The following is an 82,547-nucleotide window of genomic DNA, read 5'->3' as shown; positions in this document are numbered from 1 at the left end:
CCCTGGGCCTCGGCCATGGCGGCTTCGGCCTGGGCCACGGCGCCGTCGGCCTGCGCCTGGTCCGCGCGCGACAGGTCGCCCGCACGCACGCGGCGCGCCACGTCGGCGGCCAGGCGCTGCGCGTTCAGCAGCCGGTCTTGCGCCAGTGCCTGATCGGCCTGCGCACGCTGCGCGGCCCACCACGCTTCGCGCACGGTGGCGGCCAGTTGCAGCTGCGCGGCGCGCTGACGGCTGTTAAGCGCCTGCGCTTCCGCATCGGCCAGCGCGGCCTTGCGGGCGCGCTCGCCGGGCAGCCACAGCGGCAGGGCCAGGCCCACTTCGGCTTCGCGGCTGCCCTGGTTGCTGCCGGGGCGGTCGGTTTTGGTGGACAGCTCCAGCGCTGCGGGCTCGGCCGTCCAGGCTGCCGCCGCGCTGCGTGTGGCCTGCGCGGCCTCGCGCCGCAAAGCTGCAGACTGCGCTTCGGGCTGGCGTTGCCAGGCCTGCTCGAACAGGGCCTGGAGCGTGAGCGGCGCTGTGCCGGGGTGTGCGGTCTGGGCCTGTGCGGCACTGCCCAGCAGTGCCCAGCCCAGTGCCATCACCGCCAGCGCGGCAATGGACGTGTGTTGTCGTTGTTTCGTTGGTTGCATCCGATTCCTCTGCAGTGGCCGGGGCCACAGGTTGAAATCGGCGAGGCGCGATGGATGAAGGGGACGGTCAGCAGTGCACGCACGCCAACAGCAAGACGCGCACCGCTACTGCCAGGGAAGGCAGGTCTCCAACAGCATCAGGAAAAGAAACGGAGCCACCCAAGCCCCCGCCTCGCCGCTCAGGCGAGAGCAGGCCAGTTGGGGCGTTCGGGGCGCGTAAGGGGGGCAAGTGGCCAGGCGGGTGCGGCCAAGCCCGGCGGGTGCACCACGGCCACCACGATGGCCTGGGCGCTGGCACTGTGCGCCAGGCCGCCGCCTGTGCCGTGGCAGGCATGGCAGTCCATGTCTGCCAGGGTGCTGGGGCTGGCGCCCGGGGCCGAATGATCGGCCCCTTCGTCGCCATGGTGCTCGTGCACATGGTGGCCAAAGTGCGAAGCCTGCGGTGCTGACTCGTGCCCGCAATAGGGCGAGGCCGCCGCCCAGATGGACTGGAGCGGCATGAACACCAACAAAAAGAGGAGCAACAGGCGGCGCATGGGTTGCGGCATTCTATGCAAGCCGTGCCAACCGCCCCGGGCCATAGCCTGACGCGCTGAGGGGCCTCCTCGTGCCGGGTCCGGGGCCGGGTGCCAAGAGCCTGCGCGGTAGCGGGAATAGGAATATCGGCTGCGAGACGCGATCCAACGGTCTCGCGCGGCACAGCCACCTCGACCCGCGGGCCCGGGTGGCCTATATTGGCGCTGGCGCGACTCCGGCAAGGCTTATGGCGCCAGCGGCCTTTATCATCTCGGCGCCATGCCGCCGCCCGCCCAGCCTCTGCCCTCTACCACCTTTGCCACCACGCAGTCGTCCGGCGAGGACCGCTTTGAAGCCTGGCGCAGCGGTATCTCCGTACTGTTTGACGTGGCCCCGCTGGTGCACAGCGGCCCGCCGAAAGGATTTCACGCACAGGTTGATGCCGTTCACCTGGGCCAGTTGCTGCTGGGCGACCTGCGCTTTGGCGCCCAGCGCTTTGCACGCAGCCAGGCGCGTGCCGCGCAGGATGGCCTGGACCACTATCTGGTGCAGTGGTACCGCGAGGGCGGCTTCATCGGCCAGCACAGCGACAGCGACGACCTGCAGGTGCGCGCGGGGGATGTGGTGGTGTTTGACATGGCCCGCACGCAGCACACAGCCGCCCAGGACTCGCGCGTGCTGTCGCTGATCGTGCCGCGTGCGCTGGGCGACGAGGCTTTTGGGGGTGGGGCCAACCCCCACGGCACGGTCCTGCGCTCAGACAACGTGCTGGGCGGCCTGCTGGCAGACCACCTGGGCGCCCTGCACCGGCGGCTGCCTTCCATCGGCATGGACCAAGCCGATGACGTGGTGCGCGCCACCACGCAGATGCTTGCCGCGTGCCTGCGCCCCAGCCAGCGCACCCTGGCCGAGGCCCGTGCGCAGGTGGAGGCTGTCACGCTGGAACGCATCCAGCGCCACATCGGCCACCACCTGGGCGCCCCCATCACGCCCGAGGCGCTGTGCCGCACCTTCGGCATCTCGCGCCACCGGCTGTACCAGCTTTTTGAGCCGCTGGGCGGCGTGGCGCGCTACGTGCAGCAGCGCCGCCTGCAGCGCGCATTCCAGACCCTGTCGAACGCGGCCTACCGGCACCTGCGGGTGGCAGACGTGGCCACCCGCCTGGGCTTTGCCAGCGAAGCCCACTTCAGCCGCGCCTTCCGCGCCACCTTCGGCCACACGCCCCGGGATGTGCGCGCTGCCGCCGAATCGGCCCGCAGCAACGGCCAAGCGCCAGCCCTCTCCAACGCCCTATCGGTCGAGTACGCAGACTGGCTGCTCGGGCTCTGAGCAGACGCGCAGTCAAGCGGCGCACAAACGCGCGGTCAAGTTGCGGGGGCACCGTCCCTGCAAGATCGATCACAGCGTGCTCCATCTGCGCCGTTTGCGCCATCTGCGCCGCTTGCTCCTATAGAGATAGCTGCTTCCGCTTGCCACACAAGCGCTAGCGGCATTTTTTATGCGAAATGCAGGCAGGGGGGGCCGCACTACCTACCACCTGATCCCTTCGCCATGAAAATCATTGCCCTTCAGCTCGCCGCCCTGCTCTCGGCGGCACTGTCGGTGGCGCCTGCGACCGCCGATGTTCTTTTCGACAACGTCAACGCCACATCAGGAAGCGTGTCTTGGAGTGAGTCATACCTCCCTTACTACTCTGACCGCCGCAACGCCAACCGCATCCCGGTAGGCACCACGCCCATGCGCATCGAGACAGTGGCGATGTACATAGAGAGGTTCGACGGCTTTGAAGTGCAGGTGTGCGAAACGACTGCCGACAGCACAACCCCCTACTCCGGCGAGTGCAGCGACTTCACGCCCGACGCGACCGGCTATGGTCTGCGCACGTTCACAGGCGTGCGCACCGTCGGCTGGGGCAATGCCGCTTGGGTGGTGATGAGAAGCCGGGGCACGACATTCAGCTCCGTTCGCACGCAAAGCATTAGCGACTTCTCCGGGCTGGGTCAAACCACCACCGATGGCACCAACTGGTACGCCTCGAAAAGCACTACGTTCGGCATGCGCGTAGAAGGCACCTCACTGCCAGTGACGGGCAGCTGCGGCAGCGCCGATGGCACCACAGCTTTCCAGTTCGCCCCCACCGGGACCGCCGCCTGCAACCCAGGCTCGCTGAGCGGCATGAACACCCAGGTGGACCGCTTCACCTGGCAATGCCTGGGCCGGGCCGGTGGCACCGATTCGCCGCAATGCAGCGCACCGCGCGGGTACAACGCCTACACCCAAGCCAGCGGCGGCGGCAGCATCGAGCCGGGCTATCTGGTCACTGCAGGCCAGACGGCCACCTTCAGGCTCACCATCCCAACGGGGTACTCCGCCTCGGCCAGCGGCTGCGGCGGCTCGCTGGCGGGCGACACCTACACCACGGGTGCCATCTACAACACCTGCCTGGTCAGCGCCAGCTTTGCGCCCATCACCTACCCCATCTCCACGCCCCCCACCCTGGGCGGCAGCGTGGGCTGCACACCCAACCCCGTCAACCACGGGCAGGACGCCGTTTGCACGGCGACGCCCGACACGGGCTACCAGCTCACCGCCTGGACGGGCGATTGCACCGGCAACGGCGCATGCCATTTGACCAACGTGACCGGCACGCGCAGCGTTTCGGCCATCTTCACGCCCCTCTCCTACGCAATATCCACACCCGCCACCACAGGGGGCAGCGTGGCGTGCACGCCCAACCCCGTTGCCCACGGCCAGGCTGCCAGCTGCACCGCCACGCCCGCCACGGGTTACCAGTTTGTCGGGTGGACAGGGGACTGCACCGGCAGCGGCGCCTGCGTTCTGCCCAGCGCCAGCGGCCCACAAAGTGTGTCGGCCACGTTTGCGGCTATTACCTACGCCATCGCCACCCCTGCCGCCACAGGGGGCAGCGTGGCCTGCACGCCCAACCCCGTGCCCCACGGCCAGACCGCCACCTGTACCGCCACACCCGCCGCGGGCTACCAGTTCACCGCCTGGAGCGGCGACTGCACCGGCAACGGGGCCTGCCAGATGGCCAACGTGACCAGCGCACGCAGCGTATCGGCCACGTTTGCCCTCAAGACCTATGCCATCACCGTGCAACCCGCCACCGGGGGCAGCGTGACCTGCACGCCCAACCCCGTGACCCATGGCCAGGACGCCAGCTGCACCGCCACACCCGCCACGGGCTACCAGTTCACGGCCTGGACGGGCGACTGCAGCGGCAACGGGGCATGCCAGTGGGCCCAAGTGTCCGCAGCGCGCAGTGTGGGCGCCCAGTTCACCCTGTCCCCCATCAATGGCAACTGCGGCACCGCAGCGCTGCAGCCACGGGCCACCGTGCCTACCACCCACCTGTGCACCGCCGGCACAGCCAGTGCGGTGCAATCTGCCAACGGCCAGTACACCTGGGAGTGCGCGGGCGAACATAGCGGTGCGGCGCAGCAGTGCAGCGCGCCATGGGCGAACGCAGGCCAGGGCACGGGCGCTGTGCAGGCCGACAACACCGGCGGCTGGCAAATCACCAGCGCCAACTTCTCCACCCTGCCCGCCCCGCTGCCGGTCGGCGCGCAGACCGCGCACGTGCCGCTGGCGCTGGTGCTGGACGGCGGTGCGCCGGGTGCCAGCGCCCAGGTCACCGTCAACTTCACCACGCCCGTGCCCGCAGGCGCCGTGTACCTCAAATACGGCCCCAGCCCCGAAGGGCTGGGCTGCACGGGCGCGGCCGCCTGCGCCCGGCCGCACTGGTATGTGCTGCCAGGTGCCCAGTTCTCAGCCGATGGCCTGAGCGTGACCTTGACACTGACCGATGGTGGCGTGGGCGACAGCGACACCATGCCCGGCCGCATCACCGACCCCGGCCTGCCCGTGCTGCTGGCAGTGCCGCCTGGCGGCGCACAAGCCATTCCGACGCTCGGCCCCTGGGCCTTGGCCCTGCTTGCGCTGCTGGCTGCCGCTGTGGCAGGCCGCAGGTTGACACCGTGGCAATAGTGCAGCGCCCGGTGCGACGGTGCAACGGTCAACCCGAATACCGGCGGGTTCAGGGTGCACCGGTGTGGCCCGGTCTGCTCCGGTGCCGTTGGAACAAAGGAAGGCGCGCTTTGCCTTTGTTTCGCATCTGTTTTGCGTCAGCTGCGCGTATGTTTTGTTTTGGCGTTTTTCATTTATTTTCTGACAGGGACCATTCCAATGACCAACACCCCCTTGCTTCGTTTTCGCCCATGGGCCAGCCTGCTGGCCACTACCGCCCTGGCGGCGTCCGGCTCGGTCTGGGCACAGGCACAGCCCCCGGTGGGCGCCATCACGTATGTGGCCGGGCTGGCAGGCCCTGCGCAGCCGGTGCCCACGCTCGCAGAGTGGGGGGTGCTGGTGCTGTCGCTGTTGATGGCACTGATGGCCTGGCGCGCGGCACGCGGCAGCCTGGCAAGCCTGATGCTGGCCATTGCCCCCGGCGTGCTTGCGGCTGCCATGCTGACGGCTACCTCCTGGAGCGGCCCGGCCGAGGCGGCGCCCGCACCAGACGATGTGCAGTTGAGCAATCCTTCAGGCGGTACGGCGGACATCCCTTACCACACCTCGCTGGATCGGGCTGTTGCTGACTACATGCACCAATACCAAGTGCGCAACACCACCGGGCAGAGCGTGCGCATCACCGGCATCAGCCTCACCCCAGGGCACAACGACCGCGATCCACGCGACCCACCACGCTGCACCGTGGGCTCGGTACTGGCCGCTGACGAGAGCTGCAACTTGCTGGTATCGAAGCCACACTGACAGGGCGCCCGGGCCGCACGCAGCAGGTGAACGGCGGGCTGCACAGCAGTGCACCCGGCTTGGCACAGTGCCACGGCGCGACCGCAATTTGCTATTAAATTCATAGCTTATAGCGCTTAACATATAAGCGCTAGCGGCCATTTTTACCAATTTTTATCGATCTACCGAGCCGCCACCAGGTACTGCGGCACCCCATCGGCCGCCAGCACCGGCGTGCTGTGCACGCCCCACACCTGCGCGATGGTGGCGGGAGTGAGCAGGTGGGTCGTGGCGTGCACGCTGCGCGGGCCTGCCAGGCCCGGGGCGAGCAGCAGGCTGTCGTGGGCGTAGCGCAGGGCCAGGTTCAGGTCGTGCAGCACCGCGACCACGCCCACGCCCTGCTCCACCGCCCAGCGGCGCACCAGGGCCAGCGTGTGGTGCTGGTGCGCCAGGTCGAGGGCGGCGGTGGGCTCGTCCAGCAGTAGCCAGCGGGTGGCGCCATCGGGCAGAGGCTCCCAGATCTGGGCCAGCGCGCGGGCCAGGTGGCTGCGGGCGCGTTCGCCGCCCGACAAGGTGTTGATGCTGCGCCCGGCCAGGTGGGCCACGCCGGTGGCCTGCATCGCCTCGTTCACGATGCGCGCCTCGTGGCGGCTGGGCTGCTGGCGGTGGGGAAAGCGCCCCATCTCCACCACCTCCTGCACCGTGAAGTCGAAGGCCACGGCCGTGTCCTGCGGCAGCACGGCGCGCTGGCGGGCCAGGGCCTGGGCGCCTTTGCCAGACACCGGCTGCCCGCCCATCCACACATGGCCCGAGCGCGGCGCGCGCTGGCCCGAAAGCATGGCCAGCAGCGTGGACTTGCCCGCGCCGTTGGGCCCCAGGATGGCCGTGACGCGCCCGGGCACCAACTGCGTATGCACGGTGGCCAGCAAGGGCCTGCCGGGCACGCCCACACCCAGCTGGTCGCACACCAGCAGATCGGCGGTGGTGGTGACCGGGGATGCGACGGCGGCATTCATACCTTGCTCCGGAACTGGCGCAGCATGGCCAGAAACAGCGGCACGCCGATGAACGCGGTGAGCACGCCCAGCGGCAGCTCTGCAGGCTGCACGATGGTGCGCGCCACGCCGTCGGCCGCCAGCACCAGCGCGGCGCCCAGCAGGGCCGAGCCCGGCAGCACCACGCGGTGGTCCGGCCCCGCCACCAGGCGCACCCAGTGCGGCGCCACCAGGCCGATAAAGCCGATGATGCCGGTGGCCGCCGTCACCGCGCCCACGGCCAGCGCCGTCACCAGCACGGCCAAGCGCTTGGTGCGCTCCACCGGCACGCCCAGCAGCGCGGCCTGCGCCTCGCCCAGGGCAATGGCGTTGAGCGGGCGCGCCAGCGCCAGGCCCAGGCCGCAGGCCAAGGCCACGATGAAGCCGACCAGGGCGACAGCGCTCCAGCGCGCGCCGCCCAGGCTGCCCAGCAGCCACATCTGGAGGTTGCGCAGCTGCTCGTCGGTGGAGATGAAGTTGAGGTAGCCCAGCCCCGCCAGCGCCAGCGCATTGACCGCCACGCCCGCCAGCAGCATCAGCCCCATGCGCGTGCCGCCATCGGCCTGCGCCAGTGCATAGATCAGCGCCGTGACCAGCAGGCCGCCGCCAAAGGCCATGCCCACCAGTGTCCAGCTGCCCAGCGTGCGCGGCAGGTCGGGCAGCCAGTGGCTGCCCAGCACGATGGTGACGGCCGCCGCCAGCGCGGCCCCGCTGCTCACGCCCACCAGCCCGGGGTCGGCCAGCGGGTTGCGGAACAGCCCCTGCATCAGCGCACCGGCCAGCCCCAGGCCGGCGCCAGCGGCCACACCCATCAGCAGGCGGGGCAGCCGGATGTTGATGAACACCAGATATTCGGGCGCCTGTTCAGCAGATGGTGCAGCGCCCAGGGCCTGCAGCAGCACCTGCCACAGCTGGGTGGGTGCAATGGCGTAGGCGCCCCGCGTGCTGGCCCAGACCAAGGCCAGCACGACCAGCACTGCCCCTACACCTATCGCCGTGCGGGGAGACAGGCGCCCGGGACTCCAGCGCGCACCCGGCTGCGCCACGGCCACGCTGCTCACGCGGTGATCGCCTGGGTGCGGGTGTGCAGCTCGCGCACGGCAGCAGGCAGGCGCGGGCCAAAGCCCAGCAAGTGGCTGGCCTCCATGGCCACCAGGGCCTTGCGGCGGAATGCGGGCGTGAGCGCCAGCTCAGGCCGCTGCCAGAAGGCGGCCTCGCCGCCCAGTGCCTCGATGCCCTGCGTGCTGTTGAGCAGCACCTCGGGCGCGGCGCTGGCCATGGCCTCGGCCGTGAGGGGCCGGTAGCCTGCGAACTGCGTGATGGCATTGGTGGCGCCCGCAAAGCGGATCAGCGCATCGGCAGCCGTGCCAGTGCCCGCGACCATGGGGCTGCCGCCGTGCGACAGGATGAAGATGGCGCGCGGGCGTCGCGTGGCGGCCGCCACCTGCTTTTGCACCGCCGCCCACTGCGCATCCAGGTCCGCCTGAAGAGCCTGGGCCTCGCGCTCGCGGCCGGCCACGCGGCCCACGGTGGCCACCTTGCGGCGCACTTCGTCCCAGGTGTGGTCGGCCTGCACCAGCTCCACGCGCACACCGGCGCTGCGCACCTGGTCCAGCACCACGGGCGGTCCGGCTTCGGTGGTGCCCACCACAGCGTCGGGCTTGAGGGACAGCAGCCCCTCGGCCGACAGCTGGCGCATGTAGCCGACCTTGGCGGTCTTGAGCGCGGCCTCGGGGAACAGGCTGGTGGTGTCGGTGCCCACCAGCTGGCCTTGTGCGCCCAGCAGGTAGACCACCTCGGTCAGCGCGCCGCCCAGCGAGACGATGCGCGCCGGGCGGGCGGCCCAGGCGGCCCCTGACCCCATCGCAGACAACCAAGGCAAAGCCGCCACACTGCGCAACAGCCGCCGACGCGCGCCACCTGGCCCCCAGCTCTGCACGGCCATTGGATCACGCAGCATGGGCCAGCTCCTGCACGCCGGGCAGGCGTGCCACCAGGTCGCGCCAGCCCTGCAGCTCGGGCTTGCCGGGCTTGCGTGCACCGAAGAACATGGCCATCAGCTCGCCCGCGTGGTCGAACGCCTCGACCGAGGTGACAACACCATCGGCCGTGGGCTTTTCCACCACCCACACGCTGGCAATCATGTCGGTGCGCAGGTGCAGGTTGAAGCCCGCGTCCAGCACGTTGATCCACTGCGCATGCGGCGTATCGAGCGGCTGGATGTTGCGCACCGGACCGGTGTGGATCTGGATGCAGCCGCCGCTGCCCACGAACACCATGATGGGCAGGCCGTCCACCGCCGCTTCGTCCAGCAGGCGCGCCACGGCCTGCGGTGCGGCGCGCCAGGCAAACTGGCCTTCGACCAGACGAAAGCTCTGCTGGCGCTCCACGCCGAATTTCTTGGTCAGGCCGAAGAACTCGTGCGTGTCCTGCATACCGGCCCAGGCATCGCGCAGTCCGTCGGCGTCGATGTCTGCGTCAGGCAGCACGGCCGCTGGCGCGGGCGCCAGGCCAAAAACATAGCCAGCACTCGGCTGCGCGAAGCGGCTCACCACTGCGTCGAACGCGGCCAGGTCGGTGGCATCGCGCGTGAAGATCTTGTGCACCGCACGGCCCTGCGCGTTGTAGAACTGCAGGCTGCGCGATGGCGGCTTGGCGGGGTCGTTGGCCAGTTCGGTCACGGCAAAGCCGGCATGCCACTGCGCAAAGAACAGGCGCAGGTCGATGTCTTCGCCCAGCGCAATGCCCACCGGCCCGGTGGCCGACACGTGCGTGTACACGCCGGTCTTCTCGTGCACCGTGCCTTCGTTGCGCGTGAGCGCCATCAGCGGGCCGCAGGCTTCGAGCGACTGCAGTAGTTCCAGCCACGAGCCCTGCAGCGGCTGGGCCTTGAGCGGGTGGCCGTGCTCGCCCGCATGGGCGGCCACGGCGGCGCCTTCCGACAGCCCCAGGCTCTCGGCTGCGTCCTTGGCACGCTTGCCCGCTGCGCGGGCTGCGGCGAACCGCTCACGGATGTCGGGGGCGGCCTGCGGCGGATGGGCCGGAGCGCTTGGGGGGTTCGTCACTGCGGCATTCATTGCACGGCCTCCGGCGCGGTGTGCCACAGCACGCGGCGTTGTTCGGCAGCCACCATCGCGGCGCTGGCGGCCACGTCCTGGCGCGCCTTGCATTGCTGGTCCCAGCGGCCTTGCAGGCTCCAGACCACGGTGCGGAAGTGCGGCGTGAAGCCCTGGGCGTCGGCCAGCATCTGCAGGTTGGCCGCGATCTTGCGGCCCATGGCGTCGCGGTGGCTGTCGCAGCAGGCTTGCACATAGCCCGTCATCAGGGCCAGGGTGCCCGCCAGCAGCGCCTCGGCGCAGGGCAGGCTGTATTCCTCGTCGCAATGGGCGCCAGACGTGTGCGTATCGGGCGTGTCAGGTGCATGGCTCATGAACTGTCTCCTTGATGAAGTGCCTGAAAAGGTGCCTAGGGAGGTAACTTAGAAATCCGCCACCAGCGAGACACGCACGGAGCGGCCCGGCTGGCTGTAGGCGTCGATGAAGCTGGCGTTGGCAGCGAGGCCGCGCACGTCGGCCCAGCGCCAGTGCTTTTTGTCGGTGAGGTTGTAGATGCCCGCGTTCAGGCGCAGGTCCTTGCGGATGCGCCACTGGGCCGCCAGGTCCAGCACCGTGTACGACGGCGTGAGGAACTGCGTGCTGCCCGTGGCCACGCTCACGTCGCTGGCCTTCTTGGCGGCAGCATGGGTCATGTCCAGCCGCGCCATCCAGCCATCGGTGTCGTAGCGCAGGCCCGCCGTGAGGCGCGATGGATCTACCGTGTTCACTGGCTTGCCGGTCGCGGTGTCGCGACCGTGTGTCTGGCCATAGGCAAACGGAGAGCTCCACTGCCCGCCCGCCCACTGGCCCCAGCGCATGTCGCCCTTGACCTCGAAGCCGCTCAGCTTGACGCGGCCGATGTTGACTGACTGGAACACCAGCGGGTTGCCCGGTGCGCCTGTGCCGCTGACCTGGCGCAGGTCTTCGATGAAGTCCTTGTAGCGGCCAGTGAACGCGGCAGCCTCGATGGACAGGCGCTCCAGGCGCCCGCGCACGCCCAGCTCAAAGTTCTGGCTCTTCTCGGGCTTGAGGTTGGCGTTGGGCACCGTGCGGTAGTTGCCCACCGGGTTCTCGAAAAAGGCGTTGACCTGCCCCGCATTGGGCGCACGGAAGCCCGCCGCGTAGTTGCCAAACACGCTCCACTGCTCGCTGGCACGGTACAGCACGCCGAACTTGGGCGAGGTGGCATTGCCCGACAGCGACACCGCCTGCGCGCCAAAGCCCGCCTGGTCGGCCTTGATGCGGAAGGTGTCGAAGCGCACGCCGGGGGTGATGCTCCAGGGCCCGCTCACGAACTCGTCCTGCACATACAGGGCCGTGCTGGTCTCGGTGGTGTCGGGGAATCGCTTGAGCGGGAAGGTCTCGCCCGTGGGCGGCGTCACGCCGGTCTGCAGGTTCTCGACCTTGGCCGCCGTGTAGTCCAGGCCGTAGGTGATCTTCTGCACCCATGGCCCGCCATTGCGCAGCACCTTGCTGCCCTGCAGGTTGGCCTGCCAGGTGCGCTCGTCATAGGTCACGTCGCGCACGCGGTCGGCGGCGGTGCTGCGGTCTTCGGTGATGTACTCGCGCGAATGGGCGTCCTGCCAGCTCAGCGTGGCCTTCACATCATCGGCAAACGCGGTGTTCACGCGCCAGTTGCCTTCCCACGTCGCACGGCTGCGCTGCATGTCGGTGAACGAGGTAGAGCCCAGCACCGAGGTCGCGGCCAGCGGCGGCTTGGAGGGTGCGGTGAGGAGTTCGTAGTCGGACGTCTTGTCCACATGCTCCAGCGTGAACACATGGCGCTGTCCGCCGCCGGGCGTCAGCACCACCTTGCCCAGCAAAGCGCCGCTTCTGTCTTTCTGCGGATTGGGCTTGGTGCGGTCGGCATTGGCCGCATCGTTGGTGCCCATGTTGTCCAGCTCGCTCGCACGCGTGACGTTGCCGCCCAGCAGCCACTGCACCGTGTCGCCTGCCTTGCCTGCCACCGTGGCGCCCACGCGCTTGCCGTGCTCGTCGCCGTCATATCCCAGGCTCACCCGGCCGCCGATGTGCTTGTCGCCATCGAGAAACGCCGAGGGGTCTGCCGTGATGAAGTTGACCAGGCCCGCCATGCCATCGGAGCCATACAGCGCCGAGGTGGCGCCGCGCACCACCTCAATGCGCTGCAGCAGCCCGATGTCCAGATAGTCGCGCCCGAAGGCGTTGGCGCTGAAGACATAGCTGCGCGGCAGGCGAATGCCATCCACCATCATCAACACGCGGTTACCGTCCAGCCCCCGGATGTTGAAGCCCGCGTTCTGTTCGCGCCCCGTGGAGCCACTGGCCAGCGAGAAGCGTGCGGGCGAGCGCGTGACCGACACGTTGGGCAGCTCGCGCGCCACGTCGCGGATGTCGCGCACCTGGCCTTCTTCGATGGCCTGCGCATTGATCACGTCGATGCTCATGGGCAGCTCGTCGCGGTCCTGTTCGCTGCGAGAGCCGCTGATGACCACTTCTTTGAGCTGCGGCGCTGCAGCCACCAACTGGGCCGCATCTTGCGCATGCGCGCTGCCAATGGCCACACATGCACAGGCCACCAGCCATGCAAGCGGCCGCAGACGGCCTTGCAGCCATTGATCGGAGGGGTGCGCCTGTGCGCGCCGGGAAGAAAACGGAGGGGAACGGAATGCCTGCGCCACGGAGGGGAGTCCTTCTCTGAAACGACAACGAATACAGAGCTGGCTCCATGCAGACGGCCTTGGCTTCTGCGCGCAGAAGATCGGGCGGTTGTGGCTGGCTGGTGGGATGAAATTATATGAGAATAATTCTCAATAGCAACAATTTAAAACCCCATGCGGCAACTCTTAACAAGCCCGATGTGGCGTGCGCGGCGTGTGGCAACATCTCGCAGCAACCCTTGGCGTGCGCACGAGCGATCTCCTGGACGCCGCAATCGTCATACCCAAACAACTCAAAAGAGGAGTGCATGGACGTTCGCCGAATTGACCCCTCGGAATTAAACAGCCTCCTGGACTTGTATCAACACCTTCACAAAGATGACGACCCATTGCCGGGAGCATCAACGGTTGAAGCCATCTGGCGAGAACTACAGAGCAACCCACGCTACCGATATTTCGGGGTCTACGTGGCTGACAAGCTCATCTGCAGCTGCACCATCACCGTGGTTCCGAATCTGACCCGTGGCTGCAAGCCCTATGGTTTGATCGAAAACGTCGTGACCCATGCAGCACATCGCAATCGGGGGTATGGCAAGGCAGTACTCGCGGAGGCTCTGTCGTTTGCTTGGTCGCAAGGCTGCTACAAGGTCATGCTGATGACCGGCAGGAAGGATGAGGCGACCTTCCAGTTTTATGAATCGGCGGGCTTCAATCGCCATGACAAGCAGGCGTTTACAGCAAAGGAAAGCAAGTGCCAGTCAATATGATCCTTGCCGAGGTCCATCGGGTCAGCAACAGCCCGTCTATGGCCGATTAAGCCTGCGTCATCTATGCGTCAAGCAAAGCCTCCAGACATTGCAGGCTACCGGGCTGTTCTTTTCGACATGAATGGCACCTTCATGTTCGGAGGGGATCGGTTCGACCCGCAGCAGGACTACTACACCAGCTATCGTGCGGTCGGTGGCGGGGGCCTGTCGTTCGCTGATGTGCAATCGGCTGTAAGCGCATGCTACGCAGCCTTTCTGCGCGACTATGAGGATCCCCGGCTGGTGGAGTGCTTCCCTTCCTTGGCCGACTTCATCACCACCCACTCCGGGGTTCCCGCCAGCGAGCATGAAGCGATCGCCATGACGATTGCCAGGCACGAGGTCGGAAAAGTGCCAGCTTGGGCCGCTCTTGCACTGCGCTCTGTCGCAGAACAAAGTGCTATCGCCATTGTCAGCAACGTGTGGGCGCCGTCGCATTGTTGGAAGGAAGAACTAGTAGCGAGTGGTGTTGCCCCCATTCTTGCCGCCGCCATCTTCTCCACAGAGGTCGGCGCCATCAAGCCATCCGCGCGGCCGTTACTTGCGGCGCTCGACGCCACAGGCGCATCTCCGGACGAGGTGCTGTTTGTGGGAGACAGCCTGGAGCGCGACATCATTCCAGCCAGAAAGTTGGGCATGACCACCTGCTTGGTAGGCACCAGCACGCCTGGCGTAGCCGCAGACTTTCACATTCAGTCCATTGCCGAGCTTGCGAGGTGATGTGAGCAACGGCCGCGCTGTAGCAAACTATCGCGAGCTCCGACGAAAGTGGATGAGAACCCTCTCCACCGTGCCACTGACTTGACGATTCCATGCCTCCATGATCGGCACCAAAAGCAAAGCGACCGGATGCTGAAACATCCAGTCGCTCTTGTTTTGATAGCTACTAGCGCTTTACTAGCAAGCGCCAGAGTCCGATTTGCTTGAGATGCCCCCTGCATGACTCCCTCTCCCCTCGCGGGAGAGGGTTGGCGAGAGGGGGGAAACTGGCGCGGAGGGAATGCGCCCCCCTCTCCTCCGGCCCCTCTCCCACGAGGGGAGAGGGGAGTTGGGGTGTGCCTCGAAAGCACTGGCCCTAACCAGCTCGCCCCCGCCGCCCTGCCCCGTCCTACGCTGCCACGGCTTCGCGCTGCGCTTCGGGAGCCTTGGCGCCTTCGGCCGCAGCCACCACCGGCATGCGGATCAGGTGGTCGAAAGCACTCAGCGCCGCCTTCGATCCATCGCCCGCAGCAATCACGATTTGCTTGAAAGGCACCGTGGTGCAGTCGCCCGCTGCGAACACGCCGGGGATGTTGGTGCGGCCGTGCGAGTCGACGATGATTTCGCCGAACTTGGACAGCTCCACCGTGCCCTTGAGCCACTCGGTGTTGGGCACCAGGCCGATCTGCACGAACACGCCTTCGAGCGGCACCAGGTGCTCCACGTTGGTGGCGCGGTCCTTGTACTTGAGGCCGTTGACCTTGCCGTCGGCGCCGGTGATTTCGGTGGTCTGCGCGTTGGTGTGGACGCTCACATTGGGCAGGCTCTTGAGCTTGTTGACCAGCACGGCGTCGGCCTTGAGCTGGTCGGCAAACTCGACGAGCGTGACGTGGGCCACGATGCCGGCCAGATCGATGGCAGCCTCGACACCCGAGTTGCCGCCGCCGATGACCGCCGTGCGCTTGCCCTTGAACAGCGGTCCGTCGCAGTGCGGGCAGTAGGCCACGCCCTTGTTCTTGTACTCGGCTTCGCCGGGCACGTTGACATTGCGCCAGCGGGCGCCGGTGGACAGGATCACCGTCTTGGACTGCAGCGTGGCGCCGTTGGCCATCTGCACGCTGATGAGGCCACCTGGCTCGGCCGCGGGGATGAGCTTGTCGGCGCGTTGCAGGTTCATGATGTCCACGCCGTAGGCGCGGGTGTGGGCTTCGAGTGCGGCGGCAAACTTGGGGCCGTCGGTTTCGAGCACCGAGATGTAGTTTTCAATCGCCAGCGTGTCATTGACCTGACCGCCAAAGCGCTCGGCAGCAACGCCGGTGCGGATGCCTTTGCGGGCGGCGTACACAGCGGCCGCGGCGCCAGCGGGTCCACCGCCGACGATGAGCACGTCGTACGGTGCCTTGGCGCTGAGCTTGGCGGCTTCGCGGGCGGCGGCGCCGGTGTCGAGCTTGGCGACAATTTCTTCAATCGTCATGCGGCCGGAGCCGAAGACCTGGCCGTTCAAAAACACCATGGGCACGGCCATGATTTCGCGCTCGGTCACTTCCTGCTGGAAGGCGCCGCCTTCGATCACAGTGGTCTTGACCTTGGGGTTGACGATGGCCATGAGCGACAGCGCCTGCACCACGTCCGGGCAGTTGTGGCAGGTCAGGCTCATGTAGACCTCGAAGTTGAAGTCGCCATCCAGCGCTTTGATGGAGTCGATCACGTCCTGCTCGACCTTGGGCGGGTGGCCGCCGGTCCACAGCAGGGCCAGCACCAGCGAGGTGAATTCATGGCCCAGGGGCAGGCCGGCAAAACGCAGGCTGTTGGTGGCGCCCGCGCGCTGCAGGCTGAAGGATGGCTTGCGCGCATCGTTGCCGTCGGTGCGCAGGGTGATCTTGTCGCTGCGCAGGGATTGGATGGTTGTCAGCAGCTCGCGCATGTCGCGCGCAGTCTCGCTGTCGTCCAGGGATGCCACCAGCTCAAACGGCTGCTGCACGCGCTCCAGGTAGGCGGCGAGTTGGGTCTTGAGTTGTTCGTCGAGCATGGTGGTGTCCTTTGAATTTCGAGTTGTATGTGGGGAGCGTGATGGCAAGCGTGGTTCGGATCAAGCCTGCGGGTCAAACTCCGGGCGTAAAAAAGCCGGACGGCACGGCGCACAGGCGCCATGACGCTGTCCGGCTTCAGAGGCCGAGAAAAGCGAATGCTTAGATCTTGCCGACCAGGTCCAGCGAAGGCGTCAGGGTCTTGGCGCCTTCCTTCCACTTGGCGGGGCAGACTTGGCCAGGGTTGGCGGCGGTGAACTGGGCAGCCTTGAGCTTGCGCAGGGTTTCCGACACGTCGCGGGCGATTTCGTTGGAGTGGATTTCCAGGGTCTTGATCACGCCATCGGGGTTGATCACGAACGTGCCGCGCAGTGCCAGGCCTTCTTCAGGGATGTGCACGCCGAAAGCGTTGGTCAGCTGGTGCGTTGGGTCGCCAACCAGGGGGAATTTGGCCTTGCCCACGGCGTCCGATGTTTCGTGCCACACCTTGTGCGAGAAGTGCGTGTCGGTGGTCACGATGTAGACCTCGGCGCCGGCCTTCTGGAACTCAGCGTAGTTGTCGGCAGCGTCTTCGATTTCGGTGGGGCAGTTGAAGGTGAAAGCTGCGGGCATGAAGATCAGCACGGACCACTTGCCCTTGAGGGACTGCTCGGTCACTTCGATGAATTCACCCTTGCCGTCACGGTTGACGAAAGCGGTGGTCTTGAAGGGCTGAACTTGCGTATTGATCAGGGACATTGCTGTTTCCTTAGTGGTTGGTTAACTGAACAGGACTGAAGTCTAGGCCTTTCGAGACCATCAATCCAATTAATTGATTTGATTGAATCAATTGCCTGTGACTATACAGTGACACCCTGCCCTCAGGCCGGGGCGGGCATTTTGCCCCCTTTTAAACCCCCAAAGACCGCCACGAAGCCGCTGCACGAACCACCGCCCACCTGGTCAACCCTTGTGCCATATCAAACATTCAAATACAACTGATTCGCGTTTAGTTTTATCATCTGCCGCACTGCAGCAACGCCACCCAGGCCAATTTGCTGCAGTGGGTCAGCCAAAGCTCGACGCCTCTGAAATATCGGTCAAAACGGCCTGTAGCGCTTTATTGATAAGCGCAAGCAGCTCATAAATTTATAGCAAAGACCTCAAACACCATGTTCCAAACACTTCTGATCTGTTTCCGCGAAGGGCTGGAAGCCCTGCTGGTGGTGGCGATTGCCACCCTGTACCTGCGCAAGACCGGGCGCCTGCACCTGTTGCTGCCACTGCGCGCGGGCGTGGGCGTGGCAGCCCTGCTCTCGCTGGTGCTGGGCTGGGTGCTCTCGCAGGTGGGCGCGCTGTCGCCCGCAGCCGAGGGTGGCATGGCGCTGGTGGCTGCCGCCACCGTGGCCTGGTGCGTGGTGCACATGCGCCGTGCGGGCCAAGGCATGGGCCAAGACATTGCCCAGCGCATGGACCGCGCCAGTGTGCTGGAAGGCCCGCGCGCCTGGGTGGCGGTGTTCCTGTTTGCCCTCTTCATGGTGGGCCGCGAAGGCGTGGAAACCGCCACCATGCTCGCCGCCCTGGCCCGGAGCGCCGAGCTGGGCTACATGGCCTGGGGCGGCCTGGCGGGCCTGGCGCTGGCCATTGCCATCGCCTGGGCCTGGACGCGCTACGGCCGCGCAGTGAACCTTGCGCGGTTCTTCCGCGTCACGTCGTGGTTCATGGCGGTGTTTGCGGTGCAACTGGTGGTGTATGCGTTCCATGAGTTCACCGAAGGCGCAGCGATACCCGGCATCGACAACGCTTACTGGCATGCGGCCACCGAAGACCTGGCCGAAGGCACTATTGCCCAGGCCATCTCGCTGGCCCTGGTGCTGGTGCCCACGGTATGGCTGGGCCTCGCGCACTGGCGTGAGCGGCGCACGGTGCCATCGTCTGCAGCCGCAACCGCCATGGGCACACAGGCTGCCGCGCCACGCGCCGCACAATAGCCCCGCGCCCGGCCTGCGCAGCCCCATCGGGCCTACCGGGCCGGATGGGGTCGGCCGGGGTGAACGCGAACGCCTATCAACCTCACACGCAGCCAGCGCGCTCTAGCAGGGATATGCCTTGCGCGTGTTGATATGGCTCACGACAATCGGGGCCGAATCAACACATCACAACAAGGAGTCCCCATGAAAGGTGACGCACAGGTCATTGGCCATCTGCAGGCCCAGCTCAAGAACGAGCTCACCGCCATCAACCAGTACTTCCTGCACTACCGCATGCTCAAGCACTGGGGCTTCGACAAGCTGGCCAAGAAGGAGTATTCGGAATCCATCGGCGAGATGAAGCATGCCGACTGGCTCATGGACCGCATCTTCACGCTGGATGGCCTGCCCAACCTGCAGGACCTGGCCAAGATCCAGGTCGGCGAAGACGTGCCAGAGATCCTGGCCTGCGACCTGCGCGCAGAACAAGGCGCCCAGGCCACCATCAAGGATGGCATCGCCCACTGCGAAACAGTGCGTGACTATGTCTCGCGCGACCTGCTGCAAAAGATCCTGGACGACACCGAAGAGCACATCGACTTCCTTGAAACCCAGATCGATCTGATCGGCAAGGTGGGCTTGCAGAACTACCTGCAATCGCAGATGGGTGACGTGGAGTAACGCCAAGACTGCACCAGAGCGCTCCACGAAAAGTACCAAGAAGAACAACAAAAAACGGGCCGAGGCCCGTTTTTTTGTGCCCACGCCATCACCAAGCTCCCCCGATTGCACGGGGCTGCGAAGCACAGCCCTACCCCCATGTCACAAGCTGTTGCAAGCACACATCAAACCAGCGCAAATAGCATTTTTATAAATGCGAATGCTTCTCAACAAAAGTAGAATGCGTTCTTACGACCAAGGCCATTCCTTCATGCAGCTCCCGATCTGCAAGGGCAGGTCCCGTGATTCCCTTTAACACCTAGCCAGCCAGTCAGCCGGGCTCTCCGCCGCTGCAGCCAGCGTTTGTACGTTTGCCGTACGACACCTACTGCCTGGAGCCTTTCTGATGCCGCGCAGCACCGCCAGCCCCTGCCCTGCAGGAGTTCTGCTTCTCTCCTTTTTTGAAGGCCGCACCGCCCTGGGTGCCGCCGCAGGTCGGCCATGAAGGCGGCCCGCGTTGACTGGCGCTACCGCCTGGTCATCACCTCCCGCGCCATGGCGGCCATCGCTGGCGGCTATGCGCTGGCGGCAGGGTTCACCGCTGCGCTTTCGCTGGTGTTGGCGCTGTGGATGCCGCGCGTGGAGGCCGTGCTGACCGCCACCATGCTGGCCTGGCTGGCCTATGCCATGGCGGCGGGATGGGCGTTTTATGCGCGCACGGCCTGGGGCGCCTGGGGCGGCACACTGCTGCCCGCCCTGGCACTGGGCGCGTGCGCCATGGCGCCGCAATGGATGAGGGGCACGCCATGACAACAGCGACCTCCACCGTGCGCAAGAGCGCCGACCGCGAAGGCTTTCGCCAGGCGATGTCGTGGCTGCACACCTGGGCAGGGCTCATCCTGGGCTGGCTGCTGTTTGCGATCTTCCTCACGGGCACGCTGTCGTTCTTCAAGAACGAGTTCAACCTGTGGATGCGCCCCGAGATGCACGGGCTGCCGCGCACCGACGCGGCCGATGCGCAGGTGGCCCAGAAGTCCGTGGACGCGCTGGTGCGCAAGGCCCCTGACGTCACCCAGTGGATCCTGCACCTGCCCGATGACCGCGACCCAGCCGTCAACATGCTCTGGCGCGGCACCGGCAACGGGCGCTTTGAAACGCTGCGCATGAACCCGCAGACGGGCGAGCCCATCGAGGCGCGCCAGACCATGGGCGGTGATTTTTTCTACCGCTTTCACTTCGAGCTGCGTACCGCGCAAAAAGGCCGCTGGACTATCCAAGGCCGCTGGGTGGTGGGCGTGGCCACGATGCTGATGTTTGTGGCGCTGATCACCGGCGTGATCACACACCGCCGCATCTTCAAGGACTTCTTCACCTTCCGCCCTACCAAGGGCGGGCAGCGTGCGTGGCTGGATGCGCACAACGTCAGCGGCGTGCTGGTGCTGCCGTTCTATCTGATGATCACCTTCAGCGGGTTGATGATCTTCCACACGCTGTACATGCCCGCAGGCATTGCCGCCAACTACAAGAACGAGAAAGGCGTGGACTCCAACGCGTACTTTGCCGACCTGCAGGGCGAGAAGCCCGAAAGCCGTCCCCGCCGTAGTGCGGGCGACAAGGTGGAACCCCTGCCCGCCATCACCCTGCAGCCCATCATCGACGCGGCCACCACCCGCTGGCAGGGCGGGCGCATCGGCAGCGTGCAGGCGCGCCGCGATGCCAACGGCCGCGCCGTGGTGGAGGTAACGCGCCACGAAGGCGACCGCCTGCAGTACCGCCCGCCGCGCCTGCTGTTTGATGCCACCACCGGCCAATGGCTGGACCAGGCCGACGCCACCAGTCCCGCCGTCAAGACCTATGGCGTGCTGTATGGCCTGCACATGGCGCGGTTTGCCGATGTGGGCCTGCGCTGGGCGCTGTTCGGTTTTGGGGTGCTGGGCAGCCTGATGATTGCCACGGGCATGGTGCTGTGGTCGGTCAAGCGCAGCGCCAAGTCGCAGACACAGGCCAGCCGCCAAGGGGCGGCCAAAACGACCAGCAACGCGCCCGCTGCGCACCCCAAAGCGCCGTTTGGCGAGCGCCTGGTGGCTGGTATCAACATCGCGACACTGGCCGGGCTGCCGCTGGCGTGTGGCGTGTACCTGGCCGCCAACCGCCTGATCCCTGTGGGCATCGAGGGCCGAGCGGATGCAGAGCTGGCCTGGTTCTTCAGCGCCTGGGGCATCACGCTGCTGTGGGCGCTGGCCTGCGCGGTGGCGCGCCCGCACCGCCTGGGCTGGACGGTGCCGCTGGCCGCTGCGGGCCTGGTGTGGGCCGCGCTGCCGCTGATCAACGCGCTGACCACACACACCCACCTGGGCGTGAGCCTGCCCGCGCGCGAATGGGTGTGGGCCAGCATGGACCTGTCGTTTTTGGCCACCGGGCTGCTGCTGGGCTGGCTGGCGTGGCGTGTGCGCCCTGGTCGCACGCCCCGGCGCGGTGCGCCTGCACGGAGTGCGCGACCCGCGCGGCCTGCCCCGTCGGTGCCCGGGGCGCCCGCCGAAACCTCCACCTCGGGAGCCTGAGCCATGTCCGCCTTTCTTCTGTGCTTTGCCGCCTGGTCGGCCATTGCGCTGGGCATGGATCGCCACCACGAAGACGCCCTGGGCCAGGAAGGCGCCGTGCGCCGCCTGGTGGCGTTGCGCCGCTCGGGCTGGCTGCTGCTGGTGCTTTCGCTGTGGCTGGCAGTGGCGCACCCGCCAGGGGGCGTGCCTGCATCCCTGGGCGTAACGGCATGGTCCGTGGCCCTGTCGGTGGCCGCGGTGGCGGTCACGGCCACCGTCACCTGGCAGCCCCGGCGCACGCCCGAACTGGCTGTCGCCGCCCTGCTGGCGGGCCTGCTGGCGCGGGCGCTGGGGTGGTGATAGCCAGGCTCCACGCTCCCGCAGCCGTGCGCTGAGCCCGCTCGGGCTCGAACTCGCTTTTCTGTTTTCACGGCCCCACCACATCCCAGACAGCGGGCCTTCGCGGCACGCGCCAGGCCACGAGGTGCAAGGGCTTTTCGCCAACCGCGTTGCGCTCACTCCAAGGAAAACCATGCACGCTTACACACCAACCCCCTATCGCCTCCACCCGCTGGTGGCCGCCCTGCTTGCCACGCTGTGTGGCACGGCACTGGCGCAGACGACGGCGCCGCCCGCTGCAGTTGCGCAGACCACGCCGCAGACGCTGGGCGAGGTCACCGTGCAATCCAGCGCGGACGACGACGGCTATTCACCCGCCGCTGCCAGCACGGCCACCAAGGGCAGCGCGCCGCTGCGCGATGTGCCCCAGGCCGTGAACGTTGTGCCCGCGCAGCTCCTGCGCGACCAGGGTGCGCGTTCCATGGAAGACGCGCTGCGCAACGTGCCCGGCGTGGCCATGAGCCACGGCGACGGCCAGCGCGACCAGGTGGTGATACGCGGCTTCACCGCCATTGCCGACCAGTTTGTGGATGGCGTGCGCGACGACGCGCTGTACTTCCGTGACCTGGCCGACATCGAGCGTGTGGAAGTGCTCAAGGGCCCTGCCGCCGTGCTGTACGGGCGCGGATCGTCGGGTGGCCTGATCAACCGCGTGACCAAGAAGCCCAAGTTTGGCGAGACCTCGGGCGAGGCATCGCTGGGCCTGGGCAATTTCGACTACCGCCGCGCCACGGCCGACGTGAATGTGGGCATCAGCGATACCGCCGCCTTCCGCATCAACGCCGCCGTGGAGGACTCCGGCAGCTACCGCGACCAGCAGTTCGTCAAGCGCCACAATTTCGCGCCGTCGCTCGCGCTCAAGCTCGCGGCGCAGACCGACCTGCTGCTGCAGTACACCAACGCGCGCGACAAGCGCCTGACGGACTTCGGCATTCCTGCGCTCAACGGCCGCCCCGTCAACGTGCCCGCCAGCACCTACTACGGCTCCAGCAACGCCGCGCAGGACGACACCACCACCAGCACCATGCAGTCGTTCGCAGCCACGCTGAACCACCGCTTCAACGACGACTGGTCGGTGCGCAACGTCACGCGCCTGTACGACTACACGCTGGACCGATACAACACCTTGCCCGGCGGCACCACCGACCCGGTGAACCTGACGGTGGGCCGCACGCGCTCGTTCATCCTGCGCGACGAAAAAGGCTTCTTCAACCAGACCGACGTGACGTGGCGCAACCAGCTCGGCGGCTTCAAGCAGGAGTGGCTGATGGGTGTGGAACTGGGCCAGCAAAAGAAACGCTCCGAGTCCGTCACCGGTGGCGCAGACCGCGTGCCACTCTTCAACCCCGGCAACCGCCCTGCTCCCGCCATCCCAGCGGCCAACTACAACGCCGACAGCGCCATCCCCAGCCACACCACGCAAGACACGGCCGCGCTGTATTTGCAAAACCAGATCACGCTGGCGCCCCAATGGAAGGCGCTGGTGGGCGCCCGCTACGACGTCTTCGGGCAAGAGACCACGTTCGACCGCAAGCTCTCAACGCTCTCGCGCACCGACAAAAAGTTCAGCCCTCGCGCGGGCCTGGTGTGGCAGCCGAGCGATGTGGTGTCGTACTACGTGTCGTACAGCAAGTCCTTCCAGCCCTCAGCCGAAGCGTTTGCGCTGGCCGCCAACAACACCGGCGCCGAACCAGAGATCACCGAGAACAAGGAAATCGGCGTCAAGCTCGACCTGCTCGATGGCCGCATGAATGTGACCGGCGCGCTCTTCAACCTGGAGCGCACCAACATCAAGAACACCGACCCCGCCAACCCTGGACGCCAGATCAACGTGGGCACCCAGCGCACCAACGGCCTGGAGCTGACCGCCAACGGCCGCCTGCCCGGCCGCTGGGACGTGAGCACCGGCTACGCCTGGCTGGACGGCCGCATGACGAAGTCACTGGCCACCACCACATCCACACAGCTGCCCACCGCCGCCATCGCCGCCCAAGGCAAGGTGCCCGCGCTCACGCCGCGCAACTCCGCCTTCCTGTGGGCCATGAAAGACCTGGGCCACGGCCTGCGCGTGGGCGGCGGCGTGAACTACGTGGGTGCGCGCTTCACCTCGCTGACCAACCTGGTCACCCTGCCCGGCTACACCACGCTGGACGCGGCCCTGCAGTACACGCTGGGCCAGTGGGATGTGGACGTGAACATCAAGAACCTGGCCAACCGCAAGTACTACGTGTCGGCCCACGGCAGCAACGACAACCTGATCCTGCCCGGCTCGCCGCGCGCGGTGCAGGTGACGCTGCGCACGCGGTTCTGACGCTGCGCCTGCAGGCACAGCACGCAAATTTGAACAATTTTTGGCTGCTAGCGCTTTATGGACAAGCGCTAGAAGCTATTAATTTAATAGCAGATATCAAACACCGAGGAGGAGAAGCACCATGCAAATGCACCCACTGGCCCTTGCCGCCCTGCTGGCCACCGTGGCAACGGCGCAAGCACAGACCAGCTCCGGCCCCACCACGGGCAACCCCACCACGGCAGCGCTGCCCGAAGTGAAGGTGACCGACGAGGCCAACAGCGCGGCGACCGAAGGCTCGGGCCAGTACACCGCCCGCGAAGTCAGCGTGGGCAAGCTCCAGCAGGCACCGCGCGAGACGCCGCAGTCCCTCAGCGTGGTCACGCGCCAGCAGCTGGATGACCGCAACCTGACCAAGGTGGAAGACGCCATCAAGCTGAGCACCGGCATGACGGTCACGCGCTTTGATGGTGCGGGCAACTACAACACCTTCCAGGCGCGCGGGTTCGATCTGGGCTCCATCCAGCTCGACGGCGTTCCGATCCCCCAGGGCAACTACAGCACGCTCGACACGGCCATGTATGACCGCATCGAAGTGCTGCGCGGCCCGGCCGGCCTGCTGCAGGGCGCGAGCGAGCCCGGCGGCACCGTGAACATGGTGCGCAAGCGCGCCCCGGCCAAGCTGGCCATTGGCGCCGATGCGGCGGCGGGCTCCTTCGGCCTGCGCCGGGGCACCGTAGACGTGGGCGGCGGCCTCAATGCCGAAGGCACGATCCGCGCGCGCGCCGTCGCGGTGGTGGAAGACAAAGACAGTTTTGTAGACACCCTGTTCAACAACAAGCGCCTGGGCTACGGCACGCTGGAATGGGACATCACTCCCTCCACCACCGTGTCGGTGGGCGCGGCGCAGCAACGCGTGCGCGCCGCCATCGACCAGGGCCTGCCCACCTATGCCGATGGCCGCCTGGCCGACCTGCCCCGCAGTGCCTTTGCTGGCCTGCGTGCCAACCGCCAAGACCTGGAGACCACCGACGTTTTCGCAGAGCTGGAGCACCGGCTGGATGGGGGCGGCTTGGTGCGCCTGTCCGCGCGCGACATCGACCGCACGGCGTTCTACCGCTCGGCCCGCGCCAACAGTGCCCTGGCCGCCGACGGCAGCTTCACCATGGAAACCGTGGACGGCGACTTTCACGTGCGCACCCGCAACTACGACGCCTTCCTGGCCACACCGGTGCAGGTGGCAGGCCGCACCCACAAGCTGCTGGTGGGCGCGAGCCATAACGAGGGCAAGAGCTGGGACGGCAACTACGCCTATGGCCCCCGCCTGCCGTTCAACCTGCTGCAGCCCCACTATGACCTGGCCTACCCAGACATCCGGCTACCGGGCTTCACCTCGATCGTCACGCGCCGCGAGAACGCGCTGTACGGGCAGGCGCAGATCGGCCTGACCGACACGGTCAAGCTGCTGGCAGGCGGGCGTCTGTCGTGGGCGGAGGTGGTGACGCGCAGCACCAGCACGGGCGCAGTCACCGCATCGGCAGACCCTGGCCGCCAGTTCATGCCGTCGCTGGCTCTGATGTGGGACTTCCACCCGCAGTACACCGGCTACGCCAGCTATGCAGAGACCTTCGTGGTGCAAAGCCAGCTCAACGCGGCCAAGCAGTTGCTTGCCCCACGCACAGGCAAGCAGGTGGAGCTGGGCGTGAAGAGCGAGTTTTTGCACAAGCGCCTGCAGGCCCATGCAGCGCTGTTTCGCATCATTGACGAAAACCGCGCCATCGCCGACCCGGTGGTGGCAAACGCCTACATCGCCGGTGGCAAGGTGCGCGCGCAAGGCTTCGAAACCGAGGTCAGCGGCCAGCCCCAGCCCGGCTGGGACATCGTGGCGGGCTACGCCTACAACGACACCCGCTACCTCCAGGCCCCCCTGGCGCAGCAGGGCCAGGTGTTCAGCCCCGTCACGCCGCGCCACAGCGTGAACCTGTTCACCCGCTATGCCTTCACCAGCCCGGCGCTGCGCGGCTTCAGCGTGGGCGGCGGCATGACCTACCGCAGCGAGTTCTTTGCGCAAAGCGGTGCGTTGCGCATCAACGCACCGGGCTACGCAGTGTTCAACGCCCAGGTGGGCTACCAGATCAACGACCACCTGTCTCTGAACCTGTCGGTGGACAACCTGCTGGACAAGACCTACTACGAGAAGGTGTCAGGCATTTCGCGCCAGAACTTTTATGGCGAGCCGCGGCGTGTGACGGTGGCGCTCAAGGCGCGGTATTGAGGCGGGACGAGGGAAAAGACATAGGCATCGGTGAAGATGCCATGCACCTTGAGCCGATTCCGCGCGAGGCACTCTCGCACTGCGCCCGACCGCTCGGCCAGGCTGAGACTGGGTGTGTTGTGCTGGGCCACGACGATTTCAACGCGGCCCAGCTTGAGCTCTGCAAAGGCGAACTGACTGAGTGCCTGAACGGCGGCGAGCGCTGCGCCTTGGCGCTGCCAGGACTGGCGGACCCAGTAGCCCAGGTTGCAGAAGCCGTTGACTAGGTTGAATTGATTGAGGCCGCAGCCGCCCACAAGGGTATTGGACCCGGCGTCGAAAATGCCGAACTCGTAGCTGGAACCGCGCTCCCACTCGGCCTCGCAATGCGCAAACCAGGACGCAGCATCAGCCGTTGAGTAATTGGGATGGGCCCAGGGCATCCACTTCCCGACGGTGGCAGTGGACTCCAGAACGGCCTCGACGAAGGAGGGGAGATCGGATTCAGCGAAGGGACGGAGCTCGAAACGACCGGAGGCAAGCATGGGGCAGGAACTGCAGAGGTTTAACGTCGAAGCTGACCGGAACGCAGCGCCTTGCGATAGCGTTTGAGGTTCTTCGCCTTGCGTCCCGTCGGAAACTGAGTTAACTCCATGCCGCAGCCAGCGACCGCCAGCGCCGCAATCAGGTCGGCGGGAAAATGGTCAGACTGTACGACCACATCGCGCATAGCGATCCCAAAGTCCAAAGTCGCGTGCTCCACGCCTGCGACTTCGCTCATGTTCTTCAAGATGCTTGAATGGGCACGGAGAAACTGGATTGCATCGGCCTGTTGCTGCTCGAGGTCTTCAAACTCAGCGTCACTCACCACCAAGGTCAGCCCAGAAGTCACTGCAGGCCGACTATTCGGCCGGGAACTGCGCGGCACACCGCGCCACCAAACGCGGCACGGCTCAACCGGACTCAGCGTGACAAGGCTTTCCACATCTGCCTCGCGGCCCACGAAATGAATGATGCAACCCATGCGATTCAAGGTTTGTTGAAAGGAGATGAGAGGCGTGACCAGACCGATGGATTATTTTGCGACATTCGCTTTTTGCTTAGGAATGCGCGCGGACGACACATGCGACTGCAGCTACTAATGCAACGGCAGCAAGCGTAGAAATGAGGTACCACAGTACGCGAAGCCCCGAGATCGACCGCTGCTTGGTTTTTTGCTCAACAAACTCATTAGCGTGGCGGAGACCTGGCAAACGGGAGTAGACAAACCCCAGTAGATCCCCGGCCGCGCTGAGCAGGAGGTAGGCCGGTGGAGCAAACATTGCGAGAAGCAGCCAACGGAGCAGACCTTCGGGATGCCCTTGCCACAGGAAAACTCCAGCGCACACAGAGAGACCTAGCCAAAAAACGAGGAGCAAGCGTGGTTTCGACATTGATATGCGCTAGGACTGGCTTGGTGCCACTTAACGAATGAGAGTGGCGTCCCCGCCCCGAACGATGCGCGCAGTTGCAGGGTACGGCACCAAGCGCCACGATGGGAAGTATGGAGTCTCGTCGACGCAGCCGTTGTTGGAGGGGGCGCCCATGACAATCAAGCTTGTCGAGCTTGTCAGGCACCGTCCACACCACCCTCGATGATTTCTTGAAGTTGCGAACGCAAACCTTCATAGAGTTCTGTGACGTCCACCTTCTCGCCCCGCTCAATCCGTTTAATGAGCATGTCCTGCGGATGAAAAGTCAAGCTTGACTGCAGATACCGGACGGCCGGGTCTCGACCATATTCATCGTCAATCATCCACCAGTCGTAGTCTGGCTCGGCGTTAACGAAGACTTTTCCAAAGGCTATGCCAAGGGCGTGAATGGTGTATTCCGCCTCTGCATCAATAACGCCGGAGTCGAGCGCTCGCTGAATCAGGTCAAGGTCGCGCTTTGATCCATCGAGTTCAGCATGAAGAATATCCACGATAGCTTGCCGGGCATGAACCAGGGACAGAGCAATCTTTTGCAAGTCGTCCGGAGTCGGGGCTTCAATCATCTGCTTACTCACCTGTGGCAGTAAAAATGTGTCCGGCGACACTTAGGGAACCATTCCCCGGCGAAGCCGAGCGCATTCGATATGTGAACCGCTTTCATCCCTGTCCACCGTGTGCGTTCTTTCGTTTGCTTGGCGGCTCACGATCGAAAGTCTCTACGGTGGACACCCCCCTGAAAAGTCAAACTTTCCCCGGCCCAGCCGGGGGCCTCCCTTTGGAAGCTTGAAGTGCTTTTCGGTAGAAGATTCTGTCGTAGCCCGTCATATGCTTGCGCTCGTACTCGACGTAGCCGATCTTCGTGTAGAGGGCCTGGTTCTCAACCATCTTGGAATTCGTGCACAGGTACAAGCTGTCGAAGCCGCGACGCAGCGCCTCGTGCTCTGCAAACATGAGCAACTCCCTGCCGACCCCGTGGCCGCGCAGATGAGGGACGGTGGCTACTGTGTCGATGTAGAAGCCCTCTGTTGTTTCGTACTGAACGAGCGCGCCGACGATCGCGTTCTCGTACTGCGCGACCCAGACATGACCGTCCTGGGTGTGTGCGTTGAAGTCGAGCAGCATCGGCGCTGGAGGCCTGCCGATCCTAGCGATATAAGGGCTGAAGGCCTCTACGACGCATTGGCGTGCGGCAGGAGCATCGCCTGCAAGTGCTTGACGGACGATCAGGTCCAAGTTGGGCCTCCAGTGCTCGTTGTGACGGCTAGCTCGCCGTATCCCGCAGAACTTGCGAGACAAGCTCGACGGAGTGGAATATTTTGACATGGAGCCATCCTGAAAACGGCGTCCAGCTGGGGCTGCAGCCAAGTTCCGTGCTTGGGCCAACTTTGGGGCTCAGCTTCAACATGCGTCTATCTAAAGCAGCGGCCATCGTTCGCTAAACCGCTTCGATTTCACGCGTTGCCGGTAGACGGTGAAACACGCTCTGATCGGTTTGTGCCGCACGCGAAGCGCAAACAGATCGTCTAGCCCGTGGGGGGCAACAACACCTATCGATTCGTCATCGGTCAGGTAGACACCAACACAGGTCGCGAACTCTGGCCAGGTTGCCACGCCTTCTTCGAGGGACCCAAGAGGATGCACCACCTGCCCCAGGTTGCTGACGAACCATTGATGCACCGTGGCTTGGTTGGTGACTTCCCACTGCACCGTCGGCATGATCGCGCGGAGGCGGTTTTCGAGATATGCATCTTGCTCCGGGCCGAGAGCTTTGCGGTCAAAGTGGACGACATCGACGTCCTCAAGCACCGAGGGGGTTTCAAAGCCATGGAGAGCATCCCACACCAGAGACCGCACGGCGCCAGCGCCAATGCACCAAGAGTCCAATCCAAGAGAACGGGCTGCCAATAGCGCTGCCATCAAGTGGCTTGAAGAGCGCACCATGGCCACAAGCCGCCGTTCAAGCTCCGGTCGTGAAGTTTCGTTTCGGTGCATGGCTCCACAGGAAATTAGGCGGAAATGTCTGGTGCATGGTTCTGGCAGGACGTAGCACTTTAGCCCTTGCGCAGAGGCCACCGACCGCCAGCTCTGCAGAGGGTTCATCCAGCCTCGCGAATCACTTTTCTGCACCATCTACTTGCGGTTTTCGCAACTGCCTGAATCACAACATCGCCACAAATACAAACAATTCCTATTTGCAATGTAAAATTAGGTACACGCAAGCCACAGCCTCCCCCTTAGACCTGCTCTAAGGCTGCAGCCAGCACCCACCGTCCTTCGATGTTTTCGGGTTGTCTGGCTTGAACCACTCCTTCCTCTGCCCCCTCTCTGTTGCCGCCATGCCCGCTCCGGGTGCCGGCGAGGCGGGTGTGCGCCAGCCCAGCCCCTGCCAACCCACCTCCACACCATGCTGAGCCCCACCGCCCTGCGCCGCTGGAGCTGGACCCACAAGTGGTCCAGCCTGGTGTGCACCGTCTTCATGCTGCTGCTGTGCATCACCGGCCTGCCGCTGATCTTTCACCACGAAATTGGCCACCTGCTGGGCACCGAGGTAGAGGCGCCTGCGATGCCCGCCAACACGCCACGCGCCAGCCTCGACAAGGTGCTGGCCACTGCGCATGCGCTGCACCCGGATCGTGTGGTGCAGTTCGCGTCGCACGCGGAGGACGATGACAACGTGTGGTTCGTCACGCTCACGCCCACACCGGCGCCCACGGACGATTTCCGCTCCGTGGCGGTGGATGCGCGCACGGGCCAGGTGCTGGCGCAGCCACGGTTTGACGAGGGCTTCATGTACGTGATGTTCAAGCTGCATGTGGACCTGTTTGCGGGGCTGCCGGGCAAGCTGTTTCTGGGCTTCATGGGCTTGCTGCTGCTGGTGGCCATCGTCACGGGGGTGGTGCTGTATGCGCCGTTCATGCGCAAGCTCGCGTTTGGCGAGGTGCGGCGTGATCGCTCGACCCGCGTGAAGTGGCTGGACCTGCACAACCTGCTGGGCATCGTCACGCTGGTGTGGGCGTTTGTGGTGGGCGGCACGGGCATGATCAACACGTGGGCCGATCTGCTCATCAAGTACTGGCAGTACGACCAGTTGTCGGTGCTGCTCAAGCCCTATGAGGGCCAGCCCATCGTGCCCGCCGCAGAGCGCGGGCCGCTGCAGCAAGCGCTGGAGGTGGCGCAGGCCCAGGCGCCGGGCACCAAGCTGTCGTTCATTGCGTTCCCGGGCACGGCGTTCTCCAGCCCGCATCACAACACGTTTTTTCTGCGTGGCAACGAGCCGCTCACCTCGCGCCTGCTCAAGCCCGTGCTGGTGGATGCGCGCACGGCGCAGGTCACTGCCGCGCCCCAGCTGCCGTGGTACCTGACTGCGCTGCTGGTCTCGCAGCCGCTGCACTTTGGCGACTACGGCGGCATGCCGATGAAGATCCTCTGGGCGCTGCTCGACATTGCCACCATCGTGGTGCTGGGCAGCGGGTTGTACCTGTGGTTGCGCAAAGGTGCGCAGGCGGGCAACGCCAGTACCAGCACCGCCACGGCGGCCGCCACCGTGCACGGCCACACCGGCCTGCCGCCAACGGCTGCCGCACGCACTGGCGGCGCGCTGCCAAGCACGGAGGGCCGCGCATGAAGGCGAGCCCTTTCTGGTCGCTGTGGGGCTGGCCCCTCGTGATGGGTGTGCTGACCACCACCGGCCTCATCACGGCATTGGTGTCCGACACCTGGGGCGACTGGTGGTCGTGGGTGGGTCTGGGCATTCCGGTGGCGGTGATGGGCTGGACCTGCTGGCCGCGCACCACGCCAAAGGCCACTGCGCAACGCGCCCATGACAAACCCCACACCGATGCCGACGAAGCGGGCACCAACGCCAACGCCACGCCACTCTGAACATTCCCCGCACCTTCACCACGCCATGCGCAATCCCCATTCCCCTCGCCGCCCTGCCCTGACCCCAGCCGCACTGGCCGCCGCCCTGCTCTTCACACTGGGCGCGCCTGCCGCTTGGGCGCAAGCGACGGCCAGCGGCACCGAGCCCGACGGCAAAACCCTTTCCACCGTCACCGTCAACGCCAGCGCCGACGCATCGGCGCAAGGCCTGTCGCCCGCCTACCCCGGCGGCCAGGTGGCCCGTGGGGGCCGTGCGGGCATCCTGGGCACCAAGGACGCGATGGACACGCCGTTTTCCATCACCAGCTACACCAACGAACTGATCCAGGACCGCCATGCCCGCAGCGTGGGCGATGTGCTGCAGAACGACCCCACGGTGCGCGTTGCACGTGGCTTTGGCAATTTTCAGGAGGCGTTCTTCATTCGGGGGTTCATCCTCGATTCGGATGACACGGCCTACAACGGCCTGTACAGCCTGCTGCCGCGCCAATACATTGCCACCGAACTGTTCGAGCGTGTGGAGGTGCTGCGCGGTGCATCGGCCTTTTTGAACGGCGCCAGCCCCAACGGCGGCGGCCTGGGCGGCAGCATCAACCTGCTGCCCAAGCGCGCGCCCAACGAACCCTTGAACCGCGTGACCTTTGGCGTGGCCAGCGGCGGCCAGACGCAGGTGGCGGCCGACATTGCCCGGCGCTTTGGGCCCGATGGCAATACGGGCATCCGCGTGAATGCTGCTGCCCGCAATGGCGGCACGGCGGTGGACCACGAAGACGTGCAGCTCGGCCTGCTGGCCGTGGGCCTGGACTGGCGCAGCCGCGATGTGCGCCTGTCGGGCGACATCGGCTGGCAAGACCACAAGCTCAAGAACACCCGCACCAACGTCACGCTGGGCAGCGCTGTGACCACGGTGCCGAGCGTGCCCGACAACCAGACCAACTTTGCCCAGCCCTGGAGCTACTCCAACGAGCGCGATGTGTTCGGCACGCTGCGTGGCGAGTGGGACCTGTCGCCCAGCACCACGGCCTGGGCTGCGGCGGGCGCGCGCCGTGGCGAAGAAGCCAATTCACTGGCCAACCTCACGGTGACCAACGCCGCCAGCGGAGCCGCCACCACCTACCGCTTTGACAACACCCGCAAGGACAGTGTGAACACCGGCGAGCTGGGCCTGCGCGGCAAGCTGCAGACCGGCAGCGTGGGGCATGAATGGGTGGCGGTGGCGTCGCACTACGACTTCGAAAAGAAGAACGCCTACGCCATGGATTGGCGCAACACGCACGCCACCATTCTTTACAACCCCATAGCCACCAACCTGCCCGGCTTCAGCGCCAACGCCCTGTTGGGCGGCGACCTGGCCAATCCCCTGCGCACCGGCAGCACGCGCCTGTCCAGCTTTGCGCTGGGTGACACGATGGCGTTCATGGACAACCGCATGCTCTTCACCGTGGGCTTGCGCCACCAGAAGATGGAGATCGCCAATTACGACTACGGCACCGCGCTGCAGACCGACCGCTACGACCAGAGCCGCACCAGCCCGCTGCTGGCGGCTGTCTACAAGGTGGACAAGGGCCTGTCGGTGTATGCCAACTATGTGGAAGGCCTGAGCCAGGGCCAGACCGCGCCCAGCACGGCGACCAACCGTGGCGAGATGCTGGCGCCGTATGTCTCCAAACAAAAGGAAGTGGGCATCAAGTTTGACGCCGGCCGCGTGGGCGGCAGCGTGGCGCTGTTCTCCACCACCAAGCCGCGTGCGTTTTTGAACACGGCCAACCTCTTCAGCACCAGCGGCAAGGACCGCCACCAGGGCATCGAGCTGGCCGTGCAAGGCGAGGCCACCAAGGGCCTGCGCCTGCTGGGCGGCCTGACCTGGCTGGATGCCAAGCAGCTGACCACCGGCGCTCCCGCCACCGACGGCCAGCGCGTCATCGGTGTGCCCAAGCTGCAAGCCAACCTGGGGGCGGAATGGGACGTGCCCGGCGTGCCGGGCCTGGCCGTGGACGGCCGCTGGGTGCACACCGGCGCCAGTTATGCCAACGCCACCAACACCCTGCGCGTGCCCGGCTGGAACCGGCTCGACGTGGGTGCCCGCTATATGACGGAAGTGCAAGGCAAGCTCGTTACGCTGCGCGCGCGCATCGACAACCTGACCAACCGCAATTACTGGGCCTCAGTCGGCGGCTACCCCGGCTCGGGCTACCTGGTGGTGGGTGCGCCGCGCACCTTGTCGCTGAGCGTGAGCGTGGACTTCTAAAGCGGCAACCCGCGCCACACAGGCACTGCCAAGACCCGTTTCAGGGTCAAAAAGCCACCCAGCGCTTATCCAACAAGCGCAGGCAGCTATCAAAAAATGAGTATTTTTCCCCTGTAGCGCCGGGGGTGTGGAGCACTGCGCTCCGCTGTTTTTGCTGTCACTAAACCACTGAAAGGAAAACGTCCATGTCCTCGAACCAACGCCTCCAAGCCCCGCTGCTGTCCACCCTGCTGGCCTGCGCCGCCCTCACCGCGGTGCCCTCCGTCCATGCCCACCAGGTCTGGCTCGAAAACGCTGGCGGCCAGGCGCGCCTGCACTTTGGCGAGTTCAACGAGAACCTGCGCGAGACCTCGCCCGGCCGGCTGGACCAGTTCAAGGGTGTGCCTGCACTGGAACAACAACGCGCAGGTGCCGCCGCACAGCGCGTGGAAGGCCAGCTCGCCAAAGACGCTTTTGTCTACACCACCACGGGCACGCCCGACACGCTGTTCGCCGCCGCCAGCTACCCGCTGATCGACCGCAGCAAGCGCAACCTGCCTGCCATGATCTGGCAGCCCTCGGCCCGCTGGGTGGCCAGCCTGGCCAAGCCCGTGGCACCCACCGCGCCGCTGGACCTGGTGCCCACCGGCAAGCCCGGCGAGCTGAAGGTGGTCTACAAGGGCGCGCCGCTGCCCAAGGCCAAGGTGCAGCTGGCCGCCCCGTCGGGCTGGACGCGCGAGGCCGAGGCCGGTGAAGACGGCACGGTGACCTTCGTCACCCCCTGGAAGGGCCAGTACGTGGCCGAGGTAAAGCACAGCGACAAGACCCCCGGCGAAGTGCAAGGCGAGAAGTACGGCGAAGCCAGCTACGTGACCACGCTCACCTTTGTGCTGGCCGACGGCATGGCGTCGCCTGCCCTGCCCGAGCCGCCCAAGGCCCACTGAGCCCCGGCTGCCGCCACCGCCGATTTGCTAGCCGCACAAACCACCGCCCTCTCGGGGCGCGTGGTACTGCCTTGGCACGCTCGGGCGGCTGGCATTCATATCACTAAAAATGGGCTGTAGCGCTTTACGTAAAAGCGCCGACAGCTATTACTTCGATAGCGCCATGATTCACCCCAATCTCTTGCGCACCGCGGTGGCGCAAGCCGCACTGCTGGCTGTGTGCGGCACCGCGTTCGCGCAGAACAGCACAGCACCCGCACCTATACCCTCCGACGCTCCAGCAGCCGCCCCCTCCTTGCGCCAGGTCGATGTCATCGACTCCACGGCAGGCGAAGCCGCCACGCCCGCACGGCGCGCGCAAAGCAGCTCGCGCCTGGGCCTGTCGGTGCTGGAAACGCCGCGCTCGGTCAGCGTGATCGACAACGCGCTTCTGGAGCAGCAGATGGCCACCACCGAGCGCGATGTGCTGCGCAATGCCTCGGGCGTGTCCTCGCGCAGCGAGTACTACGGCTCGTACTCGCAGTTCTCCATCCGGGGGCTGTGGGCCAACAATACCTACAACTTCTTGCGCGACGGCGCCAAGTTCATCCACCTGCTGGACCCACCGCTGTTCAACATCGAGCGTGTGGAAGTCATCAAAGGCCCGGCCGCGCTGGAGTTTGGCCAGGTCGCGCCTGGCGGCCTCGTCAACTACGTGAGCAAGCGGCCCCAGGCCGATCCGCTGCGCACCGTGAAGATCGGCGCCGGCAGCCACGGCTGGCGCAGTGCCGAGTTCGACCTGACTGGCCCGCTCAACACCGATGGCACGCTGCGCTACCGCCTGGACGGTGGCGCCAGCCGGGGCGGCAGTTTTGTGGATGGCAACACCCCGCGCAAGCAAGGCATTGCAGGCAGCCTGGAGTGGCAGGTCACGTCCGACACCGTCTGGCGCGCGCAGGCCGAGACCCAAAGCATCGACGGCACTTCTACCTCCGGTTTGGCCGTGCCCGACCCCAAGAATCCACGCAGCGCGGACGTGCTGCCGGTGGGCGCGTTCTACGGCGAGCCCTGGTTGAAAACCGATGGCCATCTGCGCTTTTACTCCACCGAGCTGCAGCACCGCTTTTCGGACCAGCTGGAAGGCCGCGTGCACCTGTCGCGCAACGAAACCTTTCGCAACGTGAACATCGTGTCGCCCATGGGCCCGGTGACCAACGGCCGCGTGGCGCGCGGCTACTGGATGGCGCCGGGGCAAAAATACACGTCGGACACGGCTCTGGCCGAACTGCGCGCGCAGCTGCAGACCGGCGCGGTCAAGCACACGGTTCTGGCAGGCCTGGACTGGCGCGCCATTGCGGGCTTCTATGGCGCGCGCACCACAGGCAACCTGGGCGCCATCGACCTCTACAACCCCGTTGCAGGCCTGGTGCCACCCGTGGCCTCCACCGGCGTGGGCAAGCTCTCCTCCGACGCCCGCAACACCGGTGTGTTTGTGCAAGACCGGATTGTGCTGGGCGATTTCGGCCTGCTGCTGGGCCTGCGCCACGACCGCTTCAAAGACGCCTACACCACGCCCGTCACCGACGTGAGCAAGACACAGCCGAGCGCGGCGATCAGCTGGGAGCCCCGCCCGGGCAGCATGCTCTACGCGAGCCATGCGCGCTCGTTCCAGGCCAACTCGGGCACGCTGGTGTGGGGGGCGCAATCGGCCCCGCCCTCAGAGGGCAAGCAGCTGGAGGTGGGCTGGAAGCAGGAATGGCTGAACCAGCGCCTGATGACCACCGTGTCGGCGTTTGACCTGGAACTGACCAACGCCCCCGCCACCGACCCGGCGCACCCCGGCTACTCGGTGCTTACCGCGCGCCAGCGCATCAGGGGCATCGAGCTGGAGCTGCAGGGCCGCATCACGCCCGGCTGGACGGTGACGGCCAACGCCAGCTTCCACGACCCCAAGGTGCTGGCCAACACCACGGCCGGTGCCAACGTAGGCAACCGCGTTGCGCTGGCCACGCGCCGCAACGCATCGCTGTGGACACAGTACCGCCTGCCCCAGCTGCCCGGTTTGTGGGTGGGCGGCGGCCTTGTGCACCAGGGCGACAAGTTCACCGCCAACGACAACAGGTGGCGCCTGCCCGGCTACACCGTGGTGGACCTGGCCGTGGGCTACCAGTTTGCAGGCGGCGTGCGGCTGCAGGCCAACCTGAAGAACGCGGGCAACCGCCGCTACTACATCGACGGCACCACCACCGCCGCCGGTTTTGGCGCCGTGGTGCCCGGCACGCCGCGCAGCCTGCAGGTGTCGCTGGACTACACGTTCTGAAGACAGGCGCCAAGGCTGCGCCTGTCCCATCGCCAGCCCCGAAAGCCAAGCGCTCCTGGCACTCCAGGCGCGCCACGCGCCGTGCCTGGCCTTCGGGCCCGCCCCCTATTTTTTAAACCATCGGAGAAACAGCACCATGCAATCTGGCATCACCGTTTGCCGCACCGCCATCGCGCACGCGGCCCTGCTCGCCCTGTGCGGCGCCGCCCATGCGCAGCAGGCCACACCCACCGCACCCACGGCGCCCGCTGCAGAGAAAGCCCTGGCCCCCGTCACCGTGAGTGCGGGCGCCGAGCAGGAGAACCCCACCGCACCCGTCACCGGCTTTGTGGCCAAGCGCGCCCTCAGCGCCACGAAGACCGACACCCCGCTCATCGAAACCCCGCAGGCCATCAGCGTGATCACCCGCGACCAGATGGAGGCCCAGGGCGTGCAGACGCTGCGCCAGGTGACGGCGTACACGGCGGGGGCCGTGTCCAACTATTTCGACAGCCGTCAGGACACCTTCAAGGCGCGCGGCGGTGACGTGACGCAGTACCTCGATGGCATGGTGCGCTTCATCGGCTACTGGAACGACACCCGGCCCGACCCCTACACGCTGGAGCGTGTCGAGTTTCTGCGCGGCCCCTCGTCGGTGCTGTATGGCCAGGGCAGCGTGGGCGGTGTGCTCAACCTCACCAGCAAGCGCCCGCAAGCCGAAACGCAGCGCGAAGTGCAAGTGCAGCTGGGCAGCAACGCACGCAAGCAGATCGCCGCCGACATGACCGGCAAGCTCACGCAGGATGGCGAATGGCTCTACCGTCTGGTGGCCGTGGGCCGCGACAGCGACACGCAGGTGGACCATGTGCGCGACGACCGCGTAGTGATCGCCCCCACCGTCACCTGGAAGCCCAGCGCCGCCACCTCGCTCACGCTGCAGCTCACGCACCAGAAGGACAAGAGCGGTTCGCTCATCGGCTTCTTCCCCTGGCAGGGCACGCAGCTGCCCAACCGCTACGGGCAGATCCCGACCAACACCTTCATCAGCGAACCCGGCTGGGACCGCTACAACTCCGAAAGCACCTCCTGGGGCTACCTGTTCAGCCACCAGATCGACAGCGCCTGGACTGTGCGCCAGAACCTGCGCCGCAGTGTGAGCGACGTGGACTACCGCACGCTGTACACCAGCTTTGCCGCCAATGCCGCACTGGGCCGCCCCGCGCGCCCCGTGTTCAACGCCGACAACCGCACCGTGCTGCGCGACGCCTCGTGGACGCTGGGCAACGCGCGCATGCTGCTGGTAGATACGCAGGTCGAAGGCAAGCTGCGCTGGGGTGAAACCGAGCACACCGTGCTGGGTGGCCTCGATGTGCAGCGCAACCATTGGGGCCAGCAAAGCTGGCGCGCCGTGGCACCGGCCATCGATGTGTACAACCCCGTGTACGGCAACTTCACGGCGCCGTCGGCATCGGCCCTGGCACGCGTGCCCAGCGTCGAGCAGCGCCAGCTGGGCTTCTACGCCCAGGACCAGATCAAGTGGGGCCGCTGGACCGCCACGCTGGGCCTGCGCCACGACAACGCCAAGAGCGACACCGAAGGCCGACCCGCCGCTGCAGCCGACGACAAGGCCTGGAGCAAACGCGCGGGCGTCACCTACCAGATGGATGGTGGATGGGCACCGTATGCGGGCTACTCCGAGTCCTTCCAGCCGCTGGGCGGCGCCAATGCCTACGGCACCCCCTTCAAGCCCCAGCGCGGCGAGCAGTGGGAGGCCGGTGTGAAATGGCAGCCGCCTGGCCAGGGCATCAACGCCTTCGCCGCCGTTTACCAGCTGCGCGAAAAGAACCGCAAGACCACCGACCCGGGCAACCCGCTCAACAGCCTTCAGATCGGCGAGGTCAAGGTCAAAGGTTTTGAGGCCGAAGTGCAGGCCAGCCTGGCGCGCAACTGGGACTTCACGGTCGGCTACGCCTTTACCGACGCCAAGATCAGCCGCAGCAACACCGGCGACCAGGGCCAGCCCGTTGCCAGCACCCCGCGCCACACCGCATCCGCCTGGTTGAGCCACCGCTTCGCCAGCGAAGGCCGTGGTGGCTGGACGGTGGGCGCGGGCGTGCGCTACACCGGCTCGCAGTGGAGCGGCACCAGCGCCATCAGCACCCCGGCCGCCACGCTGGCCGACGCCATGGTGGCGTATGACGCCGGCGACTGGCGCGTGGCCTTCAACGTGGTGAACCTGGCGGACAAGGTGCACATCACGCAGTGCCTGGCGCGAGGGGATTGTTTCTATGGGCAGGCGCGGACGTACACGCTGACTTCGACGTACCGGTTCTGACGACTGGAAGGGGCGCCCCAAGCGCACTGAGAGTACGCCGTGGGGTGCCCCAACTTAGCCCCCACTCTGCCTCGGCATTCATGCACACAGCAGGCGTGAAGTGGAGGTGGGCGGGTTACCGCACCGCCCACCTGTTCAGTCCCACTACACTGGGCGTTGGCGTTCACTTCACCCAACCCATGCAACCCCATTCAAAGCCCTCCAAAGTGGCCGCGCTGGTTCCGGCGTGGCAGTCTTCGGCGTTCATTCAAGCAACCCTCGACTCTCTCTCAGCCCAGACTTACCCACACCTGGAAGTCATCGTCTCTGTCGATGAGTGCAATGATTCGACCTATGAGATTTGCATCGCCCATGCTCAGAAAGATGCTCGTTTCCGAGTAATCCGCCAATCGCAGCGGCTAGGGTATGTGGGCAACTGCAACTTTTTGCTCAATCAGGCCGAAGCTGATTACGTACTTTTTGCATTTCATGATGACATCCTGAACCCTGACTACATCACGCTGCTGGCAGAAGTGCTTGACGCACGGCCAGAGGTCGTCATGAGTTATTCAGACGTTCACCTGACAAACACCAACGGAACGGAAGAACACTGGGTATTCACCGAACTTGAAGGCGTTTGTGACCCGGTTCAGCGGGGTGTTCTCATGATGAGTGGAAAAAATAAATGGTGGGTGCCCAACCGAGGGTTATTTCGCCTCGGTCAAGCTCGGCAAATCAACGGCCTCAAAACCCACCATGCGGGAGAATTTTCGGCAGACTGGCCATGGCTGTTCCATATGAGCCTTTTGGGAGAATTCGCACGGGTTCCCAAAACCCTGTGCTACAAGTATTACAAGCCTGGAAGCTTATCGAGAAGCTGGCAGTTTTCCAAGCACCAGATCTATGAAGTTTACGCGGCCATAATGCGCGAAATCTGGATATCCGGCCTTACCACTGAGCAAAAGCTCACGCTTGCCAGTCCCTTGGCAAGATGGCTCTACCACAATAATCCTGATCGACTCGGCGAGGGCAAGTGATAAATACCACCGACCCGGCTTCCTGTTCGAGCTGGTTTGGAGGGCGAGCTCGCCTGGTTGATCTCCCCATTCATTCAGACGAGCGTGGCGACCTGCTACCGCTCGACTTCGACCGCCTTCCGTTCATGCCACGCCGCGTATTCACCGTAACAGGCGTCCCCGCCGGCTCCATCCGGGGGGAGCATGGCCACCACAGTGGGGAACAACTGTTGGTTTGCCTGCAAGGGAAAATCGACCTTTTGCTCAGAAAGGGGGACGAAGAAGCCACTACGGCGCTCACCCCAGCGGGGCCAGGCCTCCTTTTGGGCGCAGGCGTGTGGTGCCGCCAGACTTACCTCGTCTCGAATTCCGTGCTATTGGTATTGGCCAGCGAACCGTATGATCCAGAGTCATATATATCCACCTGGAACTGATATAAATGCGAAAGACTTCCCGAATTGCCATCCTTGGCGCCGGAATCATGGGCTGTTCGACTGCGATATTTCTGGCCCGCAAAGGAATCGAAGTATCTGTCTTCGATATGGCAGAGCAACCATTCAGCGCAGCGAGCCGATGGAATGAAGGGAAAATCCACTTAGGCTGCCTCTACAGCGCAGATCCGTCCCTGAGCACTGCGGACCGTGTCATTCCCGGCGGGCTCAAATTTCGCCCCTTGATCGAGGAATTGGTCGGCACATCCCTCGCTCCAGCGATCACTTCCGAAGATGATCTGTACCTGTGTCACCGCAAATCCGTGACATCTGCAGCAGAAATGAAGACGTACATGGAGAAGGTCGTCGAGCGTGTACGCAATCACCCAGATGCGGCGCAATACTTGGCAGATGCGTCTGGCAGTCGGGTTCACCCGCTGAGCACTTCTGAACTGGCTGGATTGACCTCATCGACAGATATTGTTGCGGGCTTTCGGACTCCTGAGAGATCCGTTGACACCAATTGGGTGGCTGAACGATTCATACCTGCGATGGACGCAGAAGCATCGATCCAGCAGTTTATGAAAACCCGCATCACGGCGGTGCGCCCCGCAAAAGATGGAATCGACGGCAAGTGGGAAATTGAAACTTCCGAAGGCATCTTTGGACCATTCGACTACGTCATCAACTCGCTGTGGCAAGGCCGATTGGCCATAGACCGGACTGCTGGGCTGGAGCCCACGGGAGTTTGGTCACACAGATACCGCCAGTCACTGTTCTTGCGCACCAAAGAACCGGTTCATACGCCTTGCGTGGTCATTGCCACCGGCCCCTTCGGAGACATCAAAAATTACAATGGGCGGGATTTTTATCTCTCCTGGTATTCCGATGGCTTGCGCGTGGACAGCTCCGATATTTCACCACCGGAGCCTCATTTGACTGCCCAGAACTTGGAGAACTTGCCAAACTCCATTTTCGACCATCTCCAATCCTTGTTACCGTGGGTAGCGCAAATTCGCGAGCAAGCGGAGCGCTCCACCATTCAAGGCGGATGGGTCTTTGCTGTCGGGCAAGGTGTGCTTTCGGACCGAGATTCCACACTGCACTCCCGTTCGGAATATGGCATTCAAAGATTCGGAAACTATATATCCGTCGACACCGGCAAATACTCAACAGCACCCGCCATGGCCCGCGCCCTGGTAGAAGCGATTATCTAGCCACCTCAGAAATATCGTTCCTGATGGGCACCATATCAATCCGAGCATTTGATTGGTCCCAAAATCTCTGAAGCCTGTCACGACTTGATCGTCGGAACTGCACGCGATCAGGCTTACACCACCCACACGCCGCGTTCTGGGCCTGCCGCCACAGAGCCCCCGTGCGCCGCATCGGTGCTCGCCCGCACGGGCCTGCACCATCGGCCTCGACGAAGCGCCCGAGAGCCCAGCCGGGGCGCTCCAGGAAAAATGTTCCACTTTGTTGCACAGCACCAACACCCCCACGGGTAAAAGGTGTTTACCCCTGTGGCGGACATACAAATAGGCCATTAGCATCCCCCTCCGTTGCAAAGTGCAACGATCACATCACCACAGGCATCAAACTTGCTTGTAGCGACGGCCCGAAAGCATCACCCCTGTGCGTTTTTGGCCGGTGATTATTTGTCATCAAACAAAATTTGATTTAAGGAAACCTTGCTAATGAAAACGATTAACCGCTGCGCCCTCGCCGCGCTGGCCCTGGTGGGTACGTCTGCTGCCTTTGCACAGAGCAGCGTCACCCTGTACGGCCGGGTCAACACCACGTTCGAGCACCAAAAAGAAGGCAATGTGTCCAAGACCGGCCTGTTCAACAACTCCTCCCGCTTCGGCTTCAAGGGCCAGGAAGACCTGGGCGGCGGTTTGATGGCAGGCTTCCAGCTGGAAAGCGGCTTTGACTCCAGCACCGGCGCCACAAGCTCCACCTTCTTCGGCCGCCAGAGCGAAGTGAACCTTGCCGGTGGCTTCGGCATGCTGCGTCTGGGCAACTTCACTTCGGAGTCCTACTACGCCACCGCTGACTTCATCAGCAACCACAACCACGACACCGGTTCGTCGTCGGATGCGCTGTACGCCTACCCTGCCCGCGACGCAAACAAGATCGCCTATCGCGCCCCCAGCCTGGGCGGCGCCACGTTCGAAGCCGGCTGGGCCATGCATGAGCAAGCCAGCGGCACCGGCGGCAAGAACAGCCTCGACCTGGCTGCCAACTACGAGATCGGCAAGCTGGGCCTGGGCGCCGGTTACTCCAAGCTGGACGACCAGAACCAGTTCGCGGTGCGTGCTTCGTACTCGACCGGCCCCTTCGTGGTGGGCGCCTACGTGCAGCGCGACAAGAACGTGTTCTTCGCCAACGGCGGCAACCGCACCAACGTGCGCCTGTCGGGTGCCTACATCATGGGCGTGTCGGAATTCCACCTGAACGTGGGCCGTGCCGGCAAGTACTCCAACGTGGCCGACAGCGCCGCCACCCAGTACACCGTGGGCTACAACTACAACCTGAGCAAGCGCACCAAGATCTACACGTACTACACCCGCATCAACAACAACCACAACGCCAGCTACGGCGTGGCCACTGCGGGCAACGACTTCAGCTCCTTCGCGATGGGTGTGCGCCACAACTTCTGATGGCCTGATCCCGCTGCTGCCCTAACTGGTGGGAGGGCAGACATACAGCTATTTGCCCCCGCACTTCTTCGGAGTGCGGGGTTTTTTTACGCTACAGCATCCGGCCTTTTTGCAGCGGTTTTATTTGGCAATATTCTGCCGCACGAGTTTCGACGTGACAGGATCGAAATAGGCCTCAACCATATTGCCACTCTTGAATCCGTATATTTCGTAGCAACTGCCATTGGCGATTTTGAACGTGGCGATTTTGTAGCCACGAAACTCCGCCAGCAGGCGCATTTCCGCCTCAGGCAACCACTGGCTTCGCGGCTCCCGCGTACACACATCTTCAGTGCGCTCGCGGCTGAAACTGGATGGCCCCGCCGACTGGACGGGCGGCTTGCCGGCCTCCGCGGCCAGCGCGGACACAGCCAAGGCCAAGGCTCCCACCGCACTCGCAGCGACGTTTCTCACAGCATGGTTCATCGACAGGCCTCCAATGGAATGATGGTTTCATGCTAGCCATGCCAGATTAATTTTTGCTTAACTCAATTGATCCCGCAAAAAATATCAATGGTTCGGCGCATTTTATTTTCACTCTTCAGAATTTCATTATCCCAAGTCCGCTTAGCCCCTTGAGATGGCCAGCATAAAATGCGGCGGTCTGGGATGGCGTGTCCTCAGCCGGTCTACTGCCTTATTTTCCCAAGACAGCCACCTGCACCTCCGTGCGGATTTCAAACCCCAGGCTTTCGTACAAGGCAATGGCGGCTTCATTCGTGGTCCACGCATGCAAAAAAGGCTGGTCCCCCCGCTGTTGAATGGCGTGGGCCACCACGGATGAAAGCCGGCGGGCATAACCGCGCCCTCGAAACTCGGGGTGGACACACACGCCGCTCACTTCGGTGCCGCCTTCAAAACGCATGCGTTCACCCGCCATGGCCACCAGCAGACCTTCGGACCGGATGCCCACAAAGCGGCCCATGGTGTGGGTGCGCGCAAGGAACGGGCCGGGCTCAGTCAACTGCGCCAGGGCCAGCATGGCGGCAGCATCGGCATCACCCAGCACGACGACGGCCTCCGCGCCGGGCTCGGCTGCAATAGCCCGCCCGGCCAGCATCTGCACGCCCACGGCGCGGCGAAGGGCCTGCAGCCCCTGGGGCACCGGCATGGGCTGCGCTTGCAGCACGAAGACCGATTCCCCCTCGGCCACCAGACCGGCCAGCGCGGCAAGGCTGGCGTCATCGGCGTCATCCCGGGCCGAAGCAAACAGGTTGACGTCCCGCCGGTAGCGCTTGGCCAAGTCGCCACCTTCTGCCAGGCCGGGAGTGGAGGTCAGCGATGCCCAGACGGGCCGGTCGAAGGGGTTGGTGGTGGTCATCGTGCTGTTTCCTTTCCTGGGGCACGCGGAGTTTTTTGGCGACGGCCTGTGGCGTGCTCTGCGGCAATGGTGGCAGCTGAGCGCTGCAGCAGCGAGGTGCGCGCAAGCCCCGCCTCCAGCGCCTCCAACTGGTCCAGCAAGGGGCCTTCAAGCGACGCACACACCTGGGCTACGGAGGCTTCCAGCACGGGCCAGACATCGCGTTGCGCCCGCTGCACAAGTGCCTGGCCTTGCGAGCTAAGCGCCACGCGGCGCACACGCCGGTCACCCTCCACCGCCTCCGACTGCACCAGCCCGCTGTCTTCCAGCCCTTTCAAGGAGCGCGTGACCACCGGCTGGCTGACGCCGACGGCCTGGCTCAGCTCGCCCACCCCCAGCGCACCATGCCAATCCAGCGCCGCCAACAGCGGGAAGTGCGCTGCAGGCATGTCGATGCCGTGCTGGGTGAGCAGTGCCTGCGTTTGCGCCTGCAGCGCCTCGCCAATGCGCTTGAAGCGGGTGCCGAGCGTGAGGAATCCGAGTTCCTTGACGACGTCTTTGATCATTTTTATTGTTTCTAGATATATATCATGATATGTAAATTGACCATTATGTCAATGGTTTCCTTGCTGCTTTGTGCTGTCTGAATGTGTGGGAATGGACGAACGATGCGCGCGGCGACGAGCAGCGCACGATGGGCGGGTTCTGGTGGTACCCCGCGTCACAGATGCGCGCGGGTGCGGACGCCTGGAAGCCTGCAGACTTTTATACGGTGTAAATCGGCTTTCGCTGTGTGTACGACCCGGTGAATCAGCGCCGAGGGGTACCGCGCGTCAACATCCCGTGCAAAGCTCTGCGGCGGCCTAGCAAAATCACAGCGCCGGTTCGCGAGGCATCTCAATGCCCGCCAAACGTTGCGACCTGCCGTAGCCCGCCCGTCAGGCTCCACAGCGAGATGCACCAGCCATCGCACCCCTCCGACACCACGAGGCCCGGCAGGTCGTTGCCGTCGATGTCAACATAGCTGTCGAGCTTGCCGGGCACCTGGCCCATGTAGGCGTACCCGCCCGTCCCGCGCACAAAGACATGGTGCCGCTGAGCTTCGTAAAAAGCATTCAGGTCGCGCACCACTTGGCCAGGCACCACCACGGTGGTGCGTGCACCCTGGGGCTGGTGAATGGTGATTGCCGATTCCAGCTTGAGCTGGCGGTGCAACGCGCCAAACCTGCGGTCGTCCGACTGCAAGAAAGACTTTAGCGCGCCCAGCTGTTCGGCGTCGGGGGTTCCAACAAGCCATTGGGGCGTGCGCGGCGGCGTGAGTGCGAAGAGTCGGTACTGGCGGGTGTCTGCCTGGGGCACCGGCCCTTGCACGGTCAGCCCTGCTGCATACGGATCTTCCTGTCCTGCAGACCTCGGCGGCAGTTCGGCCTTGCACTGATACCGGATGCCGGCCTGCAGCGCAAAAACCGGTGCACCCTTGTTGCAGTGCTGCACCAGTTGCTGGAGGTGCGCCGGTTGATCAAAATGCGCCCAGACCGGTCCATCGTCGGGCGACAGCCAGGCAAAGAAAAATCCCGGGCGGGAGCTGGCGCCTTCCTTGTCCATGCCCGCCCAAGCGGGGGGCACGCAGGCCAGCGCGAATATGAAGGCAAAGCATTGCAGTGGCAGCATGGGCTCACTCTCCTGAAGAGGGACGCTTGGCGACAGCCCCCAATGGCTCTGGCTCTTCAGCGCACCGCCATTGTGCAGCGCGGCACGGTCGTCAGCATGGCCCCTGACGCGCCTGGCACCAGCAGCGAGTGACCACCGCACTCGCCACACCCTTACACATTCATGATCGACACCAGGCGCGTGTTCAGATGCGCCTCGATGGCCTCGGGGCCGCCTTCCGAGCCATAGCCCGAGTCCTTCAGGCCGCCAAACGGCAACTCGGCCGCAGGTGCGGCGGCCTGGTTGATCCAGAGCATGCCCACTTCCAGGCGCTGCGCCAGCAGGTGCGCATTCTTCAGAGACGATGTGAACGCATAGCCGGCCAGGCCAAACGGCAGGCGGTTGGCTTCGGCAATGGCGTCTTCGATCTTTTCAAACCCACGAATCGCAGCCACGGGGCCAAAGGGTTCTTCGTTCACGATGCGGGCCGACAGGGGCACGTCGTTGAGCACCGTGGGCTGGAAGAAGTTACCTTCGGTGCCGATGCGCTCGCCACCCGTCACCAGCGTGGCGCCCTGCTGCACGGCGTCGGCCATTAGGTCGGCCATCGCTGTGATGCGGCGGGGGTTGGCCAGCGGGCCCATCTGCGTGCCGGCCGTGAGACCATCGCCCACCTTCAGGCCCTGCGCGTACTTGGCGAAGGCAGCCACGAAATCGGCCCGGATGCTCTCGTGCACCAGATAGCGGGTGGGCGAGATGCAGACCTGGCCTGCGTTGCGGAACTTGGCCCCGCTGCCGATCTTGATGGCCAGTTCGAGGTCGGCGTCTTCGGCCACGATGACCGGTGCATGGCCGCCCAGTTCCATCGTCACGCGCTTCATGTGCTTGCCGGCCAGCGCGGCCAGTTGCTTGCCCACGGGCGTGGAGCCGGTGAAGGTGACCTTGCGGATGATGGGGTGCGGAATCAGGTAGCTCGAGATTTCAGCCGGGTCGCCATAGACCAGGCCCACGGTGCCTGCGGGCACACCGGCATCGGCAAACGCGCGGATCAGCTCGGCGGGGCTGGCGGGGGTTTCTTCGGGTGCCTTGACCAGAATGGAGCAACCGGCGCCCAGCGCGGCGGCCAGCTTGCGCACCACCTGGTTGATGGGAAAGTTCCAGGGCGTGAACGCGGCCACGGGGCCCACCGGGTCCTTCAGCACCATCTGCGTGGCCTTGAGGTTGCGCGAGGGCACGATGCGGCCGTACACACGCAGCGATTCGTCGGCAAACCATTCGATGATGTCGGCCGACGCCATGGTCTCGACCTTGGCCTCGGCCAGGGGCTTGCCCTGCTCTTGCACCATGATGGCGGCTATTGATTCGGCGCGCTCGCGCATCAGGGCCGCTGCGCGGCGCATGGTCTTGGCGCGCTCGGCGGCAGGCATGTCGCGCCAGGCTTCAAAACCCTTTTGTGCGGCGTCCAGCGCGCGGTCCAGATCGACCTTGGTGGCATGGGCCACGCGGCCGATTTCCTTGCCCGTGGCGGGGTTGAACACGGCAAGGGTCTTGCCTTCAGCGGCGTCTTGCCACTGGCCTGCGATGAAGAGCTGGGTGTTGGGATAGGTCATGAGCGTTGGTTGGTCAGCCAAGGTGGTGAAAAAATCAAAAAAACGACTATACGCCTGCGATGATGGCTGTGTATTTCAAGGAGATTGCATGCGAGAAGTAGTCCAAAGCCTCGAAGAGTCGCGCATCCGCGAAGTGGCCAACGAGGGCCTGGGGCGCAGCGATGTGCTGAAGTTCTGGTTTGGCGAGAGCGACGAGGTGACGCCCGATTTCATCCGCGACGCGGCCATTGCGTCGCTGCAAAAGGGCGAGACCTTTTACGCCCACAACCTGGGCCTGCCCGAACTGCGCCACGCGATTGCGGGCTACATGCACGGTCTGCACCCGCAGCAGCACACCGATGCGTGGTTCGACCGCATCGCAGTGACGTCCGGCGGTGTGAACGGCCTGATGGTGGCCGTGCAGACCCTGGTGGACGCGGGCGACGAAGTGGTGCTGGTGACGCCCGTGTGGCCCAACCTGGTGGCGCAGCCGCGGATTCTGGGGGCGCAGGTGCGCGCTGTGCCACTGGTGGCCGACGTGCACGGCGCTTGGCAGCTGGACATGGATACGCTGCTGGCCGCCATCACACCTGGCACGCGCCTGCTGGTCGTCAACGCACCCAACAACCCCACGGGCTGGACGCTGACGCGCGAGGAACAAGCCACCATCCTGGCGCACTGCCGCCGCACGGGCACGTGGATTTTGGCGGACGAGGTGTACGAGCGGCTGTACTACGAAGGCGACACGGCCAACGGCGCCGCGCCCAGCTTTCTGGACGTGGCCGAACCGGAGGACCGACTCATCGTGACGCACAGCTTTTCGAAGAGTTTTCTGATGACCGGCTGGCGCCTGGGGTGGCTGGTGTTGCCGCCGTCACTGACGCACGCGGTGGGCAAGCTGATCGAGTTCAACACTTCGTGCGCGCCGGTGTTCGTTCAGCGCGGGGCCACGGTGGCGCTGCAGCGCACGGATGAGGTGACGCCTGCGCTGGTGAACCATCTTCGCAACTGTCGAGACACGCTGGTGCCGCTGCTTGCCGAGGTGCCGGGGGTGTCGGTGGCCACGCCACGTGGGGGCATGTATGCGTTCTTCCACATCGACGGGCATGACGAGTGTTTGACGCTGGCCAAGCGGCTGGTGCGGGAGGCGGGGTTGGGGTTGGCGCCGGGCAGTGCGTTTGGGGGGGAGGCGTCGGGGTGGTTGCGGTGGTGTTTTGCGAGCCGGGATGCGGGGCGGTTGGGGGAAGGGGTGGGGAGGTTGCGGGGATGGCTGAAGGGGTGATTTGAGGTTTTTGAGCCCTTTTTGGCCGCAGGCGCTAGTGGGATATGCGGTGGTAGCTATTGATTTTGTAGTGTCTGGTTGTTGTGCTGATGGGGCCACGTGCCTGGGTTGAGGGCGGAGGCCGGGAGTCGCCCGGCAGGCGAGGTACTTTTCTTTGCTTCGCCAAAGAAAAGTACCCAAAAGAAAGGCGACCCCACTGTCTGCGTCCCCTGCGCTTCGCTCCGGGGCAACCTGCGGTGCTCAGGTTTGGCGGGGTCTCGCTCAACTCGCGCCGCTGCGCGTCGCTCAGACACACGCGAGCCCTGATCCGCCAAACCCTGCGCTCCTCGGCGCATCCAGAGGGGCACGAGGGACAGAACATCCACACGGGCCATCGCTGCGCTCGGCCCCGGATCGCGGGCGCAAGCGCCTCGCGCTGCGCAGGCGCGGCCGAGCGCAGCAATGGCCCGAATGGTTGTGCGGCTGTTGGATGTTCGGCTGTCCACCCCCTGCTGGCTGCGCCTGCGGCGGGGCGGTTGCGGGGTGGCACGCGCGTCGGAGCGCGCGTGCTTAGTGAACTGACTCGCCGTGGATGTCTGAACGAAGCTGCAACGCAGCGCAGTGAGTTCCACGGCGCACCCCGCAGCCGCCCCGCCGCAGGTTTGCCCCTTCGCAACGCGAAGGGGTCGCAGACTGGGGGTCGCCTTTTCTTTGGTGACTTTCTTTTGGCGAAGCAAAAGAAAGTTACTCGCTCGCCGGGCGACTCCCGGCCTCCGCACTCAAGCCAGGCGTACGGCCCAATCAGCACAACAACCAGACACTACAAAATCAATAGCTACCTAGGCATGTTTCACTAGCGCAAGCAGCCCAAACCGCTCAAAAACTACTGCGGCACAGCAGCCATCTTCACCACAGGCTGATCCCCCCACCCTCCCCCGAGCGCACGAATCAACCCCACCGTCGCCACATACTGCGCCGTCCGCACCTGCAGCTCCTGCCGCCGATTGCGCAACTCGCTGCGGCGCGCGTCCAGCAACTCCAGCTGGCTCACCAAGCCATTGCGATACCGCACATCCGACAACTGCGTGGCCCGCCGCGCAGCCGTCACCGCCCGCCCTTGCGCCTCGGCCTGGCCAGACAACAAACGCAGCGAGGTCAGCTGATCCTCCACGTCACGAAACGCATTGAGCACCTGCCCCCGGTGGTCCGCCAGCGCAGCCTCCAGGCGGGCCTTCGCGCCCTCAATCTGTGCATCGCGCTGGCCGCCGTCAAAGATCGGCAGCGACAGCAGCGCACTCACGCCCCAGGCACGGGCCGACCACTTGAACAGGTCACCCAGCTCGGGCGACGCATGCCCCGCATTGCCCGTGAGCGTGACGGCCGGGAACCACGCCTTCTGCGCCACGCCCACGCGCGCTTGCGCGGCCAGCACGGCAGTTTGCGCGGCCGACACATCGGGCCGGCGCGCCAGCACCGTGCCGGGCACGCCAGGCGGTATGACCGGCAGCGCGGCGTCGCCCGTCGCGGGCGGCAGCACAAAGCCGCTGGCCACCTCGCCCGCCAGCACGGCCAGCGCGTTGGTGAGCAGGGCCTGCTGGCGCTGCAAGGCCAGCGCGTCGGACTCGGTGGCCGCCACCTCGGTCTGCACACGGGCCACGTCCAGCTCGGCCACGTCGCCCGCCTGCAGGCGGCGCTGGGTGAGGCGCAGGGTGTCCTGGTAAGCGGCCAGGCTCTCTTGCACCAGCACCTGCTCGGCCTGCACGGCGCGCAGCTGCAGGTAGGTTTGCGCCACATCGGCCTGCACCATGAGGCGCGTGCTCTGCAGCAAGGCCTCGCGCGTGTCGGCGTCCAGGCGCGCGGCGTCGCTGGTTTGCGAGAGGCGGCCGAACAGGTCCAGCTCGTACGAGGCATTGAGCCCCGCCGTGCCCAGCGTGGATGGCACCACGCTGCCCGTGCTGTTGGCACCGGCCTGGCGTGCAACGCCCGCCGAGGCGCCCACTTGCACCGAGCGCGCGGCGTCGGCAGAACGCAGCAGCGTGCGCGCTTCGGCCAGCCGCGCGGCGGCCTGCTGGATGCTGGTGTTGGCCTGGCCCGCACGCTGCACCAGGTCGGCCAGCACCGGGTCTTGAAAGCCCAGCCACCACTCGCCGCGTGGCTGTGCCTCGGCTGGGGCGGCGACCGTCCAGGGGGCGGCGGGCAACGCGTCGCCTCCTGCGGTGAAACTGGTGGGCACGGGCACGCCCGCATGCGGCGCGGGAGCCACGGGCTGGGTCATGCAACCGGCCAGCACCAGGGCGGCGGCCAGGGGCGCTAGCAGGCTGCGCTTGCGCGCTGCGAGGGCACCGTTGGAGGAGTTTTTCTTCAAAAGCAAATCGGTCATGGTTGTTCTCCTGCCCCAGTCGTTACGCCCGCTGCATTCGGCAGCGCGGAGCACGTGGCGAGGGCCACAAAGATTTTTCTTGTCACCGTTTTCAAAAGCATCATTCGTGCTCCTTGCGCGGCGCTGCCAGCACCGGGTGGGCAATGCCGCCGCTGCCCGGGGTGTGCGAGATGGGCGCCACATGCGTGCCATGCTCCACCAGCGGGCGGTTGCCTGCCAGCTTGCGCAGCAGCACGTAGAACACGGGCGTGAGGAACAGGCCGAAGGCCGTCACCCCAATCATTCCGGAGAACACCGCCACACCCATGGCGCTGCGCATTTCGGCGCCGGCACCGGTGGACAGCACCAGGGGCAGCACACCCATGACGAAGGCCAGTGAGGTCATCAGGATAGGACGCAAGCGCAGACGGCTGGCTTCGATGGCGGCCTGCACGGGGGTGCGCCCGGCAAACTCCAGTTCGCGCGCAAACTCCACGATCAGGATCGCGTTCTTCGCTGACAGCCCCACCAGCACGATGAGCCCGATCTGCGTGAACACGTTGTTGTCGCCGTTGCTCAGCCACACGCCGATCATGGCCGCCAGGATGCCCATGGGCACGATCAGGATGATGGCAATCGGCAAGGTGAGGCTTTCGTACTGCGCGGCCAGCACCAGAAACACCAGCAGGATGGCCAGAGGGAACACCAGCACGGCGGAGTTGCCCGCCAGGATTTCCTGGTAGGTCAGCTCGGTCCACTCGAACGTGATGCCCTGGGGCAGCGTCTCCTTGGCGATGCGCTCGATGGCCGCCTGCGCCTGGCCCGATGAATAACCGGGCGCTGGGCCGCCGTTCACATCAGCAGCCAAGTAGCCGTTGTAGCGCATGGCGCGTTCGGGGCCGAAGCTGGGCTCCATCTTCATCAGCGCCGACAGCGGCACCATCTCGCCGGTGGCAGAGCGCACCTTGAGCAGGCCCACATCTTCAGCCCGCGCGCGGTAGGCCGCATCGGCCTGCACGCGCACGCTGTAGGTGCGGCCAAACTGGTTGAAGTCGTTGGCATAGAGGCTGCCCAGGTAGATCTGCAGCGTGTCAAAGATGTCCGTCACCGGCACACCGAGCTGGCGCGCCTTGGTGCGGTCGATGTTGGCATACAGCTGCGGCACGTTGACCTGCCAGCTACTGAAGATACCGGTCAGCTCAGGTGTCTGGTAGGCCTTGGCCATGAAGGCCTTCACGGCGTTGTCCATGGCTTCGTAGCCCAGCGAGGCACGGTCTTCGATCTGCAGCTTGAAGCCGCCCGTGGTGCCCAGGCCCGCCACCGGGGGTGGCGGGAACATGGCGATGAACGCGTCCTGAATGCTGCCAAAGGCCTGGTTCAGCTGGCCTGCCACGGCGCCGCCGCTCTGGTCGGCGCGGGTGCGCTCGGCAAAGGGCTTGAGCGTGGCGAACACGATGCCGGCGTTGGAGCTGTTGGTGAAGCCGTTGATCGACAGGCCCGGGAAGGCGATCGCGTCCTCGACGTTGGGGTTCTCCTTCATGATCTCGCCCATGCGGCGGATCACGTTCTCGGTGCGGTCCAGCGTGGCGCCGTCAGGCAGCTGGGCAAAGCCGATGAGGTACTGCTTGTCCTGCGCGGGCACAAAGCCGCCGGGCACGATCTTGAACAGACCCATGGTGGCACCCACCAGCGCGAGATAGATCACAAACATCAGCGCCTTGCGGCCGATGACGCGTTTGACACCGCCGCTGTACGCCTCGGAGCCACGGTGGAACAAGCGATTGAAGCCCCGGAACAGGCTGCCAAACACCTTGTCCATGCCGCGCGTGAGCGCGTCCTTGGGCTCGTTGTGGCCTTTGAGCAGCAGTGCTGACAGGGCGGGCGACAGGGTCAGCGAGTTGATCGCCGAGATCACCGTGGAGATCGCGATGGTCACCGCGAACTGCTTGTAGAACTGGCCTGTGAGGCCACTGATGAAGGCCAGCGGCACGAACACTGCCACCAGCACCAGCGCAATCGCGATGATGGGGCCGGACACTTCACGCATGGCGCGGTAGGTGGCCTCGCGCGGGGTCAATCCCGCCTCGATGTTGCGCTCCACGTTCTCAACCACCACGATGGCATCGTCCACCACAATGCCGATGGCCAGCACCAGGCCGAACAGGCTCAAGGCGTTGATCGAGAAGCCCAGCAGGTGCAGCACCGCAAACGTACCCACCACCGACACCGGCACAGCCAGCAGCGGGATGATGGACGCGCGCCAGGTCTGCAGGAACAGGATCACCACCAGCACCACCAGGGCGATGGCTTCGAGCAGCGTGTGGATCACGGATTTGATCGAGGCACGCACGAACTGCGTGGGGTCGTACGCAATGCGGTACTCCACGCCTTCGGGCATGTTCTTCTGGATCTCGTCCATGGTGGCGCGCACGTTGGCCGAGATGTCGAGCGCGTTGGAGCCCGGCGCCTGGAACACGCCCATGCCCACGGCAGGGTCGTTGTTGAGCAGCGAGCGCAGCGAGTAGTCGGCCGCGCCCAGCTCCAGGCGGGCGATGTCGCGCAGGCGCGTCACCGCGCCGTCGGCACCGGTCTTGACGATGATGTCGCCGAACTCTTCTTCGGTCTGCAGACGGCCCTGCGCGTTGATGGACAGTTGCAGGTCCACGCCGGGCAGTCCGGGCGATGCGCCCACCACCCCGGCAGCGGCCTGGACGTTCTGGCCGCGGATGGCGGTCACCACGTCGCTGGCCGACAGGCCGCGCTGCGCGACCTTCTGCGGGTCGAGCCACACACGCATGGAGTAGTCGCCGCCGCCGAAGATCTGCACCTGGCCCACGCCGCCAATGCGGGCGAGGCGGTCCTTCACATTGAGCACCGCGTAGTTGCGCAGGTAGTCGATGTCGTAGCGGTTGTTGGGCGAGACCAGATGAACCACCATGGTCAGGTCCGGCGCGCTCTTCACAGTGGTGACGCCCAGGCGGCGCACTTCCTCGGGCAGGCGCGGTTCGGCCTGCGAGACGCGGTTTTGCACCAGCTGCTGGGCCTTGTCGGGGTCGGTGCCCAAGGCAAAGGTCACGGTCAGCGTCATCACTCCGTCGGTGGTGGCCTGGCTGCCCATGTAGAGCATGCCCTCCACGCCGTTGATGGATTCCTCGAGCGGCGTGGCCACGGTCTCGGCGATCACCTTGGGGTTGGCGCCCGGGTACTGTGCGCGCACCACCACGGAGGGCGGCGCGACTTCAGGGTACTCGGAGATGGGCAGACCGCGCAATGCGATCAGCCCCCCGAGGAAGATGAGCACCGACAGCACCCCGGCAAAGATGGGGCGGTCGATGAAAAAGCGGGATAGGTTCATGGATGCAAATTCCTCCAGTCGCTCTGGCTCAGGCCGCTGGCGACTTGGCTGCGTTCTTGGCTTCCTTGCGATCACCCGCAATCTCGGCCTTGGCGGTCATGGGGACAGGCTGCGGCGCCACCACTGCACCGGGACGCACGCGCTGCAGGCCGTTGACGACGATGTTCTCGCCCGCCTTCAGGCCCGAGGTGACCACGCGCAGACCGTCAATCGGCGCGCCCAGGGTGACCTCGCGGTACTCGGCCTTGTTGCCCTCGCCCACCACCATCACGAACTTCTTGTTCTGGTCAGTGCCCACGGCGCGCTCGTTGATGAGCAGCGCCTGGGTGTTGCGGGCCTGGCCCATGCGGATGCGGGCAAACTGACCGGGGATGAGCGAGCCGTCTTCGTTGTCGAACACGGCTCGCACGCGCACGGTGCCGCTCTTGGCGTCGACCTGGTTGTCGATGAGCTGCAGGCGACCGGCGTGCGGCGTGCCGCCCGTGGTGCCCGTGCCCATCTGCACGGGGATGCGCTCGATGAGCTGGCGGGCGCTGTTGCCGCTCTGGCCGCTTTGCAGGTCGGCCAGGGCCTTCACCACGATCTGCTCATCGGTGTCGAAGCTCGCGTAGATGGGGCTCACGGACACCAGCGTGGTCAGCACGGGGGCGCCCGCGCCGGCCGCCACCAGGTTGCCCACGGTGACTTCGATGCGGCCCACACGGCCCGCCACAGGGGCACGCACCTGGGTGTAGCCCAGGTTCAGCTTCGCGGTCTGCAGCGCGGCCTGGGCGGCGCGCAGGTTGGCATCGGCCTCGCGCTGGGCGTTCAGGCGCTCGTCATGTTCGCGCTGGGCGATGGCTTTTTCTTCGAGCAGGCGCGAGGCGCGCTCCAGTTCGCTGCGGGTGTACGACACGCGTGCCTGTGCAGCCACCACCTGGGCTTCGGCGCGGTCCACTTCGGCGGCGTAAGGGGCGGGGTCCACCGTCACGAGCAGCTCGCCCTGCTTGACCAGCGAGCCTTCGCGGAAGTGCACGGCCTGCACGGCGCCCGAGACGCGCGGGCGCACGTCCACGCGCTGCACGGCTTCGAGGCGGCCGGAGAACTCGTCCCACAGGGCGATGTCTTTTTGGAGCACGGCTGCCACCGACACCGGCATGGCCGGGGGCGCAGCAGGGGTGCCATCAGCCTGGGCGGCGGGCGCCTGGAACACAAGGATGATGGCGGCCACGGTGGCCGTCACAGCAGTGGCAAGGGTGGCCAGGCCCAGCGGGCGGCTCTTGGAGAGAGGATTGGAGTTCATGGTCGTTTCAATCGTTAAGGCCGCCCTTGTGGAGCGAGCCAGTGGAGGTTTTCTGCCGCGCCCCGGTAGGTGGCGTTGTGCCGACAAGAGTCAAAAAAGGTGTCACAACCGTGGGCAGATGGGCAGTCTCGGCAATGACACCGTGGCAAAGTCAAGGCCCCGGCAGCACACCGCCGGGACACTGAGAACCGACGTCAGAAGACGCGGCAACACTGTGTGTTGTGACAGCCGTGGCTGCAGACAGGCAAGTCGCCCAACGGGTTGTTCATGGTGTGATTTCCTCCGTATGTATCGTTGACATCAATGGCACCTGCCCGCCGTCTGCGCCCTGATGGGCCCGGCGTGCAGAAATACGTGGGCAAAGCTTCTCCCTCCGGCACGTGTGGGCCGGAAAAATCAGCGTTGATAACCAGGTGGTTGGCGGTAAGGCCGCAGTATCAAACCTCAACCAAAGTTGAGGTCAATGACTTTCTGGAGACAGCCTTGCCGGGTTCAGGGTCTCAGGAAGGCACCGGACATCGGGTGGCTTCAAAGAACAGGCGGAACTGTTCCTGCGCACCGGTTGCGCAAGGGCATTCGTGGGGGCCGGTTTGCAGCAAGGCATCTGGCCACTGCGCCGTTTTCGAGAAAACATGGCGGGTCACCTGCAGGCCCGCCGCCTCCAGCCGGGCGGCATAGGCCAGTGCCTCATCGTGCATGGGGTCGGTGTCGCCCACCAGCACCAGCGTAGGCGGCAAGCCGGCCAGACGGTGTGCTGCGGCAGGCACCGCATAGGGGTGCTCGGCATCGCGCGGGCAACGCAGAAAATTGCGCCAGCCTTCGGCCCATTTGCAGCCAGTGGCATTGCCCGTGGCTTCGCGCAGCGAGGCTGTGCCCACACACGGGTCCAGCATGGGCGAGAGCAGGATCTGCCCGGCCAGCGGCGGGTGCGACTGGTCGCGCGCCATCAGCCCCACAGCCGCTGCCAGATTGCCGCCCGCTTCTTCACCCGCCAGGTAGACCAGTGCACCTTGCCCGCCGAGCTTGGTGCGGTTGCGGTGCACCCACTTGAGCACGTCGTAGCCCGTGTCCACCGGCTGCGGGAACGGGGTGAGCGGGTACGCCACCGACACCACAACGGCCCCCACACCTTCCAGCAGCGAGGCCACGGTGCAGCCGTTGTCCAGCCCCCCCGAGGTAAATGCGCCTCCATGAAAATGCACCACCACCGGCGACGCCTGGCCCGTCTTCTTGCGCCCATACATGCGCACGGCCACATCCTGCCCCTTGGTCACTTCAATAGTGGAGTCGGAGCACACGGAGGCGGCCTTGCCCCCTTCGGTGGGTTTGGCAACGGGTGGCAATGTGGAAGATAGCGAGGACGGCTGGTCGGGCTGCATGGCATGTACCCATTGGATTGACGATGGATGAAATGTAGTGGCTCGGGCCTTTCAGATAAACAGGTCAAACACCACCGCACTGTTTCCAAAAGCTCAACAATCAAATGGCAGTGCCCGTGTGAGAATTCCGCAGCACCCACTGGTGGGTGCTGACGTTCCAGATTCAAGGAGAAGCCATGGACCAAATACAGGCCATGCGCATATTCGTGCGGGTGGTGGAGGCCGGCACGTTTACCCGGGCAGCGGATTCGCTATCGCTGCCCAAAGCCACCGTGACCAAGCATGTGCAGGCGCTGGAGGAGCGCCTGCGCGTAAAGCTGCTCAACCGCACCACGCGGCGCGTGACGGTGACGCCCGACGGCGCCGCCTACTACGACCGCACCGTCCGGCTGCTGACCGACCTGGATGACATTGAGGCCAGCATGACCAATGCACGCGCCAATCCGCGCGGTCGCCTGCGCATCGATGTCGGCACGTCGGTGGCACAGCTGCTCATCATTCCGAACCTGGCAGAGTTTCATGCGCGGTACCCGGACATCCAGGTGGACCTGGGGGTGAGCGACCGCATCGTGGACCTGATCGGAGACAACGTGGACTGCGTGATTCGCGGTGGCGAGCTCAGCGACCAGTCGCTGGTGGCGCGGCGGGTGGGCAACCTGGAGTTCATCACGGTGGCATCGCCCGACTATCTGGCGCGCAAGGGCACGCCCACCCATCCGCTGGAGATCGAGGAAAAACACGCCAGCGTGATCTATTTTTCTCCGCAAAGCGGCCGGCACTACCCGCTGGAGTTCGTCAAGGGCTCCGAATCCATCGACATCACGGGTCCCTACCAGTTGAGCGTGAATGAAGCCAATGCCTATGTGACGTCCGTGCTGGCGGGGCTGGGTATCGGGCAGATCACCAGCTACCAGGCGCAACAACACCTGCAAAATGGCGCCCTGGTGCGGCTGATGCCCGAGTGGACCCAGCCGCCACTGCCTGTGTACGTGGTGTATCCACCCAACCGCCACCTGAGCGCCAAGGTGCGTGCGTTTGTGGACTGGGCGGCCGAGCTGTTTCAGCGCGAGACCCACCTGCAACGCACGCAGTGAAGGCATTCCACAAAGGCAGGCAGGGGCCTTTATGCTTGGGCCCATGAACGCTACCGAGTCCACCCCCACCCCTGACGCGCGCACCACCGAGGGCAGCCACACCGCGCAAGCTGCTGAACCCACACCTCCAGCAGCTTCTGCCAAACAGCCCCGCAACCCCCTGCACGGCGTAACGCTGGAAGCCATGGTAGTGGGCCTGGCAGACTATTTTGGCTGGGACGAGCTGGGCCGACAGATCCCCATCCGCTGTTTTCAGATCGACCCCAGCGTGGGTTCCAGCCTCAAGTTTTTGCGCAAAACCCCCTGGGCGCGCGAGAAGGTCGAGAGCCTTTACCTCTTCATGCTGCGCGACCAGCGGCGCAACGCGCAAGAATGACTGGCAATGCGCGCTACCACGCCCCAAACATCGCCAACCCCGAATGCGTATTCGGCACGGCTGAGCGCGCGGTATCGCAATTTTCTGGTACCTCTGCTAACGCTGGGCGTCATCGGTGGGTTCAATGCTCTGCTGACGGTTCAGTCTGGAAGGGGTGATGCGGGATGGTGGCCTGTGGCGTGGCTGGCCACCATGTTCTTGGGGGTTTTCTTCAGTGCAGCCTTCATGGCCATGGCGGGTCGCCGCAAGCTGCCGGTGGCCTACGGCATCGCTCTGGGTGCGACTGTAGGTCTGGGGCTCACGACCTATGGGTTTCTGCAGACGAGCCTGCACGCCCCTTGGGGCGCAGTGATGCCCGACTGGCTGCGTGGCGCGCAGGCAAGAGCCTGGCTGGGCTCTCCCTGGGCACCACTCCTTCCCTACGCAGCGGGGCTGGCCTTGCATGGCGCCGCCATGCTGGTTTTCAATCGCCGGACGTCACCAGAAAATCGCGGCTGATGCCGCCACCCAGGTCGTTGACCCGGTCCAGGAACTGCGTGAGGAACGCGTGCAGGCCCGTGGTCAGGATCTCGTCGATGCGACCGTACTGCAGGTCGGCCAGCAAGCGCCCTGCCCTGCGGCTGGTTTCGGCGGACTGCCCGTTGGCCAGCACGGCCAGGTTGTCCACCACCTCGCGCAGACAGGCGTGCAGCGATCGGGGCATATCGCGGCTCAGGATCAGCAGGTCGGCCACGCGCCCCGGCGTGATCACATCGCGGTAGACCTTGCGGTACACCTCGAACGCCGACACGCTGCGCAAGATGGCGCTCCAGTGGTAGAAGTCGCTTTCTTGGTTGCGGTCGCTGGGGCGGCCAAAAAAGTCATTCTTCACGGCGTGGAACTTCACATCCAGCAGGCGCGCAGTGTTGTCTGCGCGCTCCAGGAAGGTGCCCATGCGCAAAAAGTGAAACGCCTCGTCCTGCAGCATCGTGCCGAGCACCACGCCGCGTGAGAGGTGCGAGCGGTACTTCACCCATTCAAAGAACTGGCCTGGATCGCGCTCAAAGGCGCCGCCTTCCAGCTGGCGGTGCAGCTCCAGCCAGGTCTGGTTCTGCGTTTCCCACACCTCGGTGGTCAACGCACCGCGCACGGCCCGCGCGTTCTCGCGCGCGGCACGCAGGCATGACAGGATGGACGACGGGTTGTTGCCATCGTGCACCATGAACTCCAGCACGTTGGCGGGCGTCACTTCGCCATGCTTGGCGGTGTAGGCAGGAATCAGCTCGCTGATGGACAGCAGGCCCTCCCAGCCTTTCTGCGCCACATCGGCAGCCTGGGGCAGCAGGGAAGTCTCGTAGCTCACATTGAGCATTCTTGCTGTGTTCTCAGCCCGCTCGGTGTAGCGGGACATCCAGAACAGATGGTCGGCGGTGCGGCTCAGCATGTTCAGAGACTCCCTTGCGATTGACTTTGCGACTGGCCCTGGGATTGCGATTGCGACTGGGATTGCACGGCCTTGGGTTGCGCGGCAGGAGCACCCTCGCCCAGCACCCAGGTGTCCTTGGTGCCGCCGCCCTGCGAGGAATTCACCACCAGCGAGCCCTCTTGCAGTGCCACGCGCGTGAGGCCCCCTGCGGCCATCTGCACCTCGCGACCGCTGAGCACGAAGGGGCGCAGGTCGATGTGGCGCGGGGCGATGCCGCTTTCCACATAGGTCGGGCAGCTCGACAGGCTGAGCGTGGGCTGGGCGATGTAGCCCGCCGGGTTGGCCAGCAGCGCACGGCGGAAGTCCTCGATCTCGGCCTGCGTGGCGGCCGGGCCGATCAGCATGCCGTAGCCACCCGCGCCGTGCACTTCCTTCACGACCAAGTCCTTCAGGTTGGCCAGCACATACTGCAGATCCTCCTGCTTGCGGCACATCCACGTGGGCACGTTCTTGAGGATGGGCTCCTGCCCCAGGTAGAAGCGGATCATCTCGGGCACGTAGGGGTACACCGACTTGTCGTCGGCCACGCCCGTTCCCACGGCGTTGCAGATGCCCACGTTGCCTGCGCGGTAGGCCTCCATGAGACCGTGGCAGCCCAGCGTGGAGTTGCGGCGGAAGACCTGCGGATCGAGGAAGTCGTCGTCCACCCGGCGGTAGATCACGTCCACCCGCTGCAGGCCGCGCGTGGTGCGCATGTAGACGAACTTGTCCTTGACGACGAGGTCCTGCCCTTCGACCAGCTCCACGCCCATCTGCTGCGCGAGGAAGGCATGCTCGAAGTACGCGCTGTTGTGCATGCCGGGCGTGAGCACCACCACCGTGGGCTCGTCGGCCGCTGCGGGCGCGCTGGCGCGCAGGGTTTCGAGCAGCATGTCGGGGTAGTGGGCCACGGGCGCCACCTTGTGCAGGCTAAACAGCTCGGGGAACAGCCGCATCATCATCTTGCGGTTTTCCAGCATGTAGCTCACGCCGCTGGGCACGCGCAGGTTGTCTTCCAGCACGTAGTACTCGCCCTCGCCCTGCGCGTTGGGGGCGCGCACGATGTCGATGCCGGCAATGTGCGCGTAGATGTTCTGCGGCACATGCAACCCGGCCATCTCGGGCCGGTACTGCGCGTTGTTGAGGATGAGGTCGGCAGGCACGATGCCGGCGCGGATGATGTCCTGCCCGTGGTACACGTCGTGGATGAAGCGATTGAGCGCCGTGACCCGCTGCACCAGCCCCTGCTGCATGCTGCTCCACTCATGGGCCGGAATGATGCGCGGAATCAGGTCAAACGGAATCAACCGCTCATTGCCCGCGCCGCCCTCGTCCTTTGCGCCGTAAACGGCGAAGGTAATGCCCACGCGCCGGAAGATCATCTCGGCTTCGGCCCTGCGGGCCTGCATCACATCAGGGGGCTGTTTGCTCAACCACTGCGCGTAGCGCTTGTAGTGTTCCCGCACATCGCTGCCATCAAAAGGCAGCATGGCGTACATCTCGTCAAATTTCTGCATGAACTGGCCTCCTGAAGACAGGATAGCAAGTTGCGCGCCCACACTCTGCAAACGGCCCCTGGTGGCACTACGGCATCGCGCCTGCTGAGTCCGCCCGGGGCACCATCTGGTGCTGCCAGTAGCGTCGGCCCGCATCGCGTTCACACCCTATTGCTGCGGGTTTGGCAGAGGCCCAGGTCGCGGCGCCACAGCGCGAAGACTCCACCACCTCGATGTCGCGAAGGCGATAGCGCTGCAACACCTGCGGGGCTGGATGGCCAAAGCGGTTGCGGTACCCGGCTTGCACCAAAGCAGTGCGCGGCTGGACGGCATCCAGAAACGCCGGGGACGATGATGTCTTGCTGCCGTGGTGGGGCACCAGCAGCAGGTCGGCCTGGAGCGCCGCACCGCGCGCCAGCAGGGCCTGTTCCTGCGGGGCTTCGATGTCGCCCACCAGCAAGGCCGACACGCCCTGCGGCCCGGCGGAGGTGATGCGCAGCACACAGCTCAGCGCATTGGGGCGCACGCTGCGCACCGCCGCGTCGTCCGGCTGCGGGTGCAGCACTTCGAAGGCCACACCATCCCATTCCCAGCGCTGGCCCGCCAGGCAGGGCTGGACTGGGCGCAAGGCCTGCAAGGTGTTCTCTGCCTCGATCGAGCCCACCAGCTCCGCATGCGGCTGCTGCGCCAGCACCGCGGCCGCACCGCCGGTGTGGTCTGCATCGCGGTGGCTGAGCATGAGGGTGTCCACGCGCTCCCCCAGTGCCCGCAGCAGCGGCACCAGCACGCGGTGGCCCGCGTCGCTCTCGCGGCTGAAACGCGGCCCTGCGTCGTACAGCAGCGTGTGGGTGGCGGTGCGCACCAGCACCGCATTGCCCTGGCCGATGTCTGCGGCCAGCAGTTCAAACTGCCCTGCCGCCGGGCGCACCGGCTGCCACCACAGCGCGGGCCACAGGAGGGGAAATGCCAGCAGCCGCAGCCGCCAGGGCAGGCGCGTGGCCAGCAGCGCGCCTCCGGCCACGGCCAGCATGCCTGCCCACAACGGCGCGGCAGGCAGGAAGACCACGGCCCAGGGCCACAACGCCAGCCATTGCAGCAGGGCTGCCAGCGGCTGCAAACTGAGGGCGGCCAGGCTCCACAAGGGTGCCCACAGCACGCCGCCCAACGCCAGCGGGGTGATCACCAGGGTGACCCAGGGAATCGCCACCAGGTTGGCGGCAAAACCCACCACCGACACCTGGCCAAACAACAGCAGGGTCAGGGGCGTGAGCGCCAGCGTCACCACCCACTGCTCCCGAATCAATACATAAAAATGGTGCCTAGCGCTAGTTGGATAAGCGCTACCAGCTATTGAATTAGTAGCGAACAGAATACCCACCGCCACAAAGCTCAGCCAGAAGCCTGCCTGCGCCAGCGCCCACGGGTCTGCCGCCACCACGGCCGCACACGCCCACAGCCACACCTGCGGCCAGGGCCAGCGGCGGCCGCTGAGCTGCAGCACGGCAATGGCAGCCAGCATGATCACCGTGCGCTGTGCAGGCACGCCCCAGCCGCTGAACAGCGCGTAGGCTGCCGCCAGCACCACCCCGGAGGCCAGTGCTGCAGAGGGCGCGGGCACCGCCAGGCACAGCCGGGTGGAACGCCGCCACAGGGCACCCACCACCAGCGCGGCCAGCCAGGCAAACAAGGTGATGTGAAGCCCGGAGATGCTCATGAGGTGAGCCACGCCCGTGGCGCGGAACACATCCCAATCGGCACGGTCAATGGCGCGCTGGTCACCTGTCACCAACGCCGCCACCACGCCCGCAACGCGCGTGCGGGCAGGGTCACTGCCATCCTGGTCGCCCGCCAGGCGCTCCAGGATCGCATCGCGCACCGACTGCCGCGCCCGCTCCACCGGATGCAGCCAGGTTGCTGTCACAAACTCGGGCGGCTCGTCCTTGGGCCCTGCACGCACGTAGCCTGTGGCCTGCACGCCCTGCTCCCACATCCACAACTCGTAGTCAAAACCATGGGGGTTGCGCAGCCCGTGCGGCGCCTTCAGGCGCACCGTCAACGCCCAGCGGTCGCCGGCTTTCAGGGCGGGCGGTGGACGCTGCAGGTCCAAGGTTCCGGCCGCATCGCGGAACGGGCCGCCGTACCAGGCCACATCGATGCGCGGCGGCAGCGTCACCGGGGCACCGTTCAGGCGCGCGGCCTCCACGTCCACGCGGATGCGGGTGCCAGCCTCGTTGGTCTGCGGCATGGCCGCCACCACGCCGGTCACCCGGATGTCCTGGCCCTCCAGCGCGGGCGCAAGGCCCTGGGCCGCATAGTCCACAGCGCGCAGCCCACACAGGGCGAACATCACCAGCAATCCGGCGCCCACGGCCAGCGCGGTGGCCGCATGAGCGCCCCATCTGCGTCGCCTGGACGCTGCCCGCGCGCACCCGCCCACCACACACGCCGCCACCAGAACCGCCCCGTAGACCACCCCGGGCCACAACACCGGCTGCTGCAGCTGCAGCGCGGCCCCCAATACGGCCCCCAGCAGCCACGCAGGCAAGCGCCAAGGAACGGCGGCGACCATCGCGGAGCTTTCGCTGGCCACGGCGCCATCCAGGCCCCCAGGGGCGGATGAAATGGCATTAGGGGCGCTTATGGCGGGCATGGGCTGATGCTAATGCGATGCCTGGGGGCTGGCCGCTGGATTCTGCACACCAGGCTGTGTAACACTCGCGGCCATCCGGGTGCCGCCGGACCGCGAAGCCACCGCGCTGACCAGCAGGCCGTGCCGGCGCACCTGCACCGGCCAGCCCCCGCCATCCACCTTCACGCCAAACCGAGGAAAGACCATGAGCGTTTACGACAAGCTGAAAGAACTCAACATCACCCTGCCCCCCGTGTCGGTGCCCGCTGCCGCCTATGTGCCCTATGTGCAGACGGGCAACCTGGTGTTCCTGTCCGGCCACATCGCACGCAAGGACGGCAAGCCCTGGGCCGCGCAGTTTGGCCGCGATATCGGCACCGAAGAAGGCAAGGAAGCTGCACGCTCGGTAGCGATTGACCTCATGGGCACGTTGCAGGCTGCCTGTGGCGGCGACCTCAACCGCGTCAAGCGCATCGTCAAGGTCATGAGCCTGGTGAATTCCACGGGTGATTTCACCGAGCAGCACCTGGTGACCAACGGTGCCAGCGAACTGCTGGGCCAGGTCTTTGGCGAAAAAGGCGTGCACGCCCGCAGTGCTTTTGGCGTGGCGCAGATCCCCCTGGGCGCCTGCGTGGAAATCGAGCTGATCGCAGAGCTGGCCTGACAGACCCCACCCCCCTCACCAAAAAAACCCATGGCATGACTGCCATGGGTTTTTTTGTTTTCTGCGCTGGGCGGTGACGGATACGCCCCTCCCAGCCGCCATGACACCATGGCTGCCAGTTGTCAGAGCGTCAAAAAGACTCCCAGTCCTCTTCCGATCCCTGGGCCACCGCGGGCTTGCGGCTGGCGGGTGCAGGTGCGGCAGATACCTTGGCAACAGCGGCCGCTGCAGCCGGAGCCTTGGCCACCGCAGCGGGCGTGCCGTGGAGTGCCTTCGCACCAGAACCCGGTGCGGGCCGTGCGGGTGCCTGTGGCCGCTGGGCAGCCGTGGCGCGCGCCGCACCAATGGCCGCCTGCGCGGGCCCATAGCTGGCGGCATTCACCTTGAACATGGACACCTCGCGCGCCAGGTGATCTGCCTGCTCACGCAGGCTCTGGGCGGCGGCGGCGCTTTCTTCCACCAGCGCCGCATTCTGCTGCGTCATCTGGTCAAGGTTGCTGATCGCCTTGTTGACCTGCGACACCCCCGCACTCTGTTCGGACGATGCTGCGGTGATCTCGCCAATCATGTCGGTCACGCGCTGCACCGACTGCACGATGTCGGTCATGGTGGTGCCCGCGTCCGACACCAGGCGCGAGCCCGTCTCCACCTTCTCGACCGACGCACTGATGAGCAACTTGATCTCCTTGGCGGCCTCGGCGCTGCGCTGGGCAAGGCTGCGCACCTCGCTGGCCACCACCGCAAAACCCCGGCCCTGCTCACCCGCGCGGGCTGCTTCCACAGCGGCGTTCAGCGCGAGGATGTTGGTCTGAAAGGCTATGCCATCAATCACGCCAATGATGTCCGCGATCTTCTTGCTGCTGTGGTTGATGTCCTCCATCGTGGCCACCACCTGGTTCACCACCTCGCCGCCCCGGCGCGCCACGCCCGTGGCGCCCGCCGCCAGGCTGCTGGCCTGCTGCGCACTGCCTGCGCTTTGCTGGATGGTGCTGGTGAACTGCTCCATTGCGGCCGCCGTCTCCTGCAGGTTGCTGGAGGTCTGCTCGGTGCGGGCCGAAAGGTCGTGGTTGCCCGTAGCGATCTCGGCGCTGGCGATGGCGATGCTGTCGGTGCTCTGGCGCACCTGGTGCACCATGCGACCCAAGGCGCTGCTCATGGCATACAGCGAACGCAGCAGGTCGCCAAACTCGTCGCCCCGGGTCACGGATTCCTGCATGCTCAGGTCGCCCCCGGCAATGCGTTCGGCCAGCCCGTTGGCCTGCTCCAAGGGCCGCTGGATGCTGCCGATCAGGTAGTAGGCACCCACAATGATGGCCAGCAGCAGCAGGCCCACGGCCACGGCAGCAATCTTGACCGTCAGCATGCGCTCTGCCGCCATCTGCTTCTGAACGGCCTCGGCACCTTGCTGCTGCTGCTGAACGAACTCACGCAGCGTGGTGGTGTAGGCCGCCACCGAAGGGTTGTACTTCTGGGTGATCAACGTCACAGCCTGTTCTTGCTGCCCATCGCTCTTGAGTTTGCGGGCCTCGCCGCGCAGGTCGATCATGGTCTTGCGCGCAGCGGCGATCTTGGCCATCTGCTGCTTGTCGGCCTCCGACAGGGCCATGGATTCCAGCGACTTTTGCACTTCGCTGATCTGCGCCGATGTGGCCGTGATCACGTCCTTGAACTCGGCTTCGACGGCCGGGTCGCTGCTGACGATCAGGGCCTGGGTTCTGGCGGCATTGGTCTCGGTAAGACCCGACCAGCGCAATGCTGCCTGCACGCGCGACTCCATGTCTTTGCTCACCGCATCAGCATGGGCCTGTACCTTGGCAGACCGGTAGGCCGCAAAGCCCACCACCGCCACCAGCATGACCACAATCAAAATCACCGCCAGCCAGAGCTTGTGAGCCATCCGAAGATGCTTGGGCATGGTTGCCTCCTGAAGCGTTGTGTTTGTGTACAGATGTTGCACGCTTTTTCACGATTGCACAAACTCCGTCACTGCACATCAGGGTCTGCCCTGCCTGCATGGGTCCCACCACACCTCCCGGGGCGGGCATCATCGCGCCGCCAGAGTTCGGCCACGGGGTTTCAGCAGGTCGTGTCGCTCGGGCAAATGCCCCATTCGCATGCCATCTGTACGCCCACCGTCGACAAAAGCGCGGTGCCAGCGGCCCCTGTCGCCCGCTGCAACACCCTGAAAAAAACTGGCGACAGGTGCTAACTCGCAGGCCCGGGGTGCCGGGTGCATGAGCGGGCTGTCAGGCTGCGGAGCCGAGGAAGGCCTCAAAACGCGCCAGTTCCTCGCCCAGCGCGCGCCGGAACCCCGCGTCGCGTGGTGGGCGCCCGGCCACAAAACCCAGAGCATGCTGCAGCCGACCACGCTCCACGCGCAGGTTGGCCCAGCCCACCATCTGTTCGCCCCACAGCACCGGCAACGCATAGTGGCCCATGGTGCGCTTGGGCGCCGGTACATACGCCTCGAACCGGTACGCCCAGCCCCACAGCATCTCGAAGCGGCGTCGGTCCCACACCACGGGATCGAACGGTGCCAATAGCCGCACGCCGTTATCCGGCTGGTGGCGGCGCGATGCCGGACTTTCAGCGACAGGCCAAAACCAGGTGGTTCCATCGACCACCGCATGGCCGTAGCGTGACGGTGCGGCCTTGGCCACCGCGCGCGCCTCGGCAGCCAGCTGCGGTGCGCCGTAGCGCAGCAGCGTGACCAGGTAGCCCAGGCTGGGTGCAGGCAACGGGGCATACAGCGCCACGATGCGATCCACCAGGGCTTCGGCGCGGGCCAAACGTGCGGCGGGGCTGACGTCCTGCTCGGGGTGCGCAACGGGTGCATACACCCGAGTGCCCGACTCGCGGCGGCACACCCGCAACCAGCCGTGGTGGTGCATCGCATCCAGCAGGCGTGTGCTGGCATTGAGCTCGCCGCCCCAGTAGCCCGCCACGCGGCCATGGTGCGCAAACGCTTCGCTCACTTCGCGCGGGTGCACCATGCCCCGCTCCTGCACAAACGCCAGCACCTCACGCGCACGTTCGGTAGTGGCGGCGTCCCACGGCCTGCGCGGCGTGCGCGGGTGCAGCAGCGCCAGCATCTCGCGGGACACAAAGCCGTAGTTAACGAAGGCGTCTTCTTCAATACCTAAGCGCTCGTAGCGGCGTTCCAGGTCACCCGCGCGGTAGTCGCGCACCCGCAGACGCAAAATCAGGTCCTGCGCCCGCGCGGGTGCTCGCATCGGGTCAGCCTGCACAAACCCCAGCTTGCGGATTGCGCCGGGCAGCGTCAGCGGTTTGAACAGGCTGCGCGCAATCGCGTAGCGGCGCAGCTCATCCAGCGTGGGTGAGCGCGACGCCACAGTCTTACTCCACGCGCGTCACTGCGTTGGGCTTGAAGCCCAGATCCGCCGCCTTGCCCTTGCGGCCTCGCGCGGCGCGGGCGTTGTTCAGGCTGCGGATCTCGAGCGTCTCGTCGCGCTGCTTGCCGCCCCGGCCAATGCCATCCAGGCGAATGCTGCGTGTGTAGGCTGCGGCTCCCGCCAGCTGGTCCTTGTCTTCCAGGTCAATCAGCATCAGCCCGCGACCGCCGTTGACCATGGTTTTCAGCTCGGTGATCTCGAACGTGAGGATGCGCCCGCCCGTGGAGGCACAGGCCACATGCGTGGCAGGCAGCACGGGCTTGCTGCCCGTGGTGCCCGCAGCATGCGAAGGCACACACACCGTCTCGCCCTCGCCCAACGTGAGGAAGGCCTTGCCGCCCTTCTGGCGCGAGACCATGTTCTCCACCGCCGCCAGAAAGCCGTAGCCACCGGAGTTGGACAGCAGCAGCGTGGCGTTGGCGGGCCCTGCAAAGTAGTGCAGCAGTTGGGTGCCGGCTTCCAACTCAATCAGCGTGGTCACCGGCTGGCCGTCACCGCGTGCGCCGGGCAGCAATGACACCGCCACCGAGTACACGCGGCCATTGCTGCCAAAGGCCAGCAAGGTATCGACCGTACGGCATTCAAACGTGCCATACAGGCCATCTCCCGCCTTGAAGGCAAAACTGGCAGCCTCGTGGCCATGGCCGGTGCGAGCGCGCACCCAGCCTTTTTGCGAGACGATCACCGTGACGGGCTCGTCCACCACCTTCACTTCGGCCACAGCCTTTTTCTCGGCCTGGATCAGCGTGCGGCGCGCATCGGCAAAGGTCTTGGCGTCGGCCTCGATCTCCTTGACCATGGTGCGGCGCAGCGAGCCGGGGTTGTTCAGAATGTCTTCTAGCTTGCCCTGGCTTTCGCGCAGTTCTTTCAGTTCCTGCTCGATCTTGATGGCTTCGAGCCGCGCAAGCTGGCGCAGGCGAATTTCAAGGATGTCTTCGGCCTGTCGATCGCTGAGGTTGAAGCGCGCAATCAGCGCGGCCTTGGGCTCCTCGGCCGCACGGATGATGGCGATCACCTCGTCGATGTTGAGCAGCACGGTCTGCCGCCCTTCGAGGATGTGGATGCGCTCGAGCACCTTGTTCAGGCGGTGCTGGCTGCGGCGCGTGATCGTTGTCTGGCGGAAGGCGATCCACTCTTCCAGCATCACCCGCAGCGACTTTTGCACCGGCTTGCCGTCGAGCCCCACCATGGTGAGGTTGATGGGGGCCGAGGTCTCCAGGCTGGTGTGCGCCAGCAGCGCGGTGATCAGCTCCTGCTGCGGGGTCTTGCCCGTCTTGGGCTCGAACACCAGGCGCACGGGGGCGTCTTTGCTGGATTCGTCGCGCACGACATCCAGCACGGCCAGGATGCTGGCCTTCAGTTGCGTCTGGTCCTGGCTCAGCGCCTTCTTGCCGGCCTTGACTTTGGGGTTGGTGATTTCCTCGATCTCTTCGAGCACGCGCTGCGTGCTCACGCCCGGTGGCAGCTCGTTCACCACCAGTTGCCACTGGCCACGCGCCAGTTCCTCGATCTTCCAGCGCGCGCGCACCTTGAGGCTGCCCCGGCCGGTGCGGTAGGCATCGGCAATGTCACCGGGGCTGCTGATGATCTGGCCACCGCCGGGGTAGTCGGGCCCGGGCACGATGGCCAGCAGCTCGTCCTGGCTCAGCGAAGGTGTCTTGATGAGCGCAATGCAGGCGTCGGCAATCTCGCGCAGGTTGTGGCTGGGGATTTCGGTGGCCAGGCCCACGGCGATGCCGCTGGCGCCGTTGAGCAACGCAAACGGCAGGCGGGCGGGTAACTGGCGCGGCTCCTCGGTGCTGCCGTCGTAGTTGGGCATGAAATCCACTGTGCCTTCGTCGATCTCGTCGAGCAGCAGGCTGGTGATGCGCGACAGGCGCGCCTCGGTGTAGCGCATGGCAGCGGCGCCATCGCCATCGCGGCTGCCGAAGTTGCCCTGGCCGTCGATCAGCGGGTAGCGCTGGGCAAAGTCCTGCGCCATGCGCACCAGCGCGTCGTAGGCCGACTGGTCACCATGCGGGTGGAAGCGGCCCAGCACATCGCCCACCACGCGGGCGCTCTTGACCGGCTTGGCGGCAGTATTGCGCGTAGGGCCGCTGTAGCCCAGGCCCATGCGGTCCATCGAATACAGGATGCGCCTCTGCACGGGCTTGAGGCCGTCGCACACATCGGGCAACGCACGGCCCTTGACGACCGACAGTGCGTATTCAAGGTAGGCGCGCTGGGCATAGCCCGCAAGGCCCAGGGAGTCGCCCCCGTCATCGCCTGCGGTGGTGAAATCCAAAGTCGGTTGGTCGCTCATTCGTTAACTACAGGTTCTTGATTCAGGTTCTGGTCGCGTGTCTGCGCGACGCGGGTGGGCGGCAGGTTGCCCCTGTTGGTGGCACCGCCCGAGAGCTCCATGCGTACGCGGCCAGGCGCTGCACGCTGTGCCAGCACGGGTGCCGGGGGCTTGAGCTGGGCATACAGGCCCAGCACGGTGCGCACATAGCTCTGCGTTTCCTTGTACGCGGGGATTTGGTTGCCCGCGCGCTGTACCGCACCTTCACCGGCGTTGTAGGCCGCCACGGCTAGGTCCATGCGACCGGGGAACAGGTCCAGCAGGTGGCGCAGGTAACGGGTGCCAGTGGGCACATTCACCGCCGGGTCGGTCAGCTTCTGTTCCACCGTGCGCTTGGCGTCGCTGCTCACGCCAAAGCGGTTGGCGGTGGCGGGCATCACCTGCATCAGGCCCACGGCGCCCTTGGGCGACACGGCGGTGGCGTCAAAGCCGGACTCGGTCGCGATCACGGCCTGCAGCAGCTCGTAGTCCACACCGTGTTTGGCGGACGCAGCGCGCAGGTGGTGTTTGACGCGTTTGTAGTCGGGGGCGATGTCAAAAAAGGCCAGCAGGCGCGCGCCTGCTGCGGGCAGCGCGTAGGGCATGGGCGACGCATTGGCAGGCGCGTCGCGGGTGGAGTCAAAGTCGTTGCCGCGAAAAAACAGCTGGTAGCGCGCATCGACCTGCTCGGCCGCAAAGTGCGTCACGCCGCGCTCGTCCACATGCGCCCACAGGTCCGCATGGGCCATTTGCTGCACAAAACATAGCAGCAAACCCAATACAGACAAGCGCAGGGCACTATTTTTGTTCATATTTTGATCACAAACACCGGGCGGAGCGCGTCGATGCGGTCAGATATCGATCTCGACCGCATCGCCATGCAGCTCCATCAGCTCACGGCGCGCGGCGGCTTCGCCCTTGCCCATGAGCTTGGTGATGAGGCCTTCGGTGGCGGCAAAGTCCATGTCGCCCAGTTGCACGGGCAGCAGGCGGCGGGTGTCGGGGTTGAGCGTGGTTTCCCACAGCTGCTCGGCGTTCATCTCGCCCAGGCCCTTGAAGCGGCTGATCTGGCACTTCTCTTTGGGCACGCCGTCCTTGGCGCACTTGTCGAGGATGGCCGTCAGTTCGCCATCGTCCAGCGCATACATCTTGGCGGCGGGCTTCTTGCCGCGCGCGGGTACATCCACGCGGAACAGCGGCGGGCGCGCCACATAGATGTGGCCGGTTTCGATGAGCTTGGGGAAGTGGCGGAAGAAGAGCGTGAGCAGCAGCACCTGGATGTGCGAGCCATCCACGTCGGCGTCACTCAAGATGCAAACCTTGCCGTAGCGCAGGCCGCTCAAATCCGGAGTGTCGTTGGGGCCATGCGGGTCCACGCCGATGGCCACCGAGATGTCGTGGATTTCGTTGTTGGCAAACAGGCGGTCGCGCTCCACCTCCCAGGTGTTGAGCACCTTGCCGCGCAGCGGCAGGATGGCCTGGCTTTCCTTGTCGCGGCCCATCTTGGCGCTGCCGCCGGCCGAGTCGCCCTCGACCAGGAAGACTTCGTTGTGGGCGATGTCCTTGCTTTCGCAGTCGGTGAGCTTGCCGGGCAACACGGCCACGCCCGAGCCCTTGCGTTTTTCGACCTTCTGGCCCGCCTTCTGGCGCGTCTGCGCGGCCTTGATGGCCAGCTCGGCAAGCTTCTTGCCGTATTCGACATGCTGGTTGAGCCACAGCTCCAGCGCCGGGCGCACGAAGCCGCTGACCAGCCGCACCGCGTCGCGCGAGTTCAGGCGCTCCTTGATCTGGCCCTGGAACTGCGGGTCGAGCACCTTGGCACTGAGCACATAGCTGGCGCGCGCAAACACGTCCTCGGGCAGCAGCTTCACACCCTTGGGCAGCAGGCTGTGCAGCTCGATGAAGCTCTTGACTGCATTGAACAGGCCGTCGCGCAGGCCGCTCTCGTGCGTGCCGCCCGCGCTCGTGGGAATCAGGTTGACGTAGCTCTCGCGCACGGGCTGGCCGTCTTCGGTGAAGGCGACACACCAGGATGCGCCCTCGCCTTCGGCAAAACTTTCGTTGTTGCGGTCGGCAAAACCCTCGCCTTCAAACAGCGGGATCACCGGGTCGCCGTTGAGCGTCTGCATGAGGTAGTCGCGCAGGCCGCCCTTGTACTGCCAGGTTTGCGTGTCGCGGGTTTTCTCGTTGACGAGCTGCACCGTGACGCCCGGCATGAGCACCGCCTTGCTGCGCAGCAGGTGGGTCAACTCGCCCATGGGCAGCGCGCTCGACTCGAAATACTTGGCGTCGGGCCACACGCGCACCGACGTGCCCTGCTTGCGCTCGCCCGCCTCCAGCGGCCGGGCCACCAGGGGTTCGATCACGTCACCGGCCGAGAACACCAGGCGTGCCGCCTTGCCTTCGCGGTAGCTCGTTGCCTCCAGTCGTGTGGCCAAAGCGTTGGTCACACTCACGCCCACGCCGTGCAGGCCGCCCGAGAAGCTGTAGGCGCCGCCCTTGCCCTTGTCGAACTTGCCACCCGCGTGCAGCCGGGTGAACACCAGTTCGATCACCGGGGCGTTTTCCTCGGGGTGCATGCCAAACGGAATGCCCCGGCCGTCGTCCTCCACGCTGACCGAGCCGTCGGCATGCAGCGTGACGCGGATCTTCTTGCCGTGCCCGGCCAGCGCCTCGTCGGCCGCGTTGTCCAGCACCTCCTGAACGATGTGCAGGGGGTTGTCGGTGCGGGTGTACATGCCCGGGCGTTGCTTGACGGGCTCCAGGCCCTTGAGCACGCGGATCGAGCCTTCGGAATATTCGCTGGCGGATGCAGAAGACGGTTTGGCAGACATGGGGCGGATTGTAGTGCGGCAACGCAGCAATAGCTGGATATAAAACCAGCCCCACCTTCGCCCCTGCTACCAACTGTATTGGTCCCCGGTGTATCAGCACGTTTCACGCAATCTGGCTACATTCCTGCGCATGCATACGAATCCTCCCAAACTGTCCATGTTCCAGGTGCTGGCCTGCGGCGCGGCCATCGTGACCCTGTCGATGGGCATCCGCCACGGCTTCGGGCTCTGGCTCTTGCCCATCACCCAGGAGATGGGCTGGACGCGCCAGTCGTTCGCACTGGCAATTGCCATCCAGAACCTGTCCTGGGGCCTGATCGGCATTTTTGCGGGCATGGTGGCCGACCGGTTTGGCGCGTTCCGCGTGCTGATGGGCGGTGCCGTGCTGTACGGCCTGGGCCTGGCGGGCATGGCACTGTCGCCCACGCCCACGCTGTTTGCGCTGACGGCGGGCGTGCTGATTGGCGCGGCCCAGGCAGGCACCACCTATGCCGTGATCTACGGTGTGCTGGGGCGCCAGATTGCACCCGAACGCCGGTCCTGGGCCATGGGTGTGGCTGCTGCGGCAGGCTCGTTCGGCCAGTTCCTCATGGTGCCGGTGGAAGGCTGGCTGATTGCCGGACTGGGTTGGCAGCAGGCGCTGCTGGCGCTGTCCTTGATGGTGCTGCTCATCGTGCCGCTGGCCTTTGGGCTGCGCGAGCCCAACTTCGCGGGAGCGGCCCCGGTCAAGCGCGAGCAGACGATCCTGCAAGCGCTGGGCGAGGCGTTCCGCTACCCCAGTTTCAACCTGTTGATGGCGGGCTACTTCGTCTGTGGATTCCAGGTGGTGTTCATCGGCGTGCACATGCCCAGCTACCTCAAGGACCACGGCCTGTCGCCCCAGGTGGCCAGCTATGCACTGGCGCTGATTGGCCTGTTCAATGTGCTGGGCACCTATGTGGCCGGCACGCTGGGCCAGCGCATGCCCAAGCGGTTCATCCTGGCTTTTATCTACTTTGCGCGGGCTGCGGCCATCAGCGTGTTCCTGCTGGTGCCGCTGTCGCCGCTGTCGGTGTATGTGTTCTCGGCGGTGATGGGCACGCTGTGGCTGTCTACCATCCCGCCCACCAACGCCACCATCGCGCAAATCTTTGGCGTGCAGCATCTGTCGATGCTGGGCGGCTTCGTGTTCTTCAGCCACCAGATCGGCAGCTTCCTGGGCGTGTGGCTGGGGGGCTATCTGTATGACGCGACGGGCAGCTACGATATCGTCTGGTACATCGCCATCGGCCTGGGTATTTTTGCCGGGCTGGTAAACCTGCCGGTCCGGGAAAGCCCCATCCAGCGCGGCGCAGCCCAACCTGCCTGACCATCCCCTGCAAAGAACTTCTTCATGCCCACCGTCAGCGCATCCACCACCCCGCCCGGCAGCAGCGTGCCACGGGTATGGCGCTGGCTTGGCTGGATCACGGCGGTAGTGCTGTGCCTGGCGGTGTTTGGCATGTACACGGTGCCGGACTTCATGGTGATGCTGGCCGACCAGATGTGGGCGTGCTTCTGAGCCCGCGCCTTCCTCTTTCAAGTTTTTTGGCCGCTAGCGCTTGATGGACAAGCGCTGATAGCTATATTTTCAATAGCACATGCACGGTAACGAAGCTCCCTCCGACTGGGTCCGCCGCTGGTCCCACCTGATTGCGCCGGGCAGCACGGTGCTCGACGTGGCTTGCGGCGCCGGGCGCCACCTGCGCTGGCTGCGCGGCCTGGGGCACTCCGTGGTGGGGGTGGACCGCTCTGCCGAGGCTCTGGCCGCTTGCGAGGGTCTGGGTGAACTGGTACTGGCCGACATCGAGAGCGGCCCATGGCCCTTTGCAGGCCGCCAGTTTGGTGCCGTGGTGGTCACCAACTACCTGTGGCGGCCCCTGCTGGCCACCCTAGTGGAAAGCGTGGCCCCAGGCGGTGTGCTGATCTACGAGACCTTTGCACACGGCAACGAAACTGTGGGCCGCCCGGCCCGGCCGGAGTTCCTGCTGCGGCCCGGAGAACTGCTGACCGCCTGCACGGGGCTGCGCACGCTAGCCTATGAAGACGGCTTCCAAAAAAACCCCGACCGTTTCGTGCAACGCATCACGGCCGTGCGGGAACTCCCGCCGCCTGGGGGACCCTCACGACATCTTCTGCCCATGTGGGCTAGTTAGAATGCTCTTTTACCGTTTACCACTGCGGACATGACCTCTTCCTCCGTCGCTCTCACCGGCAGCATCGTCGCCCTCGTCACTCCCATGCACGAGGACGGTAGCGTGGACTACCCGGCCCTGCGCAAACTGATCGACTGGCACATTGCCGAAGGCACCGACTGCATCGGCGTGGTGGGCACCACGGGCGAGTCGCCCACCGTCAACGTCGAAGAACATTGCGAGATCATCCGCGTGGCCGTGGAGCAATCTGCCAAGCGCGTGCCCATCATGGCGGGCTGTGGCGCCAATTCGACCGCCGAAGCCATCGAGCTGGCCAAGTTCGCGCGCGGTGTGGGGGCCGACAGCCAGTTGCAGGTCGTGCCGTACTACAACAAGCCTACGCAAGAGGGCCAGTTCCAGCATTTCAAGGCGATTGCCGAAGCCACGGGCGACCTGCCCATCGTGCTGTACAACGTGCCCGGCCGCTCGGTGGCCGATATGCAGCACGACACCGTGCTGCGCCTGACCCAGGTGCCCGGCATCATCGGCATCAAGGAAGCCACCGGCAACATCGAACGCGCCCAGTGGCTCATCCGCGATGTGCCCCAGGGCTTTGGCGTGTATTCGGGCGACGACCCGACCGCTGTGGCGCTGATGCTGTGCGGAGGCCACGGCAACATCAGCGTGACGGCCAACGTCGCCCCGCGCCTCATGCACGAACTGTGTGTGGCTGCCCTGGCGGGCGATGCACGCCGGGCCATGGAAATCCAGTTCAAGCTGATGCCGGTGCACAAGAACCTGTTTGTCGAAGCCAACCCCATCCCGGTCAAGTGGGCCATGGCCCGCATGGGCCTGTGCGGTGGCACGATGCGCCTGCCCATGACGCCGCTGACCACCAGCAACGAGGCTGTGGTCGAATCTGCGCTGCGCACCAGCGGCCTGATCTAATCCGGGCTGCGCCCGCTCCCCGAGACACTCTCCAAGGATTTCCGCGTGAAAGCTGCTACCACCCGCCTGAGCCTGCTGGCCCTTGCCATGGCCCTGTCTGCCTGTGCCGCCCTGGAGGGCGACAAGATCGACTACAAGAGCGCGACCAAAGGCTCGACCCTGGAAGTCCCGCCAGACCTGACCCAGCTGTCGCGTGATTCACGCTACAACGTCCCAGGCGGCGCCGTCTCGGCCGCCGCCATGCAGGCCGGCCAGGCTGCTCAGCCATCGGGCACCGCCAACGCCGCAGCCCTGCAACTGGGCGACGTGCGCATCGAGCGCGACGGCAACCAGCGCTGGCTGGTGGTCAACCGCCCGGCCGACAAGCTCTGGGAACCCGTGCGCGACTTCTGGCAGGAAAGCGGCTTCAACCTGGCGCAGGCAGACGCCAACGTGGGCATCATGGAAACCGACTGGGCCGAAAACCGCGCCAAGCTGCCGCAGGATTTCATCCGATCGACCCTGGGCAAGCTGCTCGACTCGCTGTACTCCACCGGTGAACGCGACAAGTTCCGCACGCGCCTGGAGCGCAACGCCAATGGCGGCACCGAGATCTACATCACCCACCGCGGCATGATTGAGGTCTACGGCAACGTTTCCAAAGACAGCACCGTGTGGCAACCCCGCCCCTCCGACCCGGAACTCGAAACCGAATTCCTGCGCCGCCTGATGGTCAAGCTGGGCGTGAGCCAAGAGCAGTCCAAGGCAGTGGCTGCTGCCCCCGCCCCACGCGCTCAGTCGGCCCGCATGGCCACGGTAGACAACAAACCCGTGGTCCAGCTTGACGAGGGTTTTGACCGCGCATGGCGCCGCATCGGCCTGGCCCTGGACCGCACCGGCTTCACGGTGGAAGACCGCAATCGCAATGAAGGCACCTACTTTGTGCGCTATGTGGCTCCCAATGCCGAGAAGAAGGAGCCAGGGTTCTTCGGCAAACTCTTCAGCTCGTCCAACGCCACACCTCCACTCAAGTACCGCATTCTGGTGCGCAGCCAAGGGGAGTCCACCACGGTATCGGTGCTCAACGAAGCCGGCGTCCCCGAATCGTCCGCCAATGCCGAGCGCATCGTCCGCGTGATTGCCGACGATCTGAAATAAGCGACGAACCGCGCGCCTCTTCGCTCCCCCTGACTGGGCCCGGGGTCCAGGCTACAGAGGTGCTGCGCGGCAAGCGCCTTCAACCACGACATGCTGCGTTTCAAGAACCTGGGTAGCGGCAGCACGGGCAATGCCACGGTGGTGGAAGGCAGCAGCGGCACACAGGTACGCCGCCTGCTGATCGATTGCGGATTCGGCATCCGGCAACTGCAGACCCGCCTGGCGCAAGCGCAGTTGCAGATCGAAGACCTGGATGCCGTCTTCATCACCCACGAACACTCGGACCACATCGGCTGTGCACTGGCCGTGGCCGTGCGCTACCGCATCCCGGTATGGATGAGCCAGGGCACCTACGCCGCCCTCGGAGCCCCCGACTTTGATGGCATGCTGCGCATCGCACACGACATGGAGGCTCTGGACCTCGGCACCTTCAGCGCCCTGCCCTTCACGGTGCCCCATGATGCGCGCGAGCCGCTGCAGCTGCGCTGCTCGGACGGCGCATCCCACCTAGGTGTGCTCACCGACCTGGGCCACGCCAGCGACCATGTTCTGCAGCAACTACAAGGCTGCCATGCGTTGATGATTGAAGCCAACCACGACCCCGCAATGCTCGAAGCATCCCGGTATCCGACCTTCTTGAAACGCCGCGTCGGGGGACCGTATGGGCACTTGGCCAATTTTGCGACAGCCGACATCCTGCGTGCCGTGCGGCACCCTGGCCTGCAGCGTGTGGTGGCCGCCCACCTGAGCGCACAGAACAATGCACCCAGCCTCGCTCAACAGGCGCTAGGCCTTGCACTGGAGTGGTCCGCCGAGGAAATCACCGTCGCCAGCCCAACGGTGGGAACGCCCTGGCTTGCAGTTGCAGGATGAAGTGACTCCGGTCACGCCGCAAACGACCAACTCCGGGGAAGGAAAACGCCCCAAAAAAGAAAAAGCCCCGACCTTGCGGTGCGGGGCTCTCGGTCGATAGCAGGTTTTGCAACCTGCTGCGGCCTGCAGCGAATTACTTGGCTGCGGAAGCGCCAGTAGCAGCGGTGGCAGCAGCGTCAGCGGCAGCCTTGGCAGCATCGGCAGCAGGAGCCGAGGCAGCGTCGGAAGCGGCAGGAGCGGCTTCAGAAGCGGCAGGAGCTGGTGCGGGTGCTGGAGCTGGGGCTTCCACGGCAGCTGGTGCTGGAGCAGGAGCGGGCTCTTCCTTCTTGCCACAAGCGGCGAGTGCAGCAGCGGCGATCAGGGCGGCCAGAACGAGAGAGTTCTTCATTTCGATTTTCCTAGTTGGACAGACAGAATCTTGAAAAGCCACGGCGTCAGGCTTTTTGGAAGCCCCGGTACGCTTTGGCACAATGCGCTTGGCTTGCACCTTTTCGGCGCAGCCGCTGATTATATTGGTATTTAGTCAATACAGACTAACACTGACGAAACCTTTACGCCCAATTGACAAGGCGCAAAGCGCGCATTTGGCTCATAACCCCAGCGTCGATGCGGGGAAACCGGGCGTGCTTTTGCTGCGCACCCACTCGTTGAGCGTCTCGCGCAGCAGCACACGGCGATCTGGTTCAAAGCCTGCAACCCCCACGCACCGCTCCGGGTCCAGCCGTTGCATCACCCAGTGCGGGGACCACAATGCACTGGGAATATCCAGTGGATCAGCCGCCGGGCTGCGACGGCAATTGATGATGTGGTCCCAGGTGCCCCGCCAACGCACAAAACGCGCGTGCCGACGGATCACATCATCGTAGCTGCACGCCAGCATGGTGAAACGCCGACTTCCATGGGCCCAATCCTGCAAGGCCTCCACCACACTGCGTTCGCCCAGGGGCCAGTCATGGAAATTCGCATCGCTGATCACAATTTCCTTCCAGCCATCCCGGGCGGCTGTGGCAATCGCGTCGCGCACCATTTGCTGAAACGCTTCACGGCTGCTGAAACGACCCACCGGGAGATCGGGCCGCGAATCGGCGGAACTGGCAGAAGTCTCGGTCATGGCGGTGTCTCCCGGCGTGCTTCGATCTATCCAGCCCAGACGTGGGCCCAGCCCGCATCACACCAGGACGACAGCAGTTCCAGCGCGTCGTCACTGGCGCGCGCAAGCTCGCGGGCGGTCAACTGACGTTCATCAGCCAGCCGGCGCATTAGCGTCGCATCGCGGCCTGCTGCGCGGTAGCTCTCGCCATTGATGAACACATGGTGCGTGTCGTACATCATGCGGCTGCGGCGGTCCAGGCGCACCCCTTCCAGCATCACGCCTGTATCGCCGGGTTCGAACCACACATTCGGCTTGGGCTCAGTCAGATACTCCCCCAGTGCGCGCTCCAAAACAAGGGGCTGCGCCAGTGCGCGGCTCAAAGCATCCCGCGCAAAGTCCTGCAAACCCGCCGGAATGGCCGCAGGTTGAGACACAGCTTCCTGCTGGGCATCGCGGTACAGCAGGGGCTTGTCTTGATCCGCAGCATCCTCGGCCAGGCGCACCAACAATTCCTGGCCCAGTTCGGCGCGGGACGGCACCTTAAAGCCGATCGAATAAGTCATGCATTCGCCCTCGGCGATGCCATCGTGGGCATAACGCGGCGGCAGGTACAGCATGTCGCCCGGCTCCAGCAGGTACTCCTCTTCAGGCTCGAACTGCGCCAGCACTTTGAGGGGAATACCTTCGCGCAGCGTGAGATCCTTCTGGCGGCCAATGCGCCAACGCCGCGTTCCGTGGGCCTGCAACAGAAAGACGTCGTAACTGTCGAAATGCGGGCCCACACCACCGCCGTCGGACGCATAACTGATCATGAGGTCATCAAGCCGCGCCTCCGGCACAAACCGGAACTGCTGCATCAGCGCATGCACGGCGTCGTTGTGCAGGTCAACGCCCTGCACCAGCAAAGTCCAATCGGGCTGCTGGAGCGCAGGCAGGGCACGCCTTTGAAAGGGTCCATGGCGCAGCTTCCACACCCCTTTGGCCAGTTGCACGAGGCGGGACTCCACGCCCTCCTGGGCGGCCAGCGCGAACAGCTCCGACCGCAACACAGGGGGAGCAAACTGGGGAATGGCCTGGCGCACCAGCAAGGGCTTCTTCTGCCAATGGCGGCGCATGAACTGGGCGGGGGTCAGGCCACCGAGCAGGGTAAGAGGTTGCTGGATATCCATGGGAACTGGTCTGCCCCTTTGCGGAGCCGTTGGTCAAACTGCGACAATTCTCCTATGGAAATTACCCAACAATGTGTGGTCGCACTGACCTGGACACTGAAAGACACCCTTGGCGAAGAACTGGATGTGCTCGACGATCCCGTAGAGTTTCTGGTGGGCGGCGACGACCTTCTACCCCGCATCGAAGAAGCCCTGCAAGGCCACGGCCCCGGTGCCACGCTGGCGTTGCACCTGGAGCCCGAAGATGCGTTTGGTGACTTCAACGACCAACTGCTGTTCCTGGAGCCACGCGATCTTTTTCCGGCAGAGATCGAAGAGGGAATGACGTTTGACGGCGCCGCGCTGCCCGAGGGCTGCAATCCCGATGCCCCCCGCACGGGGCTCTACACGGTCACGGAGATCTATCCGGAGCATGTGGTCCTGGACGGCAATCACCCGTTGGCGGGGATTGCGCTGCGCTTGCAGTTGACCGTACAGGCCGTGCGGGAAGCCACCGAAGAGGAAATTGGCCGGGGCAGCGCCGGCACAGGCTTTTTTCGGGTACAGCCGCAGGCGCCTGGCAGTAACCTGCTCCACTGAGCTGGGCGAAAGGAAGGCCCTGAACGGTTTTCAGAGCCTAGCCAAGCCCGAATGGTCGATTAAAGGCGTGAAATCTGGCCGTTGTACAGGCGTACACGGTCGCCAATGCGCAGATCGCCGGGGCTGCTTACGTCGTAGACGCGGTAGCCGCCGTGATCGAGTTGCACCGACAGGCGGTAGCCCTGTACTTCCTGGCTGTTGTTGCGGCCCTCAATGGCATTGCCTGCTACTGCGCCTCCAACAATGCCCACGCCGGTTGCGGCGGCACGACCGGAGCCCTTGCCGATCTGGTTGCCCAGAACACCACCGACGACAGCACCGATCACAGCACCAGCCCCGGAGGTCTGGCCTTGCGACCGCCCCTGCAGCACTTCGATATTGGAAACCCGACCGTACTCCGTGCCAGCCGGATTGTTCGGGTAGGCCGGCGCCGTTTGGTAGCCGCCCGAATATTGTGGCGCGGGGGCCGATCGGTTGTGGCCGCAGGCGGCCAACGAGCCCACAAGGACCACGGCGCCAACGATGGCGAAAGAACGGGTAATTTGCAGCATTTTCGTACTCCTAAAGTCAGGGGGTGCAC

At 65.2% G+C, this 82,547-nt stretch carries 70 protein-coding genes; 34 read left to right on the top strand and 36 right to left on the bottom strand.

The annotated features are described in order from the left end of the window. Together KW832_RS16120 and KW832_RS16115 are read right to left on the bottom strand one after the other, a co-directional pair. The coding region (locus tag KW832_RS16120) for a TolC family protein (RefSeq protein ID WP_218338456.1) at window positions 1-626 on the bottom strand (626 nt) is incomplete at its 3' end. Window positions 627-805: 179 nt separating this feature from the next. Continuing rightward, window positions 806-1,162: a hypothetical protein gene (locus KW832_RS16115; RefSeq protein ID WP_255577770.1), complete on the bottom strand. Its 357-nt coding sequence runs from the start codon at window positions 1,160-1,162 to the stop codon at window positions 806-808. Between the two features lie 259 nt (window positions 1,163-1,421). Between KW832_RS16115 and KW832_RS16110 the strand changes: the two genes are divergently transcribed. From KW832_RS16110 to KW832_RS16100, 3 genes are all read left to right on the top strand, one after another. Continuing rightward, complete coding sequence (locus tag KW832_RS16110) at window positions 1,422-2,471, top strand: helix-turn-helix domain-containing protein (protein ID WP_218300666.1); 1,050 nt, start codon at window positions 1,422-1,424, stop codon at window positions 2,469-2,471. A gap of 222 nt (window positions 2,472-2,693) precedes the next feature. Next, window positions 2,694-5,150 (top strand): IPTL-CTERM sorting domain-containing protein, encoded by a 2,457-nt coding sequence (locus KW832_RS16105; protein ID WP_218300665.1) that lies wholly within the window; start codon window positions 2,694-2,696, stop codon window positions 5,148-5,150. 198 nt (window positions 5,151-5,348) lie between these two features. After that, on the top strand, window positions 5,349-5,933 hold the full coding sequence (locus KW832_RS16100) for a midcut-by-XrtH protein (RefSeq protein ID WP_218300664.1): 585 nt from the start codon (window positions 5,349-5,351) through the stop codon (window positions 5,931-5,933). Window positions 5,934-6,094: 161 nt separating this feature from the next. Here the strand turns inward: KW832_RS16100 and KW832_RS16095 are convergent, their stop codons facing one another. The 6 genes from KW832_RS16095 to KW832_RS16070 are packed head-to-tail and all read right to left on the bottom strand — an operon-like array spanning window position 6,095 to window position 12,632. After that, the gene (locus KW832_RS16095; protein WP_218300663.1) at window positions 6,095-6,928 is read right to left on the bottom strand and encodes a heme ABC transporter ATP-binding protein; all 834 of its coding nucleotides are present in this window, start codon (window positions 6,926-6,928) and stop codon (window positions 6,095-6,097) included. Continuing rightward, window positions 6,925-8,007, bottom strand: a complete 1,083-nt coding sequence (locus tag KW832_RS16090) for an iron ABC transporter permease (RefSeq protein ID WP_218300662.1) — start codon at window positions 8,005-8,007, stop codon at window positions 6,925-6,927. The genes KW832_RS16095 and KW832_RS16090 overlap by 4 nt, the downstream gene beginning before the upstream one ends. Then, window positions 8,004-8,906: a hemin ABC transporter substrate-binding protein gene (locus KW832_RS16085; protein WP_255577769.1), complete on the bottom strand. Its 903-nt coding sequence runs from the start codon at window positions 8,904-8,906 to the stop codon at window positions 8,004-8,006. The genes KW832_RS16090 and KW832_RS16085 overlap by 4 nt, the downstream gene beginning before the upstream one ends. Next, entirely contained in the window at window positions 8,896-10,023 is a 1,128-nt protein-coding gene (locus tag KW832_RS16080) for a hemin-degrading factor (protein WP_218300661.1), read from the bottom strand. The genes KW832_RS16085 and KW832_RS16080 overlap by 11 nt, the downstream gene beginning before the upstream one ends. Further along, window positions 10,020-10,376 carry a hypothetical protein gene (locus tag KW832_RS16075; RefSeq protein WP_218300660.1) on the bottom strand — a complete coding sequence of 119 codons (357 nt, stop codon included), beginning with the start codon at window positions 10,374-10,376 and terminating at the stop codon, window positions 10,020-10,022. Before KW832_RS16075 ends, KW832_RS16080 begins: the two co-directional genes overlap by 4 nt. Before the next feature lie 48 nt (window positions 10,377-10,424). Then, the gene (locus tag KW832_RS16070; protein ID WP_218300690.1) at window positions 10,425-12,632 is read right to left on the bottom strand and encodes a TonB-dependent hemoglobin/transferrin/lactoferrin family receptor; all 2,208 of its coding nucleotides are present in this window, start codon (window positions 12,630-12,632) and stop codon (window positions 10,425-10,427) included. A 356-nt stretch (window positions 12,633-12,988) separates the two neighbouring features. Here KW832_RS16070 and KW832_RS16065 point away from each other — a divergent pair, with 356 nt between their 5' ends. Continuing rightward, window positions 12,989-13,447 (top strand): GNAT family N-acetyltransferase, encoded by a 459-nt coding sequence (locus KW832_RS16065; protein WP_218300659.1) that lies wholly within the window; start codon window positions 12,989-12,991, stop codon window positions 13,445-13,447. Window positions 13,448-13,510: 63 nt separating this feature from the next. Further along, complete coding sequence (locus tag KW832_RS16060; RefSeq protein WP_218338455.1) at window positions 13,511-14,206, top strand: HAD family hydrolase; 696 nt, start codon at window positions 13,511-13,513, stop codon at window positions 14,204-14,206. Window positions 14,207-14,594: 388 nt separating this feature from the next. On the opposite strand, the gene ahpF is transcribed toward KW832_RS16060, so the two are convergent. Both ahpF and ahpC read right to left on the bottom strand, forming a co-directional pair. Then, a complete protein-coding gene (gene ahpF, locus KW832_RS16055) occupies window positions 14,595-16,214 on the bottom strand; it encodes an alkyl hydroperoxide reductase subunit F (RefSeq protein WP_218300657.1) in 1,620 nt (539 codons plus the stop codon). 160 nt (window positions 16,215-16,374) lie between these two features. Then, on the bottom strand, window positions 16,375-16,950 hold the full coding sequence (gene ahpC, locus KW832_RS16050; RefSeq protein ID WP_055398629.1) for an alkyl hydroperoxide reductase subunit C: 576 nt from the start codon (window positions 16,948-16,950) through the stop codon (window positions 16,375-16,377). Between the two features lie 413 nt (window positions 16,951-17,363). Between ahpC and KW832_RS16045 the strand changes: the two genes are divergently transcribed. The 7 genes from KW832_RS16045 (at window position 17,364) to KW832_RS16015 (ending at window position 26,325) form a co-directional block, all read left to right on the top strand. Next, window positions 17,364-18,182, top strand: coding sequence for an FTR1 family protein (locus tag KW832_RS16045; RefSeq protein WP_055398628.1), 819 nt, complete (start codon window positions 17,364-17,366; stop codon window positions 18,180-18,182). A 183-nt stretch (window positions 18,183-18,365) separates the two neighbouring features. Next, a complete protein-coding gene (gene bfr / locus KW832_RS16040; protein WP_055398627.1) occupies window positions 18,366-18,842 on the top strand; it encodes a bacterioferritin in 477 nt (158 codons plus the stop codon). Between the two features lie 480 nt (window positions 18,843-19,322). Then, window positions 19,323-19,631, top strand: coding sequence for a DUF3649 domain-containing protein (locus KW832_RS16035; protein WP_176886506.1), 309 nt, complete (start codon window positions 19,323-19,325; stop codon window positions 19,629-19,631). After that, entirely contained in the window at window positions 19,628-21,382 is a 1,755-nt protein-coding gene (locus tag KW832_RS16030; protein WP_218300656.1) for a PepSY domain-containing protein, read from the top strand. Before KW832_RS16035 ends, KW832_RS16030 begins: the two co-directional genes overlap by 4 nt. 3 nt (window positions 21,383-21,385) lie before the next feature. Beyond that, complete coding sequence (locus KW832_RS16025; protein WP_218300655.1) at window positions 21,386-21,721, top strand: DUF3325 domain-containing protein; 336 nt, start codon at window positions 21,386-21,388, stop codon at window positions 21,719-21,721. A 172-nt stretch (window positions 21,722-21,893) separates the two neighbouring features. Further along, a complete protein-coding gene (locus KW832_RS16020) occupies window positions 21,894-24,071 on the top strand; it encodes a TonB-dependent siderophore receptor (RefSeq protein ID WP_218300654.1) in 2,178 nt (725 codons plus the stop codon). A gap of 121 nt (window positions 24,072-24,192) precedes the next feature. Then, on the top strand, window positions 24,193-26,325 hold the full coding sequence (locus KW832_RS16015) for a TonB-dependent siderophore receptor (protein WP_218300653.1): 2,133 nt from the start codon (window positions 24,193-24,195) through the stop codon (window positions 26,323-26,325). Here the strand turns inward: KW832_RS16015 and KW832_RS16010 are convergent. From KW832_RS16010 to KW832_RS15990, 5 genes are all read right to left on the bottom strand, one after another. Further along, window positions 26,277-26,849 (bottom strand): GNAT family N-acetyltransferase, encoded by a 573-nt coding sequence (locus tag KW832_RS16010; RefSeq protein ID WP_218300652.1) that lies wholly within the window; start codon window positions 26,847-26,849, stop codon window positions 26,277-26,279. The genes KW832_RS16015 and KW832_RS16010 overlap by 49 nt on opposite strands. A gap of 20 nt (window positions 26,850-26,869) precedes the next feature. Further along, entirely contained in the window at window positions 26,870-27,337 is a 468-nt protein-coding gene (locus tag KW832_RS16005) for a hypothetical protein (RefSeq protein ID WP_218300651.1), read from the bottom strand. Between the two features lie 576 nt (window positions 27,338-27,913). Next, a complete protein-coding gene (locus tag KW832_RS16000) occupies window positions 27,914-28,339 on the bottom strand; it encodes a DUF3806 domain-containing protein (RefSeq protein ID WP_218300650.1) in 426 nt (141 codons plus the stop codon). A 178-nt stretch (window positions 28,340-28,517) separates the two neighbouring features. Continuing rightward, window positions 28,518-29,009 carry a GNAT family N-acetyltransferase gene (locus KW832_RS15995; RefSeq protein WP_228899523.1) on the bottom strand — a complete coding sequence of 164 codons (492 nt, stop codon included), beginning with the start codon at window positions 29,007-29,009 and terminating at the stop codon, window positions 28,518-28,520. Between the two features lie 180 nt (window positions 29,010-29,189). After that, on the bottom strand, window positions 29,190-29,768 hold the full coding sequence (locus tag KW832_RS15990) for a nucleotidyltransferase family protein (RefSeq protein WP_255577768.1): 579 nt from the start codon (window positions 29,766-29,768) through the stop codon (window positions 29,190-29,192). A 412-nt stretch (window positions 29,769-30,180) separates the two neighbouring features. On the opposite strand from KW832_RS15990, the gene KW832_RS15985 reads away from it, so the two are divergent. The 10 genes from KW832_RS15985 to KW832_RS15940 all read left to right on the top strand — a co-directional run bounded on the left by KW832_RS15985 (window position 30,181) and on the right by KW832_RS15940 (window position 43,531). After that, window positions 30,181-31,401: a PepSY-associated TM helix domain-containing protein gene (locus tag KW832_RS15985; protein ID WP_218300648.1), complete on the top strand. Its 1,221-nt coding sequence runs from the start codon at window positions 30,181-30,183 to the stop codon at window positions 31,399-31,401. After that, the gene (locus KW832_RS15980) at window positions 31,398-31,658 is read left to right on the top strand and encodes a hypothetical protein (protein ID WP_218300647.1); all 261 of its coding nucleotides are present in this window, start codon (window positions 31,398-31,400) and stop codon (window positions 31,656-31,658) included. The genes KW832_RS15985 and KW832_RS15980 overlap by 4 nt, the downstream gene beginning before the upstream one ends. Before the next feature lie 25 nt (window positions 31,659-31,683). Continuing rightward, on the top strand, window positions 31,684-33,906 hold the full coding sequence (locus tag KW832_RS15975) for a TonB-dependent siderophore receptor (RefSeq protein WP_218300646.1): 2,223 nt from the start codon (window positions 31,684-31,686) through the stop codon (window positions 33,904-33,906). 185 nt (window positions 33,907-34,091) lie between these two features. Continuing rightward, the gene (locus KW832_RS15970) at window positions 34,092-34,829 is read left to right on the top strand and encodes a DUF4198 domain-containing protein (RefSeq protein ID WP_218300645.1); all 738 of its coding nucleotides are present in this window, start codon (window positions 34,092-34,094) and stop codon (window positions 34,827-34,829) included. A 163-nt stretch (window positions 34,830-34,992) separates the two neighbouring features. Continuing rightward, entirely contained in the window at window positions 34,993-37,128 is a 2,136-nt protein-coding gene (locus KW832_RS15965; protein ID WP_218300644.1) for a TonB-dependent siderophore receptor, read from the top strand. Between the two features lie 136 nt (window positions 37,129-37,264). Then, on the top strand, window positions 37,265-39,442 hold the full coding sequence (locus tag KW832_RS15960) for a TonB-dependent siderophore receptor (RefSeq protein ID WP_218300643.1): 2,178 nt from the start codon (window positions 37,265-37,267) through the stop codon (window positions 39,440-39,442). Between the two features lie 179 nt (window positions 39,443-39,621). Next, the gene (locus KW832_RS15955; RefSeq protein ID WP_218300642.1) at window positions 39,622-40,458 is read left to right on the top strand and encodes a glycosyltransferase family A protein; all 837 of its coding nucleotides are present in this window, start codon (window positions 39,622-39,624) and stop codon (window positions 40,456-40,458) included. Beyond that, window positions 40,455-40,871: an FdtA/QdtA family cupin domain-containing protein gene (locus KW832_RS25925; RefSeq protein WP_218300641.1), complete on the top strand. Its 417-nt coding sequence runs from the start codon at window positions 40,455-40,457 to the stop codon at window positions 40,869-40,871. Before KW832_RS15955 ends, KW832_RS25925 begins: the two co-directional genes overlap by 4 nt. Before the next feature lie 5 nt (window positions 40,872-40,876). Beyond that, on the top strand, window positions 40,877-42,085 hold the full coding sequence (locus KW832_RS15945; RefSeq protein WP_218300640.1) for an FAD-binding oxidoreductase: 1,209 nt from the start codon (window positions 40,877-40,879) through the stop codon (window positions 42,083-42,085). 480 nt (window positions 42,086-42,565) lie between these two features. After that, window positions 42,566-43,531: a porin gene (locus KW832_RS15940; protein WP_055399553.1), complete on the top strand. Its 966-nt coding sequence runs from the start codon at window positions 42,566-42,568 to the stop codon at window positions 43,529-43,531. A 120-nt stretch (window positions 43,532-43,651) separates the two neighbouring features. On the opposite strand, the gene KW832_RS15935 is transcribed toward KW832_RS15940, so the two are convergent. The 5 genes from KW832_RS15935 to KW832_RS15915 form a co-directional block, all read right to left on the bottom strand. Then, the gene (locus tag KW832_RS15935; RefSeq protein WP_218300639.1) at window positions 43,652-43,996 is read right to left on the bottom strand and encodes a PepSY domain-containing protein; all 345 of its coding nucleotides are present in this window, start codon (window positions 43,994-43,996) and stop codon (window positions 43,652-43,654) included. A 211-nt stretch (window positions 43,997-44,207) separates the two neighbouring features. Next, on the bottom strand, window positions 44,208-44,891 hold the full coding sequence (locus KW832_RS15930; RefSeq protein ID WP_218300638.1) for a GNAT family N-acetyltransferase: 684 nt from the start codon (window positions 44,889-44,891) through the stop codon (window positions 44,208-44,210). Continuing rightward, entirely contained in the window at window positions 44,888-45,436 is a 549-nt protein-coding gene (locus tag KW832_RS15925; RefSeq protein WP_218300637.1) for a MarR family winged helix-turn-helix transcriptional regulator, read from the bottom strand. The genes KW832_RS15930 and KW832_RS15925 overlap by 4 nt, the downstream gene beginning before the upstream one ends. 331 nt (window positions 45,437-45,767) lie before the next feature. Further along, window positions 45,768-46,541, bottom strand: coding sequence for a hypothetical protein (locus tag KW832_RS15920; RefSeq protein ID WP_218300636.1), 774 nt, complete (start codon window positions 46,539-46,541; stop codon window positions 45,768-45,770). Window positions 46,542-46,693: 152 nt separating this feature from the next. Beyond that, window positions 46,694-48,130: an NAD-dependent succinate-semialdehyde dehydrogenase gene (locus tag KW832_RS15915; RefSeq protein ID WP_055399550.1), complete on the bottom strand. Its 1,437-nt coding sequence runs from the start codon at window positions 48,128-48,130 to the stop codon at window positions 46,694-46,696. 88 nt (window positions 48,131-48,218) lie between these two features. On the opposite strand from KW832_RS15915, the gene KW832_RS15910 reads away from it, so the two are divergent. Next, on the top strand, window positions 48,219-49,391 hold the full coding sequence (locus KW832_RS15910) for a pyridoxal phosphate-dependent aminotransferase (protein ID WP_218300635.1): 1,173 nt from the start codon (window positions 48,219-48,221) through the stop codon (window positions 49,389-49,391). Between the two features lie 862 nt (window positions 49,392-50,253). On the opposite strand, the gene KW832_RS15905 is transcribed toward KW832_RS15910, so the two are convergent. The 4 genes from KW832_RS15905 to KW832_RS15890 form a co-directional block, all read right to left on the bottom strand. Continuing rightward, window positions 50,254-51,750, bottom strand: a complete 1,497-nt coding sequence (locus tag KW832_RS15905; RefSeq protein WP_218300634.1) for an efflux transporter outer membrane subunit — start codon at window positions 51,748-51,750, stop codon at window positions 50,254-50,256. Between the two features lie 100 nt (window positions 51,751-51,850). Then, window positions 51,851-55,084, bottom strand: a complete 3,234-nt coding sequence (locus tag KW832_RS15900; RefSeq protein ID WP_218300633.1) for an efflux RND transporter permease subunit — start codon at window positions 55,082-55,084, stop codon at window positions 51,851-51,853. A gap of 28 nt (window positions 55,085-55,112) precedes the next feature. Then, window positions 55,113-56,366: an efflux RND transporter periplasmic adaptor subunit gene (locus tag KW832_RS15895; RefSeq protein ID WP_218300632.1), complete on the bottom strand. Its 1,254-nt coding sequence runs from the start codon at window positions 56,364-56,366 to the stop codon at window positions 55,113-55,115. Between the two features lie 500 nt (window positions 56,367-56,866). After that, the gene (locus tag KW832_RS15890) at window positions 56,867-57,745 is read right to left on the bottom strand and encodes an alpha/beta hydrolase (RefSeq protein ID WP_176886528.1); all 879 of its coding nucleotides are present in this window, start codon (window positions 57,743-57,745) and stop codon (window positions 56,867-56,869) included. 176 nt (window positions 57,746-57,921) lie between these two features. On the opposite strand from KW832_RS15890, the gene KW832_RS15885 reads away from it, so the two are divergent. From KW832_RS15885 to KW832_RS15875, 3 genes are read left to right on the top strand one after another with little or no spacing between them, the layout of a single operon-like run. Next, entirely contained in the window at window positions 57,922-58,839 is a 918-nt protein-coding gene (locus tag KW832_RS15885) for a LysR family transcriptional regulator (protein ID WP_055400927.1), read from the top strand. Between the two features lie 43 nt (window positions 58,840-58,882). Beyond that, complete coding sequence (locus tag KW832_RS15880; protein WP_121420665.1) at window positions 58,883-59,215, top strand: VF530 family protein; 333 nt, start codon at window positions 58,883-58,885, stop codon at window positions 59,213-59,215. Between the two features lie 6 nt (window positions 59,216-59,221). Further along, the gene (locus KW832_RS15875) at window positions 59,222-59,713 is read left to right on the top strand and encodes a hypothetical protein (RefSeq protein WP_218300631.1); all 492 of its coding nucleotides are present in this window, start codon (window positions 59,222-59,224) and stop codon (window positions 59,711-59,713) included. On the opposite strand, the gene KW832_RS15870 is transcribed toward KW832_RS15875, so the two are convergent. From KW832_RS15870 to KW832_RS15860, 3 genes are all read right to left on the bottom strand, one after another. Next, a complete protein-coding gene (locus tag KW832_RS15870; RefSeq protein ID WP_218300630.1) occupies window positions 59,679-60,638 on the bottom strand; it encodes an alpha-E domain-containing protein in 960 nt (319 codons plus the stop codon). The two genes, KW832_RS15875 and KW832_RS15870, sit on opposite strands and share 35 nt — an antisense overlap. Window positions 60,639-60,640: 2 nt before the next feature. Next, on the bottom strand, window positions 60,641-62,176 hold the full coding sequence (locus KW832_RS15865; RefSeq protein WP_218300629.1) for a circularly permuted type 2 ATP-grasp protein: 1,536 nt from the start codon (window positions 62,174-62,176) through the stop codon (window positions 60,641-60,643). A gap of 67 nt (window positions 62,177-62,243) precedes the next feature. Then, window positions 62,244-64,724, bottom strand: a complete 2,481-nt coding sequence (locus KW832_RS15860; RefSeq protein ID WP_218300688.1) for a DNA internalization-related competence protein ComEC/Rec2 — start codon at window positions 64,722-64,724, stop codon at window positions 62,244-62,246. Window positions 64,725-64,989: 265 nt separating this feature from the next. On the opposite strand from KW832_RS15860, the gene KW832_RS15855 reads away from it, so the two are divergent. Next, window positions 64,990-65,448: a RidA family protein gene (locus tag KW832_RS15855; RefSeq protein ID WP_121505846.1), complete on the top strand. Its 459-nt coding sequence runs from the start codon at window positions 64,990-64,992 to the stop codon at window positions 65,446-65,448. Window positions 65,449-65,578: 130 nt separating this feature from the next. On the opposite strand, the gene KW832_RS15850 is transcribed toward KW832_RS15855, so the two are convergent. The 5 genes from KW832_RS15850 to KW832_RS15830 form a co-directional block, all read right to left on the bottom strand. Further along, on the bottom strand, window positions 65,579-67,363 hold the full coding sequence (locus KW832_RS15850; protein ID WP_218300628.1) for a methyl-accepting chemotaxis protein: 1,785 nt from the start codon (window positions 67,361-67,363) through the stop codon (window positions 65,579-65,581). Window positions 67,364-67,694: 331 nt separating this feature from the next. Beyond that, on the bottom strand, window positions 67,695-68,801 hold the full coding sequence (locus KW832_RS15845) for a DNA glycosylase AlkZ-like family protein (RefSeq protein WP_218300627.1): 1,107 nt from the start codon (window positions 68,799-68,801) through the stop codon (window positions 67,695-67,697). Window positions 68,802-68,805: 4 nt separating this feature from the next. After that, complete coding sequence (gene parC, locus KW832_RS15840) at window positions 68,806-71,163, bottom strand: DNA topoisomerase IV subunit A (RefSeq protein WP_218300626.1); 2,358 nt, start codon at window positions 71,161-71,163, stop codon at window positions 68,806-68,808. After that, the gene (locus KW832_RS15835) at window positions 71,160-71,993 is read right to left on the bottom strand and encodes a lytic transglycosylase domain-containing protein (RefSeq protein WP_218300625.1); all 834 of its coding nucleotides are present in this window, start codon (window positions 71,991-71,993) and stop codon (window positions 71,160-71,162) included. Before KW832_RS15835 ends, parC begins: the two co-directional genes overlap by 4 nt. A 39-nt stretch (window positions 71,994-72,032) precedes the next feature. Beyond that, window positions 72,033-74,015 (bottom strand): DNA topoisomerase IV subunit B, encoded by a 1,983-nt coding sequence (locus KW832_RS15830; protein ID WP_218300624.1) that lies wholly within the window; start codon window positions 74,013-74,015, stop codon window positions 72,033-72,035. Window positions 74,016-74,145: 130 nt separating this feature from the next. On the opposite strand from KW832_RS15830, the gene KW832_RS15825 reads away from it, so the two are divergent. The 6 genes from KW832_RS15825 (at window position 74,146) to KW832_RS15800 (ending at window position 79,126) form a co-directional block, all read left to right on the top strand. Continuing rightward, window positions 74,146-75,363, top strand: coding sequence for an MFS transporter (locus KW832_RS15825; protein ID WP_055400907.1), 1,218 nt, complete (start codon window positions 74,146-74,148; stop codon window positions 75,361-75,363). Window positions 75,364-75,387: 24 nt separating this feature from the next. Beyond that, a complete protein-coding gene (locus KW832_RS15820; RefSeq protein ID WP_176886539.1) occupies window positions 75,388-75,555 on the top strand; it encodes a hypothetical protein in 168 nt (55 codons plus the stop codon). 79 nt (window positions 75,556-75,634) lie between these two features. Beyond that, window positions 75,635-76,189: a bifunctional 2-polyprenyl-6-hydroxyphenol methylase/3-demethylubiquinol 3-O-methyltransferase UbiG gene (locus KW832_RS15815; RefSeq protein ID WP_121505840.1), complete on the top strand. Its 555-nt coding sequence runs from the start codon at window positions 75,635-75,637 to the stop codon at window positions 76,187-76,189. A gap of 30 nt (window positions 76,190-76,219) precedes the next feature. After that, window positions 76,220-77,116 (top strand): 4-hydroxy-tetrahydrodipicolinate synthase, encoded by an 897-nt coding sequence (gene dapA / locus KW832_RS15810; protein WP_121505839.1) that lies wholly within the window; start codon window positions 76,220-76,222, stop codon window positions 77,114-77,116. Window positions 77,117-77,161: 45 nt separating this feature from the next. Continuing rightward, the gene (gene bamC, locus KW832_RS15805; RefSeq protein ID WP_082437569.1) at window positions 77,162-78,253 is read left to right on the top strand and encodes an outer membrane protein assembly factor BamC; all 1,092 of its coding nucleotides are present in this window, start codon (window positions 77,162-77,164) and stop codon (window positions 78,251-78,253) included. Between the two features lie 90 nt (window positions 78,254-78,343). After that, on the top strand, window positions 78,344-79,126 hold the full coding sequence (locus KW832_RS15800; protein WP_218300623.1) for an MBL fold metallo-hydrolase: 783 nt from the start codon (window positions 78,344-78,346) through the stop codon (window positions 79,124-79,126). A 133-nt stretch (window positions 79,127-79,259) separates the two neighbouring features. On the opposite strand, the gene KW832_RS15795 is transcribed toward KW832_RS15800, so the two are convergent. The 3 genes from KW832_RS15795 to KW832_RS15785 form a co-directional block, all read right to left on the bottom strand. After that, window positions 79,260-79,514 (bottom strand): hypothetical protein, encoded by a 255-nt coding sequence (locus KW832_RS15795; protein ID WP_082437568.1) that lies wholly within the window; start codon window positions 79,512-79,514, stop codon window positions 79,260-79,262. A gap of 201 nt (window positions 79,515-79,715) precedes the next feature. Then, complete coding sequence (locus tag KW832_RS15790) at window positions 79,716-80,237, bottom strand: hypothetical protein (protein ID WP_218300622.1); 522 nt, start codon at window positions 80,235-80,237, stop codon at window positions 79,716-79,718. Window positions 80,238-80,263: 26 nt separating this feature from the next. Then, on the bottom strand, window positions 80,264-81,388 hold the full coding sequence (locus KW832_RS15785; protein ID WP_218300621.1) for a JmjC domain-containing protein: 1,125 nt from the start codon (window positions 81,386-81,388) through the stop codon (window positions 80,264-80,266). 54 nt (window positions 81,389-81,442) lie between these two features. Between KW832_RS15785 and KW832_RS15780 the strand changes: the two genes are divergently transcribed. Then, window positions 81,443-81,967, top strand: a complete 525-nt coding sequence (locus tag KW832_RS15780) for a peptidylprolyl isomerase (protein ID WP_121420676.1) — start codon at window positions 81,443-81,445, stop codon at window positions 81,965-81,967. A 59-nt stretch (window positions 81,968-82,026) separates the two neighbouring features. Here the strand turns inward: KW832_RS15780 and KW832_RS15775 are convergent, their stop codons facing one another. Then, window positions 82,027-82,518, bottom strand: coding sequence for a glycine zipper 2TM domain-containing protein (locus KW832_RS15775; RefSeq protein ID WP_218300620.1), 492 nt, complete (start codon window positions 82,516-82,518; stop codon window positions 82,027-82,029). Window positions 82,519-82,547 lie beyond the last annotated feature (29 nt).

It is taken from the genome of Acidovorax sp. sif0632, assembly GCF_019218805.1.
GTDB classification, from domain to species: Bacteria; Pseudomonadota; Gammaproteobacteria; order Burkholderiales; family Burkholderiaceae_C; genus Acidovorax; species Acidovorax facilis.
This window is presented reverse-complemented; position numbering and strand designations above follow the sequence as displayed.

Coding starts and splice junctions, on each gene's coding strand:
- KW832_RS16010 (WP_218300652.1), bottom strand. CDS start 26,849: ATGCTTGCCTCCGGTCGTTTCGAGCTCCGTCCCTTCGCTGAATCCGAT.
- KW832_RS15990 (WP_255577768.1), bottom strand. CDS start 29,768: ATGCACCGAAACGAAACTTCACGACCGGAGCTTGAACGGCGGCTTGTG.
- KW832_RS15915 (WP_055399550.1), bottom strand. CDS start 48,130: ATGACCTATCCCAACACCCAGCTCTTCATCGCAGGCCAGTGGCAAGAC.
- KW832_RS15780 (WP_121420676.1), top strand. CDS start 81,443: ATGGAAATTACCCAACAATGTGTGGTCGCACTGACCTGGACACTGAAA.
- KW832_RS15925 (WP_218300637.1), bottom strand. CDS start 45,436: ATGATCAAAGACGTCGTCAAGGAACTCGGATTCCTCACGCTCGGCACC.
- KW832_RS15830 (WP_218300624.1), bottom strand. CDS start 74,015: ATGTCTGCCAAACCGTCTTCTGCATCCGCCAGCGAATATTCCGAAGGC.
- dapA (WP_121505839.1), top strand. CDS start 76,220: ATGACCTCTTCCTCCGTCGCTCTCACCGGCAGCATCGTCGCCCTCGTC.
- KW832_RS16030 (WP_218300656.1), top strand. CDS start 19,628: ATGACAACAGCGACCTCCACCGTGCGCAAGAGCGCCGACCGCGAAGGC.
- KW832_RS15835 (WP_218300625.1), bottom strand. CDS start 71,993: ATGAACAAAAATAGTGCCCTGCGCTTGTCTGTATTGGGTTTGCTGCTA.
- KW832_RS16110 (WP_218300666.1), top strand. CDS start 1,422: ATGCCGCCGCCCGCCCAGCCTCTGCCCTCTACCACCTTTGCCACCACG.
- KW832_RS15965 (WP_218300644.1), top strand. CDS start 34,993: ATGATTCACCCCAATCTCTTGCGCACCGCGGTGGCGCAAGCCGCACTG.
- KW832_RS15850 (WP_218300628.1), bottom strand. CDS start 67,363: ATGCCCAAGCATCTTCGGATGGCTCACAAGCTCTGGCTGGCGGTGATT.
- KW832_RS16035 (WP_176886506.1), top strand. CDS start 19,323: ATGAAGGCGGCCCGCGTTGACTGGCGCTACCGCCTGGTCATCACCTCC.
- KW832_RS15895 (WP_218300632.1), bottom strand. CDS start 56,366: ATGAACTCCAATCCTCTCTCCAAGAGCCGCCCGCTGGGCCTGGCCACC.
- KW832_RS15815 (WP_121505840.1), top strand. CDS start 75,635: ATGCACGGTAACGAAGCTCCCTCCGACTGGGTCCGCCGCTGGTCCCAC.
- KW832_RS16020 (WP_218300654.1), top strand. CDS start 21,894: ATGCACGCTTACACACCAACCCCCTATCGCCTCCACCCGCTGGTGGCC.
- KW832_RS15905 (WP_218300634.1), bottom strand. CDS start 51,750: ATGACCGATTTGCTTTTGAAGAAAAACTCCTCCAACGGTGCCCTCGCA.
- KW832_RS15930 (WP_218300638.1), bottom strand. CDS start 44,891: ATGACCACCACCAACCCCTTCGACCGGCCCGTCTGGGCATCGCTGACC.
- parC (WP_218300626.1), bottom strand. CDS start 71,163: ATGAGCGACCAACCGACTTTGGATTTCACCACCGCAGGCGATGACGGG.
- KW832_RS15910 (WP_218300635.1), top strand. CDS start 48,219: ATGCGAGAAGTAGTCCAAAGCCTCGAAGAGTCGCGCATCCGCGAAGTG.
- KW832_RS16100 (WP_218300664.1), top strand. CDS start 5,349: ATGACCAACACCCCCTTGCTTCGTTTTCGCCCATGGGCCAGCCTGCTG.
- KW832_RS15870 (WP_218300630.1), bottom strand. CDS start 60,638: ATGCTGAGCCGCACCGCCGACCATCTGTTCTGGATGTCCCGCTACACC.
- KW832_RS15900 (WP_218300633.1), bottom strand. CDS start 55,084: ATGAACCTATCCCGCTTTTTCATCGACCGCCCCATCTTTGCCGGGGTG.
- KW832_RS16045 (WP_055398628.1), top strand. CDS start 17,364: ATGTTCCAAACACTTCTGATCTGTTTCCGCGAAGGGCTGGAAGCCCTG.
- KW832_RS16000 (WP_218300650.1), bottom strand. CDS start 28,339: ATGATTGAAGCCCCGACTCCGGACGACTTGCAAAAGATTGCTCTGTCC.
- KW832_RS16095 (WP_218300663.1), bottom strand. CDS start 6,928: ATGAATGCCGCCGTCGCATCCCCGGTCACCACCACCGCCGATCTGCTG.
- bfr (WP_055398627.1), top strand. CDS start 18,366: ATGAAAGGTGACGCACAGGTCATTGGCCATCTGCAGGCCCAGCTCAAG.
- KW832_RS16065 (WP_218300659.1), top strand. CDS start 12,989: ATGGACGTTCGCCGAATTGACCCCTCGGAATTAAACAGCCTCCTGGAC.
- KW832_RS15955 (WP_218300642.1), top strand. CDS start 39,622: ATGCAACCCCATTCAAAGCCCTCCAAAGTGGCCGCGCTGGTTCCGGCG.
- KW832_RS15875 (WP_218300631.1), top strand. CDS start 59,222: ATGCGCGCTACCACGCCCCAAACATCGCCAACCCCGAATGCGTATTCG.
- KW832_RS15885 (WP_055400927.1), top strand. CDS start 57,922: ATGGACCAAATACAGGCCATGCGCATATTCGTGCGGGTGGTGGAGGCC.
- KW832_RS15890 (WP_176886528.1), bottom strand. CDS start 57,745: ATGCAGCCCGACCAGCCGTCCTCGCTATCTTCCACATTGCCACCCGTT.
- KW832_RS15960 (WP_218300643.1), top strand. CDS start 37,265: ATGCAATCTGGCATCACCGTTTGCCGCACCGCCATCGCGCACGCGGCC.
- KW832_RS15825 (WP_055400907.1), top strand. CDS start 74,146: ATGCATACGAATCCTCCCAAACTGTCCATGTTCCAGGTGCTGGCCTGC.
- KW832_RS15945 (WP_218300640.1), top strand. CDS start 40,877: ATGCGAAAGACTTCCCGAATTGCCATCCTTGGCGCCGGAATCATGGGC.
- KW832_RS16115 (WP_255577770.1), bottom strand. CDS start 1,162: ATGCGCCGCCTGTTGCTCCTCTTTTTGTTGGTGTTCATGCCGCTCCAG.
- ahpC (WP_055398629.1), bottom strand. CDS start 16,950: ATGTCCCTGATCAATACGCAAGTTCAGCCCTTCAAGACCACCGCTTTC.
- KW832_RS16105 (WP_218300665.1), top strand. CDS start 2,694: ATGAAAATCATTGCCCTTCAGCTCGCCGCCCTGCTCTCGGCGGCACTG.
- KW832_RS16075 (WP_218300660.1), bottom strand. CDS start 10,376: ATGAGCCATGCACCTGACACGCCCGATACGCACACGTCTGGCGCCCAT.
- KW832_RS15855 (WP_121505846.1), top strand. CDS start 64,990: ATGAGCGTTTACGACAAGCTGAAAGAACTCAACATCACCCTGCCCCCC.
- KW832_RS15920 (WP_218300636.1), bottom strand. CDS start 46,541: ATGCTGCCACTGCAATGCTTTGCCTTCATATTCGCGCTGGCCTGCGTG.
- KW832_RS15775 (WP_218300620.1), bottom strand. CDS start 82,518: ATGCTGCAAATTACCCGTTCTTTCGCCATCGTTGGCGCCGTGGTCCTT.
- ahpF (WP_218300657.1), bottom strand. CDS start 16,214: ATGCTCGACGAACAACTCAAGACCCAACTCGCCGCCTACCTGGAGCGC.
- KW832_RS15790 (WP_218300622.1), bottom strand. CDS start 80,237: ATGACCGAGACTTCTGCCAGTTCCGCCGATTCGCGGCCCGATCTCCCG.
- KW832_RS15940 (WP_055399553.1), top strand. CDS start 42,566: ATGAAAACGATTAACCGCTGCGCCCTCGCCGCGCTGGCCCTGGTGGGT.
- KW832_RS15970 (WP_218300645.1), top strand. CDS start 34,092: ATGTCCTCGAACCAACGCCTCCAAGCCCCGCTGCTGTCCACCCTGCTG.
- KW832_RS15935 (WP_218300639.1), bottom strand. CDS start 43,996: ATGAACCATGCTGTGAGAAACGTCGCTGCGAGTGCGGTGGGAGCCTTG.
- KW832_RS15980 (WP_218300647.1), top strand. CDS start 31,398: ATGAAGGCGAGCCCTTTCTGGTCGCTGTGGGGCTGGCCCCTCGTGATG.
- KW832_RS16025 (WP_218300655.1), top strand. CDS start 21,386: ATGTCCGCCTTTCTTCTGTGCTTTGCCGCCTGGTCGGCCATTGCGCTG.
- KW832_RS15795 (WP_082437568.1), bottom strand. CDS start 79,514: ATGAAGAACTCTCTCGTTCTGGCCGCCCTGATCGCCGCTGCTGCACTC.
- KW832_RS15820 (WP_176886539.1), top strand. CDS start 75,388: ATGCCCACCGTCAGCGCATCCACCACCCCGCCCGGCAGCAGCGTGCCA.
- KW832_RS15860 (WP_218300688.1), bottom strand. CDS start 64,724: ATGGTCGCCGCCGTTCCTTGGCGCTTGCCTGCGTGGCTGCTGGGGGCC.
- KW832_RS16060 (WP_218338455.1), top strand. CDS start 13,511: ATGCGTCAAGCAAAGCCTCCAGACATTGCAGGCTACCGGGCTGTTCTT.
- KW832_RS15975 (WP_218300646.1), top strand. CDS start 31,684: ATGCGCAATCCCCATTCCCCTCGCCGCCCTGCCCTGACCCCAGCCGCA.
- KW832_RS16015 (WP_218300653.1), top strand. CDS start 24,193: ATGCAAATGCACCCACTGGCCCTTGCCGCCCTGCTGGCCACCGTGGCA.
- KW832_RS15865 (WP_218300629.1), bottom strand. CDS start 62,176: ATGCAGAAATTTGACGAGATGTACGCCATGCTGCCTTTTGATGGCAGC.
- KW832_RS15800 (WP_218300623.1), top strand. CDS start 78,344: ATGCTGCGTTTCAAGAACCTGGGTAGCGGCAGCACGGGCAATGCCACG.
- KW832_RS15785 (WP_218300621.1), bottom strand. CDS start 81,388: ATGGATATCCAGCAACCTCTTACCCTGCTCGGTGGCCTGACCCCCGCC.
- KW832_RS16085 (WP_255577769.1), bottom strand. CDS start 8,906: ATGCTGCGTGATCCAATGGCCGTGCAGAGCTGGGGGCCAGGTGGCGCG.
- KW832_RS15985 (WP_218300648.1), top strand. CDS start 30,181: ATGCTGAGCCCCACCGCCCTGCGCCGCTGGAGCTGGACCCACAAGTGG.
- KW832_RS16080 (WP_218300661.1), bottom strand. CDS start 10,023: ATGAATGCCGCAGTGACGAACCCCCCAAGCGCTCCGGCCCATCCGCCG.
- KW832_RS15880 (WP_121420665.1), top strand. CDS start 58,883: ATGAACGCTACCGAGTCCACCCCCACCCCTGACGCGCGCACCACCGAG.